Origin of the sequence: Leptospira adleri (assembly GCF_002811985.1) — a bacterium.
In the GTDB taxonomy this organism is placed as follows: domain Bacteria; phylum Spirochaetota; class Leptospiria; order Leptospirales; family Leptospiraceae; genus Leptospira; species Leptospira adleri.
This window is the reverse complement of record NZ_NPDU01000008.1, coordinates 1-98881: the sequence shown is the minus strand read 5'-3', so window position 1 is coordinate 98881 and position 98881 is coordinate 1. Positions and strand designations below refer to the sequence as shown.

The 98881-nt window shown below is 43.1% G+C and carries 79 protein-coding genes and 5 pseudogenes; 42 read left to right on the top strand and 42 right to left on the bottom strand.

What is annotated here, in order from left to right; genetic code table 11:
- The 3 genes and pseudogenes from CH376_RS04805 to CH376_RS04795 all read right to left on the bottom strand — a co-directional run.
- On the bottom strand, positions 1-458 hold a 458-nt coding region (locus tag CH376_RS04805), incomplete at its 3' end, for a glycosyltransferase family 2 protein (protein WP_133124660.1).
- Entirely contained in the window at positions 455-1492 is a 1038-nt protein-coding gene (locus tag CH376_RS04800; RefSeq protein ID WP_100785093.1) for an NAD-dependent epimerase/dehydratase family protein, read from the bottom strand. The genes CH376_RS04805 and CH376_RS04800, both read right to left, overlap by 4 nt.
- A 42-nt stretch (positions 1493-1534) precedes the next feature.
- Positions 1535-2719, bottom strand: a pseudogene (locus tag CH376_RS04795) (glycosyltransferase); the annotation flags it as partial.
- Here CH376_RS04795 and CH376_RS04790 point away from each other — a divergent pair.
- The 3 genes and pseudogenes from CH376_RS04790 to CH376_RS04780 form a co-directional block, all read left to right on the top strand.
- Positions 2716-3819 (top strand): annotated as a pseudogene (locus CH376_RS04790) (AZOBR_p60025 family cell surface glycopolymer formation protein); the annotation flags it as partial. The pseudogenes CH376_RS04795 and CH376_RS04790 sit on opposite strands and share 4 nt — an antisense overlap.
- 137 nt (positions 3820-3956) lie before the next feature.
- Positions 3957-4715: a tetratricopeptide repeat protein gene (locus tag CH376_RS04785; protein ID WP_100785096.1), complete on the top strand. Its 759-nt coding sequence runs from the start codon at positions 3957-3959 to the stop codon at positions 4713-4715.
- On the top strand, positions 4712-5347 hold the full coding sequence (locus CH376_RS04780) for a hypothetical protein (protein ID WP_100785097.1): 636 nt from the start codon (positions 4712-4714) through the stop codon (positions 5345-5347). Before CH376_RS04785 ends, CH376_RS04780 begins: the two co-directional genes overlap by 4 nt.
- Positions 5348-5449: 102 nt before the next feature.
- Here CH376_RS04780 and CH376_RS04775 read toward each other — a convergent pair whose 3' ends face one another.
- Positions 5450-8452, bottom strand: a complete 3003-nt coding sequence (locus tag CH376_RS04775; RefSeq protein WP_100785098.1) for a DUF2339 domain-containing protein — start codon at positions 8450-8452, stop codon at positions 5450-5452.
- A gap of 222 nt (positions 8453-8674) precedes the next feature.
- Here CH376_RS04775 and CH376_RS04765 point away from each other — a divergent pair, with 222 nt between their 5' ends.
- The 5 genes from CH376_RS04765 to CH376_RS04745 all read left to right on the top strand — a co-directional run bounded on the left by CH376_RS04765 (position 8675) and on the right by CH376_RS04745 (position 13328).
- Entirely contained in the window at positions 8675-10351 is a 1677-nt protein-coding gene (locus CH376_RS04765; RefSeq protein WP_100785100.1) for an acyl-CoA dehydrogenase family protein, read from the top strand.
- Positions 10352-10767: 416 nt separating this feature from the next.
- Entirely contained in the window at positions 10768-10992 is a 225-nt protein-coding gene (locus tag CH376_RS04760; protein ID WP_243394696.1) for a hypothetical protein, read from the top strand.
- A gap of 218 nt (positions 10993-11210) precedes the next feature.
- A complete protein-coding gene (locus tag CH376_RS04755; RefSeq protein WP_100785102.1) occupies positions 11211-11651 on the top strand; it encodes a proline and serine-rich protein 1 family protein in 441 nt (146 codons plus the stop codon).
- Between the two features lie 13 nt (positions 11652-11664).
- Positions 11665-12456, top strand: coding sequence for a hypothetical protein (locus CH376_RS04750; protein ID WP_100785245.1), 792 nt, complete (start codon positions 11665-11667; stop codon positions 12454-12456).
- A 335-nt stretch (positions 12457-12791) separates the two neighbouring features.
- Positions 12792-13328 (top strand): hypothetical protein, encoded by a 537-nt coding sequence (locus CH376_RS04745; RefSeq protein WP_100785104.1) that lies wholly within the window; start codon positions 12792-12794, stop codon positions 13326-13328.
- Positions 13329-13405: 77 nt separating this feature from the next.
- Here CH376_RS04745 and CH376_RS04740 read toward each other — a convergent pair whose 3' ends face one another.
- Positions 13406-14557 carry an adenylate/guanylate cyclase domain-containing protein gene (locus CH376_RS04740; RefSeq protein WP_100785246.1) on the bottom strand — a complete coding sequence of 384 codons (1152 nt, stop codon included), beginning with the start codon at positions 14555-14557 and terminating at the stop codon, positions 13406-13408.
- Between the two features lie 256 nt (positions 14558-14813).
- Complete coding sequence (locus CH376_RS04735; RefSeq protein WP_100785247.1) at positions 14814-15128, bottom strand: 7(1) septoil knot domain-containing protein; 315 nt, start codon at positions 15126-15128, stop codon at positions 14814-14816.
- Positions 15129-15222: 94 nt separating this feature from the next.
- Here CH376_RS04735 and CH376_RS04730 point away from each other — a divergent pair, with 94 nt between their 5' ends.
- Together CH376_RS04730 and CH376_RS04725 are read left to right on the top strand one after the other, a co-directional pair.
- The gene (locus CH376_RS04730) at positions 15223-15642 is read left to right on the top strand and encodes a DUF5360 family protein (RefSeq protein WP_100785248.1); all 420 of its coding nucleotides are present in this window, start codon (positions 15223-15225) and stop codon (positions 15640-15642) included.
- A gap of 123 nt (positions 15643-15765) precedes the next feature.
- A complete protein-coding gene (locus CH376_RS04725) occupies positions 15766-17325 on the top strand; it encodes an SDR family NAD(P)-dependent oxidoreductase (RefSeq protein ID WP_100785105.1) in 1560 nt (519 codons plus the stop codon).
- Positions 17326-17481: 156 nt separating this feature from the next.
- Here the strand turns inward: CH376_RS04725 and CH376_RS04720 are convergent, their stop codons facing one another.
- Positions 17482-18783, bottom strand: coding sequence for a UvrD-helicase domain-containing protein (locus CH376_RS04720; RefSeq protein ID WP_100785106.1), 1302 nt, complete (start codon positions 18781-18783; stop codon positions 17482-17484).
- A 321-nt stretch (positions 18784-19104) separates the two neighbouring features.
- Here CH376_RS04720 and CH376_RS04715 point away from each other — a divergent pair, with 321 nt between their 5' ends.
- The 3 genes from CH376_RS04715 (at position 19105) to CH376_RS04705 (ending at position 21235) form a co-directional block, all read left to right on the top strand.
- Positions 19105-19437 (top strand): hypothetical protein, encoded by a 333-nt coding sequence (locus CH376_RS04715; protein WP_100785107.1) that lies wholly within the window; start codon positions 19105-19107, stop codon positions 19435-19437.
- A gap of 96 nt (positions 19438-19533) precedes the next feature.
- The gene (locus CH376_RS04710) at positions 19534-20178 is read left to right on the top strand and encodes a DedA family protein (protein WP_100785108.1); all 645 of its coding nucleotides are present in this window, start codon (positions 19534-19536) and stop codon (positions 20176-20178) included.
- 43 nt (positions 20179-20221) lie between these two features.
- On the top strand, positions 20222-21235 hold the full coding sequence (locus tag CH376_RS04705; RefSeq protein ID WP_100785109.1) for a hypothetical protein: 1014 nt from the start codon (positions 20222-20224) through the stop codon (positions 21233-21235).
- A 181-nt stretch (positions 21236-21416) separates the two neighbouring features.
- On the opposite strand, the gene CH376_RS04700 is transcribed toward CH376_RS04705, so the two are convergent.
- Complete coding sequence (locus tag CH376_RS04700) at positions 21417-22562, bottom strand: DUF1577 domain-containing protein (RefSeq protein WP_100785249.1); 1146 nt, start codon at positions 22560-22562, stop codon at positions 21417-21419.
- 482 nt (positions 22563-23044) lie between these two features.
- On the opposite strand from CH376_RS04700, the gene CH376_RS04695 reads away from it, so the two are divergent.
- From CH376_RS04695 to CH376_RS04675, 4 genes and pseudogenes are all read left to right on the top strand, one after another.
- Positions 23045-23386 carry a hypothetical protein gene (locus tag CH376_RS04695; RefSeq protein ID WP_100785110.1) on the top strand — a complete coding sequence of 114 codons (342 nt, stop codon included), beginning with the start codon at positions 23045-23047 and terminating at the stop codon, positions 23384-23386.
- A gap of 39 nt (positions 23387-23425) precedes the next feature.
- Positions 23426-25654 carry a SulP family inorganic anion transporter gene (locus CH376_RS04690; protein ID WP_100785111.1) on the top strand — a complete coding sequence of 743 codons (2229 nt, stop codon included), beginning with the start codon at positions 23426-23428 and terminating at the stop codon, positions 25652-25654.
- Between the two features lie 736 nt (positions 25655-26390).
- Positions 26391-27635: pseudogene (locus tag CH376_RS04680) on the top strand (TolC family protein); the annotation flags it as partial.
- Positions 27601-30717 carry an efflux RND transporter permease subunit gene (locus CH376_RS04675; protein WP_100785114.1) on the top strand — a complete coding sequence of 1039 codons (3117 nt, stop codon included), beginning with the start codon at positions 27601-27603 and terminating at the stop codon, positions 30715-30717. The pseudogene CH376_RS04680 and the gene CH376_RS04675, both read left to right, overlap by 35 nt.
- A gap of 75 nt (positions 30718-30792) precedes the next feature.
- Here CH376_RS04675 and CH376_RS04670 read toward each other — a convergent pair whose 3' ends face one another.
- On the bottom strand, positions 30793-31713 hold the full coding sequence (locus tag CH376_RS04670) for a lipase family alpha/beta hydrolase (RefSeq protein WP_100785115.1): 921 nt from the start codon (positions 31711-31713) through the stop codon (positions 30793-30795).
- Between the two features lie 769 nt (positions 31714-32482).
- Between CH376_RS04670 and CH376_RS04665 the strand changes: the two genes are divergently transcribed.
- Positions 32483-33007 (top strand): hypothetical protein, encoded by a 525-nt coding sequence (locus CH376_RS04665; RefSeq protein WP_125231920.1) that lies wholly within the window; start codon positions 32483-32485, stop codon positions 33005-33007.
- 7 nt (positions 33008-33014) lie between these two features.
- On the opposite strand, the gene CH376_RS04660 is transcribed toward CH376_RS04665, so the two are convergent.
- A complete protein-coding gene (locus tag CH376_RS04660) occupies positions 33015-33920 on the bottom strand; it encodes a hypothetical protein (protein ID WP_100785117.1) in 906 nt (301 codons plus the stop codon).
- A gap of 94 nt (positions 33921-34014) precedes the next feature.
- A complete protein-coding gene (locus CH376_RS04655) occupies positions 34015-34839 on the bottom strand; it encodes a hypothetical protein (protein WP_100785118.1) in 825 nt (274 codons plus the stop codon).
- A 262-nt stretch (positions 34840-35101) separates the two neighbouring features.
- Here CH376_RS04655 and CH376_RS04650 point away from each other — a divergent pair, with 262 nt between their 5' ends.
- The gene (locus tag CH376_RS04650; protein ID WP_100785119.1) at positions 35102-36325 is read left to right on the top strand and encodes a hypothetical protein; all 1224 of its coding nucleotides are present in this window, start codon (positions 35102-35104) and stop codon (positions 36323-36325) included.
- A 233-nt stretch (positions 36326-36558) separates the two neighbouring features.
- Here CH376_RS04650 and CH376_RS04645 read toward each other — a convergent pair whose 3' ends face one another.
- Together CH376_RS04645 and CH376_RS04640 are read right to left on the bottom strand one after the other, a co-directional pair.
- On the bottom strand, positions 36559-37374 hold the full coding sequence (locus CH376_RS04645; RefSeq protein ID WP_100785250.1) for a hypothetical protein: 816 nt from the start codon (positions 37372-37374) through the stop codon (positions 36559-36561).
- A 402-nt stretch (positions 37375-37776) separates the two neighbouring features.
- Positions 37777-38844 (bottom strand): PA0069 family radical SAM protein, encoded by a 1068-nt coding sequence (locus tag CH376_RS04640; RefSeq protein WP_243394698.1) that lies wholly within the window; start codon positions 38842-38844, stop codon positions 37777-37779.
- Between the two features lie 396 nt (positions 38845-39240).
- On the opposite strand from CH376_RS04640, the gene CH376_RS04630 reads away from it, so the two are divergent.
- Genes CH376_RS04630 through CH376_RS04620 form a run of 3 tightly spaced genes read left to right on the top strand, consistent with a single transcriptional unit; the run spans position 39241 to position 41988 of the window.
- On the top strand, positions 39241-39528 hold the full coding sequence (locus CH376_RS04630; RefSeq protein WP_100785122.1) for a metal-sensitive transcriptional regulator: 288 nt from the start codon (positions 39241-39243) through the stop codon (positions 39526-39528).
- Positions 39529-39547: 19 nt separating this feature from the next.
- The gene (locus tag CH376_RS04625; RefSeq protein WP_100785123.1) at positions 39548-39757 is read left to right on the top strand and encodes a heavy-metal-associated domain-containing protein; all 210 of its coding nucleotides are present in this window, start codon (positions 39548-39550) and stop codon (positions 39755-39757) included.
- Complete coding sequence (locus tag CH376_RS04620; RefSeq protein WP_100785124.1) at positions 39754-41988, top strand: heavy metal translocating P-type ATPase; 2235 nt, start codon at positions 39754-39756, stop codon at positions 41986-41988. Before CH376_RS04625 ends, CH376_RS04620 begins: the two co-directional genes overlap by 4 nt.
- A 95-nt stretch (positions 41989-42083) precedes the next feature.
- Here CH376_RS04620 and CH376_RS04615 read toward each other — a convergent pair whose 3' ends face one another.
- Positions 42084-42704 (bottom strand): glutathione S-transferase family protein, encoded by a 621-nt coding sequence (locus CH376_RS04615; RefSeq protein ID WP_100785125.1) that lies wholly within the window; start codon positions 42702-42704, stop codon positions 42084-42086.
- A gap of 291 nt (positions 42705-42995) precedes the next feature.
- Positions 42996-44315 carry a response regulator gene (locus CH376_RS04610; protein WP_100785126.1) on the bottom strand — a complete coding sequence of 440 codons (1320 nt, stop codon included), beginning with the start codon at positions 44313-44315 and terminating at the stop codon, positions 42996-42998.
- 183 nt (positions 44316-44498) lie between these two features.
- On the opposite strand from CH376_RS04610, the gene CH376_RS04605 reads away from it, so the two are divergent.
- Together CH376_RS04605 and CH376_RS04600 are read left to right on the top strand one after the other, a co-directional pair.
- A complete protein-coding gene (locus CH376_RS04605) occupies positions 44499-45191 on the top strand; it encodes a PAS domain-containing protein (RefSeq protein ID WP_165781727.1) in 693 nt (230 codons plus the stop codon).
- 208 nt (positions 45192-45399) lie between these two features.
- Positions 45400-47682: a PAS domain-containing sensor histidine kinase gene (locus tag CH376_RS04600; protein WP_276328258.1), complete on the top strand. Its 2283-nt coding sequence runs from the start codon at positions 45400-45402 to the stop codon at positions 47680-47682.
- 3 nt (positions 47683-47685) lie between these two features.
- Here the strand turns inward: CH376_RS04600 and msrA are convergent, their stop codons facing one another.
- Positions 47686-48279, bottom strand: a complete 594-nt coding sequence (gene msrA, locus CH376_RS04595) for a peptide-methionine (S)-S-oxide reductase MsrA (RefSeq protein ID WP_100785129.1) — start codon at positions 48277-48279, stop codon at positions 47686-47688.
- A 145-nt stretch (positions 48280-48424) separates the two neighbouring features.
- On the opposite strand from msrA, the gene CH376_RS04590 reads away from it, so the two are divergent.
- Positions 48425-49681 carry an NAD(P)-binding protein gene (locus CH376_RS04590; protein WP_100785251.1) on the top strand — a complete coding sequence of 419 codons (1257 nt, stop codon included), beginning with the start codon at positions 48425-48427 and terminating at the stop codon, positions 49679-49681.
- 208 nt (positions 49682-49889) lie between these two features.
- Here CH376_RS04590 and CH376_RS04585 read toward each other — a convergent pair whose 3' ends face one another.
- Positions 49890-50747, bottom strand: coding sequence for a class I SAM-dependent methyltransferase (locus tag CH376_RS04585; protein ID WP_100785130.1), 858 nt, complete (start codon positions 50745-50747; stop codon positions 49890-49892).
- 276 nt (positions 50748-51023) lie between these two features.
- On the opposite strand from CH376_RS04585, the gene CH376_RS04575 reads away from it, so the two are divergent.
- Both CH376_RS04575 and CH376_RS04570 read left to right on the top strand, forming a co-directional pair.
- The gene (locus CH376_RS04575; protein ID WP_100785132.1) at positions 51024-51596 is read left to right on the top strand and encodes a hypothetical protein; all 573 of its coding nucleotides are present in this window, start codon (positions 51024-51026) and stop codon (positions 51594-51596) included.
- Between the two features lie 164 nt (positions 51597-51760).
- Positions 51761-52291, top strand: a complete 531-nt coding sequence (locus tag CH376_RS04570; RefSeq protein WP_100785133.1) for an SET domain-containing protein — start codon at positions 51761-51763, stop codon at positions 52289-52291.
- Positions 52292-52310: 19 nt separating this feature from the next.
- On the opposite strand, the gene CH376_RS04565 is transcribed toward CH376_RS04570, so the two are convergent.
- Positions 52311-52910: a DUF2179 domain-containing protein gene (locus CH376_RS04565; RefSeq protein ID WP_100785134.1), complete on the bottom strand. Its 600-nt coding sequence runs from the start codon at positions 52908-52910 to the stop codon at positions 52311-52313.
- A gap of 251 nt (positions 52911-53161) precedes the next feature.
- Between CH376_RS04565 and CH376_RS04560 the strand changes: the two are divergent.
- A pseudogene (locus CH376_RS04560) lies at positions 53162-53388 on the top strand (glycosyl hydrolase family 5); the annotation flags it as partial.
- A gap of 506 nt (positions 53389-53894) precedes the next feature.
- A complete protein-coding gene (locus CH376_RS04555) occupies positions 53895-55085 on the top strand; it encodes a serine hydrolase domain-containing protein (RefSeq protein WP_100785135.1) in 1191 nt (396 codons plus the stop codon).
- Positions 55086-55318: 233 nt separating this feature from the next.
- Here CH376_RS04555 and crcB read toward each other — a convergent pair whose 3' ends face one another.
- The 13 genes from crcB to CH376_RS04480 form a co-directional block, all read right to left on the bottom strand.
- Entirely contained in the window at positions 55319-55696 is a 378-nt protein-coding gene (crcB, locus tag CH376_RS04550; RefSeq protein WP_100785136.1) for a fluoride efflux transporter CrcB, read from the bottom strand.
- Between the two features lie 11 nt (positions 55697-55707).
- Positions 55708-56133 (bottom strand): hypothetical protein, encoded by a 426-nt coding sequence (locus CH376_RS04545; protein ID WP_243394699.1) that lies wholly within the window; start codon positions 56131-56133, stop codon positions 55708-55710.
- Between the two features lie 401 nt (positions 56134-56534).
- Complete coding sequence (gene prfB, locus CH376_RS04540) at positions 56535-57638, bottom strand: peptide chain release factor 2 (protein ID WP_100785137.1); 1104 nt, start codon at positions 57636-57638, stop codon at positions 56535-56537.
- 53 nt (positions 57639-57691) lie between these two features.
- Positions 57692-58537 carry a hypothetical protein gene (locus CH376_RS04535; RefSeq protein WP_100785138.1) on the bottom strand — a complete coding sequence of 282 codons (846 nt, stop codon included), beginning with the start codon at positions 58535-58537 and terminating at the stop codon, positions 57692-57694.
- Between the two features lie 4 nt (positions 58538-58541).
- The gene (gene purD, locus CH376_RS04530) at positions 58542-59822 is read right to left on the bottom strand and encodes a phosphoribosylamine--glycine ligase (protein ID WP_100785139.1); all 1281 of its coding nucleotides are present in this window, start codon (positions 59820-59822) and stop codon (positions 58542-58544) included.
- Positions 59812-62460 (bottom strand): valine--tRNA ligase, encoded by a 2649-nt coding sequence (locus CH376_RS04525; protein ID WP_100785252.1) that lies wholly within the window; start codon positions 62458-62460, stop codon positions 59812-59814. The genes purD and CH376_RS04525 overlap by 11 nt, the downstream gene beginning before the upstream one ends.
- Before the next feature lie 89 nt (positions 62461-62549).
- Complete coding sequence (locus tag CH376_RS04520) at positions 62550-62981, bottom strand: DUF1801 domain-containing protein (RefSeq protein WP_243394700.1); 432 nt, start codon at positions 62979-62981, stop codon at positions 62550-62552.
- Between the two features lie 73 nt (positions 62982-63054).
- The gene (locus CH376_RS04515) at positions 63055-63846 is read right to left on the bottom strand and encodes a TetR/AcrR family transcriptional regulator (RefSeq protein ID WP_100785141.1); all 792 of its coding nucleotides are present in this window, start codon (positions 63844-63846) and stop codon (positions 63055-63057) included.
- 558 nt (positions 63847-64404) lie between these two features.
- Positions 64405-65982 carry a cytidylyltransferase domain-containing protein gene (locus CH376_RS04500; RefSeq protein WP_100785143.1) on the bottom strand — a complete coding sequence of 526 codons (1578 nt, stop codon included), beginning with the start codon at positions 65980-65982 and terminating at the stop codon, positions 64405-64407.
- Positions 65957-67495: a spiro-SPASM protein gene (locus CH376_RS04495; RefSeq protein WP_100785144.1), complete on the bottom strand. Its 1539-nt coding sequence runs from the start codon at positions 67493-67495 to the stop codon at positions 65957-65959. Before CH376_RS04495 ends, CH376_RS04500 begins: the two co-directional genes overlap by 26 nt.
- A 49-nt stretch (positions 67496-67544) precedes the next feature.
- Positions 67545-68579, bottom strand: a complete 1035-nt coding sequence (locus tag CH376_RS04490; protein WP_100785253.1) for a putative peptidyl-prolyl cis-trans isomerase — start codon at positions 68577-68579, stop codon at positions 67545-67547.
- 83 nt (positions 68580-68662) lie between these two features.
- Positions 68663-70741 (bottom strand): methyl-accepting chemotaxis protein, encoded by a 2079-nt coding sequence (locus CH376_RS04485; protein ID WP_100785145.1) that lies wholly within the window; start codon positions 70739-70741, stop codon positions 68663-68665.
- A 563-nt stretch (positions 70742-71304) separates the two neighbouring features.
- On the bottom strand, positions 71305-72522 hold the full coding sequence (locus CH376_RS04480; RefSeq protein ID WP_100785254.1) for an aspartate kinase: 1218 nt from the start codon (positions 72520-72522) through the stop codon (positions 71305-71307).
- Between the two features lie 179 nt (positions 72523-72701).
- Here CH376_RS04480 and CH376_RS04475 point away from each other — a divergent pair, with 179 nt between their 5' ends.
- Positions 72702-74507: a sodium:solute symporter family protein gene (locus CH376_RS04475; RefSeq protein ID WP_100785147.1), complete on the top strand. Its 1806-nt coding sequence runs from the start codon at positions 72702-72704 to the stop codon at positions 74505-74507.
- A gap of 273 nt (positions 74508-74780) precedes the next feature.
- Here the strand turns inward: CH376_RS04475 and CH376_RS24535 are convergent, their stop codons facing one another.
- The 3 genes and pseudogenes from CH376_RS24535 to CH376_RS04460 form a co-directional block, all read right to left on the bottom strand.
- A complete protein-coding gene (locus CH376_RS24535; protein ID WP_243394701.1) occupies positions 74781-74927 on the bottom strand; it encodes a DUF2442 domain-containing protein in 147 nt (48 codons plus the stop codon).
- A gap of 172 nt (positions 74928-75099) precedes the next feature.
- Positions 75100-75201, bottom strand: a pseudogene (locus CH376_RS24530) (hypothetical protein); the annotation flags it as partial.
- 353 nt (positions 75202-75554) lie between these two features.
- Entirely contained in the window at positions 75555-76046 is a 492-nt protein-coding gene (locus CH376_RS04460; RefSeq protein ID WP_100785149.1) for a PaaI family thioesterase, read from the bottom strand.
- Positions 76047-76703: 657 nt separating this feature from the next.
- On the opposite strand from CH376_RS04460, the gene CH376_RS04450 reads away from it, so the two are divergent.
- Positions 76704-79325 (top strand): TonB-dependent receptor plug domain-containing protein, encoded by a 2622-nt coding sequence (locus CH376_RS04450; protein ID WP_243394702.1) that lies wholly within the window; start codon positions 76704-76706, stop codon positions 79323-79325.
- A gap of 112 nt (positions 79326-79437) precedes the next feature.
- Here the strand turns inward: CH376_RS04450 and CH376_RS04445 are convergent, their stop codons facing one another.
- Complete coding sequence (locus CH376_RS04445; RefSeq protein WP_420843523.1) at positions 79438-80049, bottom strand: Tll0287-like domain-containing protein; 612 nt, start codon at positions 80047-80049, stop codon at positions 79438-79440.
- 179 nt (positions 80050-80228) lie between these two features.
- On the opposite strand from CH376_RS04445, the gene CH376_RS04440 reads away from it, so the two are divergent.
- Positions 80229-80978 carry a YebC/PmpR family DNA-binding transcriptional regulator gene (locus tag CH376_RS04440; RefSeq protein WP_100785152.1) on the top strand — a complete coding sequence of 250 codons (750 nt, stop codon included), beginning with the start codon at positions 80229-80231 and terminating at the stop codon, positions 80976-80978.
- A gap of 102 nt (positions 80979-81080) precedes the next feature.
- Positions 81081-81575, top strand: coding sequence for a crossover junction endodeoxyribonuclease RuvC (locus CH376_RS04435; RefSeq protein ID WP_100785153.1), 495 nt, complete (start codon positions 81081-81083; stop codon positions 81573-81575).
- Positions 81576-81966: 391 nt separating this feature from the next.
- Here the strand turns inward: CH376_RS04435 and CH376_RS04430 are convergent, their stop codons facing one another.
- A complete protein-coding gene (locus tag CH376_RS04430) occupies positions 81967-82452 on the bottom strand; it encodes a rhodanese-like domain-containing protein (protein ID WP_243394706.1) in 486 nt (161 codons plus the stop codon).
- A gap of 355 nt (positions 82453-82807) precedes the next feature.
- Between CH376_RS04430 and CH376_RS04425 the strand changes: the two genes are divergently transcribed.
- Positions 82808-83674 carry an alpha/beta fold hydrolase gene (locus tag CH376_RS04425; RefSeq protein ID WP_100785156.1) on the top strand — a complete coding sequence of 289 codons (867 nt, stop codon included), beginning with the start codon at positions 82808-82810 and terminating at the stop codon, positions 83672-83674.
- Between the two features lie 214 nt (positions 83675-83888).
- Here the strand turns inward: CH376_RS04425 and CH376_RS04415 are convergent, their stop codons facing one another.
- The 3 genes from CH376_RS04415 to CH376_RS04405 all read right to left on the bottom strand — a co-directional run bounded on the left by CH376_RS04415 (position 83889) and on the right by CH376_RS04405 (position 86145).
- Complete coding sequence (locus CH376_RS04415; protein WP_125231921.1) at positions 83889-84332, bottom strand: hypothetical protein; 444 nt, start codon at positions 84330-84332, stop codon at positions 83889-83891.
- 279 nt (positions 84333-84611) lie between these two features.
- On the bottom strand, positions 84612-85385 hold the full coding sequence (locus CH376_RS04410) for a type III pantothenate kinase (protein WP_100785159.1): 774 nt from the start codon (positions 85383-85385) through the stop codon (positions 84612-84614).
- 1 nt (position 85386) lies between these two features.
- Positions 85387-86145: a biotin--[acetyl-CoA-carboxylase] ligase gene (locus tag CH376_RS04405; RefSeq protein ID WP_100785160.1), complete on the bottom strand. Its 759-nt coding sequence runs from the start codon at positions 86143-86145 to the stop codon at positions 85387-85389.
- Between the two features lie 280 nt (positions 86146-86425).
- On the opposite strand from CH376_RS04405, the gene CH376_RS04400 reads away from it, so the two are divergent.
- Entirely contained in the window at positions 86426-87148 is a 723-nt protein-coding gene (locus CH376_RS04400) for a DUF1554 domain-containing protein (protein ID WP_100785161.1), read from the top strand.
- 521 nt (positions 87149-87669) lie between these two features.
- Here the strand turns inward: CH376_RS04400 and CH376_RS04390 are convergent.
- A complete protein-coding gene (locus CH376_RS04390; RefSeq protein WP_100785163.1) occupies positions 87670-88995 on the bottom strand; it encodes a thiolase family protein in 1326 nt (441 codons plus the stop codon).
- A 44-nt stretch (positions 88996-89039) separates the two neighbouring features.
- Entirely contained in the window at positions 89040-89900 is an 861-nt protein-coding gene (locus CH376_RS04385) for an acyl-CoA thioesterase (protein WP_100785164.1), read from the bottom strand.
- A 239-nt stretch (positions 89901-90139) separates the two neighbouring features.
- Between CH376_RS04385 and CH376_RS04380 the strand changes: the two genes are divergently transcribed.
- From CH376_RS04380 to CH376_RS04365, 4 genes are all read left to right on the top strand, one after another.
- A complete protein-coding gene (locus tag CH376_RS04380; protein WP_100785165.1) occupies positions 90140-90757 on the top strand; it encodes a TetR/AcrR family transcriptional regulator in 618 nt (205 codons plus the stop codon).
- 175 nt (positions 90758-90932) lie between these two features.
- Positions 90933-91328 (top strand): peptide-methionine (R)-S-oxide reductase MsrB, encoded by a 396-nt coding sequence (msrB, locus tag CH376_RS04375; protein ID WP_207767173.1) that lies wholly within the window; start codon positions 90933-90935, stop codon positions 91326-91328.
- A 116-nt stretch (positions 91329-91444) separates the two neighbouring features.
- A complete protein-coding gene (locus CH376_RS04370) occupies positions 91445-92335 on the top strand; it encodes an esterase/lipase family protein (RefSeq protein WP_100785167.1) in 891 nt (296 codons plus the stop codon).
- Positions 92336-93363: 1028 nt separating this feature from the next.
- A complete protein-coding gene (locus CH376_RS04365; protein WP_100785168.1) occupies positions 93364-94269 on the top strand; it encodes an LIC10906 family membrane protein in 906 nt (301 codons plus the stop codon).
- Here CH376_RS04365 and CH376_RS04360 read toward each other — a convergent pair.
- Positions 94262-94714: a transcriptional regulator gene (locus CH376_RS04360; protein WP_100785169.1), complete on the bottom strand. Its 453-nt coding sequence runs from the start codon at positions 94712-94714 to the stop codon at positions 94262-94264. The two genes, CH376_RS04365 and CH376_RS04360, sit on opposite strands and share 8 nt — an antisense overlap.
- A gap of 293 nt (positions 94715-95007) precedes the next feature.
- Here CH376_RS04360 and CH376_RS24810 point away from each other — a divergent pair, with 293 nt between their 5' ends.
- From CH376_RS24810 to CH376_RS04340, 3 genes are all read left to right on the top strand, one after another.
- The gene (locus CH376_RS24810; RefSeq protein WP_100785170.1) at positions 95008-95355 is read left to right on the top strand and encodes an LIC_10907 family protein; all 348 of its coding nucleotides are present in this window, start codon (positions 95008-95010) and stop codon (positions 95353-95355) included.
- A gap of 544 nt (positions 95356-95899) precedes the next feature.
- Positions 95900-96829, top strand: coding sequence for a helix-turn-helix domain-containing protein (locus tag CH376_RS04345; RefSeq protein WP_165781728.1), 930 nt, complete (start codon positions 95900-95902; stop codon positions 96827-96829).
- A gap of 39 nt (positions 96830-96868) precedes the next feature.
- A complete protein-coding gene (locus tag CH376_RS04340; protein WP_100785173.1) occupies positions 96869-98704 on the top strand; it encodes a nuclear transport factor 2 family protein in 1836 nt (611 codons plus the stop codon).
- The last annotated feature ends 177 nt before the right edge of the window (positions 98705-98881 follow it).

Genomic DNA, 98881 nt, shown 5'->3' with positions numbered 1-98881 from the left:
TCCTTCAATCGATATCCGAAAAGATCGAATAGTCCCGGAGAAATGCAATAGTTCATCACCTTCGCGGCTGCGAAGGATATTAGCTTTCTGTAAAGTGGAACTCCGTCCGAAGTCACTCGGCTTCCTATGACAAGATCGGCGTCCGTCCGAATAAAATCCGGAAGTTTATCGGGATCATGAGAAAGCCCCGCATCCATCGTTACCACGGAGTCGTATTTTTTTTCCACGGCGAACTTCATCCCGTCCTGGATCCCGCCCGGGATATGAGTGTTCTTCTCGTGACGGATCGTAAAAAGTTTTTTAGGATTCTTTTTTATGAGTTCTTTAAGAATTTCGGGAGTTCTGTCTCTGGAAGCGTCGTCGACGACGAGAACATCCGAATAGACGAGAGCGCGCTCTACGACTTCTCGGATGGTTTCCTCCTCGTTGTACGCCGGAATCACGACGAGGTTTTTCATTTTTTAACTTCGAATACGGATTTGTCTGCTTCGATCCAACGAATCAATCTTTCCACGCCTTCTTTCGGTTTGAACTTCGGGTTGAATCCGAACTTTTTCGCGTTGGTGATATCGCAGATAAAATAACGCATGTCTCCGGGTCTTTCCACGTCGAATTGAATCTCCTGTTTTTTACCCAGGATATCCCCGATCATATGAATACATTCTAATAGAGAAATTTTATGATCCGGACCTCCTCCGATGTTAAAAACTCCGGGAGTCGGATTTTCAAACCATCTGAGATAACTCTCGGCGCCGTCCGCAGCGTAGAGAATGTCCCGAGCTTGTTTTCCGGTTCCGAAAATTCGCAGGGGCCAGCCGAATACGGAACGAATCGCGAAATTCGCAACCCAGCCGTGATCTTCCCCGCCAAACTGACGTTCGCCGTAAATTCCGGTAAAACGAAAGGAAGCGGCTTTTATTTTGTACATATCGACATACGTTCTGACGTAGTGTTCCGCGCTCATCTTAGAAGCGTGAAGAGGAGAAATTTCACCGACCATCACGGGCTGATCTTCTCCGATCGCGACCGGAGTTCTTTCGTAAGAAGTAGCGCCTTCTTTCAGACTGTCGTTGATGGAGTTTCCGTAAACGTGAATGGAGCTCGTATTTACGACGGGAATATTTCTTTTGCGTGCCACTTCGAGAACGTTGAAAGTTCCTACAACGTTAGTCGTCATGTCCAGTTCGGGATCTTCCCAGGAGATCGTCATCGCCGGCTGAGCCGCGGTATGAACGATAAAGTCGCAACCGGTGGTTCGGTCCAAAAGGTGTTCGAGATTTCGGATATCGCCCTTGACCATCGTGACTCCGAGGGCTTGCAGATAATTCCAGTTGTATTCTCTTGTGGCTTCGGTGCCGTAACCGGTTCTTTTCAATTCGTATTTGGTCATACTATCGTAGCTGATCACGTCCCAACCCTGTTTGCGAAACAATTCGCAAACGTGAGAACCTAAAAATCCGCATCCGCCGGTCACTAAAACTTTTTTTGCCATAAATTTCCCTTTTCCAATATTCTATAATTACAAAATTCTAAATTAATTGCTGAACCATTTTTTCCGGATCATAAGTCGAACAACGGAGAAGAATTCCCGAGCCATTCTTTTTTTTAAAGATTCGATCGGACGATAATAGGAAATCGGAATTTCGATACAACGCATATACGATCTTACGGTTTCCATCATAAGTTCAGGGATGATTCTTTGATCTTCCGTTTCCAGACGTTCTTCGATCTTGGAATAGGAATCCTTCCAGATCGCGAAGTAAGAACACATCGCGTCCGTAAAGCGAGGCTCCATTCCCCACCAAAACACTTCGATGAGTTTCCCGAGAATCAAATTTACGACGCGAACTCCGGGTAAAAGATTGGAGCCCTGTTCAATCATCTGTCGAGTCGTGCGAGTTCCGATGACCATATCCGAATCCTTGAGATATTCCAGAAGTTTCGGATAATCCTTGGAACGATAAGAGCCGTCCGGCGTTACGACGATCGTAATGTCTCCCGAAGCCGAATGAATCCCTTTTTGAATCTGTTTTCCGAAAACGTCCGAAACCCCTTCTGCGTCGCAGTGAAGAATTTTAGCTTTTTCTTTTTTAGCGATTTCTAATGTTTTATCCGAGGATCCGGAATCGACCACGAGAATCTCGTCGACTTTTCCCCTGAAATCCACGATGACGTCGGCGATGGAGCGTTCGTTGTTTTTGGTGGGAATGATCAACGTCGTTTTAAAACGCGCGAATTCTTCGTTTCGAATCTCATAGACCGCGTGGTGGTAGTCCTGCATGGAATTGATGTTGAAGTATTCCACGTCCAGCTCGGTCGCAAAAACCTTTCCGCTGTCCTTCGCCATAAAGTCGATGACATCGGTAATTTCTATGACTCCGCTTTTCGGAGAGGGAGGCGTTTTTTTGAAATATTCGAAAAAGGAAGGAGTGAAGAGATAACTTCCGAGACCGAGGAGATCGTTCGGAGGATCGGAGGGCTTTTCCACCAGTTCGAGAATACGATCGCCTTTGAGTTCCACGGAATAATTCTTACGAATCCGAGAAAGAAGAGAAGTCCTCTGGACCCCGATCGAAGCGATGAGTTTCGGATGTTTTTGAAGCGTGGTTAAGAATTTCTTATGATCGGGATGAAAGTAGAATTCATCTCCTAAGATCGTGATAAAAGGAGAATGGATCAGGGATTCTAAACTCGCGATATCGCTCGCAAGTCCCTTGGTCCCGTTACGAATGGAATCCTTCCTCGATGGTCAATTTCGGAGAGGAATTCATCAAGAAGAATCAAGCGGAATCCCCCGACGGAGTCGTGGCGTTCAAAGGAAAGGAAGGCGATCTCGGAGCCGGTTACGACGGACAGATCTTTTACTATTATTCCAGATCGATTTCCAATCTAAGTTTCGAATGGCCGGTCGGATTCGACGCGACTTACAGAGCCCCTCGAATCGGTTATCCTTTGCTTCTTTCCGTTTGGGGAATTTTCGGGAAATGGGGAAACATTGCGGGAATGTATATCCTCAGTCTTTCTTTGCTTTATCTTTCCTTTTTGGCGTTGCGCGTTCTTCTCAAGGAAAAATCTCACTGGGCGATTCTTTATCTGATTTCTCCGTTTACGTTGGCCAGTTATTCCGTCTTGGTAAGCGACACGATCATGGTTTCTCTGATCGTCCTTGCGATCTACTTTTATCAAAAGGAAAGTTACGTTCCGTTTTATCTTCTTTCCGGTCTTGCACTATTGACCAAAGAACCCGCCTTGTTTTACCTTTTCTCTTTAGGGCTTGCCGCGCTTTCCAAAAAAGACATTAAGAAAATGTTAATCGTTGGATCGACTCTTCTCGTTCCGGCTCTCTGGCAGATTTATCTGAAATATACTCTTCCGAATTGGACTCCGACGAGACTTGCGGTTTTTATGATTCCTTTCGAGGGAATTTTTAAATATCTATTGGAGTTAGCGGGAAGTTTTACAAGCGGGGGAGGAATCAAACAGATCGTTCGATCCTTTTCCAAATTTCCCCTTGTGCTTCAATTTTTGACGATGTCCTTAATTCCTCTTACCGGATCTTGGAAGAAAGGAACTTTTTACAAAATCGGATTCTCTTTGGTGATTTTGATGATAGCGATCGCGAACCACTATCACTTCTGGTCCGAGTATATCAATACGATCCGTCTTTTTACGTTTGCGATTCCCTTCTATCTTTTCATCAAAGCCGATGACGACAAGATCGTCGACCGGCCTTTTTTGATTTTGTTCTTCATCAACTTGGCCTTGATCCTCGCCAGGCTGACGGTTCTTTACAAGGTCCAAGACTACGTGATTCGATAATTCTTTTTCATCTTGAGAATTCCTTTTTGACAAAGAATTCTCGAGGTGAATATTGAGTCCCAAAATTAAACGGATTGAAGAATCGATTCTGCGCGCTTCGAATCGAAAAGAATTCAATTTCGTGAAAGGAACTTCTTATGGTAAGAATTCGAATCTTCGTCTTATTGTTGACTTTACTTTTGACGGTCGCGGGAACTCTTCTCGCGCAAACTTCGACAAACAAGGACTCGATCAAAAAGAAGGATCAGTGCGCCGAATTCTACAATCAGAGACAATTTGAAAAAGCTCTCGAAGCGTGTAATAAATCCATTGAATTGAATTCGAAAGACAGCAACGCTTTCGACCTCAGAGGTTGGATAAAAGTCAATCTTTACAAATACGAAGAAGCGATATCGGATTTCAACGCGGCGATTGAATTGGACGGAAAAAACTCGCAAGCGATCTTCAATCGAGGTTATACCTATTATTTTATGAACGAATACAAAAAAGCCTTGGAGGATATCAACGAGTCGATTCGCCTTAATCCTGAGTTCAACCGTTCTTATCTTATGAGAGGCAAGATCGGAAACGAATTGCAAGCCTACGAAGAGGCGATCGAAGACTTGAATCGTTGTATCGAAACCGATCCGAATTGGGTGGAGGCTTTGGTCGAACGAGGCATCGTCTATATCAAGACGAGTAAATTAGGAGAAGCCTATCAAGACTTTGATAAAGTTCTGAAGCTCGATCCCAAAAATGCAAGGGCCTTTTACAACAGAGGGATCATTTTGGTTTCGGTTGAAAATCCGGAATTTAAGAAGAACGGATGTTACGATCTCTATCAAGCTCATACTCTCGGTCACGAAAAGGCGATCAAAGCCTTAGATCATTTTTGTTCGGAGTTTAAAAAGAAGTGATTTTAAAAATCAAAAAATCAAGCCTTCGAACGTTGCGCGGAATCGCGTTTTGTCTTTCGTTTTTTATTTTTTACTTTTGCGGAACCGCGTCGACGCAGAAATCCAAAGTCGAACTGATAAGCCCAGGAATCTCCGTAAGAGGAGTCGGTTATAACGATTATACCGTGAGACACTTGGAGAACGGAATTTCTATTTCCGTTCCTAAGGACTGGACCTTAAAAAAAACGATCCAGAAGGAGTTAAAAGGAAACTCCTACTATTTTGAAAAAGAAGGAAACGGTTTGATCCACGGGATCACCGTCGTCGTGGTTTCGGATAAGAATTTCGTTTTTCAGAAAGTGCTTCCTAATTCTCCCATTTTAAAATGGTCGAACAATCCCGAACTGATTAAAGGTTTTAATTTCACCGATTATATGCCGTTCGAACTCGAGAACAACGTTGAAAAACATCAATTTCTTGCGGCAATGTTATCCTTGGGCGCGATGTACGAACTCATATACGAATATAAAAACGGACAAGTGATTCTTGCCACGTCTCTCGTATCGACCGTTCCCTTGTTGAGTTCTGAAGAACACAATATAGAATTCGAACAGACGATGTTGATCTTAAAATCGATCCGCTTGACTCAGTGACCTTTTGACTTCCTCCGTTTTTTAAATAAAGAACGTTAGTCGTCCTTTCGAAAACAAAAACTACGAGGTCGCGCCTGAAGGCGATTTCAAATCCGGGAAATTTTACGCCGCAGCGTTCTTTGTACGAAAAACTCTATAACTCAAAAAGATCAATATTACAACTCCCAAAAAGAAAAAAGCTCGGATAATCCACGTCGAAACCGGGGGTTCTCCGATCGAATATCCGAAATTTTCATTTTCTTTTTCTTCTTTGATTAAAACTTCTTTTGGAAGAGACGTTTCCGTAAACGTTTTTGCGAAGTCGAACTCTGGAGCTTGGGCGTACGGATTTCCGTAATAGATTCTCATCGTTTGGGATGAAGGATTTTCCACTTCCTCAATTTCCAAAGGAAATACCATTTCTTCCTGAAGAATAAAAAGTTCAACGCGCTCCACCGTTAAGGAAGGGTCGTCTCCGTCGAAAATTTCAAATTTCAGTTCCGATGCGATCGGATTTGCGAAGATGAAGTTCGCGTCGGAAGGAATATTCGGTTTTTTTAAAATGTTCTTCTCGGTTAGGAGACTGAATTCTTTGGAATCGTCCTTAAAAAACACTTTTACGTTTCTATCGTATTTTTCTTCTTTTAAGTGAAGGACGACCCTATGGATCGGAACTTTCATAGGATTTTTATAATAAAACACCGTGGATCTCGTATCCGGGTTGAAACCGAATTCTAAATCGGATCTTTCCAGCTCTTTTTTGAATTCAACTTGTTCCTGAATCGGTTTGTAAATCGCCTTTGGAAACGTAAAGTTCGCTTCCGAATCCGTTTCAATACGAACGTAGCTTATCTCCTCTTCGGATTCGAATTGAATCTGATTGGAAACTTCTCCTCCTTGATAACTGTAGATGTTAAAGCTGGATTCGGTTCCCCGGTCTTCTGGGTTTTTTCCTAAATAAACGGTGCCTCTTACTTCATACTCCGGAGGTCCCTGCGCAAGAATGGTTGTGTAATGTGTTTTCGCGGGGATTTTCGGAAGTTTTAAAACATAGACGTTGCCTGTATCGTTCTTCACTTTAAAAAGAAGTTTCGCGACGGACTCTCCACCTGCCGTGGACGTTTCGATCGTATTCCGAGTGATGAAGGGAATCGTTTTCCCGTTTTGAACGATCCTTCTATCGTTGACACCGGAATGTCTGACTATGTCCTCGTCCAACTTGATTTTTCCGTAAAAACCTGCGTCTTCGTTCTTTGGTTTTTCTATCTTCTGTATTTGGATATCTTTGTAATATTTATAACCTTTCACGTTGATCGATTCTGCCGAGAGGGACGCCGGCGCGGAAAAGACGCCGACGACAAAGAGAACTAACGTTAAACCGGTAAAGGTTTTTGAGACGGAAAGTTTTTCCTTAAATTTCTGATAAAAAAGACTCACTAAAAAGAATCCGATCCCGAGCGTAAAACCCGCTATGATTCTTACTATGATGCTCATCGTCCATATATCATAAAAATATAATTTTCCAACCAAGACGGACGCGACGACGATTCCGACGATCCGAAGCGATTTGAAGGAATATCGAAATCCCGCAAAAAGAAAGACCGAAGCGTAGAACGCAAGAACATAAGAAAAACATAAATTTCTATAGTGCTCGTCGCGAACCGCGTAGTGAACGTCAACGACGGTTCCCCAAATTAAAGTGATAATTCCCATATAAATGAATCCTCTTTCGAACCTGAAAACGGTTTCGTTTTTTCGAATTTGATACGTTGCAAAGAGAAATAAAGAAGCAAGGACATAAAGCGCGAATCGTTCGTTGAGAAGAAAAGCCCTATCGAGGTCCTCCATCTGATTTAGAAAGTAGAGTTTAAACAAGGCTAAGACCCAGATTCCGATCGAGATAATCTGAAAGGAAGTTTTCTTTAAATTTACTCCCAAGATCGATACAACACCCGCGAGCATGATCCATGAGAATGTCAGCCAGCTTCCTTCGGAGAAGTCGGTCAAAGACGCGAACGAGAACCCTAAGAGAAGACAAAGGTTGATCGTTTCGAAATTGTTCCGAGCCGGCGCAGGCAAGAGGCTCGATTTTTTTCCGAAACGATCGATCATGATTGCGAAGAGCAAGGCGCCGAAAAGAAAGAAATGCGCAGTTACATTCGGATAAAATTTCTGTAATTGATTGTATCCGGTGTAACCGAAAGCGAGAGCGTTGATTACCTGGAAAAGCGGAATCAAGATCGAATTTAGATTTGGAAAGAGTGTTCCCGATTCTTCCGTTCGATCGATCAACTTGGGAAGGAAGAAAAAATTTCCGTAAAGAAAAAGAAAAAAGGAAACGTTGATAAATGAAAACGGAATCGCAAAACCGCTTCTGTGTATGTTTTCCGCGGACCAAAATGTATAAAGAGTGAAGTTCGCAATCAACAATACAAAGGAAGATACGATCCAGAGCGATTTTCTAGAAATTAAGAAATGCAGAATATTCAAAAAAAGTAAATATCCAAAGAGGAATTTATATGAATTTTCGCCTTGAGAAATTAAAACGGGCGATAAGACGGAGCCGATCAAACCGAAAATATAAAGAATTTCCTTACGGATCCGATACGCCAATGCGGAGGAAAAGACGCTGAGAAAAGAAAGATAAAGAAACGTTTCCGAAAGAGTAAAGAGATCGTAATAGTAATATGCGCCGAACAAACTCAGATAGACGATCGAAAACCCGGTTCCTAAAACCGATTCAGGTAAAATCCGATAACCCTTGACGTTGAGCCTGAGCCCCGTGAAGGCGATTCCGAATCCGATCGACATCCCGATCAGGATTCTTCCCGACTCGTTGACCCAGCGGTTATCGAAAGCGTATTTGATAAACCAGATCGTCGCAAGAAGAATGGAAAACAATCCTGCTTTTCCTAATAGATTGCCTCCTAAAAAAAGTTCCCATTCAGGACTTCTCTTTTTTTCAAACGTTTTTTCTATCTTTGTCTCTGAGTGAATTGCTTGGGAAGGAAGCGGAATCGTTTCTCTTTCGGCAGAACTTTCGGAATACGTCGCGATTTCTTTTTTGAGGGAAATGACTTCTTCTTCGAGTTGATCTAAACGTTTTTTTATTTTCTCGATATCCAAGTAATACCTTCCATTTGAAGCATTCCGATAATCTTGCCGATTGCTTGCATGGAAAGCAAAATAACAATTTCTCCGCTGTCTTTCTGACATAATGAACTTTCGAATTCGATTTGAATCGATTCTCCGTTCCTGAGATTGTCCCTCAAAAAGCAAATGACAGGGGGAGAAGTCATGATTTTCTAGTTATCAGATTCGAATTTTTTACATCAGGATTAAAAACCCATGAGCGCAACCAAGACCGCCGTTGATCAAGCGACCGCGAAAAAAGCCCTTTCCATCTCCGCAGGTGTGATTGAGGACGTTACTAAGGCCCTTGCTGCACGTTGCAGCGTAAACGGAAAAGTTTCCGTTGAGAAGATGGACGCGAATCAACTCGTCCAGTATCAAATCGCATGGCTTACCGCCGAACAAAAGATCGCAGAAAAGTTCGTAGACTACGCTTGGGATTCTTCCTTAGGAACGGGAGATCTCGAACAAGAGATGGCGGTCGTTTTTGCCGCGGAAACCGTGAACCACGTTCGTTCCGAAATCAGTTCCCGCCCCGCAGAATACGGAATCAAATCTTCCGATTTAGTTTCCAGAATTTATAACGATGAAATCAATAAGTTTCTCGAAGAAGCGATGGCGATCGAGAACTACAACGAGATCGCGGAAAAGATCGTTTCCAAAGGTAACTTCGGAGCGTACGGTCTTGACGACGACCACGAGATGTTCAGAGAAACGTTTAAGAAGTTTGCGGAAGACGTCGTGATGCCTCACGCGGAACACGTTCACAGGCACGACGATATCATTCCCGAAGACATTATCGGCGGGCTCAAAGATATGGGATGTTTCGGTCTTTGTATTCCGGAATCTTACGGCGGGATTCAACCGAACGACAAGCCGGATAACCTTTCGATGCTCGTCGTTACCGAAGAGCTTTCCAGAGGCGGATTGGGAATCGCAGGTTCCTTGATCACTCGTCCCGAGATCATGTCCAAGGCTCTTCTCAAAGGTGGTACACAAGCTCAGAAAGACAAGTGGCTTCCTCTTCTCGCTACCGGAGAAAAAATGGCGGGTATCATGGTGACCGAGCCGAATTACGGTTCCGATGTTGCCGGCGTTTCCGTTACCGCAAAACCGGCTAACGGCGGTTGGGTAATCAACGGAGTTAAGACTTGGTGTACTTTTGCTGGTTACGCAAATCTTCTTCTGATTCTTTGTAGAACCGAAGCGGATCCTTCCCTGAAACACAAAGGACTTTCGATTCTTCTCGCCGAAAAACCGAGTTTCCCCGGTCACGAATTTACTTACACTCAACCGGAAGGCGGAAAGATCGAAGGAAAAGCGATCGGAACGATCGGCTATCGTGGTATGCACTCTTTCGAGGTTTCCTTTGATAACTACTTTGTTCCCGCAGAGAACCTGTTAGGCGGTGAGGAAGGAAGAGGAAAAGGTTTTTACTTTCAGATGGAAGGTTTTGCGGGAGGGAGAATCCAGACCGCAGCCCGCGCGCACGGTGTGATGCAGGCCGCTCTGGAAGCCGCTCTTCGTTATGCGCAGGAGAGAGCCGTTTTCCAAAAACCGATTTTCGAATACAATCTCACCAAATATAAGATCGCGAGAATGGCCGTAATTCTTCAGGCATCTCGTCAATACTCTAATCACGTGGCAAAACTTCTGGACGATCACAAAGGCCAGATGGAAGCGACCTTGATCAAATTCTACGCTTCCAAAGTCGCGGAATGGGTTACAAGAGAAGCGATGCAGATTCACGGCGGTATGGGCTATGCAGAAGAATACGCGGTTTCCCGTTACTTCGTAGACGCTCGCGTGTTTTCCATCTTCGAAGGCGCCGAAGAAGTGATGGCCCTGAGAGTGATCGCAAAATCTCTTATGGACCAATACGCAGCCGGTTGAATTAAAAAAAATAGAATCCAAAAGTCCATTCAAAAAACAGAATGGACTCTGAAGATCAGAAGGCGGGGAATTCCCCGCCTTTTTTATTTTGAAAGAATGCCGAAAAACCCCCCATCGATGAATCACCGAATTCAGGAAGGAATCAAGATCTATTGAAATTATTTGTTTCTTACTTTTTAGGAAACAATCCTCGCTGATTCTATTCTTAAATTTGCGTCTTACGAGCCCAGTGTTTTCAAGTTATCTTCTGAAATAAAATGAGAAGGGGTTGTTTGTTTTGGAAGTTATAACATGAGTTCTTTTGGTGAGTGATACTTCTAAAATTTTGTGGACTTTTATTTTTTCTCCTCACAAGTGGTTAAAAATTTTTTAAGAAGGTGGATATGAAATCGATTTTGATCATAATAACATTATGTATGTCTAATGTATTGTTTGCAGTGGATATAGTAAATAAAGATAAGGTTTCTTACAGAGTTATTTACGACGACGCGGGAACGCAGCATAATGAAATTATCAACCCAGGTAAAAAACTGAGTAGCGTTTGCGGTGAATGTACGGTTCGCATTTCGGGAATCGGAAGTTTTCAGGCGGCAGGGAGCGATAAGGTCGTTATCCAAAACGGTGAAGTAACAGTCGAGTAAGTCTATCTCGATTCTTCCTATAATATCCGCAAATTTTCATCTTGCGGTTCATGATCTTTTTTTGAGTAGAAGAATGGATTGAACGTTGCGAAATCGCAGGTCGCAATTCTCGAATATTACGGGTCGATGTTGAAATGCCTCAAATTCCCGAACACAATCTTCCAGATCAAGGAAATTGACTTTGTGGATCATCTTGGGGAAAAAGAAAGGAGAATATTATGTTTGCATTAAAGATTGTAGCAATTGCTACTTTCGTATTTTTAAATTTTTCGATCATTGCAGTCGGACACGGTTCGTTTTCCAATATTAAAAGCAGGGTTGAAAAGGAAGGTTTTAGCGATCGTAAATTGGCGATCTTAAAATCTGAGGCTTCAAGAACTACTTTTACCGCGGATCAGGTCGCGGAATTGATGGATCTTTTTAGCTTTTCATCGGATAAAATCAAAGCTCTTACTTCTCTTCGAAATCGAATCGAAGATCCCGAAAACGCCTACGTCATCGTGGAACGATTCCCTTATGATTCCGATAAGAAGAACGCTGCGAACCTATTGGATGGAATAGAATCGGCTCTTCCGAAACCGCCTCGTACGAGCAAACGTACGGTTTGCTGGGGGGAAGGACCGGGACGCTATTGTTATACGGAATACATCGAGCAATGAGGAGAAATTGAACGTGAATAATCAAACTAAACTTTTCGTCTTCATAACGATTCTTCCTTTTGTTTTTACCGGCTGTCTTTCCATCCAGATATTCAAAGGCAACCAAGTTAAAATGAAAGCGGTCAAGAGTATAACCGTAATTCCGACGGTAAAGGATCCTAAATTAAAACGGGAGATAACGACCTCTTCCGAATCAACACATTCGTATCATTCAGGCGGCGTTTCCGCTGTGGGGATCGGCCGTGATTTCGCGTATGCTTTGAGCATTACCGGTCCAAGTGCAAGTTCGGAATATAAGAGCAGTCGTACGGAGAAAGGTGATTTCATCGATCCTGAGATTGTCGCTAAGAATGCGGTTACTTTGGAAATCGCGGATACGCTCGGTTCCACTTTTCTCGATCATGGATATAAGTTAGTAGAAAGAAACCAATTGCTTTCCGTTTTGAATCAAAAAAAGCCTAAATTGACAGGTTCGACTTTGGAAGAGAATTCTATCGAGCTTGGAAAGTTAGCCGGAATTGACGCGATTCTAATGATCGAAGTTACGAAATTGTCGCAGAAGAATATTCTTTCCAGAGATATGAGCACCGGGGAAAGAATATCTAAAATGCAATATGAACTAAAATTTCAAGTTAAGCTGGTATCTACGGCTGACGGCTCCGTCATAATGACGGGGATGAGTCCGCCGACCGGCAGCAGTGATTTTAGCGATTCACTTGAAGAATACGCTCAACGTATGTCGCATGCATTGGCAAATGAGTTGGATCATACTTTAAAGGATTGGAAACAAGGAAAAGTAAATTAAGCGAACGAAACTTTCGATCTATGATTTACGGCCATAGGTCGAAAGTAAAAAACGTTTTGATCCCTTCGATATCTTGCTTTGATAAATCTAAACCGATCTTCACGGATTTTCTCTTCAGGATATCGGCTCTCAAAAAGAGAATTTCAAAATCTTTGCACAGAGATATGATAGGAATCACCGGATTGAATCGGTATCCCTTCAGGTAAGGTCTGAACGATCTTGGATCGAATCGATCAAGTTGTTCTTCCCGTTTGAGCCGTGTAAGGAAATAATTCTGGCGTACGGATTCTCAGCTTGACCGTATAACCGATTCGAGCGTCGATCCTATTCTCACGATGAAAAATATCATACCCGATAAACTAAGTATAAAAAGAAAAAGAAATAAGGTCGTCTATTCTTACGATCGTTTTCAATATTCTTCTTTGATTGGAATTTTTATCTCTTTGTTATTTCTAATCACGCTCCTATCGGACTTGATTGATTTTAGAATTTCCGAAAATCCGATCTGGCTGATTCCGGGTTTGTTAATTCCGGGGTATATACTTTATACTTCGATTCATTATTCGTTTAATTCTATAAATATCGTGATAGACGTTTGGTATGTGATCGTATATCCTTCTCCCATTCCGACGAGATGGAGGAAAAAAATCAGGACTCAAAATATTCGCAACGTTTTTACGAAGTCTATCCTCGTGCCTTCTTCGGATAGTTCCTCCGAATATTATACTTACACGGTTTGTTTCGTTTTGGACGATGGAAAGGAAGTCCCGATCCTGGATAGGATCGGGGACTCGGTTCATGCGAAAGCGATCCAAGGACTTTTAAAAGAAGAATTAAATCTCGACTCCGGACGGGTTTTCGGATCCGTCTGAAAGGGATTTATTTTTCAAGTTGGAGTTAAGATTTCGAAAGTTCGGAAGCGGATTCGATTTTCGACTCCGTATTCTTTCTATTCCTTCGGAGAGAAAATATTTCGTTCTCCGGTGATTCCTTTTAGATGTCTCGCTCCTAAGAATTCGAATTGATCCTTTCCTATTTTTTCGGCAAAATTTTCAGTCGTCAAAATATTCTTTCCGAAATCTTTACACAAAGACTCGACTCTAAACGCTTGATTGACGGCGTTTCCGATCACCGTAAAATCCAGACGATCTTTTGCTCCTACGTTTCCGTAAACGACGTCGCCCACGTTAAGCGCCATACCCAAGTGAATTTGAGTGCCCGGATTATCGATATTCCATTGTTTTACCGAATTCTTAATTTTAATGGCCGCGTTGAGAGCGGATAAGCAGGCTTGATGAGGATCATCTTCTTTTGCGGGGAATATGGCGAGGATCGCATCGCCTATGAATTTTAGAATTTCTCCCTTCTCTTCTTGGATCGGTTCCGCCGTGAGTTCAAAGTAATGATCCAATACTTCCACGATTCTTTTCGGAGAATTGTTTTCACTGAGAGAGGAAAAGTCCCTCAAGTCCGCGCAAAGAATTGCTGCGTAAATGGATTCACCGGTTCCTCTTCTGAATTCTCCGGATAGAACTCTTTTGGATGCGTTCGGTCCGAGATAAACTTCCAAGAGTTCTTTGACTGCGAATTTTCTGGATTCCAAATCCAGACGTAAAGACAACACGTTTAAGATGGAACGAAAGGAGTCGATATGTTTTTCCGAAAAACCTTCGGGCGCGTGTGTCGTCCAAGAAACCACACTTCCCACGTTCAGACTAAACGTCGCCGGAAAGATGCAATAATCGGTGGCGCCTTTTTCTTTCAAATCGACGCAGATCGGATAAGAAAGATCCACGTCCGGTCCCACCAACTTACAACGAATGAAATCTTTTTTTCCTTCTCGTATCAGATAAATCGGACTGTCGATGTATTGAGGTTCGCTCAATGCGCCGTGGGGAATCAAGAGCATCTGCGTCTCTTCTTCTTTCGTCCAGATGATCGATCGTACCATCACTTCAGGATGCATCGTAGGGATGCTCGTAAAAAATCGGGAGACCGGGATGCCGGATTCGATCAGTCTTTGATTGAGTTGTTCTAATAATTCTTTCGCATCCAGATCTCTGGATTGGGGGCCGGATAACCAACTGATAATCTCTTTCATTCCAATCTCTTCTTCGAATTCTATTTTTGATTCTCGTCTTAGACCGTATTCTTCGGCGTTTGGATCCACAAATACACGAGTCGACCAAACGTCACGCCTAACTTTCACCAGACGATACGGTCGAGTGTTCGAAGAAAACGACGAGAAATTTTACGGAAAGATTTAAGGAAGTGAAAAGAAAGATTTTATGAAGTTCGATTTACAGAGGACGAAACCGCTCTGTAAATCGAAGTCGGATTCTTAAAAGTTTAAACCTTTAATTTGCTCCGGGGAAACTGGTCACGTATTGAATTTTTATATCCGGAAAGCTGGTTACGATCTGGACTTTCGTATCCGGAAACGAATTTACGATTTCCCATTTTCCGCAAGAGTCCGGGAACGAAGTGACCTTTTGCACTTTTAGATCGGGGAAAGAAGTGACTTCCTGAACTTTGACATCCGGAAAACTGGTTACGATTTGGATCTTTCCGTAAAGTTTTTTCCCGTTGAAAGTACAACCGGATTGAACGTTGCCCGCGTACATCAGACCGGCTCCGATCGTCGGAAAAATCAGAAGAGCGATCATCAACATTTTCTTTGTCATTTGGATACTCCTATTGCACCAGAATCAAATCGCGTAAATGGAATAATGAAACTATTTTTTGACAATTCGAATCAAAATGGTAATGAACAACCTACTACCGGGACTTTTTCTTTTTACGGATATCGGCTTTATTCTCTATTGGACGATCACCGGTTTCGGCTGGATTCCGGAATCGTATCTTTTCAAAGACTACCACGATCCGATTCTTATGGATTGGAATTGGTCTTTTTTGCCTTTGGATCTTTTGGTTTCCTTTACCGGATTTTATAGTCTTTATCTTAGAAAGCATAAACGTTCTCAATGGGAACGAGTCGCTTTGATTTCACTCGTTCTTACCAGTTGTTCCGGATTGCAAGCCGTCGCGTTTTGGAGTTTTCACCGCGACTTCGATCCGTCTTGGTGGATTCCGAATTTATATCTATTGTTGTATCCGCTTTACTTTATCCATCGGCTTTCATTCGTAGCTCAGCCGATCCAAGAGCGGGGTTCCGGAAGAATCTAGTAAAGAAAGAATCGAATCGTTTTACCGATGAATTTGAGTTGCTCAATCGACTGTTTTTTTCGGTATAGTTGAAACGAGGAAAGAAGAATCCGATTCTTCCTTTATTAATCAAAGCGCTCTTTCATGAACGAATCTAAAGACAACTCGAATACAAACCCAAGCTCGGAAGAGATACAACGTTGTATTCGTCTTTTGGAAACTCTCGCGGAGAAACCGGAGTTGCTTACTTCGATTCCGGAAGAGGAACGAATCGCTCTTATGATCGTCTCGGGAAAAATTTCACGTCCAGATAGAAACGAAATTCGAATTCGAAACAAGACGATCAAACGTTCCAGAAAAAAAGAGATGGTGGCTCAGGAAAAAAAGGCGAGAGCCTTGACCGGAATTCGAGTAGCGAGAACCGCAACCGTATTCAAAGCTCCTTTGCAAATTGCGGACCAAACCGATATTTGGAAAAGTAAGGACGCTCCCGAACTCACCTCGCCTCGGAACTGTTACGTCTGTAAAAAGGAATATACGAAACTTCATTTCTTTTACGATTCCATGTGTTTGGAATGCGGAGATCTGAATTACAAAAAAAGATTTCAAATCGCTTCTCTTCACGGTCAGGTCGCTTTGATCACGGGCTCTCGTTTGAAGATCGGTTATCATTGCACTCTGATGCTTTTGAGAGCCGGTGCAAAAGTGATAGCGACGACCCGTTTCCCTGTGGATGCCGCGCTTCGTTTTTCAAAAGAAACCGATTTCAAAGATTGGTCCGATCGACTTCAGATTTTCGGATTGGATTTAAGGCACACTCCGAGCGTCGAACTTTTTGCGAGTTATATAGAGGAAACGATCGATCGACTCGATATTCTCGTCAACAACGCGGCCCAGACCGTAAGAAGGCCGCCCGGCTTTTACGCGCATCTCATACAAGCGGAACAAACCGATTTTGAGGATCTACCATCGGAAGCGCGCGAACTTCTGAAATTACACCGGGACTGCAAAGAACGTCTAACGTCATTCGGAGGTCACAACCTTGCGGATGAAACGGCTCTTCCAGTGAGTTGGAACGGGAAGATTCCCGGCGTAGGAATCCGTTCTTCGGCTCAACTTTCGCAGATTCCTTATTCTCATGATAATTCTTTCGAGTTGGAAACCGTGTTTCCGGAAGGACAGATGGACGCGGATTTACAACAAGTCGACCTAAGAAAGACGAACAGCTGGAGGCTAAAGTTAGGCGAAATTCAGACTTCGGAGATGCTCGAGGTTCAACTCGTAAACGCCGTCGCTCCTTTTGTTCTTTGTAATCGCCTTGTTTCTATTATGCGGAGGGACAATACGGGTCAAAAACATATAGTAAACGTTTCCGCGATGGAAGGAAAGTTTCACCGTTTTAAAAAGGAAGATCGTCATCCTCATACGAATATGGCGAAGGCCGCGCTCAATATGCTGACTCATACTTCCGCGAGCGATTTTGCCAAAGACGGAATTTATATGAACGCGGTCGATACTGGTTGGGTGACCGACGAGGATCCGGTCGAACTATCGCAGAGAAAACAGGACCTTCACGACTTTCAGCCGCCTTTGGATATCGTAGACGGAGCCGCGAGGGTCTGCGATCCGTTTTTTGACGGAATTCTTACCGGAAAACATTGGTGCGGAAAATTCTTAAAGGATTATTTTCCGATCGATTGGTGATCGTTCTTTAAGAGTATCATAAATTTATAATATTTTAATCCTTTTTCAATAAAAATTGATTCTGAAAACGGAGCCGAGTCTTTTATTCAGTTTTTCTTTTTCAAGAAGAATGAAACTCGCCTTTTAGAAAATAAGAATCGTTTTTTTAATCGGCTCTCAAACTAGGTCTTCCGGATCGATCGTTCTTAAATTCTTAAAGTATCGAAAAAATTCATTTTCAATCGTTTCTCTTCTCGAATTTTTAGAGGCGCCTAACACAAAAAGACGATCTTCCGCTCTTGAAAGACCCACGTAAAGGATTCTTCTTTCTTCTTCGATCGTTTGCAGGGGAGAATCGGGTCTCGCGTTCCAGCCGTCGGAAAGGTCCACAAAAACGGTATGAAATTCCAAACCCTTGCTTGCGTGAATCGTCATCAGATATTCTTCCGGAATTCCGCTTCGAACGTATTCTCCGATTCTAAAATTGGAACGGCACAGAATTTTTACGTCTCCTCCGGAGGAGTGAATCGCGCGAATCAGATAAGGAATTAGATCGGCGGTTTCTTCCATTAAAATCTTTCCCACAAATCCTTTTCCTTTTCTGGACGGAAGGACCTTTTTTTCGATTCGATTTTGATTTTTTCGGATCGGAATATCCGACGTCTGAATTATCTCAGGAAGGGAACGATAATTGGAGTTTAAAAAATGGATCACCGCTCCCGGAAAAAATTCTTTGAATCTCAGAAAAGGTTCCGGCGTCGCGCCTCGAAACGAATAGATACTTTGAGAATCGTCTCCGACCACGGTGATCGAAGAACTTTCAGATAACGACTGCAGAAACGAAAGTTGTTCCAGGTCCGTGTCTTGAAATTCGTCGACTAGGATTTTTCGGAGATTTCGTTTTGCCGGGAATGTCCATTCTTCATCGGATTTCAAACCTTCTAAAAAAAGAGTCACTAAATCTTCGAAATCCAAAAGTCCGTTTTTTTGTTTGTAAACTGTATAAGATAATTCTAATTCTTTTAACAATTCCGGAAAATTTTCCCTTATGTAGATTATGTTTTCCGCCCAGAAGAGTTCGTAAGGGATTCCTCCCACTAAAAAACGTTTTTGTTTTAAAAATTCCCTGTAAAAAATATTCTTTTCTTCAGGCGGAAGAACTTTCGGTTTTTGCGATTGGAATCTCGGATGCCATTGACCGAGGGCGTAAAGACAGAAGGCGTGAAATGTTTGAACTCGGATCGAATCTACTCCGGTTGTTTTTAAAATCCGTTCCGAAATTTCTCCGGCGGCTTTTTTAGTAAATGTGAGAACCAAGATCGATTCTTCTGGAAATAATTTATCCCTGAGAATTCGGTCCACGATTCCCACCATAGTGCTCGTTTTACCGGAACCCGCGGCAGCGACCACTTGGACAAACCTTGCGTTTTCTTCGATCACGGCTTTTTGAGCCTCACTGTATTGAATTTTTGAATTCATTCTTTCCTCCCGTTTCTACGGTTCCGGAGAGTTGCGCGAAAGCGGAGAAAGGCTTTGTTTTTTTGGTAAGAATTTTAGGACCCGACTTTCGATCCGCATTTGTACTTTCTTTCTATAAGATAATCTGAATAGAATTGAAAAGAAGGTTTATAAAAAACGGGATTGAAAGCGATTCTATCCGGTTTGTCTAAAGATAGGGTGGAGGTTTGGAAAATCCGCTCGGGTAGGAAAAAGGCTGTACTTCTTGGAAAAGAAACCCAAAGTTAGGACAGATCGATTCCGATTCGAAAAATTCCGCGGAGCGAAGGATAAAAAGATAAAATGATGATAGAGAGCCCGATCCATATTCTTCCTAGAAAAAGAACCAGGTTTCGAGCAACGGTGGTCTCTATTCTCAATCATAAGAATCCTGAGTTATCGAGAATTTTACTGCAGGATATTTGTCTTCTTATTTCGGGAAAGCCGATCATACAATCCCAACTATTTTATCTTTCTCGAAAATTCCAATCTATGAATTTGAAGTCCGGAGACGAAGTGGAGTTCGACGCGAGGATCAAACCGGATCGCAAGGGACTCTCTTCCAATTCGATCCGTCTCAACTATCCCACGAAAATTTTCCGTTATAATCCGGGCAAAGAAAGGCTTCTTTTTTAACGCTTTTACGCGTTTGACTTGTCTGGTTCTTTCTAAATTCTATCCTAAAATATTCAAACACAGTGAACCTGGCTCTTTAAGAGCAAGGGAGGAACCTTGGAAACCCTTAAGTTTTTTCTCGATTTCTTTTTGAACTTAGAAACGCATTTGGACACGATCATTCAGACGTATCAGAGCGGAACCTATGTGATTCTTTTTTTGATCATCTTCGCGGAGACCGGTTTGGTTGTGACTCCGTTTCTGCCTGGAGATTCTCTTCTCTTTGCGGTGGGCGCCTTTATCGCGAGGGGTTCTTTGGATCTTACAAGCACTCTCCTGCTTCTGATCGTCGCCGCGATTCTGGGCGATACGGTCAACTATTCGGTGGGAAATTTTACCGGTGAAAGGATATTAGAAAAAGAGAAAATTCCTCTCATAAAAAAAGAGCATCTTCAGAAAGCCCATCGTTTTTACGAAATTTACGGAGGCAAAACGATCATCATCGCGAGATTTATTCCGATTATTAGAACTTTTGCACCTTTTGTCGCCGGAATCGGGACCATGACCTATGTTAAATTTGTTGCATATAATGTGGTCGGTGCGATTTTATGGATCTCAATTTTCATCTTGGGCGGTTACTTTTTCGGAAACTTGGATTTTGTGAAAAGAAACTTTAAAATCGTAATTTTCGCAATTATCATCATCTCGGTGATGCCGGCCGTCATCGAGTATATAAAAGAAAGAAGAAAGGGTAGAATTTAGAAAATTTCGAAACAAAAAGACTCGCCCGAATTGTAGGTAATCAGTGAACTTAAAAGAAAGCTTTATTACTAAATTCGAGGCGGGCGCCGTAAAGCCTAGATTCGAGATCTGGTTCGCGGTCATTCTGATTCCTGAAAGCGAACAAGCATTATGGGTTCGTTATACAATCCTCAGTCCAAAACCGAAATCCGGTCTTTATCCGTCCGCGGTCTTGTGGGCTTCCTTTTTCGATATTCGAAAACCTGAAAATCATCGAACCGCGGTTCAGTCCTTTCCGTATCAAAAGATTTCGATCGGGGACGATTCGATCGAATTTCCCGGCGCATCGGTCGGTCCGGATCACATGAAAGGGCAGATTGTAACCGGAAAGGGGGAAACTCTTGCTTGGGATTTGGAATTCAAACACAGACTCGAACCGACGGTGCATCTTCCTCGTTGGTTGGATCGAACCCCGATTCCCAAAACGAGAAGTATCGTCAGTTCTCCCTTTACCGAAGTTTCCGGAAAAATTCAGTTAGAGAATCAGGAATTCATATTCAAAAAAGCGAATGGACATTTCAACCATATCTGGGGAACGAATCGTGTCGCGGAGTTGTTCTGGACTTTTGTTCCTAAATTCGATAACGATCCTGAAAACTGGTCTTTGGAAATCGTTTCCGTTCGTGCACAGCCTTTGGCTCCGATTCTTACGTTCGTAACCCTTTTGAAAGACGGCACGCCGATTCACCAGCATTCGATTCTTCGTTCTTTGAGAAGTAAGGTGAAAGTCGCTTATCCTAAACTTTCCTTTCAAACGCGTTTGGACGACTATAAAATCTTTGTGGAAGGCGAGATGGATCCGGTTCAAATCGGTTCTTACAATTACCGGGATCCGGATGGAAGTCCCAGATATATCGAACAAAGCGATATCGGAAGCGTTCGTTGTGTGATTTTACACCGAGGTAAAGAAAGAATTTTGACTTCTAAAAACGGCGCCGGCGTAGAGTTTCACGGAATGAAACCATGGAGAAAGAATCACAAATATTTGGATCCGTACGGAGAAGATATCAAGGATTGAATTTTGGGGATTCGAAACGAATTGATTCTCGAGAGCGTCGTCTGACGCTTTTGTGTTGTTCGTTCGATTCAATCTTTTCGAGCGATCGGCGTTGCGGTTTTTGGAAAGCACCGGATCGATCAAAAAAAGAATCACATTCGCTTCGAGTTATGAAGCGTATCCATTTTTATCTTAAGAATTTTCAGAGTTGTCCTTTGCTGAGCAACGCGATATTTTTTTCGTAACGAGCTCTTTCACCAGGAAGATCCGATTTCGCGGTCAATTCGATTCCTAAAATCAAATGATTGTTCTCGTCCATTTTCGACCAGCGGATCAAACCGTGAACCGTGAAAGGCGCTTGCATTCGAAAGAATATGTCGAATACAAATCCGTCCTGTTTCGGGAGTGTTTCGATCAGATGGGGATGATCGATCTTGACTTTGATCCCTCCTTGAGAAGCCTCGAGGATCTGAAATCGTTCGGCCGTTTTGATCGTATTGGATTCTTTGATTCTTTCGACCATATCTTGCGATAAGTTTTTGAGTTCTTCCGCATATTGTTCCGTGAGATTTTTTTCCTTGCTCTGAACCCAAATATATCCGATCGGAATTTTTTCATTCGCGTGATTCGTATATATGATAGGAACTATCAATTCGGAAATAACTTTTTGATCCTTGAATTGTTTGATACAGGAAGATAGATCGTCGTCCACGTCCTTCTCGTAACCGAGCCTTCCGGGAGAAAAGTTTTTATAAGAATTCGGATCCTGGGTGTTTTCGATCAGAAGATAATTCTGCGTCTTTTTTACGATTTCAAATTTTCGATCCAATCCGGGTTTGAACGTTTCAATATTGACGACGTCTTTGCTTCGTTGTTTGAGTCGATTTTTGTAGTCTTCAAAGTTTACCTTAACGAGGGTCGGGACGTTGAACATATTTGCTTCGATGATGGTTTTAGAGGAGATCACGTTCGTTACATAGACGCCGCCCGGTTTTACCGGAAAACGTTGGTGTTCTCTGTTCTTTCTTGCGATCGCCAATTTTTCGACTTTGAGAGTCGCGTGCGCCTTTTCCAGTTTTTGCACCAGTACACATTCCAGTTGTATGTATTTGGCAAGGATCATAAAAAGAACAAAGGAGTTTTCTCTCGAAGAATCTTCCGGATTCAGAAGCTGCACTACGATCTTATCCCCACCTTCTAAAATTTTCTTGATGACCGCTTTTTGATCGAAGGGATCGATCTTTAAAGTAAGCTCCTTGTCAAAAAGATATTTTGAAATCACGTGATTCTTCTGCTCGACGGACGTGATGATGTCCATCTCTCTTTTGCCTTTTTGTGAATATTCTATGCTCATTGCGCAGTAACTTTATGTGAGAGTTTGATTTAGGATTGTTTCGGTAAACGAAAAATTAGTTTTGCAAATTATAAAATGATAATACTTCTTATAATGGTATTAGAAGACGGATTCTTTTTTTCCAAAGCTACAATTTATTTTTTCTTCTTTGAGGAAGTCTTTTCTTTGGAAAGAAAAAGCCTTAAATTTGTCATGAAATAATTTCCTGGGAAATTTTAGGAATTCAGGAGGGAACTTTCGAGGTTTTAAAAAAGGCAAATGTTGAATTCGTGAAATTCATAGCTCGCTTCCCGTCTTTTTGGTCGCTTTTCTTTGACGTTTTTTTTCGAAGAAAGATTTTTCCCGGAAATTTCGATTCGGATTTTGAGATAAATTCTCCCCGATTCGGGTAGTCTGATTTTTCGATGTTGAGAAAATGGGCAGAAATAGGGAACCGGACGGTCTAAACCTCGAAGAAACCGGATTCTTCTTTGAATATGATTCTTAAATTCATCGTTGTGGAACCTAAAAAAATCGGCGCAATCCTTAGCGTTTTTATAATTCTGTATTGTTCGATTTTGTTGGTTCCGATCATCGATTCCGGAAAAAACGCCTCGCCAATTTCCGCTTCGAGCGAAACTTCCGAAACGAAAGAAGGTGAGAAGGAGAAAACCTCCGAACTGATGCTGGAAGATTTTAGTTCTTCCGATGATTCTTTCGTTTTAGGCGTTCCGGTTGAGGTCGTCTCTTACTACGATGCTTCCGATTTTATCCTTCCTCAGCTTTATTTTAAAATAGAAAATCCTCCGCCTGAAAAACTCTCCCTTTCTTCGATTTAATCCATTTCGAATTAACCGGAAATCCGGTTGGGAGTTTTTATGTATTCATTTTTTTCTTTTCGTAACTTTTCATGGAATCAAGCGAGACACGACGTTTCGTCCGGCTTGGTGGTTTTTCTAATCGCTTTGCCGCTCTGTATCGGAATCGCATTCGCGTCGGGAGCTCCGATTCTTTCGGGACTTATAGGCGGAATGGTGGGAGGTTTGATCGTTTCTTGGATCGGTAAATCCCCGTTATCCGTAAGCGGACCGGCCGCGGGACTAACGGTTATCGTTCTGGATTCCATTCAAACATTAGGAAATTTTAATGATTTCCTTTTTGCACTTTGTATAGCCGGGATTTTACAGATTATATTAGGTTTTTTGAAAGCTGGAATTCTTAGTAACTTTTTTCCATCTTCTGTGATCAAAGGGATGTTGGCCGCGATCGGGATCGTGCTGATCCTGAAACAAATTCCGCACGCGGTCGGTTACGACATCGACTACGAAGGGGATTTTAACTTCTTTCAGAGCGACAGGGAAAACACGTTCACCGAGATTTGGAACGCCTTTCTTCGTTTTACTCCGGGCGCGGTCTTTCTGTTTATCGTTTCTTTTTGTGCGATCCTTTTTTGGGAGAAGTTTCAACTCCACAAACGTTTTTTGCTCCATGGCTCTTTGATCGCGATCCTGATTTCGATTTTGTTAAACGAAGTCATCGGGACTTGGTTTCCGATTTTGTCGGTCGGATCCGAACATCTCATTCAGCCGATTAGGCTCGGAAACGTTTTCGATTTGTTTAAGGACGAATATCATCCCACTTTTTCCCAATGGAAGAATCAGGCGGTTTACTGGATCGCGCTCAAGATTTGCGTCGTCATGAGTTTGGAAACTCTTCTCAACTTGGACGCGATCGAAAAGATAGATCCCGAAAGAAGAATCGTTTCAAAAAACCGGGAACTTATCGCGCAGGGAACTGGAAATTTAATCTCCGGAATCTTAGGAGGTCTTCCGATCACTTCGGTTATCATTCGAAGTTCGGCGAATCTTCAAGCCGGCGCTAAAACGCGTTTATCCGCTTTTTTACACGGAGTTTTTATTCTTCTTTCCCTGATGCTGATTCCGGATTGGATTTCGAAAATTCCTCTCGCTTCTTTGGCCGCAGTACTTTTGATCGTGGGTTATAAACTTACGGATTATCGGATTCTTAAATTGCAATATAAGAAGGGAACCGATCAGTTTATTCCGTTTTTCGCTACGATAGTCGGAATCGTGTTTACGGACATTCTAATAGGAATCGGAATCGGCTGCGCATTTTCGATTTTTTTTATCATGAGGAGAAACATTCTCAATCCTTACGAGTTCAACAAAAAGGATAAGACCTACGGGGTCGAGGTTCGTATCGATCTTTCGGAAGACGTTTCCTTTTTAAATAAGTCCAGTATGTTGTATAAGCTCGACCAAGTGGCGGATAACGCACATCTCATCATCGACGGCTCCAAGTCGAAATATATCGATCCGGATATTCTGGAAATAATCGAAGACTTCAAAATTTCGGCGCGTGCAAGAAACATAAAACTCGAGATCATAGACGTTACGACGTCGTACGAAAAAATCAAGAACCGACCTTTCGATCTGGTCGCACAGCAGGATTATCAAAAACTTTTTGAAAACAATCGGATTTGGGTGGAAGAAAAGCTAAATCAGAATCCGGATTATTTTAAAAATTTGGCCCTTGGTCAAGCGCCTCAGTACCTTTTGATTTCCTGTTCCGATAGTAGAATTTCGGTAAACGAAATGACGGGCACCAACGCCGGAGAACTTTTCGTCCATCGAAACATAGCCAATCTTGTGATCGATACCGATATGAACCTGATGTCCGTTCTTCAATATTCGGTCGAAGTTCTTAAAGTTAAACATATCGTCGTCTGCGGGCATTACGGCTGCGGAGGAGTAAAAGCCGCCATCGACGGAAAGTATCACGGTCTGATCGACGCTTGGCTTCGAAATATCAAACAAGTATATAGAATGAATCGAAAGGAGTTGGGTTCTATTTTAGACGAGGATAAAAAACACCAACGTTTGGTGGAACTTAACGTAAGGGAACAGGTTTACAATCTTTCGATGACTACTATCGTTCAAAATGCCTGGAGTCAAGGAGCCGAACTTCAACTCCACGGTTGGGTTTACGATATTAAGGAAGGTAAGATTCTCGATCTCGATATCGATATTGACAAAGACTTTCAAGATTACGATATCTTTCGATATCAGTTTGAGCAGAAAGCCTGAGAGGAAAGTTAAATTGCGATAGAGAATGCGAAACGATCTCAGCGTTTTGAATCGTTACGCGTTCTCTTTTAAAGACCTTAAGTCATACGATAACTTTTTCCATTGACAAGCGCAGAGGCGCATTAAGCTGGACTGCATGACTTCGGCGATTTTTAAAACATGGATCGGTTGTACGATACTTTCCGTTTTTGTTTTAATTTTTGATTGCGGACCCGTTTGTGAATTCGATTCCCGGCTTGCTGATTCGTTGAAACAAACGCAGACCTCAGCGCCTTGTCATCAGGAACAAAGCTCCGAAGAGTCCCCAGGTTGCGAATGGGATTCCGGCTCTATTACGTTTTCCGAAACCGATTCTCAATCCTTTAAACTTTTGAAGGAATTTTTCCCGCTTCACTACAGATCTTCGGATTTGCTTTTTTCTTACGAACCGTTTTTCTACTTTAAAAAATTCTTATCCGATAATTTTAAAAAGAATTCGATTTCTCTTCTGAGCTTGCAGACCGTCCGTATTCTCATTTAAGTCCTCCTTTTGTTTCATCTTCTTCCAAACAAAATCCGCTCAGTCGATTTGTTCGGCGGTTTTTAATTTCGGAAGAATCGATTTTATTTCCAGGAGGTCCGCTTTATGAAATTAAAACGAAATATTTTCCGATCTTTCGATACACGAAGGCGGTTCATTTTTTTAGAGAAGAATTTTTTGAAAAGAAAGACGGTTCTTCTTTTTACATTCTTCATTTCCGTAATGTTCGTTTTTCCGATCCAGTCCGATACTTCCAGAGAATTGGACATAGCGTCTATTCTGAGTTTGGCGGAAAAAAATTCTCCTTTGCTTCTTTCTCTCAACGCGGATTTGGAAACTCTCTTTTATCAGAGAAAACAACAGGGTAAAACTCAAAACCCGTCCGTAACTATGGACTATGGTCAAAGAAACGCCGCGGGCGAGGTCGGTTCGGAATACGCGATGCAATTCGAACAGCCGATTTATTTTCCCGGTCGTAAAGAATTGCGTCAGCTTTTGGTGGATAACGATGCCAGAATCAAGGAAATTCAATTGTCCGAAGCGAGTAATTCGATCCGCTTCAACGCGCTCAAGTTCGCTTATCGATATCTTGTCTCCGCGAGTAAAAAAGATCACGTAAAGGAAAGACTTCGAAGACTTTCGATCATTGAAAGTTACATTCGAGCGAGACCGTTTATCACTCCGCAGGCTAAGACGGATCTTTTTATCATTCAGAGAAAAATTCTGGCTCTCAGAAAACACTTCAACGATTTGGAGTTGGACGCAAACAAACAATACGAAGCTATGAATTTGTATCTCATGTTGGAAACCGCTCCTTCGGTTCGGATTCCTTTTTTTTCCGAAGGAGTGAAGTTCGATTTTAAGGATCTCCAAGACAAGGCCGTTTCCCGCAACCTGACTTTGCTTGCGGCGAAGGGCGAGATCGAAAAAGCGAAGACCGAACTCAACATCGCGAACTTGGAAAAATATCCGGATTATTCCATCATCAGTCAAGTGGGCGAGGATAGATCCGGGGTCGCGAACAGATTCTATGACTTTGGAGTGAAGTTTAAACTTCCTGTTTGGGATCAGTTTCAAAACAAGGTTTCCGCGGCGGAAACGAACGTAAAATCCAAACAAGGACTTCTCAATCACCAGGAGAATCTAGTAAAGAGCGCTTTCAAGCAGGCGTTTTTGGACTACGAACAATCCAAATCAAATCTCAGACTTTTTAACTTATCAAAGTTAGACGAAATTGAGCGTGATTTGAATTACGCCGACGTTGAATTTAAAAAAGGCAGAATTCTTATGATGAGTTATTTGGAGCTGGAAAATCAGCTTCACGAAACACATCATGCGATTCTCGACGCGCAAATCTCTCACGTGGAAACCCTTTTGAATCTTCTCCACATTTCGAACGAAAAAGAAATTATAGGAACCTTTAAACATGCTGTCCAGACTTTTGAATATCAGCTTAAATAATCCGATTCTTTCGGTAGGAATCATATTTTTCTTATTTATCTATTCCTTCTTTACGCTTCGTGAAGTTCCGATCGACGCCGTTCCGGATATAACTAACGTTCAAGTGATCGTCACCGTAAAAACGGGTTCTTTGGATCCGGAACAGGTGGAGAAGGTGGTCACGTTTCCGCTGGAAACGGAGCTGATGGGAATGCCGAACCTGATTGACGTTCGTTCCGTTTCTAAATTCGGACTTTCTAATATATCTTTGATCTTCAAAGAAGGAACCGATATATATCAGGCTCGAGGTATGGTTCTCGAAAGAATCGCGAGCGCGAAAGAAAAACTTCCCAAGGGAATTTCTCCGACGATCGTTCCCAATACGACCGGACTTGGAGAAATTTTCTTTTACACCGTGGAAGCGAAACCCGGTTCTAAGTTGGCGTCTCTTCCGGAAAAGGATCGCCTTCTGTTTCTGAGAACCGTTCAGGATTATACGATACGTCCTCAATTGAAGGCGCTCGTCCCGGGAATCGTGGAAGTCGATTCCAACGGAGGTTATGAAAAAGAGATTCATATCGATCTCGATCCGCATCGGATGAAAAGTTGGGGAATTACTATCGATCAGTTGACGAGCGAACTGACGACGATCGGAGAAAGTTTCGGCGGAGGTTTTATCGAAAACGAGGGAAAGGTTTCCATCGTTCGCGCTTACGGGATCAAAAAAAGTTTAGGCTCCTTATCTCAAGTCGCCGTTAGGCGGACCGTGACCGGTCAGCCGATTCGAATTTCCGACATCGCCCAAGTAAACGAGCACGGCAAACAAAGGTTAGGCGGCGCCAGTTCGGAGGGAAAGGAAATCGTCTTAGGAACCGCGATGATGTTGCGGGGAGAAAACAGCTACCAAGTCAATTTGGATCTGAACCAAGCCGTTTCTCGTTTGAATCTTCCCGAAGACGTTCAGGTTAAGGTTCTTTTGGAAAGATCTTTTCTGATTCATTCCACGATCAGGACGGTGCTGACAAATCTTATCGAGGGAGCGGTTCTCGTAATTCTCACCTTGTTTTTTATTTTATTCAACATCAAGGCTTCGATTATCGTAGCGATGATCATTCCTGGATCGATGCTGCTCACCGCGATCTTTATGAAATTTTTCGGCATCTCCGCCAACTTGATGAGTTTGGGAGCGATCGATTTCGGACTTCTCGTGGACGCGTCTATCGTTATCACCGAGAACGTTCTCACTCGATTTGAAAAAGAATCGTATCTAAACAGAGAAGATAAAATGAAAGCGATTCTACAGTCTTCGCTCGAAGTATTAAAGCCCGTTTCTTTCGGCGTAGTAGTCATCATGCTCGTTTATCTTCCGATTCTAACTCTGGACGGAATTCCTGGAAGAATGTTTCGACCGATGGCGGAGACCGTTCTTTTGGCTCTGGGATTCAGCTTGATCTTGGCGGTGTTTTTATTACCGCCTCTTCTATTCTTCTTTATTTCGCCGGCGGGAAATCACAAAAGCAAAGAGATTAAAAAAAGCCGGATCGTAGAACTCTATTCGTATTATCTGCCTCGCCTTTTGGATAAGCCGAAGCCGATCGTAATCGGATCGGTCGTATTCTTTCTGCTGACCTTGTTCGTTTATTTTAGAATGGGGACCGTCTTTCTTCCGAAATTGATGGAAGGAGATTTGATGTTGGTCGTGGTGAGAGAAGGGGACATTAGCATCGAAGAAAGTTTGAGGGAACAAAAGGAAGTTGAGAAACTTCTGATGACCTTTCCGGAAGTGCAGAGCGTTTTTTCAAGGATCGGCACGAGCTCCGTTGCGAACGACCCGATGGGAACTTTCAACGCAGATACGTTCGTCATTTTGAAAAAGGAAAACATCGCAGATCTCCTCAAGGAAAAAAATTGGGAGAATTTTTTAAACAGAATTCATACGCGGGTTCAGGAGAAATTTCCGAAATCGGAACTCACACTGAGTCAACCTTTGGAGGCGAGATTCAACGAGTTATTGGAAGGAAGCCGCGCTGATATCAGCGTAAGAATTTTAGGAAAGGATCTCAATGCACTTCTGGATCTTCAAAACAAATTGAAGGAGACGCTTCACAATATTCCCGGAGCCGCCGAAGTCGAATTGGATCCAATCATGGCTTTGCGGAAATCTAAAGTGATCGACATCACTCCGGATCCGGATAAATTAAAGTACTATAATATATCACTTCCTTCGTTTAACGGCGTCGTGGAAGCGTCGATGAGCGGATTCGAGTTGGGCGGTTATTACGAGGAAGAAGTGAGATTTCCGATCAAGATATGGCTTTCGGAAGATTTTCGAAATCGAGAATCCGAAATCGCGGACATCGGAGTGGGAACGATCGACGGCGGAATGATTCCGATCAAGTTGCTCGCATCCATCGAAAAAAAAGACAAGGTTATGACCATTTCCAGAAATCGTTCCCGAAGATTCGTCGCGGTATCCGTAAATTTGAGGGGAAGGGATTTGGAAGGCTTTCATACGGAAGCGAAGGAAAAAATTTCTCAGATGGGAATTCCCAAGGGTTATAGCGTGTTTTGGGGAGGGCAGATTGAAAATCTCGCGAACGCAAAAGAGAAATTAGCGATCATTCTTCCTTCCACTTTTTTGATGATCTTTGTGGTGTTGTATCTCGGACTCGGCTCCGTTCGTCAGGCTCTGCTCGTATTCTTTTGTGTTCCGTTCGCTCTTACGGGGGGAATTTGGTTTCTTTTTCTAAGAGGAATGGATCTCAGCGTTTCCGCTTTCGTAGGTTGTATCGCGTTATCCGGAATCGCGGTATTAAACGGACTTGTAAAGTTGGATACGATTCATAGAATACGGGAAGAGAAAAAAGTTTCGGTTAGGGACGCGGTCTTAGAAGGAGCGACCAGCAGAATCAGACCCGTGATCATGACGGCCCTCGTCGCGTCTTTCGGATTTTTACCGATGGCCTTCGGTTCCGGTTTGGGTTCCGAGGTTCAAAAACCTCTGGCAACGGTCGTGATCGGCGGAATCATCTCTTCGACGATTCTTACGCTCGTGATTCTTCCCGTGTTTTATTTTTGGCTGGAAAAAGGTTCAAAAGATTAGAAAAATAGAATGTGTTTTTCGGAAGGACTCGGAATTCTTCCCGCAATCGAACGTCGCGGGAAGAATAGACCGGAATTACTGATTACTTTTCGCGTTAGACGCCATCTTTAAAAAGTAAGCGTTCGTATCGTACCAAAGTTGACCAAGATGAAGAGCGTTGGTCGCTTCCAAGTGATCGATCCCTGTGGTCAGAAGAGGAATGGAAGGTCCTCCTTTCCATGTTCCCCATCTTTGAGAAGAATCTGGAACCACTCCGTCGTTCGCAATGCTCATTCCGTAGAAAGGAGCTCCGATCGCGCAGATCGGATAGATGATTCCCATCGCAGGATGTTGAATCAAATCGGGAACGGAGATTGTGGATCCGTAAGAGTAGTATTTCACTCCGGAAACGTTCGGAGCCGCGGCATTCAACGCTTTTAGTCCGTCGGTTGTCAGCAGTTTCAAAGCGGCCGTAGCGTTTTGGCTGGAATCACCGTAAACAAAACCGATCACCGCGTTAAGAACTGTGGAAACGTAAGGAAGAGCCCAACTTGGAATTACAGTCGCAACTATGTTTGCAACCGGACTTCCTTGGTGAGGAGTGTTTAAAGTCGTAAGCGTCGCAACTTTGCCGCTCATTGAAAGATTGGAAACCATATAACGTGCATCCAATCCGCCTTGCGAATGCCCTATGATATGCACTTTACCGGTGTAATTGTTTGCGGCCATTGCCGCGAGAATTGCAGTTTTCAACTGTGCCGCTCTGTTCGAGCTGGAGTTTAACGCTGTTACGGAAGGAGTCAAAACAGTCGCGCCTTGGCTCGTTAGATACGCCGCATTTCCACCCCAATAATCGATCACAGTGGAACCATTTCCCCAACCGAAGAGGCCGTGAGCCAACACGATCGGATAGGATCCGGAAAGAGGCTTACTGGAAGAACCGCCTCCGGAAGCAGAAAGAACGCTTGTTATAAAAAAAACAAGCAATACGCTTATCATTCTCAACACTTTTTTCATTTGTATTTTCCTCGCACTCCGGAAGGAGCGCAGGAAGCAAGATAATAAATAAGAAACGTCGTTCAAGAAGAAAATGTTAAGCGAAGTCGATTCCGGCTCTTTTTTATTAAATAACGTACGTTTGTTATACTAAATTTTTAGATAAGTTTTATATAATTCGAATATAAGAAAAATCGGATGTATTAAGAATTTCTAATGCGGCTACGTCCGTCGACAAAAGCGACTTACGTGTAAGACGGAAAATATTCGGTGTTTCCGTTTGATCTTCCATTGTGAAGGAGCGGGTCTGCGAAAGTAAGGAAAACGATTCGGATCGGATTTAACGCCTATGTCTTGAGGGCTCTTTTGTGAACGGGTTTTCTTTGAATTCTTACGATGAATTGAGTTTTGAGGTTTGTAGAATTCGAATCCTTTTGTTTTTTTAGAGTTCTTTTTCTCCCGAAGATGATTTGGGCTGCGGTTCGAAAGGTGTACGTCCGGTTTTTTTGTTATGATTCTGAATCCGCTATTTGAATTATAAGAATGGACCGAAGTTTTTTGAATCGCTCGAAATATGAGAAAAAAAGGATAGACTGCCCGATCCGTTAATCGGCATCAAAGAGATGCTTTGATTTGAATTCTGCTTGTTTAAAAAAATCGAGAATTTTCCTTTCGAATCTTTTGTCCCGAAGATAGAGCGTTCGTTTATTTTCCGGGAGAATTTCGATAAGGACGAGCTCCGTTTTAAATTATGGTAAATTCAAAAATTCTAAAATACCAATAAGAGGATGTGCAGTTGATTTTCTCCACCACTTTGTTTCTAATCTTAAAGTTTGTTCACGTCGCCTTTGGAATTTTTTGGGTCGGAATCGCTTCTATGATGGCTATCTTTATCCTTCCTGCGACGAACGCATTGGGGCCCGACGGCGGAAAGGTGATGCAGCAGATCGCCAAGACGAATTCTTATCCGATCGTGTTGAACACCGTTGCGTTAGGCGCTCTTTTAACCGGAATTCTTTTGTATTGGAATCTATCAAACGGTTTTCAACCGGATTGGGTTTTTTCGAGATATGGAATTTTGCTCGCGATCGGAGGAGTTCTCGGCGTAAAGGCTTATCTTCTCGGTCTTTCGATCAACCTCCCGACCATTAAGAGGATCACGGAGATCGGGCAGATTTTTCAAAAATCGGGTCCGACTCCCGATTTGATTCTTGAAATGACCAAGTTGAAAAACAAATTTTTGTTTTCAACCCGTGTGATCGCGGCTTCTATCGGCACGAGTATTATGCTTATGGAATTCGCAAGATATTTGTAACCGAAAATCACCGATCGTGCGAAACGCCGCAGTCTCGGATCTTTCTTACGTTTTGAATTTTTGGAAGATCCGAAAAAGCGGAAAAGGGACTCGCTTCCATCTTGGTCGGACTATGATCTGAAGGACTGATCCCAACCGAACCGAAGGAGGTCGGCGGATAAAAACAAATCGGGAAGTCGACCGCCTTTTGAAGGGCAGGTTTATCTTTCCGGATCGAATAAACGGATTCAAAAATTTGAATATAGATCTGATCGGATTTTTGAGACCAGCGCAATCGATGTAACGGAGTTTCTTTCCATTCCGGGAGCGGAAGTCGGGACACGATTTGTAAGGATGCGTCCGTTTCAGAAATTCTTCTTAGCCAAATCAGCTCGGGTTGAAGAAACTCTAAGTCCTCATCAGGAACCGCAAGAATCAGTATGATAGAATTTCCGTCCGGAGAAGGGACGAGCTGCAAGACGACTTGCCCCGGTTTGAGATATGTGGAAAGCGAAATTTCCTTTTTTCCATCGAGGTTGAGAGCGGACGGAATTCTTGAAAAACTTCCGTATTGATCGTCTATTCCTCCAATCCAATACAAGGACCTTGTTCCGGAATGGAAGTAAACCGTTCCGGGTAAAATCCAGGATGAGAATGGAATCTCATCGATCGGATTCGAAGATTCTTCCGGACGAAAGAGACGAATGACCGAACGATAATTCCGTTTCAAAGTGGTTCCCGAGAGCGGGTTCCACGAATCTTTTTCCTCGTAGAGAACTTCGGTTTGAACGATCTCCTTTCCGGAGGAAGACCAACCTCGTTCAAGGGTTAGGGAAGAATCCTTCCAAATAAGAAACGAACAGGAAGAAAGGAATATTAAGGAAAAGATGTATAATAAAACTTGAATGTAATCTGATAAGGATTTGTATTTCATGGGAAATGTTTTTAGACAATCCGAACGGAACGAATCGGATCAAGGCAACCCCGCTCTCGAAGGAGCGGAGCTGCACTCATTGACTAAAGTTGAATTATCTCCAACCTTCGTTTTTCAGCTCACTGTGGTTGAGATACAATCCCGAGGTCCCAACGGAAGGGGCTCTGGTATGTCCTTGAAACTGAGTGTAAGTTACATTCGAGTTAAAAGGCCAAATCCCTTCGCTCTGTGTCAGAGAAGATTGGCACTTGCTCACTCCGCCCGCCTTGTTATAAGCGCAAGAAGAATGAAAAGCAACCGCGTAGTCGTCTTCACCCGGAAGAATCAGAGAAGCTCCGATCATTCCTTTGTAACCGGGAACCTGGTAAACGGTGACTCCGGCGGTGTTGTTGTGATTGTAAGCACCTCTCGCTGTGGAAACGATCAGAGATTTATCCATCGCGTTTCCACCAAACCCGAAAGTGATTCCGTTGAGAGCCGAAGCGAGTTCGGATCCTCCGGAAGCCGCTGCGAGCGCGGTTACTTTCGTAAAGTTGTAACCTTTGCTGGAAGCGCTTGCTCCAAGGTTTGCGAGCCAGTATTCAGTCACGTAACAACCCGCGCTATGGCAAACGATTTTGCAGGAATTGGATCCTTTGCAATAAGTGTTCACCACGGTTGTGAAGTTAGTCTGTGCTCTTGCAGATCCGTAATTTCTAGGATCCGAAGTTCCATCGTAACCAACAAAGACCTTTGCCCCTGATACAGAATTTACGCTACTTCCCCAGTAATTATTCACATCCACAGTTCCGGTTCCGTTGTGATTCTTATCAGACTTCCCGTGAACGAACACGGTATAAGTTTGAGCGGAAAGAGTTCCCGCTAAAAGAAAAACACAAAGGGCCAGTCCCATCATCAGCTTTGTTTTCAAATTACTCATCTTTTTCACTATTCTCCATTTCTTAGGGGAAAAGAAATTCCTCTCCCGCTCTAAAAGTTTGACTCTTCCAATATTAAGTCAAGTGAAGTATCGAAATTTATAAATAACGAGCAAAATAAAAAAGACATCTTTAAAAAACACTAATTATAAATAAATACAAATGTGATTGCTCTTCTTTCGGAAGAATTTAGGCTGATCAACGAAAAATATCTCCCGTTTAGCGTTATGTGGTCTTTTAGGAAGGGGTGAAGAAAAGGAATTCATGAAAATCGGAAACAAGTATGTGATCTATGGAGTGATTGTGTCAACAATCTTGATTCTAACGGCGTTCGTTTTCTGGCCGGAAGAAAGCGGAAGTTCTTGGTTTCAATCCGAGGCTGAAAAAAAAGAAAGAGCGGAAAGAATGGCGAGAAATTCTCCGCCCGACGGTTCCGGTTCTTCTTTTGACGGAGAAAGCGGAGGAGGGTCCTTGCAAGACATCGACGATTCTATTCCGATCGAAAGAATATTAGAAGATTATAAAGAATGGTCGCAATATCCTCCGAGTTCGAGGCCGCTTTCCAAATTCAACGAAGACTTAACTCGACCGTCTTTTATACAAACGACCGCGATTCCAATGGTGGACAACGTGGATTCGAAAGAGCCGAACGGTTATAGTTGTCAATTACAGCCGCTTACTTGGGCGGTGATCGGTTCTCAAGACCGGATGAGAATCGTTTTTGATTGCAAGGGACCCGATGGAAAAAGAATCCCGATCGATATCAAAGGTTCTCGAATGTGGAGAGAGTTTGACGGCGAGAAGTTCGGAACCTTGAGTCCGGACGTGGGAGACAACGGCGTCAATGGAGACGACGTCGCGAAAGATTTGCTCTATACGTTTCAATGGAAGCCGACCCAGAAAGACTGGGGAGATATGATTCTTGAAGTCGATTTTCGTTACGGGCCCGGTTATAAGAAAACGGGAAAATTGAATACTTCATTCTACTCTTCTCCCGGAAAACCCGCCGAGTTGAGCGGGGCGTTCTCCGATACGATGAGCGACGGTTCTCTCGTCGTCAGAGTCGGTATCAACGTTTACACCGCGGGAAATTATCACGTCGAAGCAAATCTGAAAAACGCGGAAACCGGCGAATACATCGCTTGGGCGACTTTTGATTCTAAACTTCCTTCGGGTTACGGCGAGGCGGAATTTTTATTTTACGGAAAGTTGATTCGGGATTCCGGCTTGGACGGGCCTTACGTTATCACGGATATCAGAGGTCATAGAGTCAATCTTGCGGTGGATCCGGAATGGTTTAATCAGGGAGACGCGGGTTTGAAAAAAATTCAAGCGGCGAAAACGACGGAGCCTGACCGAGAGCTGATTCTTCCTTATAAGGATTTTTTTAAGACGAAGTTCTACGACGTGAAACAGTTTACTTCGAAGATCTGGGACAGCAACGAGAAGCAAAGACGGATCAAAGAGCTCGAAAGTATGGAAAGGTAATATAATAAGAATTTAATGTTTTAAGGACGCTTTTTTGAAATGCAAAAAGCGGGATTTTACTAGTTATTTGAACGTTGCGAATTCATTTGAAAACGCGAAAGGTCGGTTTTGATACTGAGAAAATTACGTTTTTTGAATGGATCTTGGGAGGGTTCGAGTTCTTTGAGATGATATCGAATTCTTGCGAACTCCGCTCCCCATAAAGAGCGGAGTTTCTTTTTAGGAAAGAAGAATTATCTCCATCCTTCGTTCTTAAGTTCGCCGTGATTCAGATACAATCCGGAAGCGCCGACCGAAGGCGCTCTCGTATGACCTTGAAACTGAGTGTAAGTTACATTCGAGTTAAAAGGCCAGATTCCTTCGCTCTGAGTCAGAGAGGATTGACACTGGCTCAAACCGCCCGCTTGGTTGTAAGCGCAAGAAGAATGATACGCCACGGCGTAATCGTCTTCACCCGGAAGAATCAGAGACGCTCCCGCCATTCCTTTGTATCCCGGAACCTGATAGATCGTTACTCCGGCGGTATTGTTGTGGTTGTAAGCTCCTCTCGCAGTGGAAACGATGAGAGACTTGTCCATCGCGTTCCCCGCAAAACCAAAGGTTACACCATTCAACGCGGAAGCCAATTCGGACCCTCCGGATGCGGCTGCGAGCGCGGTTACTTTCGTAAAGTTATAACCTTTGCTGGAAGCGGTTCCGCCGAGGTTTGCGAGCCAGTATTCGGTCACATAACAACCCGCGCTGTGGCAAACGATTTTGCAAGAATTGGATCCTTTGCAATATGTGTTCACCACGGTCGTAAAGTTGGTTTGCGCTCTTGCGGTTCCGTAACTTCTTGGATCGGAAGTACCATCGTATCCGACGAATACTTTCGCGCCGGAAACTGAATTCACACTTGTTCCCCAGTAGTTGTTTACGTCGGTTGTTCCCGTGCCGTTGTGATTCTGATCGGACTTACCGTGAACAAACACCGTATAAGTCTGAGCAGAAAGAGATCCTGCCATAAACAGGGCGCACAGAACCAGCCCAACACTCTTCGTTTTTTTCATTTTCATTCTCTTCACTATTCTCCTGATATATAAATTAGGAAGGAGTCCGCTGCATTGTTCAAATCTTCTCCAAGTTTAGTCAAGTCCAAGTAGAATCTTTTTTAAATAACGGTTAGAATAAAAAATTTGCCCCTCCCTTTTGTTTTTTACGAAGAGATGTTCTTATTTTCGGAAGAACGACGTTCGTTACCCCGCATAGTAACGTTGAAATCGAGTTTTTAAGGAATTCATAGTAAACGATCGGCGTTCGATTGAAGAATCGTGTCTTTTGACGCACAATTTTGTTAAGCGAAATGGAGAATCGAGTCTCTTTTTAGATCTAAATAGGCCCGATGGAGAAGGTGTAAGAAGGATTTTTGTAAGAACCGCAAAACGGAGACAATTCCATTTTTCTAATAGAGTTTAGAATCCCGGAAATAAAACTTCTCCTTTTGTTAAGCGAAGTCGATGGTTTTCGGGAATCCGGAATATTCCCTTGTTTAAAGACATGGAGTCGTTTAAACTCAATCGACTTCTGGCGATTCTGAATCTTTTCCATAACGTTTCCGCGTAAGGTCCGGTACCCGTCATTCTACTTGAGTAATCGGAATCGTAGAGTTTACCCCCTCTCGATTGACGAATTAGGTTTTCTACTTTTTCTTTTTTGAGAGGATAATTTTTTTCCAACCATTCCAAAAAGAGAGGAGCCACTTCGTGAGGGAGCCTTAAAAAAACCATACCCGCGGATCTTGCTCCGGATTCTTTTGCGGATTGAAGGATCGACTCCAATTCGTTATCGTTTAAACCGGGAATCATCGGAGCCGCCATGACGCCCGTAGGAACTCCCTTTTCTGAAAGTTTACGGATGGCATCCAATCTTTTGTCCGGGTTCGCAGTCCTAGGTTCCATTCTTTTCCAAAGTTCGGAATCTAAGGTGGTTACGCTGATATAAACTTTTACTAAATTCTGAAACGCTAATTCTTCAAGAAGATCTAAATCTCTTGTTACGAGATACGACTTTGTGATCATCGCGACCGGTTGTCGAAATTCTAAAAATACTTTGAGGAGCTCGCGCGTGATCTCCAGTTTTCTTTCGAAGGGCTGATAGATATCGGTCACACCCGCAAGCTGAATTGTACGAACCTCGCCTTTTTGTTTGGAAAGATACCTTCGTAGAAGTTCGGGCGCATTCCTCTTTGCAAAAATCTTTGTTTCAAAATCGATACCGGGTGAAAGATCCGCGTATGCGTGGTTCGGCCGCGCATAACAATAGATACAGCCGTGTTCGCATCCTCGGTAGGGATTGATCGAAAGCGTAAATCGTAAGTCGGGACAATCGTTTTTAGAAACGATCGTCTTTGCGCGTTCTTCCAGGAGGATCGTTTTTGGAGAAGGGAGTTCGTCCTGAAATTCCGGATCTTTTTCGCGATGAGTAGAGTCGAATCGCCCGGAGATTTTAGACTCCGTTCCTCGGTTTATCTTTCGTTCCAACCTCGACATTTTCGAATCTAAGTCTTAACTATTTATAAAAATAGTAAACAAATTTTAAGTATTTTTATCTTTTGAAATGACGAAAAACTGATGAATTCCATGAGACCACATAAAGGAATTCCCCCCGATTTCGTTGAGAATGCAAAGAGAGAAAGGGCCAGTTTCACTTCCGCCCGGAACCGAATAGAAATCTCTACGGTATTCGGAGACAAAGGTCTCACAATTTTGGATGAGGATTTCGGCTTTTTCGGTAAAATGCAAACGGACTTTTCGCTTCGTTTATCGGATCTCCTTGTAGTAGCTTTGGAATCAGATTGTAGAAATTTTTTCTGATCGATGATTTTTTTATTGAGGATTTATTTTTAAAGATGTCTATACTATAGGGGGGTATGGTATATGAAACCGAAACACAAACTGCGCTCCGATCCTAAGGTAAAGGAAAGCCTCGCGTTGAGGCTTAAAAAGATCGAAGGTCAGATTCGGGGGATCCAAGGAATGATTGAAAGGGACGAATACTGCGACGACGTCCTCAATCAGCTTTCTTCCGTTAAATCTGCGTTAGACGGAGTTTCGAAAACTCTTCTTAAAAGTCATATTGAAACCTGTGTGGTAGAAAGGTTTAAGGAGAATGATCCTGCGATCCTGAACGAATTTATGACGACCGTCGATCGGATTCTTAAATAACTCTTGGAGAAACTAAATCATGAAAGAAATCACATTAACCGTAGAAGGAATGACCTGCAATCACTGTCAACACACGATCGAATCCGCGTTGAAAGAGATCGGTCTTTCGTCCAAAGCAAGTCTGGCGAATAGAGAAGTCGTTTATCAAGGAGAAGGAACCGAAGAGGAACTATCCAAGGTAAGAGCGGCCATTTTGGAAGAAGGTTATACTCCGGGTGCAATCAAATGACTGAGCGGACAACAACAGAACCTTCCGATTCCGCTTTGACGCTGGATCTGATCGGAATGACCTGCGCGAATTGCGCGCTTCGGATTGAAAAAGGATTAAAAAAAGTTCCGGGCGTAAAAGACGCAAGGGTTAACTTCGCTATGGAGACTGCGAAAGTGGAGTTCACTTCTCCGGTTTCACAGGAAGTTTTATTGGACAAAGTGGATTCTCTCGGATATAGAGCGCTTGTTCACGAAGATATCGTAATTCACGGAGAAGCTGAAAAGGCTCACGAGGAAGAGTTTAAAAAATTAAAATTCAGACTTTTGATTTCGATACTTTTCTCCACGCCCTTGCTTTTGTCGATGATCGGTCACTTCGGACAAAACAAATTTTCGGAATATTTACATTTCCTAATGAATCCATGGCTGCAGTTTGCGCTTGCGACACCCGTCCAATTTTGGATCGGCTCTTCTTTTTACTTGGGGGCTTTTCGTTCGCTTAAAAACGGCGGAGCGAATATGGACGTTCTTGTCGCACTTGGAACTTCCGCCGCCTATTTTTACAGCGTTAAACAATCGTTTATCTCTTTAGAGGAGCATCACCACGGGGAAATTTTTCTCTACTATGAAACCTCGGCGGTTCTAATCACTCTGATTCTTTTCGGAAAATTCTTAGAACATATCGCGAAGGGCAAGTCTTCAAAAGCGATTCAGTCGTTAGCTGGACTTCAGCCGAAAACTGCGAACATCATCCGTGAAGGCGAGATCCTTGAAATTCCGCTGGTCGCGGTGAGGGCCGGGGATTTACTTTTAGTGAAAGTCGGAGAAACCGTCCCCGTTGACGGAATCGTAGAGGAGGGAAGCTCTTCAATCGACGAATCGATGTTAACCGGTGAAAGTATTCCGGTCGAAAAAAAAGTAGGGGATACGTTGTTTGGCGGTTCGCTTAACAAAAACGGAATTCTAAAATTAAGGGCTTCCAAAGTAGGAAAGGATACTCTTTTATCCGGTATCGTAAGGGTGGTTCAAGAAGCTCAGGGTTCGAGAGCGCCCATTCAAAGGATTGCCGATCGTATTTCGGGAGTGTTCGTTCCGATCGTGATCTTGATTGCGGCCTTCACTTTTGCACTTTGGTTTTTTTGGATCGAGCCCGGTATTTTTTCGGGCGCCTTGGAAAAAGCGATCGCCGTTCTTGTTATCGCCTGTCCTTGCGCTCTGGGATTGGCGACTCCGGTTTCGATTCTTGCGGGTTCCGGTCGGGCCGCGACACAAGGGATTTTATTCCGCACGGCGGAAGCATTAGAAATCGCTCATAAAGTAAATACAGTGGTTTTCGATAAGACAGGGACCTTAACTCACGGAAAACCCGTTCTCAAAAAGATAGACGTAATTCCCTCGAGCGATGAATCTCAACTTCTTCTGCTCGCCGGTTCTGCGGAACAAAATTCGGAACATCCTCTTTCGAAAGCGATCGTAGATTCGGCAAAACTAAAAAATTTGATTCTTCCGATCGCCGAAAAATTCGAAACGATACCGGGGGGAGGAGTTTTTGCGATCGTTAACTCGAAAGAAATTCTTTTAGGAACGGATCGTCTCTTTAAGGAAAAAGGGATTCAATTTGATCGATCACTTTCCGATTTGAAGATTCAAAGAGAGGCGGAAGGTGCGACCGTCGTACATCTGAGCGTCGATGGAATTCACAGTGCAATTTTTTCCCTCGCGGATACCGTCAAAGATTCCACTCCGGCTTCGATCGCTCGGTTAAAAGAGTTGGGTATGGAAGTTTATATGATCACTGGAGATAATCAAAGAACGGCTAACGCAGTGGCCGAGATATGCGGAATCGATCATGTTCTCGCCGAAATTCTTCCGGAAGGGAAAGCGAAGGAAGTCAAAAAACTCATGGATTCGGGCAAGGTCGTGGCGATGGCGGGCGACGGGATCAACGACGCTCCCGCTTTGGCGGTAGCAAATTTGGGTATCGCAATGGGGACGGGAACCGACGTTGCGATGGAATCGTCGGACGTCGTGATCATGAACGGAGATCTCGCTTCGATTACGAACGCGTTCTTGATGAGCAGAAGAACGGTTTATAATATCCGTCAGAATCTTTTTTGGGCTTTGATCTATAACGCGCTGGGAATTCCCTTCGCCGCCGCGGGCTTTTTGGCTCCATGGATCGCGGGCGGAGCGATGGCCTTCAGTTCCGTTTCGGTGGTTCTTAACGCGCTTCGATTGCAAAGAAAGTAATTTAGAAAAATAGAATACTCTCAGGGTTTGCGGCGAGCGGATCCTGAGAATCGTTTAAGCGGGATTCTTACGTTCAATCGAATTGTGTTCCGTTTCTATTTTAGAACGCCGTCCATCCATTCCTTATAAGAATAGAGGCTGCTGATCGTGGCGATATAGGAGTTTGCAGCCGGATCCAGATCGATTCCGTAGGTTAGAAATCGTCCGACCACCGGTGCATAAAACGCGTCCGCGATTCCGAATTGTTTTCCGAACAGAAACGGTCCTTTGTAAGAGTTTAGACATTCTTTCCAGATGGATTCGATTCTTCTAATATCCTTCCACGCTTCCTCAGGAAAAGTCCTTCCGTGCAGTTTCTCGGCGAGGTTCATAGAAAGATTTTTTCTGAGATCTCCAAAACCGGAATGCATTTCCGCGACGATGGATCTTGCAAAAGCCCTTGCGGCCTTTTCCTTCGGCCATAAATTTTTTTCGGGAAAAGTTTCCGCTATGTATTCAACGATGCTTAACGTGTCCCAAACTTTGATATCTCCGTCCAAAAGAACGGGAACCTTTCCTGCGTTCGAATAGAGTTTTATTTTTTCAAAAAACTCGGGTGTGTTAAGAATGAGAGATATTTCAGTAAAAGGGATTTTACTTTCCTTCAATAAAATCCAGGGACGCAAAGACCAAGATGAGAATTTTTTATCGCCGATAACGAGCTTTAGATCTGTCATAGGACCAAACTCTTTCAATCGAAGAATCTTGAAAATTGAAATTCTTTGTTCTAAGATCGAATGAAAGATAGGTCCGTATTTTTGTATAATGTCTGATTCAAGCCGTTAGGAGATTCTACGTCTTTTTGTATGCAATATCCTTTACTTTCTCAGCATAAAATCGAGACGTCCGCGCGCTTGGCGGGATTTTCGTTTCGATGTTTCTCGATCCCGCCGTGATTTTCGATCTTTCTTCCTATAAAATCGAAAAGATTTTTCTTCTCTCGTTTCAACCCATTCTCACCTAATCGTTCAGTATTTTAGAGGGAGAGATAAAGACGCCAAAACCGTTTCAACCGGGATTTCGGAAACCGAATGATCTAGAATATTCGAAATTTGGAATGTTCCCGAGTGTTTTCGCGCCACAAAATCTACGATCGTCAATCCGAGTCCCGAAAAAAAAGTTTCCAACGGAAGGCTTTCGTAGACAAATCCGGTAAGCCTATAGAACGGTTGTTTTACGAGAATCTCCTTGTCTTTCGGAACGCCTGGAATCGATTTCGAATCGAATTCGTTTTTGATGGAGAGATTCAGCATTCCGTTTTGAATTTTATCATAGATAAGAATTTTGGAATCCTTTCGCGAATATTTGGCGGCGTTGACGATCAATTCTTCCAATATCAATTGTATCGAAGATCGATCCACTTCGATCTCAACTGCATTCGAATTTAAGGATTTATGAAACGATAAACTCAAAGATTTTTCGTTTAGAATATTCTCCATCTTCTGATTTGCGTTATCTACGGTCTGCTCGATCAAATCGAAAAGATCCGAAACGGTCATCGTCTCTTTTTCTTTCGCGATATCGCGGTTGAGTATGTCCATACTCTTCTCCAAACATTTAAGAGTATCGTGAACCGTTTGGTTATTAACGAATAATAGATCGGCGATCTCTTTCGGTAAAACGCAATTTTGTCCTTCGAACGTTGCGGAAGTCTCCAGAATTTCGATCAGACTCACAATGGCGCCGAAACCGCCTCCGCTTAAAAAAGTCTGCTTGATGTTGTTCAGAGTTACTTTACTGATATCCACCGTTTTTTCGAGATCGGACATCCAGGATTGTTTGTATAAAATCCAGTCCAACTGCGCTCTGAGTCTCGCTTCGGTTTCTTCTTGAAGTACTTTTTCAGTGGCCTTCTTTTGAGTATACTCGACGATACGTTTCATACAATGTCCGAAAACTTGAATGTCCACGGGTTTGATCAGATAATCCAAAACTCCGAGCTTCATTACTTCGATGATAGTATCGGGTTGATTGTTGCCGGTTTGCACGAGTATGATCGGATCGTCCAAGAAACTCTTAATCTCACGGATGAAATCTTGTCCCTTGATGAGCGGAGTTTCGAGATCCACGATGAAGGCGGAGTATTCTTTTTCTCGAGCGGCTTCTAGGGCTTGTTTTCCGTTGGCGTAACCTTCCGCCGCGATGCCGAGAGTTTTGCAGATCTGGAGTAATAGAGCCCTGATTTCCTCGGCGTCTTCTAAGATAAGAATCGGATCCCTCAAGGCAATGGAAGGTTCAAGAGCGATTTGTCTAAATTGATTTTGGCGAATATCGATTGTCTTTATCATCTGTCTATTACCTAACTAATTAAAGTTCCTGATTTTTATCAATACTTGAGTTCGGTTTCTTCCAACGGATAGAATTGACGGAAGATAAATATAGTTTCATACTTAGATAGATTTTAAACTGAAATTCTCACTCTTGATAAATGCTAATACGAAATGGCTACTCAAGAGATGTGGAGGGAATGTATGTCAATCGTGGAAAATCAAATAAAGAATGAAGATTTGTCGTCAATCTTAACTTCTTATTTCTATCAATATCCGCACGCGATGTTTATTACGGACAAAGAAGGCAGGATAGAGTTTATCAACCCTGTTTTTGAGAGACTTTCCGGTTATAAACGAAACGAATTGATCGGTAAGAATCCAAGATTCTTTCAATCGGGAAATCACGATTCGGAATTTTATGAAAATTTCTGGAGAACGATCCTGTCCGGCAAGGAATACGAAGGCAACTTTCTAAATAAGAACGGATCGGGAGAAACGATTTCCTGGAAGGAAAGGATCACTCCTCTTCGGGATGAGAAGGGAAATATATCCAATTTTCTTTGTAAAGTGGATCTTCCGCAAGATAAACTAACGTCTCTCGCGGGGAATCCGTCATCCGAAACCGGGACAAATGCGGTCAAAGCCAAGGAATCCCTCTTTCCAAAACTTCAAAAAGAATACGGACTCACTTATCAAGAAGCTAAGATCTGCGAACTTTTGGTCGCTGGACAAACGAGAGAAAGTCTGGTTCAACAGCTGGGAGTACATTCCGGAACTTTAAAGAATCATCTCAAGGCGATCTATCGCAAGACGATAGAGAAGGATTTGGCGGAACCGGGTCAAGGAAGAGACAAACTGCAAAGGTTAACCGTATTTTTGATACGTCTTTGCTGATTAAAAATAAATTTCCTAATTTTCGATTCACGTCGCAATATAACGTTCCTCTATTTTTTTAGCGGAACGTTTCCTTTCTTTTTTTAACCCGTCTCATTACTTTAGGGCTTCGACAAAACTCAAATCATACTTTATGTTTTAGATTCAACTTTTTGAATTTGTTTTTTCATCCCTACCTAACTATTAAGTCAATACAAGTAATACTTCAGTGAAGGAAAAATTGAATCTTAAGTCGGCCGCCTTCTCGTTCTTAGAGAATAGTTCAATGCTCGTTTGTTTCGCTTCCGGAAAAGGGGAAATCCTTTTTCTGAATCGAGCCGGATTGGATATTCTAGGTCTTTCCGAGGAAGAGGCGTTGAAAAAAACGATCTTAGATCTGCATCCGAAACAATATCGTGAAAAAATCCTCTCGGAAGCGCTTCCTTCGGCGTTTGAACGGGGAGAATGGAACGGAGAACTTCTGCTTTCTTCGCCTAACGGGAGTATACTGGTTCAGGAAAAGATCCGAATCGAAAAAAACGAAAACGGCGCGATCGAATCCATAGTTTTAACCGCCGAGGACGTTCTCAAATCGCAAACCAATTCCAAAAGTTACAAATCCGGCGAGATCCTTTATTCCACACTTTTGTCCGCGGTGGAGGAAGGGATTTTATTCGTGGATAGTACCGGCACGATTCTTAGAACCAATCAGAGTTTTGAAAAGATGCTCGGACTAAAAACGGAATCCATCGTAGGACATTCGTATCACGGTTCGACGTGGAGGACGATTTATCCGGACGGAAACGTTACGCACATGGAAGAATCCCCCATATACTACACTTTGAGTACTGGACTCCCCGTTCGCAGAGAAGTGTTGGGGTTTGTGAAAGCCGATCTTCAAGTTCTTTGGACTCACGTGACCACAGTTCCGTTATTCGATCCGGAAGTGGATCGTATGATGGGGGTCGTCGTTACGATCTCCGATATCACTAAGGAAAAGGAAAACGAGGACAAACTAAAACAACTGTCCATGGTCGCTTCTCAAACGGGGGACGCCGTTTTGATTACGAATCTGGATGCGAAGATTCTTTTTGTAAACCCGGCCTTTGAAACGATCACCGGATATCTTTCCGAAGAGGCGATCGGACAATTTCCTTCCATGCTTAAATCCGGAATTCATACTCCCGAATTCTATGAAGAGATGTGGAGGGTCATCTCCAACGGCGATACGTTTCGGACGACGATTACAAATCGGAAAAAAGACGGAACTCTGTTTTACTGCGAACAAACGATCAATCCGTTACGCGACGCCAAAGGAAGAATTCTATATTACGTTTCTCTTCTGAGGGACGTTTCCGAAAAGATGGAATCTTTTGAAAAAGTAAGGATGAGCGAGGAGAATTATCGAATCCTTTTCGAAAATTCAATCGAAGGAATTTTTTCAAGCTCGTATGACGGAAAATTAATCCAAGTAAATCCGGCGATGACCAATATCACCGGTTATTCCAAAGATGAATTGCTGAGTCTGGATTTGGAAAAGGATCTATACTTTCACTCGGACCAGAGATCGTTCTTTATGGATATGATTCTTCAAGATTCTAAAATCGAAGGAGAAGTCGTACAATTTAAGAAAAAAGACGGATCGAAAATATACGTGGAAATCTACGCCGTGGGAAATTTCGATTCGGAGGGACGTCTTAAGAAGATCGACGGAAGAATGATCGATATCAGCGCCGAGATCATAGCGGAAGAAGAACGGAGTTTTTACGAAAATAAACTCAGGCAATCTCAGAAACTCGAGGCGCTCGGCACTTTGATAGCGAGCGTCGCGCATGAGATCAACAATCCCCTTATGTGTATATTAGGATATTCTCAAATTCTAAGTTTGGAAATGAGCGATCCGTCCCATATCAAGTTTGCCGGAATCATCTCGGAGGAAGCTAAACGACTTTCCAGCGTGGTGGTCAACCTTTTGGATTTTTCCAGGAAAGAATCCGATCATTTCAGGAAATCGGACATGGTCCGCGTGGTCGAATCGGCCGTTTTACTTTTGGAAAACGTATTCGATAAAAATTATATTCTTTTGGAAACGGAGTTCGAACGGGATCTTCCTCTCGTCGAGATGAGAGAGCAGTTGATACGGCAGGTTCTGATCAATCTTCTTATCAACTCAAAAGACGCGCTGAACGTCAAATATCCGGAAAGAAATCTCAATAAGAAAATCATAATACTCCTCGAGTCCTGCGTTTTGGAATCGGTTCCGTATATCAAATTAACCATCGAAGATTCCGGACAGGGAATTCCGCCCGATATTTTAAAGCAGATCTACGATCCCTTTTTTACTACAAAAAGAGAACAGGGCGGAACGGGGCTCGGAATTCCGATCAGCCAGGGAATCGTCAAGGAACACAACGGATTCTTGAATATACAATCGGCTTACAAACGTTATACGATTTGCACGGTTCTTTTGCCCGTAACGCAAAAACGGGATTCCGAACCGGGAACGGTTTGATTCTTATTTTTTTCCCCAGAGATTTTCCAAATAGGCTTCTCTTCCGGATCCTTTTCTATAGGATTTATAGTGATCGGGATTCGTCTTATAGTAGTTCTGATGATAATCCTCCGCGGGATAAAAGGAAGTGAAAGGAAGAATTTCGACGACGATCGGAGCCGAAAACTTACCGGACTTCTCCAATTCCTTTTTCGATTCTTCGGCGGCTTTTTTCTGCGCGTCGTTGTGAAAAAAAATTCCGGTTCGATATTGATTGCCTCTGTCCGCGAATTGTCCTCCGTTATCGGTCGGGTTGATCTGTTTCCAAAAAACCCGTAAGAGTTCGGAGTAACGAATTTTGGAAGGGTCGTATTCTATCTGAACCGATTCTCTGTGGCCGGTTCTTCCATAACCTACGTCCTCGTATGTCGGATTGACTTCTTTCCCTCCCGCATAACCGGAAATAACGGAGATCACGCCCGGTAAAGATTCGAACGGACCTTCCATACACCAGAAGCAACCGCCCGCAAACGTTGCCTTTTCCGTTTTCGGTCCTGCGTTTAGAGGCGAAAGAAAAATCGAGAGAAGGAAAACGATAAGAATTTTGTAGTAGAACATTCCACCCTCCTAAGAACGGAGTTCGTTACTTTGACGGCTCGGTTACAGAGAGAGAACAAAATGAAACCGGTTTTTTTGTTTTTCATTTCGAAGGAAAAAAATTCCTATGTTTTCTTTTCCGGATTCTAATTCTAAGAGTTACAATATGAAAATCGCAATCTTAGGAAGCGGAATCGCGGGACTCAGCGCTTGCTGGTATTTGAGTAAGGAACACGAAGTGGTTCTTATGGAACGTCATTCGCTTCCCGGAATGGACGCGCACGGAACCGATGTGGCTCTCAAGGATAGAATCTTTCGGTTCGACGTTCCTTTCAGAGCGTTCAAACAAAATTATTATCCGTGTCTCATCGAGATGTATCAAGAGGCGGGAATCGAATTCAGACCCGTGGATTATTCCTTTTCGTTAAGCGAAAGGGACGGGAGCACTTACTTTCAATTTGCGACCTTCGGACTCGGAGGAAATTTTTATCCCTTCGTTTCTCCGGTTTGTTTTAAAAACGGGGAATCCAGAAGAATCTTTTCGGATGCGATTCGATTTTACAAAGAATCGGCGACCCAGTGGTCGACTCTGAAAGGTGAACAACTTACGATTTCGGGATTCTTGGAAAAGTTCGGTTATTCGAAAGAATTCGAAAACAAGTATTTGGTTCCCATGTTTGCTACGATCAACACTTGCACGCTCAAGAGCGCGAAAAATTATCCCGCGGAGGCGGTGATCAGTTATCACGCTCAAGGTTTGAAATTTCTCAGATTTTTAACCGCGAGCCACGGAACCAGAGACATCACAACTCGTCTTTCGGTTGGAGCGAAGGAAGTACGTTTGAAGTCGAATCCGAGAAAGATAGAACTCAACGGAAAAAAAGTTTTCGTAAACTTCGACCAGGGAAAAGAAGAATTCGACCGAGTGATCGTCGCGACTCCGGCCAACCAAGCGATCGGACTTCTTCCTGAAGAGATGAGCCGCGAAAAGGAACTTCTCGCGTCCTTTCGTTACGAAGAATCGGAAATCCTCATGCATACGGATTCTTCTTTTATGCCCAATAAAAAAAGACACTGGGCCCCGCTTTGTTTTACTCTTTCTCCCGAAACTGACAAACCTTCCGCTACGATTCGTCTGAACAAGGTGCTTCCGGAGATCGGAAGAGAGGAAATCTTTCAGACTTGGAATCCTTTGGAGGAACCGAAGGCCGGATCCTTAATTTCCCGTTCGCGTTTTGAAAGACCTGTGATCGATCTCAAGAATCAAAAGACCATCGAAGAACTCAGGGGCCTGCAGGAACAATCCGGAAGAAAGGTCTGGTTTTGCGGATCCTATGCAAGATACGGGATCCCTCTTTTAGAAGCGGGAGTCTCCACTTCTTTGGACGTGAGACGTTGGGTCAACGACTCGATGCGTTCTTAATCCTGTTTTTTAACTCCGGCGCGTGAAGCGGAGATCGGAACGGTAGTCAAGAAGATCTAAAAGGAGAACTTCTTTTGTCGGAGTTCCGACATGGGCCAGTGAGGGAATTTTACTTGCGAAAAGTTGAATTTTAGTAAGGTCCCGGAAAAATATACGAAGGGCCGCGTGACTTCCAAGCCGAGTTGTCGCTCGAATAACAGGTTTTTATTTAAGAATTTGTGGGCGCGGAAATAGGTTTTTCCGCGGAATAGAGGACGAACTGGAAATACCGTTTCATTCTTTCTCCCCCTAAGAATTTTCCAAAACTTGCATACTTCGCCGCGATCCTTTTCGGAATTTCTTTCTGCCCCGGTTTTGTTTTTTCTTTTAAGAATTTTGCAAATCCCCCGAAAACGTTCCCTTCTAAAAATTCAAAGTTTTCGGTTTCAAAGCCCGTTCTTTCGAGAATTTGAAAAAGAGAATTCGGAGTCACTCGGTTCTTAAGGGGAATCCCGCTGAGCTTGCAGACAAAATTTCGAAACCAGGAATCCAAAATTCCAAAACTTCCGTCCTTCAAAATCAGTTCCACCGAAACCAAACGTCCTTTCGGTTTGAGAACCCGGAACGCCTCCTCGCAAAATCGGACTCGATCCGGAAAAAAGTAAGCGCTGTCGAGACACAAAATTCTATCAAAGCTGTCTTTCGGAAACGAAGACATCGTATCTTCCAAAGGAGCACAGATCAGCTTCGGAGGGATTTCCTTCTTTTCGTTTAACAGATTTTTTGCAAATTCAACCTGAACGGCGGAAGGATTGATCCCGGTGAGATGAGAAAACGGAAGGAAGAATTCTTCCTTCCAGATAAAAAACTGATCCCCACAACCGAACCCGAGATCCAGAACTTCCTGCTCCGGTTTTAAGTCGGCCTTCTTTCCCAAGAGCGAGGCTAACGTTCTGCAAGCGGTCGGATAGTCTCCCGTGTCTTTCCAAAATCCGAAATTCGCCCAAGAAGAATTTTTAGGATTGAGATAAAGATGAGTCAGAGTGTCCGGAGCTTCTTCAGGCCCGGTGCGTTTTACCGAAGCCATCTTAGAAAATTTTTCCCGTAACCGAGACTTTTGTAAAAACGCTCAAATTGGCAAACGGCGTCAAAATACGAAAGAAGAGTTTTTCGGCTCGGATCCGAAGGTGGATGAATTTAGATTTCATTTGATAAAATGCTATACATATATTTAGTTCGCCCGATAAGTATGTTAGGACCTTTTGTTTCGGAAGAGTCCGTTTGAACTTCGGTTTAACTTTCGATTCTTCTTTTTTGATTTTTGATCGAGAAGAATTCAAAGTTAACAACTCAAGAGTGAACCATGCTTTTATTAACGCTTTTAGATCCGACGCAAGCAAAAACCGATTTGTTGTTTCGCTGGAAAAAGAAACTCAATCGCAAGAAAGTTTATCCCGTCCTCGTCTTTCCGGAAGGTTCTCTAAGTCTGGAAAGACTTCATCGACTCGCAAAAATCGCATCCAAACAAAAGAATTTTTCTTCCGTTCCCGTTTTCTTTTACTCGGAGTCCGTTTTAAAGTCCGCGTCCTTTCTTCTTTCGGACAGTATTCCCAAGGGAGAAAAAATTCTTCCGGTCTTTGTGGACTTCGGTTCTCTTTCAAAGGACGAAGGAGGCAGAGACTTCGAGGAGCAGATCCGACTTCTTCAGGATAAAATCGGAAGTCGCTTCTCCGCAGTTTGTTTTTTAGAGACCGGGAAAACGCAATTGGGACTGGAAAGATCGGGGAATAGGAATTGGCTCTTTCACAAGTCTTCTCTCGTTTTAGAGATTTCCGGATCTAATTTTAAAATTCTTAGGAAGGATCTGCCGGAAGAAGAAGGTGAGACCTATCTGGAACCCTGGATTCCTTCCGGTTTACTTGAAAATCGTTCTTAAGAAATTTATTTACTACTTGGAAGAGAATAAGAGCCGGACCGGGAGCGTTGAGAGGAACTTGCATTAAATATTACTCGATTTCAGTATTTTAATTGAAGTTTTTTTTATCCCATTCTTGATAGATAAAAATTTTGCCTTAGGCAATAAACGCAGGGATCTTCTGCATGATCGAGAAACGAATCAACAAATTCGGGGAGAACGGAACCTTCGCGACGAAGACCATCCCCAAAGGAACTCTGCTGTTCAGCTACAGCGAGTGGATCGAGGATGAAGAGTTCGGGTGGAAAGTTCTGACGGTGGAAGAAGCCGAGTCTCTTCCCGATTCCGAAAAGGAAGTCTTCATGAAATACGGATACGACGTGGATTTCGGATTAGTTACCGGACCTACCAGCGGCGAATACGTAATCAATCATTCCAACTTCATGAATCACTCCTGTGATCCGAATATGTGGTATGACGAGGACGATAACATCGTCGCCAAGAGGGAAATCCTCGCCGGAGAGGAGCTTACGATCGATTACGCGAATTTCGTGGTAAACTTCGACCAAACCTTCGAGTGCGGCTGCGGATCGGCAAACTGCAGAAAGTTCATCAGAAAAGACGATTGGAAACTGCTGATCAGCGAGTATCAGATGCACTTTCCGAAATTCATCCAAAAAGAAATCAAAAAGTTATACGTTAAAATTCCAGTGTAGAACGACCGAAACCGAAAATTTATTTTCTGACTTTTAAGATACGCTCCAGGATTCCTCTTCTGAGAAGTCCTGGAGAATCTTCCGAAACAGCAGTGTTTGTGCTCCTTGCGTTTTCTATCGAATAGAAGACGTCGGGTTCCACTTCTTTTACGATCGCCATCGCTTGGCGGATCCTTTTTCTTCTCAGCACGGTAAAGACGATCTTGACCGGTCCTCTGCTTCCTTGTCCATCCATGGTCGTGACACGATAACCCGCTTCCGAAAGTCTGGCAGCGATTGCTCCTCCGTTTCGAGGAGATATGATGCGAAGAAGGGAAAATCCGATGGCTAATTTTTCTTCCAAGATCATTCCGATATAAGTTCCGGTCGCAAAACCTCCGGCGTAAGCGAGATAACAGAACGCGTTGTTCAGATTTTTGATGACTTGCGTGATAACGATGACCCAGAGAAGGACTTCTAAAAAACCGAGAGAGGCCGCGATCGCTTTTTTCTCGCGAGTGAGAAGAATGACACGGATCGTTCCGATCGAAACGTCGGTGACTCTGGAAAGAAAAATAAAACAAGGAAGAAGGACGTAATCAAAGATCGGATTTCCGGGGGAAGGGAAGCTTAGTTCCATACGGAACAAGGATTGTCCGGTAAATCCGAGAAGTCGAGGAGAAATAAATTTACGGAGTGAATCGTTTCAACTTAAGAATGAAATCTTTTTTTCGTCGCGAATCGAAAGTTCATTACTACCCTAAGAAGAGTATGAATTTTCGTTTTGAAAAAATAAGGATTCTTTCGGTAAGAATTCGCGGAAAACAAAGAGAAATTTTGAAAAAATAAAAACCCGAAAATCGAACGACTCTCGGTTTGATAAACGGCTTAGAATTCGGAATGTGGTTGAACGGACCGGGGCGAAGGACACTCCTAGAATGATCTCCGCCGTCTATCAAGCGATGAAGATCTCGGACCTGGATAAAACAGCTAAGACGCGTTATGCGGACTTTTATTCCCTTTTGATTTCGGGAACTCAGCGGCACTGGGATTATTACTGCGACAATCATTTCGAATATATGAACGAAAGCACTTCCAAGCCGATCTCGATCAAAGAATTATTGTGGAAAAGAAAAGTCGGGTTTATCTGACGGGAAAGGCGATCTACGACGGAATCCGGCGACCAAAAAAACAACGAATGGGATTGAATCCCTTGCCCGTGTTTCGGAAAGAATATTAAAAAAACGGAATGTATCAAGGTTGTAGAATCGGTTTTTTGGATTTTTTAAAGCGACTTCGGAGGAAGGAGTTTCGAATACGGCTTAGACGTAACGTTTGCGTATCGAGCAGGTCTTAAATGCCGACTTAAACTGAACAAATCGGATTTTGAGCGAGGGATCGAGCGTTTCGAAGCCGATTGGAATTTAAAGAAGGAAGCGATTAATTCGGTGGGACAGGATTCTTATTGAAGCTTTTTAGATTGTCTGAGCGGATTCATCGAATGAAGAACGCAAATTTGAATTGAGGAAAACCGAATAAAAGGGAATCTTTTAGAATCAAAACTCGATATCGAGAGTCCAAAGAGAAGACTTCTCAATGGAAAAAAGGAAATTGAATTTTTAGAATGTCGCTTTTATTAAAACAAATTCTTCTTATCTTTGTTCTTGTTCTTTTCACAAATACGGGATGCAAAGGGGCGCCGATTCGAGCTTCCGCGGATGTTTGTTCGAAGCCGAAGGCTGATTCTTTTTGGCAATCGTCCGATCCGAAAGATTCCGGATTTGATTCGGAGAAACTTTGTCAAGTCCTCAGAAAGTCCGCTTCCGAGAAAGGTGGCTTACATTCTCTTTTGATTGAACGTCACGGAAAGATCGTCTCCGAAATCTACAACGACGGGGACGATAAACCTTTGAACCTTCGATACGGACTTCGTCTTCCTTTCGACGGAACGTCCACTTTTGATTCGCAAACGTTACATGACATGAGATCCGTCACTAAAAGTATCGTTTCTCTTCTTTTCGGAATTGCGATAGAAAAAGGTTTGATCGAAGGGGTCGATTCTTCCGTTCTTTCTTCTTTTCCTGAAATCGAAATTTCCGAAAACGATACAAGGCGCAAAATCACTTGGAAACACCTTCTTACCATGAGCAGCGGTTTGGATTGGGAAGAATGGAGATCCGGATTTTTCTTTAGCGACGAAACACGTTTGTATTGGAAGAAGAATCTTGTCGAATTCGTTTTCGATCGAGAAGTAAGAGACGTTCCCGGAAGCGTCTTTAATTACAACGGAGGAGGAACGTCCGTTCTTGCCGAGGTTCTCACAAAGAAGACGGGTAAGTCTTTAAAAGAATTGGCAGGTGAGTGGATCTTATATCCTATCGGAATCGAAAAATTCGAGTGGGTGGAAGATTGGCACGGCCGCGGTCTCGCTTTCGCAGGTTTGCGTTTGAAACCGAGGGATATGCTGAGGATCGGGAGACTGATTTTGAACGAAGGAGTCTGGAATAAAAAGCAGATCGTTCCCAAAAAGTGGATTCAGGATTCCCTCGGCTCGGAGATCGCGACTAACGTTTCTTTTTTTAGAAAAGACGGAAGTGTTATGAATTACGGTTATCAATGGTGGATCGGAGAAACGCGTCTAACGGAGAAAAATGTTTCTTGGAAGGCCGCGCTTGGAAACGGAGGGCAATTGATTTACGTGATCCCGGAGTTGGATATGGTCGTGGCGACTACCGCGGGTGAATACGGTTCTCCGAAAATCATCTTTGAAATCGGGAATCTCTTGGACGAGATCATCGTTTCTGCCAATCGATAAAGAAAGTTTTTTCGAAATAATCCGTTTTGTCGTAACTCCGACAAGTCCTCCGTATAAGCCGCGGGCCCCCACCCAAATCGGGTGGAGGAGGTGGGCTTTGCGGGAAAATTTCGGAAAAACCTTTCTATCACAAAAAAACGTTTTTTACAAGTATTCTTTCCGGAAAAAAGCCGTAGGAACTCCTACAAACTCAAAGAAAAAACTTGAAAGAAAGTCGGTCGACGTTCTCAAAATCACCTTCCAATCCAAACTCCAGCGAGTGCGAAGCCGATTCCACCGAATACACTGACCCCGATATATGCAAAAAATAGAATATAGTTTCCGGTCTTTAACATCTGAAGACTCTCGAAGGAAAACGTGGAGAAAGTGGTAAACCCTCCGCAGAAACCGGATGCTATGAAAAATCTCCACTCCGGGTTGATGGATGGAAATCTTTCGGAAATCGCGTAGACAATTCCGATTAAAAAAGAGCCGAGAAGATTCGCCGTTAAAGTTCCCAGCGGTAACTTGAATCCGAGCGTCGTTCCGAAACAATATTGCAGGAGATAACGCAAAACGCTTCCGATCGCTCCTCCGATCCCGATTAAAACGAGTGTACGTTCCAGGCTCACCCACTTACTCCTTAAGAAGATGCGTTAGTCGCGTTCTCTTCCTTTTTTCTTTCCGTAAAGTAGCGATAGATCTGATAGACTCCCACTGCTAAGGTTACGATCGAATCGTCCACCGGTCCTGGAAGAAGATTCGGTGCGATCCAATAGATTAGAATGACGATTACGGGCCAAAAGATTCTGAGAGTCTCGATAGGCTTTGAATCTTTGATCGAGAACCAAATTCCGACCAGCAAGGAGATAATTGCGGCAACGATGATTCCTCCGAAAAGAAGAATATGCTTCCCGGCAAGAAGCAGCCAGTCGCCGACGGAAGCCGCTTTTCCGTAATCGTCTTTTAAAAGAAAAATCGTAATTCCGATGGAGGCGAATAACGTTAAAAAAGGAGTCAACAAACCCCAAAGGCAGCCGTATTTGATTTTTTCAGGAAGGATCGCCATGTTTTATCTTCTCGCTTTCTTTCGGCCGATTCAATGATTTACATCGCCAAGATTTGCACGGGCCGCTGATTCTGTCTCTCTTTATAAATATGAGCGGGATATATGCGAATTTCTGGTATTGTATTCAAAAATTATAATGTTTAACGATGGATCCGATGCGATTGTTTTCAAACTTCAGCGTCGCTGCTCTTTGAAGAGTCCGATCGGTCCTTGCGATATACTCGGCTCGCAGCGCCCGCTCACGAATGTTCTCTGAACTCAGCGTCACTGCTCTCTATGGATCGCAGCGCCAGGGATCAGAGCGACGCGGAACGCGATCTCGAAGAGATCGAAGCGTTAGCGGAGTCGCGTCGGAGCCCGGTCCTTCTGATTGAAAATCAGAAGGAGGCGCCCAAAGAATATCAAAGTGTTTTTAGATACGCAAGAATAAAAGGTTCTATCTCTCCGTCCATCACCGCAGCGACGTTTCCCGTCTCGTGATCGGTTCTGTGATCTTTTACGAGATTGTAAGGATGAAACACATAACTTCGAATTTGCGAACCCCAGGATATGTCCTTTTTTTCTCCGGACTTCTTTTCCAATTCTTCCTTTGCCTTTTCCTGTTCCATCTCGTAGAGTCTTGCCTTCAACATCTTAAAAGCCGTGTCCCTGTTTTTGATCTGCGATCTTTCGTTCTGACAAGCGACTACGATTCCCGTGGGTAAGTGAGTGATTCGTACCGCGGAATCCGTCGTGTTTACGTGCTGTCCGCCGGCTCCGGAGGAACGATAAACGTCTACACGAATGTCCTTCTCCTCGATCTTGATATCGATGTCGTCGTCGATTTCGGGACTCACGTGAACCGAAACAAAGGAAGTATGTCTTCTTTTATTCGCGTCGAAAGGAGAAATCCTAACCAAACGATGAACTCCGTTTTCTCCCTTTAAAAATCCGAACGCCCAGTCCCCAACAACGTGTATCGTAGCGTTTTTGATTCCCGCGCCGTCTCCGGCTTGGATATCCACCAAAGAATACTGATATCCTTTCTTTTCAAAAAATCTCATATACATTCTCAGAAGCATCTCGGCCCAATCCTGACTTTCGGTTCCGCCTGCGCCCGGATGGATGTTGATGAACGCCGATTTGATATCCTCCGGATTTTTGAGCGCTCCGAGCAATTCGAGTTCTTCGAATTTTTCCTGGAGTCTTTGGTATTCCGAAGAAAGTTCGCCGACTCCGTTTTCGCCTTTTTCATCCAGAGTCAGATCGACTAAATCAGGAAAATCTAATATATCTTGCTGAATGGAAAACCATGGAGTGAGTTTTTTTTCCAACTCGTTTTTTTTCTGGCTTACAATCCTCGCTTCCTCCGGATTGTTCCAGAGGTCGGGATCTTCCGCTTTCTCACTGAGGGATTTTAGACGGTCTTTGTCCTGTTCCAGGTTTAAGAGCTTCCATCGAGTCTGAAAATTCTCCTGTAATTCTTTGGAAACTCTCCTGAGTTCTTTTGCTGATTTTACTTCCATATTATTTGCTTTTTATCGATTTGATGATTTACGAACGTTAGTCGCGTTTGGATTTATTGAAAAAGAAAATCTTCTTTGTTTTCTCTTTCTTGTTCCCAGGAAAAAACGGTGTCCCGGAGCTGAGGAGTGTTTCCTTCCACGGTCGCCACCAGGATGAATTCCTCTTTTTTTCGAAATTCTTCCGGATTCTTTTTTAAGATGAGTTTTCCGGATCGGATCAGATCCAAAACGTGAAGCAGAAACGGATCTTTTTCGGATCTGGAGAGTTCCTTCATCGCGGTATAAAAAGGCGTGATTCCCTTGTGAAACCAATCGACGATCTCGTTTTTCCCGAAAGGCCAGAGCTGCGAAAGTTGAATCGTCTCTTCGCGAAGCAGCGATTTTCCTTGGAAGGGTTTTTGGAGATGTCTGCATTGGAAGTAGAGTTCGTGATTGATCTCTCTCGGAAAAGTTTTACCGTATCCCGAACCGATCCATTCGATCCAGGCTTTTTTTTCCTTCGCAGGTAGGGAAGGAATGAGCGCGAAGAGATAATTCTGATTTTTGAATATTCGAGAAGTTGAAAGGTGATCCAATATTTCGTAAGGGATCATGTATTGACCTTTTTGCCATTCCAAAACCAGGGGAATTTTCTCCATGTCCAGATATTCTACGGGAGTTTCCGTTCTTACCACGTCTCCGAATTGAGTAAGAATGTAGATAAAGGATAGAAGCTCCTGCCGATTCATCTTTCGAATGAGAGTATCGGGATCGAGATTCCTATGGAGCGCGTGTCTGAGTAAGTTGTACTGTTCGACGGGGAATTGTCCCGGAGACAATATGATCCCAAGAAATTTTTCCATTTTCTTGAGGCTATGTCGATCCACGAGATCCAGGTTTCCAGAAATCAAAAATGGCATAGGTTTAAAGGGCTCTGTGTCCGATGTCTTTTCTATAAAACGTTTTGGGAGCCTGGATATTTTCCAGGAAGGAATAAGCTCGAGATACCGAACTCTTTAGATCGGATCCGTAGGCTACGACTCCGAGAATTCTCCCCCCGGATGAAAAAACTTTTCCATCTTTTTTTAAAGTTCCCGCATGAAAAAGATAAGTGTTTTGACCAGTCGTTTCGGGTAGATTTAAAGAAATATTTTTTTCGTAAGAATCCGGATATCCTTGCGCGGCGAGTACTACTACGGTAGCGGCGCCTTTTTTTACGGAGGCTTGGATCCCTTTGATTTTTCCGGTGGACGCTGTATAAAGAAGTTCTAATAGATCTCCTTCCAACATCGCGAGCACACATTGAGTTTCGGGATCGCCGAATCTACAATTGAATTCCACGACCCGAGGCTCGCCATCGGAAGAAATCATCAGCCCCGCATAGAGAAGTCCTCTGTAAGGATGTCCTTTTTTGCGGAAAACTTCGAACATTCTATCAAAGACTTGTTCTTTCACTTTTTCTAAAATAGAATCCGTTACTACCGGCGCCGGGCAATAAGCGCCCATTCCGCCCGTGTTCGGTCCTTGATCTCCGTCATACGCTCTTTTGTGATCCTGCGCTGCGGGTAATAAAAAGTAGGAATCTCCGTCCGACACCGCGAAGATGGAAGCCTCTTGTCCGTCCATGAATTCTTCGATCACAACTTGGTTGCCGCTTTCTCCGAACTTTTTGTCCTCGAAAATTTCCTTGAGCGCGTTAACCGCCATCTCTTTGGTTGTCGCTACGGTTACGCCTTTTCCCGCCGCGAGTCCGTCCGCTTTGATGACGATCGGAATCGTTTTAGATTCCAGGTATTTAAGGGAACTTGAATATTCAGTAAACGTTGAGTATTCCGCGGTGGGGACTTTCGCTTCCGTCATCAGAGATTTTGCGAAATCCTTGGATCCTTCGACCTGAGCACAATAAGAATCCGGTCCGAACGTAGGGATTTTGAGCTCCGCGGTCCAATCCGCAAAGCCGGCGACCAGAGGATCTTCGGGACCGACTACGATGAAATCAAACGGATTTTGTTTTAAAAAAGACTGAACCGATTCTTTGGATAAAACGTTGAAAGAATTAGAAGGCAGAATCTCCTGATCCGGAAAACCTCCGTTACCCGGAAAAACCTTCAATTCGCTTAACAACGGCGATTTTCTGAGGTGAAATGCAATGGCGCTTTCTCTTCCCCCCGAACCGATCAGAAGAACTTTCAGCTTAGCCTGCAAGATTTTGAATCCCCTTTTTAAGAACTTCCACTTTGTCTATCAAGGTGTTCAACTTTTCTCTTTCTTTCTCGACCACGTCGGGAGCGGCCTTGGAAAGGAAGCCGGGATTCGCCAGTTTTGTTTCCAGTTTTTCCTTTTCGATCTCCGACTTCTGAAGTTCCTTTTCGAGTCGGGCTTTCTCTTTTTCGACGTCGATCAATCCTTCCAAAGGAAGAACGATTTCACCTTTTGTAAAATGAGAAACCGAATCCGTTTTCTGAACTTCGTATGCGGGGTCGACCTTGATGGATTCTAATCTTGCGAGTTGAAGAAGCGAAACTTCGTTTTCTTGAACCGCGGATTGCGCCAAGGAATCTCCGGATTTGACGATCGCCTTGCACTTCTTATCCGGCGTGACTCCGTTTTCGGCGCGCATAACGCGGATTTTGGTTACGATCTCCTGAAGAAGATTCAACTTTTGAACTCCTAACGCGTCCGAAGAAATCGGATACGCTTCCGGATAAGCGGTCGTCGCAAGAAACTGGTCCGAAAATACGGAATGGACCTCTTCGGTTAGGAAAGGCATAAAAGGATGCAAAAGTCCTAATGCACGGGTAAGAACGTCGACGAGAACCTGCTTCGCCACTTCCGAGGAACGAGGAGAAACTTTACCATAGGCTCTCGGTTTTACGAGTTCAATATACCAATCGCAAAAATCGCCCCAGACAAATTCGTAGATCGAAGCCGCCATTTCGTAAAAATGAAATTTAGAATGAGCCTTGTCGTATTCTTCCAAACAATGATTGAATCTGGAAAGAATCCACTGGTCCATCGGTTCCAAATCCTTTTCGATCTCAGGAGTGATTCCCGTCGGAGTAAAGGATTCTTCCAAGTTCATAAGAATAAAACGGGAAGAATTCCATATCTTATTGCAAAAAGAACGATAACCGTCTAACCGCGATTCGTCGAAAAGGATGTCCTTTCCTTCCGGAAGAGTCGCAGCCAAGAAAAAACGGAAAGAATCGGTTCCGTATTTTTCCATCATTACAAGCGGATCGATTACGTTTCCGATCGACTTGGAGAATTTCTTTCCGTCTTTGTCCCTTACAAGGCCGTGTATTAGTACTTTATGAAATGGTGGCGCTTCCATGAATTTCATTCCCATCATGATCATTCTGGAAACCCAGAAGAAGATAATGTCGAAGCCGGTCACAAGAACGGAAGTGGGATAATATCTTTTTAGATCCGCGGTTTGATCCGGCCATCCCATGGAAGAAAACGGCCAGAGCTGGGAGGAAAACCAAGTATCGAGCACGTCCGGATCGGGTTCCACTTCTTTGGATCCGCAGGAAGGACAAGTAGTCACGGGGGTTTCCGATACCTCTATGTGCTTGCAGGTTTTGCAATGATACGCTGGAATTTTGTGGCCCCACCAGAGTTGTCTGGAAATACACCAATCTCGAATGTTGTTCATCCATTCGAAGAAGGTTTTTTCCCACATTCTCGGGACGAATTCCACTTGGCCGGTTTGAACCGCCTTTACCGCGAGGTCCGCAAGAGGTCGAATCTTTACGAACCATTGCGTGGAAAGATACGGTTCGATCACCGCTCCGCCTCTGGAGTTGTGTCCGACTGCGTGGATATGATCTTCGATTTTTTCGATGAGTCCTTTTGCTTCGAGATCAGCTACGACTTTTTTACGAGCGTCGAAACGATCCAGGCCGCGATAAACTCCGGCGTTATCGTTCATCGTTCCGTCGGGGTTCATGATAAGAAGCGGTTTGAGTCCGAGTCTTTGTCCCGCTTCGAAGTCGTTCGCGTCGTGAGCCGGAGTGATTTTGACTAGTCCGGATCCGAATTCTTTGTCCACGAACGAATCAAAGAGAAGAGGGATTTGTCTGTCGGCGAGAGGGAGATCTAAAACTACGTCCTTCAATGACGAATAACGTGTATCTTCCGGATTTGCACAAACCGCGACGTCTCCGAGCATGGTTTCCGGTCTCGTCGTCGCGACTACTACGTATTGATCTTTTTTACCGTGGATCGGATATTTGATATGATAGAGTTTCCCTTTGGTTTCTCTGAACTCGACTTCGAGATCGGAGATCGCGGTTTGAGAAGCGGGACACCAGTTGATGATTCTTTCTCCCCGATAGATCAAACCTTCGTCGAAAAGAGATTTAAAAACTTTGAATACGGCTTTGGAGAGTCCTTCGTCAAAAGTGAATCTTTCTCTGGACCAGTCGACGGATTCTCCTAAGAGTCTTTGTTGGCGAGTGATCATTCCTCCGGAATGTTCTTTCCAATCCCAGACTTTCTTCTCGAATTCTTCTCTCGTGAAGTCGGTGCGTTTTTTTCCTTCTTTCGCGAGTTCTCTTTCCACGACCATCTGAGTCGCAATTCCGGCGTGGTCCATTCCGGGAAGCCAAAGAGTGGACTTTCCTTTTTTACGTTCGATGCGGACGAGAATATCTTGAATCGTATGATTGAGTGCGTGACCGATGTGCAAAGATCCGGTGACGTTCGGAGGAGGAATGACTATGGAAAAAGATTCTTTAGAGTTCGGGTTCGGTACAAAGGACTTCTTCTCTTCCCAGAGTGAAATCCATTTGTTTTCGACTTCTTTCGGTTCGTAGCGATCGCCTATCTGCTTTTTCATGGCCGTAAAAAACAGGTTTTCCTGGATTTTCCCGGGGTCAAGAGGATTCAAACGGAACCGTCTTTTAGAGCGGAAAAATTGATTCGATCTTACTTTTTACGATAAGCGGATTTTGTCTCAAAGAGCTTTTTAGAGATAGATTTTCTGCGAGACTCGACCTTTTCATTCGGAATTCTTAACTTCGTCTTCGGCTTTAGAGCGGAACGTATTGAAGATTGAATCGCTTTGAAAGGAAAGGAATCCTTGTCTCGGACGTTGATGCAGGTTTTTCCGAAAAGAAGGCTTGGAAATTTCTTTTTGAGTTCGTTTAAAGAATCCGGACGACAGAGATAGATCGAGATATGATTTTTCTGAGAGGCAAGGGAAATCCAATTCTCATCCAGTTGGTAAGTCGGCATTTTATATTTCATCGATTCTCGGATACCGGGAAACGTATCGATAAGCCAAGTGCGAAGGGAGAGAAGCCTTTCTTTTCGGATCGAAGATTGTGATTCGATGTATTGATGGATTTCCGAAGACATAATAAACGTCGGAATCGGGATAAAAGAAAAAAGATACATATTCGTATTAGGCCGACATAGAATAGGATAAAAACTACCCGGCCTTTCCTCCGTTCAGGTTCGATAACTGGAGAGGTTTTTCTTTCGCATTATTTTTTATTTGATTTTGCTTTTCGAATTCTTGCGAGAACTTGCGGAGATTTTCCGCGGAAGAAATGATTTCTTCCTTAGGAAACGGAAACGCGGAAGGATTTTTAATTCCGAGGATCATCGAAAAAAGATCGTGAGAATATTGTCCGTTCTCATAGATCAGATCCGGGGATATATCGTTGAAGCCCAGCATATAGAGCGCGAATTTTTCGTTTTGAACGTTTTCGATCGAAAGAATGGATTCCGCTAAAAATTCGGCGGGCATCGTATTCGAGAAGGATCCGTCTTTTTGTCCTTCCTTGATGAGTTCGGTAAAAAAGGTTCGATCCCTTTTGAGCATCTCTTTTTCGAGTTTCGCTTTGAGGGAAAGATTTTCCGGAAGATAAAGCGCTTTGAGAAAGAAAAAGACCATTTCCGGATTCTTATTTACCCAGTCGAAGTGGAGCTCGTGAATAATTTTAAGTTTATCTAATGTGTTTTTCGGATTTCTGGATTCGACTTCGGAGAGAAGTCCGAGCGTTATCTCGTCCGAAAGCGTGGTCGTCAATTCCATAAGGAGTTCTTCTTTGGAATTGAAATGATGATAGAAGGTGCCTTTTGCGATTCCAAGTTCGTCGATGATATCGTTGACCGAGGTCGAATCGTAACCTTTGGAAAAGAAGAATTTTCGAGCGCATTGGAGGATGTCCTCTCTTCGCTCCTTTCCTTTTTGTTTATTTTGGTTCTTTTTTTCCATAAAACCGACCGACCGTCGGTCTATTTTTCGGAATTATGGGCACCCTGGTCAATCAGAAATCACCGATAAAATGCGGGAACTCCCGCGTTTTATCGATTTTTACGGGAGATTTTTGTTCGGAGACGCAAAATGTTTCCATTTCTGACGAAAGAATCCGGGTTTGTGAGGCCCTTTTTCTCCAAAAATGAGATTTGTTTTGATACGAGAACGATGATTTCCGAAAGGATTTTTTCATAGGAGTTCCTACAAATATGAGAGGGAATTTATGTTTGGAAGAGTTCCATTTTTGTGATAGAGAAAAGTCTCCCGAGTTTTCCGCCGCCGAAACTCAAGGATTCGCTCCCTATGAGTCGCTCATCACCCCTCCACCATCAGCGCGGCGCTCTTTACGGATCGCACCTCAGGGCGGGGCCCGCGCGTTTCACGGAGGACTTTGTCGGAACTCCGAGGAATTTCGAAAGAATCACTTCGTCGAACAGGCTCGGATTCTTCCAGGAAACTCGAAGGAAAAACGAAAAGGCTTCAGATTCTCCCCAAATAAAACGAATTTTTCAGATCCTACAAAAGTAAGAATTTTTTGATTTCGCTTAACAAAATGGAATAACCTTTTCCGGAAACGGGCTGCGAACTTTTATTCAATTCAAATTTTTTGCCGAAATCGGAAGAACCCAATTCTCCTAAAAAAGGAATTTTATATTCTTCTTCGCTTAACAATGAAAGCGCGGAGTGGACCGGGCCGATGGAAAAGCTGGCGACCTTTTTACCGAAGAAAACCGCTTCAAAAAGAGATTGTCCGAAATAGCCGATAAAGGCGCCGGACTCTGCCAGAAGCGTTTGAAATGAAAACGCGGAAACCCTGGATAAAACCTCGATTGTGTCCAAATCTGAATTTACTCCGCCGATTCTTATGACCTTTGAAAATTCTTCCTTAGCCCGCATCGTTTCCAAAAAAGAATCCAACACGGAGACGAATCGAAGTTCCAAATTTCCCGCATAACAAAGTATATACGAACCGTTCTTCGTATCCAAGGAACGCAGTCTCGGCGGAATCAGAATTTGATCGAGAGAGAAAGTCTTTTTGATTTCAGGGTGGGGGAGAATTTCAAAGTGCGAGTATTTTTTTCTATCCGATCCGAAATGATCCAGAAGGAATATTTTTGTTTTAGAATATTCTGGAATTCGAATGTCTCTCGAATCCACTACGAGAAGGTCCAAATCCCCGTCTTTGGGAAATTCATTTCTCCAAGAAGAATGGAATCCTTCCGAAGAGAGGAGCGAAAAAAGGATACGAGAACGTTCAAAATGACCGCTTCCGAACAAAACCGGATCTCCGGCTAAAATCCCGATCGTTTTCCGGGAAGAATTTCGTTCTTTCGGAGTTTCAAAGCGGATTTGTTCCACTTCCCGATTTCCTTCGAACACCTCGGGAACTTCTCGGAACAAACGAATGACTTCTTTTGCTCCGAAAAACGGATTTTGATCGTTGAGTTTCCGGAAAACCAGGGAAGTCGTCTCAAAGTCTTTGGGTTCGTCGATCGTAAGTCTGAGATTCGGAAGAATTTTTTGTTCCTCTTCGTTTAACAAAGGCGCGAGTTTGAGAATTCGGAAACGATCCGGATTTTCCTTGATATGAAGACTAACGTGCTCCCTGTGTCTTTCTTCCAAAATATTAGGAGTCCAATCCAGCGCTTCTCTTGTGAAAATTTCGCCGCCCATTCCTAGCGGAAGATTCACAACGTGAGCGAGATCCGGTTTCGAATATTGAAACGTTTGTAAAAGCTGATCCAGGTGGAGCGTATCGTAAAACGGATTGTCTCCGGTCAAACGCAGGATCCATTCCGCCTGGAGCGTTTGCGCCGCTTTCAGATAACGTTCTCTTACGTCCAAAAGACTTCCCGAAATAAAGTTGTATTTTCTTTCCTTCAGAAAGGATCGAAGTCGATCGTCGTTTTCCGGAATCAGATAAAATATCCGTTCTTCCGGGAGAAGGGTGAGCATCCGGTCTTGGATTCTATCCAAAATTGTTTTTCCGGAGCCTGACGGAAATTCCTTTAATACCTTTCCCGGAAGTCTCGTGGAATCCGTCCGCGCTTGGATAAAGGCGAAAATTTTAGGCGTTAAAAGTGTACCACTCATCGCAGTTTAGACAAGGCGCGCCGGTCTCTTCGTGTTTTCCGTTTAACGAATTGTTAAACGAAGGAAGTCCTTTTTGCCAAATATCTATTAGGTTTTCCTTATGTAGATTTCCGAATTCTTTTCCGGGAGTTTGTCTGCAGAGGGAAACGGTTCCGTTTGAATTTACGAAAAGATCCCGATTGAGATGCCAGCAAAATTCCCTTTGGATCGGAGTCAGATCAGTAACTCTTTTTTCGGGCATCAAACCGGCGAAACGATTGTATTTTTGAAGAATCACTCCGTAACCTTGTCTTTCGGTTTCGTCGACCCAGGCTTCCACTTCGTCCTCGGCTTCTTCTATCTTTAAAAATTGAAGGTAAATCCGATTTTTTGGAAATACGGTTTCCAGTTTCTCCAAGTTGGAAAGAATTTTCCCGAGCTCTTTTTTACCGTAAAGAGTTTCGTATTTATCCGGATTTCGAGTGGTAAGATTTACGATCCAAGTGATCTTTTCTTTTTCCTCGGAAGAAAGTTTTCCTAAAGATTCTAAGATCGAATCCAAATCCACGTAGAGCGCGGTTTCGATCATCAGTTCCTGCAATAGAGAAGATGAAATCGTCTTTTCGAGCAAATCCGCGAATTGCGGATGTAAAAGCGGTTCTCCCATTCCTCCGAAACAAACGCTGTATTCGTTTGAAAAAGACGCTTCCTGTTGTTTGAGAAGATTCTCCAAAAATTCCGGAGTAAGAAAAGCGCCGTCCCGATCGTTGTCGCTGAACTGTCTCGGACAAAACGTACAGGAAAGTCCGCAGCCTCTGTAGACTTCGAGTTCTAAATAAGAAGGACCGGTTCTAAACACTTCGGGATGACTCGCGATCCAAGGAAGAATTTCTTGATAACTCCAGTTCTCTTTTGTTTTGATAAAACCTCTGACCATGTTTAAGGACCTTCGGTTTTTTAATGAGAAATCCAATCGATACTGCCGCAGGTCCGGAGCGTGATAGAAAATCTCTACGTCATAGTGATTGATGTTTTTGAGAAGATATTCCTGCGCGGAAGTTTTGATCGTCTCCGGAAGACTGTTCGTGAATTCTCTGGAAAGAATCGTCGGAACGATTCCCGCCGGCAAGTTTTCGCTGTAAGAATACTGAGAAAGATAACGGTCGTGTCTTTCATATAATTCCTTGCTCAAGTTCTCGTCCAAACAAGGGAAAAGCCCGGAGAAATAAAAGAAAGAAGCGTCGTCCCAGTCCGGGTCTCCCGTTCTGGAAGGCGGCAGTTTTTCGGCTACTGCTTTTAGAAAAACGTCTTCTTGAATGTTTTCTATAATTTGAATATTCAAAAAATTATATGTGGTTTCTTTTTTTTCGAAAGGCCATGTATTGAAAAAAACGGTCGAATCGGGAAGAACTTTGGAAAGCGAGAGAAGGGAAAGCCGTAAAAGATTCTCGCCTTCGATCGGCGATAAGGACTTGATTAGAGAAACCGATTCGGAGTTAAAAAAAACGGCGGAATGAAAAATCGGAAATTTCATGACTCGGTTTGAATATCGGCGTAAGTTTCGTATTTCGAAATGCTCAAATTCAATCTAAGTGAAAAGTCTCTTCTTTCAAAGAGATTTTATTTTCTTTTCTATAGTTTTCGTCGAAGATTTGGATCGGGATTTCGGCTCTGGATTCTTTTAGCCATTTATGAAACGTATCCTCTTCCTTGTCGCGATAGAGAATGTTCTGAATTCCTCCCCTTAGATTTTCCATCGGGGTCGCCCTTTTGCCTTCGATTTTTAAAATACAATAACGTTTTCTTTCATCCCGGAATACGTCCGAAATCCCGCCGTTGGGAAGAGGGGCCGCGATGGTCGCGGTGATCTTACTGTATTTGTAAAGATCAAAGGAGGAAATCCATTCTACCATTCCTCTTCTGGATCTGAGAGTCGGATCGTTTCGCGGAGATCCTGCGACCAGAGCGAAAGAAGAAGGGTCCGCTATGACCGATTTTCTGATTTCGGAAACTTCTTTGAAGAGTTTGTTCTCTTCTTGTACGGAATCGTTTTCGGGGGCGATCGCGATGATTCTATAACGGATTTCGAATCCTACCTTGTCCTTATTTTGATTGTACCAGGTTCTGATTTCTTGTTCGTTGGGAGGAGGGACCGCGATCTTCAACTGAAGAAGTTGTCCTTTTTTGATCTGATAAGGAAGTTCGGTTACCCAGAGTTCGAACGGCATATTCGAAGACGCTTCCATCGCTTTTTCGAATTGTTTTCGATTTGCGATTCCCATCACTTCCATTCTTTTTTCGATTTCGGCTTCGACTCTTTGTTCGTTTACTTGAACGGATTCTTCCTCCGCAACAACGTCGACGATGGCGCGGTCGATGAGAAAATCTATGATTCTTGTTCGAAGCGATTTGCGGAAGTCTTCGTGTTTTAAATGTCTTTGAAGACGATTGTATTTTTCTCCGGCGTCATCCAAATCCAATTCTGAAATGGAAACCGTACCGACGGTTGCGATGACACGATTGAGAGATTCCGCGGTTTGAATCGGAGTCTGAAAGAATAGGGAAACAAACATTCCCACGGCGAGAAAGGATCTTGCGTATGTTTGTTTGGTTTTCATCCACGATTCTCCAAGGTTAAGAATACCTTTGATCTGTAAGATCCTCAGTTCTTTCCCTTGGTTCAACCGTTTTTCTAAGGCTTTTAGTTTGTTCTAAACTTTCCTATGAGTTGTCCGAGCTGTTCCGCTTGTCCGTGCATTTCTCCCGAAAAGGAAGTTAGGTCGTCGGCGCCGACCGCGATTTCTTGAGTTCCGTCGGAAATGCTCACGATCGTTTTCGTAATTTCGTCCGTTGCGCGTTTTTGTTCGAGAACGGCTTCTTCGATCTGAAGGCTGAACGTCATGAGTTCGTTTGCGCTCTGGGAAATTTCTTTCGTATTCTCTTCCTGATTTTTAACGGATGAAAGAACGTTCTTTGCGTAGCGATCGAATTCTTCCACTTGTTCTCTTAGTTTACGAAGAATCGCGGACGCTTCCGAAACTTTCGAATTTCCGTTTAATACCGCGGTGTTTGTGGAATTGACCAAGGCGCCGATTTCTTGAACGCTCGTCGAAGTTTGCGAAGCGAGTTTTCCGATTTCCTCCGCGACCACCGCGAAACCTTTGCCCGCTTCACCGGCTCTTGCGGCTTCGATCGCCGCGTTGAGAGCGAGGAGATTTGTTTTCTCCGAGATCTCGGTGATGATGGAAAGAATTTCGGTGATTCGAGAAGCGCTTTCTCCGATCGCTCCCATCGCATTCGTAGACGCGATCATCGCGTTTTCACCGGTGATTCCCTGTTCTTTGGATTGAGCCGCGAGTTGGACGAGGCCCTGCATCTCGTTGTTTATGTTTACGATTTGTTCTTTGAGTCGATCCACGTTTCCGTCGATTTCCTTCATGCTGGAAACGGCTTGTTCCATCGACTTACCGACGTTTTGCGCGGAAGCGGCCAATTCTTCCACGGCGGCGGACGATTCTTCCGCAGCCGAAGCCTGCGTTTGCGCGACATCGGAAAAACTTCTGGAAGAATCCGCCATCTTCTGAGAGGTGCTTTTGAGTTTGGAAGCGGACGCTCCGATTTCGCGAACGACTTTCAGAAGATTCTCTCGCATCTGATTCATGGAGCCGAGAAGGGTTCCGATTTCGTCTTCTTTGTCGTGTTCTTTTTCCGCGACGAGGTTCCCTTTTGCGATTTCTTCGGAAAAGCCGATCGCTTTGAGAAGACCGGACGTAATCAATTTTTGGAATATAAGATTCAGACTGAGGAGCACCACGATCAAGATCACGAGAGTGGAAATAAAACCTCGAATCAAAATTCCCAAGATATCGTCGCGATAGATAGAATCCGGAATGCTGACCTGCATAACCCAGAATCTTTTTTCTTTTCCGATGTGAAACGGAAAGAGATAGTGGCTGTGTCCGTGAGAATTAAAAATGAATTTTTTTCCTTCCTGACTTTTGACAAGATAAGAATCGAGTTCTTCTTTTTCCGGGATAGGCTTGCCGACCAAATTTTTATCAAGACCATTGACTGCGTAGATTCCCTTTGGAGAAAGAAGAGCCACGTAACCTTGATTCCGAAAAGGTTTTGTGTCTCCGATTAGATTTTGTAATTCTTCCAATTGATAATCCAAACCGGCTGCGCCGTAGTAACTTCCTTCGGTGCTGATCGGAACCACCAAGGAAATCATAAGAACGTTGATCTTTCCCTCGACTTCGTAATAATACGGATCCGTAACCAAAGGAGAATTTGTTTTTTTCGGAATTTGATACCAATCTCCGTCCGGTCCAAGGTTGTCGTAGTTTTTTGCGGCTTCTAAAACGATTTCTTCCTTGCTCTTTCCTCTGTGAAGATACGGGATAAACCTTCCCGTCGAGTCGTGTCCTTCCGTATTTCTAAATTGAGAATCCCTTCCGTCAAAACCGTTCGGCTCGTATGCGACCCAAGCTCCGTAGTAATTCTCATTTCGTTTTAATATTTCTTTGAGCGCGACTATGACTTGATTTCTCGAAGGAGTGGCATACATCAAAGGAAAACGAAAACCTCGGATGAGAGCCATTGTCGTGTCCAGATGATCTTTTACCTCGAAGGTCCAACGTTCCGCGGCGACGTTCGAACTGTTGACGACTTCGGTTTTTAAATTTTGATACGCGGAAAAGGAATTTGTTCCCGCAAGAACCGTGAAGCCGATAAAAAGTACAATGGAAAGATAAAGAGAAATGCGAAAACGAATGCTCATAGCGAAACTCCGAAGTCGTTACTCAAGAAATGGAAAAGCGTAATTAAAAGAGGATAGGACGAAAAGCTCGAGCAAAATATTGCCAAGTTATAAAAAATTGATTCGTTTCGGAGAAGACGAATCGAATTCTTTCTATGTCACATTCGAATTCGGTTTTAATAGGCTCGAAAGAAAAATCATTTCATCTCAGATTCTAATCTGACGGAAAAAGGGAGAATGTCGGAATTCCGGATGTCCTTTCTTTGGGAAAGATCTTGCTGTTCGTTGAAAACCTCTGCGGAAATTTTGAGGAGTTCCCGCAAAACTTGGCTCGGCAAAGGAAAAGTGTGGTCCACAATTCTTCAAGCCGGAACATTTTTTAGGTTCCTTCTTTCATTGGACCGAAGCTCGCCGAAAGAAAAGTAGGAGATCCTACTTTTTAGAATCTTACAAACAATTCTTCGTTTGTGGCAGGCAATCCAAAACTGAAATTTCGGTTTTTAGGAGTTGGAGAGTAAAAAAAGATCGTGGAAGAATTTGGATGCAACCGGGTCTTTTTAAAAACCCGGTCTTTGGAAAAGGATTTAGTTGGAAAGCCCGAAAACCTCGTGAATCTTATTGATCGCGATCTTCGCCTGGTCTTCCGGAATCACACAAGAGATTTTGATTTCGGAAGTGGAAATCATTTCGATGTTGATTCCGTTGTCTGCGAGAGCTTTGAACATCCCCGCCGCAACTCCGACATGAGATTTCATTCCCACTCCCACTGCGGAAACGATCGCGATACTTTCGTTGATCTCGGGTTCTTTCGCGCTTTGAGCTTTTGAAAAGGACTGAAGAATCGGCTTCGCTTCCAAAACGTCCTTTTTCGGAATCGTAAAGGAGATCGTATTGATTCCGTTATGCGGAGACGACTGGACGATCATATCCACAAGAATATGTTTCGAACTCAATTCTCCGAAAAGTCCCGCCGCTAAACCGGGTTTGTCCGGAACTCCGGCGATCGTGATTCTTGCTTGATCGCTTTTTGCGGTGACTCCGCTGACTTTTAATTTTTCCATAATTTTATCCTCACTCACCACAAGTGTTCCCGGGTTATCATTGAAGCTGGAGCGGACGTGGATTACGACGTCGTAATTCATTCCCAACTCGACGCTCCTGGAATGAAGGACGCCCGCTCCTAAACTTGCGAGTTCGAGCATCTCTTCGTAAGTGATCTGCTTATGCTTCTTTGCGTTAGGAACCACTCTTGGATCCGCGGTGTAAACTCCGTCCACATCGGTATAAATTTCACATTCTTTCGCGCCGAGAACTGCGGCAACGGCTACTGCGGAAGTATCGGATCCGCCTCTTCCCAAAGTTGTTATATTCTCGTCGGAATCGATTCCTTGAAAGCCGGCGATGATCACCACTTTGCCTTCTTGGAATGCGGCGTCGATACGGGAACGATCGATCATCTTGATCTTCGCGTTTGAAAAATTTCCGTCCGTAAGAAGTTTGATCTGAGAACCCGTAAAGGAAGTCGCCGGAACTCCGATTTCCCAAAGGGCCATGGCAAGGAGCGCCGTTGAAATTTGTTCTCCCGTAGAAAGGAGCATATCCATCTCCCGCTTCGGAGGATTCTTCGATATTTTCCCGGCGAGTTCTACGAGTTCGTCCGTCGTATGTCCCATCGCGGAAACAACGACGGCCACATTTTGGCCCTTGTCGTGATAGGATTTGATTCTTCTTGCAACGTTCTGGATTCTTTCCGGGGTTCCCACGGAAGTTCCGCCGTATTTCTGAACGATGATATTTGCCATAACCTTGAGGGTCATATTTTTCTTTTAAGGCGGGGGATCAAGAGAATTCGATTTTGATTCTCCGATTTTGGAAAGAGGGTTTCGTTTTCAGGGAACGGCTCAAAACTGACGAAAGTTTTACCATTACCGGGAAAGACTACGTTCGAAATATTTCCCATTTTACGTTCAAAGAAGAAAACATGTTTAGCATCCTTGATTGGTCCATTCTTTCTCTTTATCTCCTTTTTGCTTTCGGCGCGGGCGTTCTCCTTTCTCCAAAAGCCGGAAAAAGTTTGGTTTCTTACTTCGTAGCCGATCGCAAACTTCCTTGGTGGTGGCTCGGAACTTCGATGGTCGCGACGACCTTTGCCGCGGATACGCCTCTCGTGATCACCGGTTTTGTCGCCGCGGACGGAATTTCGGCGAATTGGTTTTGGTGGAGCTGGGCCATCGGTTATATGGCGATGACCGTTTTTTTCGCGGGTAAATGGAGAAGAATAGAAGTCCTCACCGATGTGGAGTTTGTCGAACTTCGCTACGGAGGAAAACCGGCTACGATCTTAAGAATGGTGAAAGCGTTCTATTTGAGTATATTAGTAAATTCGATTGTACTTGGATGGGTTTTTAAGGCTATGTCCAAGATCACCGGACCTTTTCTGGATTGGAACGAACTTCTGGGTCCTGAAAGTTTTTCGACGATTCAAAATTTCTGGCCTTCCTTTTTGGTATTCGATTCTTTAAACAATACGATCACGGTTTTGATTCTTTTTTTCGTAGTCGTCATTTATAGCAGCATGGGCGGAATCCAAGGCGTGATCTTAACGGATCTCGTTCAATTCGCGTTGGGAATGGGAGGAGCCGTAATTTTCGCGTTCTACGCGGTGTCGAGTCAGGGAGGAATTTCCGGGCTTCTTTCGAAGATGGAAGAGGTCTATCCCGAAAAACACGAATCTATTTTGAGCTTTTGGCCGGACTTTCAGGACGCCTCTTTGCCATTTACGGTTTTTCTAATATTCATCGGAGTTCAATGGTGGGCGCAATATTATTCGGACGGTTCCGGATATTTGGCGCAGAGAATTCACACGGCTAAGAATCCGGAAGAAGCCGAAAAAGGATCGCTTTGGTTTAACATCGCAAATTTTATCGTTCGAACCTGGCCTTGGATATTGACCGCGCTCGTTACGTTAGTCGTCTTTCCTCTTCACGATCCGGCTCGATATTTTGCGGAAGGACAACTCGTAGGGAACGATCGTGAAATGGGTTATCCCGTTTTGATGAAGCTCATTTTGCCGACGGGGGTTTTAGGGATCGTGTTCGCGAGTTTGATGGCGGCGTTTATGTCGACGGCGGACACGCATATCAACTGGGGAGCGAGTTATCTCGTTAACGATTTTTATCTTCGTTTCATTCACCCTTCGGCGAGCGATAAAACTTTGGTGAGAGTGAGTAGAATCGCCGTGGTTCTCATGTCCATCATTGCGATCCTGGTCGCCACACAAATTCAATCCATCGCGAGCGCTTGGAAATTCTTGCTCGCTTTCGCTTCGGGAATGGGATTGCCTCAGATTTTGAGATGGGTTTGGTGGAGGGCCAACGCTTGGACCGAACTTTCCGGAATGATCACCGCTCTGATATTATCGATGATTCTTTATCCCGCTTATCCGGAAGTGAGATCCGAATATCTTCTTTTTTGGGTAGCCATGGGTTCCGTCTTTGTATCGATCCTGGTTACGTTACTCACACCGCCGGTTCCAAAAGAAACGTTAGACGCTTTTATCGAAAGGGTCAATCCCTTCGGTTTTTGGAAAGGACAAGAAAGCGACGTTCGATTGAAGGAGTTTCAAAATCGAATCTATCTCTGGATCTTGGGGACGTCCTCTCTTTTCTTCGGAATGTTTTCTCTCGGATATTTTCTTCTTTTGCAACCTTGGCAGGGGCTTATTTCTCTGATCGGTTTTGTTTTGTTGGGAAGTTTGTATTGGAGAAAAGGATTTGGTAAGAATTAAATCCAAGTCTGCGGGAGTTCCCGCGTTTTACTTGAAATTTCGGATAACAGGAGATAAAGCATGGATTTTTCGGATTAGAATCGAGAAGGTCTTTACGTTAACACCGGAGTGCGATTGATGTAAGGAAGGAATGGAACGAAACTTGATCGCGTTTTAGGAAAAGTCTTACCAACGTAAGTTAAAAAGCAAGTATTACGAAATGATTCCCGTTCTCGAATGCCGAAGAAAGGGAAAATGCGATTGTTTGGACGGAAAGTCAGTCCGAATTTGAATTCATACTTTCTTACGCTGAGTTAGGTCCCCATTTCCGAGGAGTAAACCAGGAACGCTTATATCTTCATCGATATCATCCCAATGTAGTCCGATTCCACCTCCGCTGATTTCAAACTTTTGAAGTTGTTCTTTGTTCGCTTTTCTCAAGCGCGGGAAATACGCAAGTGGAACGGATAAGGTTCTACCATCCTAGAGAGATAGCCCACAGATTATCCTCATCAAACCAAATTTTTTGAGCTTTTGCTTCAGACACCGAAGAAATCATTCCATTTTACTTGAATTAGATCTAAATTCATTTCAATCTCTTCTTCAATCCAATTTAATTCTTTCGAATTGAATCCGTAATTATCTTCCAATACAACATCGGTCTTAGCCAAAATTTAGCTAATTTCCCGTCTTTTCTAATATGAATATGAGTCGGTTCCCTTGGGTTTCCTTCCTTGGCGAAAAAGAAAAACTTAAAGCCATTTTAGGCATTTCACTATTCTATTCCTGTTACGACTCAAATCAAGAAGTAAACCGTCTATGTTTTTAAGGAGAAGCGTCCATGCACATAGGAAGTCATAATAATTTAGATCTTGTGCAAATCGATGATTCGTAAAACGTAAGATTAACTACCTCTTGGTTGGTTGTCTCGCTTTCTTATGATCGAGAACTAAACGTTTTATGTCGTCCGACTTTTGTTTACTCAAGACCAAATTAGAGGGAGTTCCTACATTTTGCTCGAATGATCGCGCTTGAAACAAAACGGATCTTTGTTTGACGAAAGGCTTTTTAAGCGGAACGTTTTTTTGAAAGGATCGGTTTTTTACGGACATAGATCGTCTTGTCCACTTTTGCAACGATGTCTCCGTTCTTTTCTTGGATCAGGATATTGAGATGAAAGAGAGTTTTTTTCTTCGCTTCGCATTCTCCTTGAATCTTGTTAAGAATTTCGGACCCGATCTTGAAATCCGCAAAGACGTCCTGCGAAGTCGCTTTAACGTATTCGATCGCGCCGTTGATATCCCAGAGGATATAATTCTCCCCCAAATTTTCTTTGAGCATAAGAAGCGGAATCGGATCCACAAACGCGTAAAGCGCGCCCCCGAAATGTGTTCCCATCAAACCCCTCGTTTTTCGATTGAACGGAAGTTTCACCTTCATTTCTCTGAGGTCGTCCGAAAATTGAAGAATTCTTCCGCCGCATCTCCAATACACGGGGCATTTTAAAAACATCTTCCATTGGAAGAATCCGGTTTTCCAAAAAGAAGAACGATCTTTCATTTTGATTTCCATAATTAGTTTTATATAAAACTAATTATGGTTTTATGTCAAACCAATAATAACTTCTTTCCTTGGCTTTTCGAGGTTGGAAAGTACAAAAATTTCATATCGTTCGCCTCAAGTTTGGATCGGTTTTTTGTAAACGAAGAATCAAACCCGATATTTGGTCCGACAAAGCGAATCATGTCCGAAAAAAACTTGAAAAGAAATTTTACATTTCTTCCGCGCGAAAAAAGGTTTCTCTCTTATTTGAATTTGGGTCATGAAATCGGCATCGCACAAAAACGGCGGGGATTCGGATTTCTTTATTCTTCCCAGCGATTTAAGATTCGAATTTTCTCATTTCATTCTTCCAAAAATTTTTCCCTTCTAAAAGACTTTCGTAATTTAAGGAATTGATTTCAGAAGAGAATTATCGATTGAAAAACAAGTCCCGGTTTGTTTTTTGAAGTTTCCGGCCGAGAAATGAAATCAATTGTAGAGCATTCCTTCAATCAAATGTTTTCCTTATCGAGGGTCTTTCTTATTCGGGAAGTATCGTTTCGTTTTTTTTCATTTGAAATCTTCTCTCGAAACTTCGGCATCTTTCTTTGTGCATTTGGATTCTCCTTAAACCCTCTTTTTGCAGAAAAACCGCTGCAAGTGGAGGTCGTCGTCATGGAAGAATCCGGAAACAACGCCGTCGCAAATACACCCGTAGTATTTCAGGAAATCGGTAAGTATCTGATCACAAACGGAGACGGATCGGTGAAGGTCTCTTTTCCCGCGTCCGGAACTTACAATCTTAGAATCATGACTTCGGAACGTGTGTTTAAAAAAAGCATAACGGTGGAATACGACGGCCAGAAAAAATTTCTTTTTATTCGGAGGCCCGTCCCAGGGGAAATCAACGTCATCGGAGACAAGGATCTCGAATCTCTTTCCCGATATACGCTTCAACAAGAGGAAATCCGCAGACTTCCCGGCGCGCAGAACGACGCCCTCAAAGCGATTCAGACTCTTCCGGGAATCGTCGCGGTTCCTCCTATCGGTCTTTCTTCTTCTTCGTTTAACAATCTTGTTAATAGCGTTGGAAATTCAAATCCGTATTCAAACAGTGAAAGGGGATTTTTGGTGATGCGCGGAGGGGGCGCGCTCGCCAACGGTTATTATCTCGACGGTTTTCCTATGTCCTATCCATATCACCTCGGAGATCAATCTTCCGTACTAAATAATAATATTATAAAATCCTTTAATATTTATTCGGGAGCTTTTCCGGTTCAATACGGCTTTGCCACGGGCGGAATCATCGATATACGGACGCCTGACGCCGTGGCGAAAACGTTTTCGATCGTCAATTTGAACACATTCCTTTCGGACGTTTATCACCAGAATAAGATCGCGGATAACCTTTTCGCGATCGTTTCGGCTCGGAAATCATATCCGAATCTGGCTCTTCTAAAACTCTACCCGGACGGAATTCCTCCCGACGCGAAATACGCGGACTACGAAGATTATCAGGCGAAGTTTAATTGGAAACCGGGAAACAATCATACCTTTAACGTTCTTCTTTTCGGAGCCAAGGATAAACAAAAATATACGAAGGCGCAGGACGACTTCGAGAACAGCAAAAAAGAATTTCTCGGCCTTTCCACTCTTCAGGAAGCGGCTTCCGGCCGTCCTCCGGTCGGTTTGGAAAGGTTGTTTCGGACTTCCGGGTTTCGTTATTCCTACAACAATAAGTCTTGGTTCGAGACTTCTCTTTCGATTTCGAACAACTACTTCCGTGAAAACTTCGAAGTTGATTTTAAGAATCCGCTTACCGCGGAACAAATTTTCGGACTTTCCAACGTAACGACGCAGAATATAAACTTCGTGGAAAACAATTCAAGAATTACTCTTTTAGAAAGGTATCTAACGTTTCGTTTCGGCGGCCAGCTCCGCGAGAAAACGATTCAACTTCAAGGCGAAGATATCAAGTCGTCTAATTCCACTTTTTTGGATTTTTTCAACAGTCTTTTGGATTCCAATCGTCAGTTTCGCGCTCTTATCGAAGGAGATCAGATTCATACGAGAGAGATTTCCGGCTTTGCGGAATTGGAATTTAAGATCGGCGGTTTTAGCGTCCTTCCCGGTTATCGTCACGATTACTACGACAAGGTTCACGAAAAGAGGGACGCGTTTCGAGGAAGAGCAGAATACGAGATTCTTAAAACCGGAACGAAATTTCTGGCGGGAACCGGGGAACACTACAACGCTCCTCTTCAAATCGAACAATTCTCCTCTCGTTCCGGAAATCCGAATTTGAAAATGGAACATTCGATTCATTCTTCCGTAGGAATCGAGCAAAGAGTTACTTCCGATTATCTGATCAAGGTGGAAGGTTTTCACAATCAGTATTCCAATCTTGTCACACCGGATTCTTACATTCAGGATCCGTATCAACCTAACAACGAAAAACGGGATATCGTAAATCATCCCGACGACGTAAATAAAAATCCTCTTATCGTAAGAAACATGAATTATTCGAATTCGAGGGACGGATTTTCACGAGGAGTGGAAATTTTTCTGAAGGCGAATCAAGGTTCACATCGAAGATTTTTCGGCTGGATTTCTTATACGAATTCGATTTCGAAAAGGAACAATCATCAACCACAACTAACGGACGACGAAGAGAAGGATCGTACCAAAAACAATCGAAACCGCAAACTTCAATACCAGCTTCACGAAGGCGGAAATTATCTCAATTACTACGACGACGGAAAGTTCGAACTTTTGGCGGATAACGATAAACTCCTTCTCTACGATTACGATAGAACACATATTTTGAATATAGTCGTGGCCTGGAAGATCGGTCAGGACTGGCAGATCGGAAGTAAATACACGTATCTTACGAACGTTCCGATGACTCCCATCGTCGGGTCGGACAAAGCGGCCGCGATCGCATCCACGGGCATCAATCTCTACAATCCTAAGTATTCCGATTATTATAATTCCGGAAGATGGCCCGATTTTCATCAACTCGACATACGGATCGATCGCTTTATGAACTATCAGTGGGGATACGTGAACACATATCTCGAGTTCATAAACTTCTTCGGAAATCGAAATCAGATCAGCGAGACTTACAACAACTTCGGACCGTATTCCAGAAGTTCTTCCACCAATCCTTTGACGGGAATTACGACTCCGAGCAATCCTTCTCCGATCTACAATTCGAATTATATCGAATCGACCGCCTTCGGTGGAAAAGTGAAATACTATCCTTTGATCAGCATCGGGATGCAGATTAAATTCTAAATTCCGAAAACTAAAAGTTGGGTTTGAAGAAAAGGAGCGCCTGGTTTTCCCGGACGCTTTCGTATTTTAGAATATTCTAAAAATAAAATATATTTGCGATGTTCGAGAACGGTCACCAGGTCGCCGAAAATGCGCCTCTTAGATCTCCGAGTTTGTAGCCGGTCGCTTGATCGTTCGGATATAGCTCCGCGATCTTTTTCGCAACCTCAGGACTTACGTCTTTCGGTCCGCCGTGACATTTGAGGCAGGTAGGATTTTCCAAAACGATCGGTTTTAGAATTTTGACTCCGGAAGGATCGCTGAGAATGACCGTATAAGGAGACATTCCGTTCTTGCTTGCTTCGGCCCATTCCTTAAAAATGCGGGCTTCCCATTCTTCCGGTTTGTGATCCGGGTTTCTAGGTTTTTCGGAAACTCTTCTGATTTTGACGGCGGGGAATTCGTTTCCGATCTCTTTCTCTTTTTGAGGGGAGATCGTTTTACAAACTTCTATCGTTCCGATTACTCCCTTTTTTTGAATCGCGCTTTGTAGATTCTTTTGCAGCTCGATTTGAAAGTCGCCCATGAGTTTGAGTAGAATTTCCTTTTTCTCTTCGTTCTGGCCGCGATCACAAACGATGAAGAACTGCACGAAGAGAAAGAACGCGAACGCTCTCGCGAGAAGTTTTTTTCCGAAAAGAAATTGTCTAAGGTTTTTTTGAGAATGCATTGAAAACGACTCCATTTGTCTATTCTCAGCGGAGGAATCGTTTCCGAAAAGAATTTTACCTTCCTCTTTCCGAACGAATTCATTTCTGAAAAGGATGGACAGAATGTCTTTTTTTTGATTTCTGGAAAGTATCATTCTGAATCAACCTCGTTTGATTCCAGTCATTAAAAAGCAAATCTTAGGGGATACGAAGCATGTCCGGACATTCGAAATGGGCGACGATCAAACGTAAGAAAGACGCGATCGATTCAAAGCGCGGAGCCATATTTACTAGAGTAGGAAAAGAAATCACGGTCGCTGCGAAGATGGGAGGAGGAGATCCGGAAGGAAATCCGAGACTCAGGCTTGCGGTGCTGAAGGCCAAGTCAGTGAACATGCCCAAAGACAATATAGAAAGGGCGATCAAAAAAGGAACGGGGGATTTAGAAGGAGTCACTTACGAAGAATGTCTCTATGAGTGTTTCGGACCCGGTGGAATCGCGATCATGGTTTCGGCGGTCACCGATAAAAAGTCCAGAACGACTCCCGAAGTAAAAAGTATTCTCACAAAACTCGGAGGTTCTCTCGCTACTTCAGGTTCCGTGAGCCGACTTTTTGAAAAGAAAGGGGTAATCGTTTTAGAATCTTCTCAGATCAGCGAAGACGAACTCGTGGATCTCGCGGTCGGTGCGGGAGCAGAGGACGTGGTCAACGAAGGAGAAGTCTTCCGCGTTATCACTTCCCCGGACGATTACGAAGCCGTTATGCACGCTCTCAATGAAAAGGGACTGAAATCGGAAGAATCGGAAATACGATATATCGCTCTGGTAAGTTCCGAAATCGCCGACAAAGATACGGCCGAAAAGGTGATGAAGCTGATCGATCAGCTGGACGGACACGACGACGTAACTTCGGTGACTTCCAATTTTGAACTGGCTCCCTCTCTCGAAAAAGAATTTGAATGATTCTTCGTTCCATTCGAAAATTCTTCTTTTCCTGACCGCTGGGGGAAAAGAAGAATCGATCGCCTTCCTCAAAACGATCGATTTTGTTCCGGAAAACAAAAAGTGAGAATCATAGGAATCGATCCGGGTTCGCATAGAGCCGGTTATGCGGTTCTTGAAAAAGAATCTTCTAAAATCCGGATTTTAACCTATGGAACCGTGGAGGTCCCTCCGGGAACCCCGAGTCCTGAAAATCTTCTTCTTTTAAAAAAAGGTCTGAACGAAGTATTGGAAGAATTCAATCCTACGATTGCGTCGGTCGAAGAAATGTTTTTTGCTAAGAATAAAAAGACCGCATCCCGCGTGTTCGAGTCGAGAGGCGTTCTTCTGATCACATTAGCGGAAAAGAATATTCAAATTTTAGAACCTACTGTTTCTCAGATCAAAAAAGGAACGACCGGAAGCGGAACCGCCGATAAAAAACAGATTCGCCATGCGCTCAAACTTCTTTTGAATATCGATCTTTTGAAAGGACACGACGATTCCTGGGACGCGGTCGCCGCCGCTTACGTCGGACTTTCCATGAGTTCAAGTCCTTTGCTGAGAATTTTAAGATAGAAAAGATCAACGTTCTATTTCCTCAGGCGCCGCGACGGAAAGTTTTGCCCGCAAGAAAGAAACAATCGGTCCTGTAGGAATTCCGACAGAGGTTATTTTTATTTACAAAATTAAGATTTTCTGATAGAGGAAAGTTTCCCGAGCTTTCCCGCGGACCCGCCTTCTCCACCCAAAACTCAGCGCGGCGCTCTCTACGGATCGCGCCGCAGGGTGGGGCGCGCGACTTTTACAGAAGAGCTTGTCGGAACTCCGACGAGCAGTTTGGGTTTTTAAGGAATAGTCGGTTTCGATTCACACGGAAAAAGGTCCGTACGCAGAAAAACAATGCTCCGAGCCGAATCGAAAATCGCGTTGGACTGGACTCCAATGAAACTTTCGGCCGAATCTTCCTTCATTGGACTTCGGACCCTTCGAAGGGAAGTTTTGTTTTTGCAACGTCCAGAACAGGACCGAGTTCGTAAATATTTGTATAACCGTAAACTTTTAGGGAAATAAAGGTTGAGAGATTCAAAGACGCGGCCGCGTTTTTCGCCGCAAAGGCCTCTGGACTTCCGTCGAAGTTATTATTGCAATAAATCAGAATTTTCGTATCTAAATTGGGAATGACCTTTGCGAGAGAATCTTTTGTGAACTCCGTAAAAGGAAGATTGATCGCCCCTTTGATATGTCTTAGCTTGAATCTGGATTCACTCCTAGCGTCTAATAGAATTACATCCTTTTCGGAGATCGTCGTTAAAAATTCATCTTCCGTTAGACGTCTTGCCTCTCTTTCTTCTCCGGAAGAATTTACCGTTTTTTGAAATCGATCATAGTCGATCAGACGATTCGGGATCTTGTTGCGAGAATTTTGAATGCGTTTTCCTTTTCCGATGATCATACCGGTACAAAAAACGAGGATCAGAATTATTCCTATTTTTTTCATGAAAAGAGGCTCCCTTATATCGTTCACGAATTTAAGATTTTCTAAAATGTTTTGTCAATTCCGTTTTGAAATATTGAAAGCAGGAACTTTGAAAAAGCTTCTTCGTTTTTACGAATTAAAAACGCAAGGCATCTTGCCAGAAACTTCACTTGTCTTCTTTGGGAGAAAAAGAAACAAAAAATTTTTGACTTTTATCCAAAATTCCTGAGCGGAGAAAACATCGGGAGAAAGTATTTTCTTTGGAAAAAGAGTTTCAAGAGAGGAACTTTCAAAAAAATGTAATTTTTGAGGATCAAAGACAAATAACGTTATGGAAAAGAATTCACTTCAAGGTTTTGTAAAATCAAAGGAATGGAATTTACGATACGTCATCGATGGTGAAGGACCGGACGTCTTTGTAATCGGAAGCGCTCTCTATTACGATCGAACCTTTTCGAAAGAAATTAGAAAACATTGCAGAATGATCTTTGTCGATCATCGGGGGTACGCCGGCGGAGGTTCCTCGACAAAAAAAGAGGATTTTTCCTTGGACGTCATTCTTGAAGATATGGAACTCGTTCGAAAAGAGCTCGGACTGGAAAAGATCGTCTTGGTCGGTCATTCCGGACACGGCTACATGGCTTTGGAATATGCAAAAAAATATCCGCAACATGTAAGTCATCTGATTTTGATGTGTTTGACTCCCGATTTATCCCGAAAAAGTCACGAACTCATCCAAGCCCATTTTCAAGAAAACGCCTCCGAAGATCGTAAGAGGTATTACCAAGATAAAATGTCCAAGTTGCCGGAAGCAATCTCGAAAGATCCGAAGAACGCATTCAAGATATTTAATATATTTTCCGGAGCCAAGAGTTGGTTCGATTATAAATACGATTCCAGCGGACTTTGGGAAGATATGGAAATCAATACCGCGATGTTTGATTACGTCTGGGGAGAAGTTTTTCGCGACATCGATATCAAGATCGGTATCGAAAAGATTCGAATGCCGGTTTATTTGGCGCTTGGAAGACACGACTACCTGATGCCGCCAGCATATCTTTGGGATCCGATTCTTCCTCTGTTTGCCGATCTGACGATTCGATTTTTTGAAAAGAGCGGACACACTCCTCAGTTGGAAGAGCCGGAGGTATTCGATTCTTCGGTTTTGTCTTGGTTAAATGAGAAAAAGGCGCTTTGAATTTCGGGAAGAATTGAGAAGATCCCGAAAAATCAGTAGGACGAATTCGACGCAGACGATTGTTGGAGTTCGTTTTTGCGCCGATTTGGAGAATTTGTCTTCAATTGAAATCTTCTTTCGTATGAGTTTCTACGAAAGCCTTTCCGTTAAAATTTGCTTGTAACGGTCTTAAAGTCTAAAGTCCGAAAGGAAGTAGAATTCGGAGTGATATTTTTTACGAACGGAGATTGGACGAAAACCAATCTTTTTGAGAGGAATCGACTTTTTGTTCCAGCGAAACCTTCTTTTCGATCTTCTCCTGAGCGCGTCGAATCGAAGCGTTGATCATTGGATGAGAGATCGCTTCGTTGTTGATCCTGAGTTTTTTCATCACCTCTACGACGTTTTCTCCGCCGAAAGTTTGAAACAAGGGTTCGTCCAAAGATGAAAAAACCGTAACTTCTCTGAGTTGAAGATTTAGAAAAAGATTCTGCTCCGTCTTCCTGAGGGGATAGTGCTCTCCAAAAATCAGAAATCGATCTTGAATATCTGCGAAAGAGATCTCTTTCGCATAAGCGACGTTTGGTGAATTTTCCTCGAGACCTAGGGCGGATCTGAATTCTCGAAATGATTCTTCGAACCAAAAGAGAAAGAGATGCTTTGAATTCTTGCGAAGCAAACGGCGGCATTTCTCAAACTTTGCTTCGCGAGAAATCCATATTTGATCGTTCACCTTTACCGAGGGTTCTTTTGATTTAAAAAGACCGAACATTTAAAAACGAAGGTTTAGGTTCAATTCTTAGGAAGCAAGAACGAATTTTGTATTCGATCGAAATCCATTCTTACCTAAGAATTCGGATCTTAAAATTTGATCTCTTATAACATTCTAAGATTTTAATCCAGGAATTGAAATTTTTTCTAAACCGAAATGCGTTTTTCGAATTCGAAGTAAAAACGATTACGAATTCATTTGGTGAAGAATCTGCAATCCTCTCAGAGTGAGAAGCGGATCGATGCTGTCGAAGATTCCCGGATGAGCCGCGTCGATTACCGTGACTAAACCGCCGGTTCCGATCACGCGATAATCTTGGCCTTTGTCGCGTTTGATTTCACGGATGATTCCTTCCAAAAGTCCGATCCATCCAAAAAAGAATCCGGCTTGGATGGATTCTATCGTAGAATCTCCTAAGATTTTTTCCGGAGATTGAAACACGATGGGAGGAAGTTGAGAGGTGTTTCTTGTGAGGGCGTCCATGGAAACTTTCAAACCGGGTGCGATCACTCCGCCCAAATATTCCGGTTTATCGCTCACCACACAAAACGTAGTCGCCGTTCCTAAGTCGATGATGATGGATTTTCCGGGATTGTCCACGACCGCGGCGGCGGCGTTGACGAGGCGATCCGCTCCGATTTCATAAGGTCTCGGATAAGAAATGGTAAAAGGAAGTTTCATCTGATAGTTCACGCGAACCGCGTCGATCTTAAACCAATCCTGAAACATTCTCTCTAAGATTGGGTTGAGAGTGGGGACGACGCTGGAATAGATTCCGCCCGTAATTTTCTCGTTTTCGATTTTGAATTCCCGTAAAAATCCTCGGAAGAACAATCCGAGTTCGTCCGAGGTTCTGTCTTTTCGAGTTACGGTTCTTTTGTGAAAAAGAGGAGAGGTCTTTCCGTTTTCAAAGATTCCGAAGACCGTGTTTGTATTTCCGACGTCGACAACTAAGAGCATTTTAGTTTAGAGAATGGAAATCGTCCGGACTGTCAATGAAATCCAGAACGGTCCCCGACGGAGTTTTTAGAATCAGGGAGCCGTTTTCTCCCAGGCCTTCCAAAGTCGCCGTTTGCCGAGTTCCATTTTCCGTATAACTCACGGGTTGTCCTTTCCAGAGGAGGAGTTCGTTTAATAAAATCAGTTCCTTTTTTCTACCTTCCGAATCCTTCCAAAGAAGAATCGCTTCGTTCAACGTGGGAATCAGCTTTTCCAAGATCTCGTTTTTTTTGCCTGCACGATCCGGGTTCGTATTGAGGAAACCCGCATCCGTAAGATGGGAAGGAATTGTCTCTTTTTTTCCGTAGAGATTGACTCCAATTCCAATGATGAGAGTGATCGTTGAACCGATGACTTCGGTCTCTATTAGAATTCCTGCAACCTTTTTGTTACCGAGATAAAGATCGTTCGGCCATTTGATTTTGAGTTCTCTCGCCAACTCCGGATAGATGGAAAGAATGGCTTTGCAAACCGCGGTTCCGATAAAAAGGGAAAGCCCGGGACCTCCGTCGAAATTTTCGAGGCCGATTTTTCCGGAAAAGATCAAGGATTCTTCCCCTAAGACTTCCCATTTTCTTTCTCTTCTTCCTCGTCCTTCCGTTTGTTCTTCGGCGACGATCCAAGTTCCGTGCGGGAACTCCTCACTTTTGATAAGCGAATTGGTAGAAGTGACTGACTCTAAAAAAATCCCTTTTTCCGGTTGGAGCAATACGTTTGGCATGACCGATGGGACGATTTATTTCGGGAATTCGCAAGAAGAAAACAAGGTCGAGAAAGCCGTTATTATAAAACGAGGGAGCATCGAGAAATCGAAATAAAAAGCAAATTTTTAGCGCATTCCTTTCTTTCAGACTTTGAGAAGAATTCGAATCGTTTAACAAGGATTCTACGAAATGGATCTTCCAGTTCTATTGTAGAATATTTGAGCAATGTTATAAATTAATGTGTTTTTCTATAATTTGAATTGACATGCGTTCTGTTTTTATTACCAATTTTCAAATATGAAATTCTGCTCACATAAACAGCTAACGTTTTTTCTGTCTCTTGTCTTCATTCTTTCCGTCTTTTTATTCCAGTGTAAACCGGAAGATAAGAAGGATGATTCGGTCCTTTCGCTTCTTTTGGGGACTGGCGCCGTGGCAACCGTCGCTGGAGGAACTACGACACCTTCCACTTCGGACTCGAAGTTACGCGTCTTTGTGACTGCAGCAACGTATAGCGGTAATTTGGGCGGAATCAACGGAGCCGATACGAAGTGTGGGGCCGATGCAAACAAACCTTCTACCGGGACTTATAAAGCGCTTCTCACTGGAAACTCGGGTGCAAACGGAGTCCGTTATGCGTGTTTTAGCGATAATGCCACTAATTGTCCGGACAATCCGGCGGCCGGAACAAAGAATTGGGTTTTGCAAGCGAGCAAGAATTATTATCGAGTGGACCAGGCTACCTTGGTATTTACAACGAATGCAAATTCTTTAATCGCTACGATTCCCACTGCGGTTCAGGCTGCAGCCGCTTCCTATTGGTCGGGTTTCGTGCCGGCGAGTGCGACGAACTGGTCCTTGAACGTTATGTGCGGAGGGGCGACTACCGCTTGGTCGGATGGAACGCTCGGTTCAAACGGAACGACGGGGATATCGACCGCAACAACAATCGCCGATATCAAAGGGAATAATATCCCGGGCTGTGACCAGTTACGAAATCTTCTCTGCGTAGAACAATGAGTTTCTTTGTTTTAAAATCGTTTCTCTTTGGGAGGCGTTCATTTTTTTCTATAGATTAGAATAGGAACAACAAGGGCGATTTTTGTAGGAACTCTTACAAAGAATTTCGCGGTTGCAAAATAAGTTTTTTCTGATAAGGGAAATCTGCCCGGGGTTTCCCGCGGACCTGCCTCCTCCACCCAAAACTCAGCGCGGCGCTCTCTACGGATCGCGCCCCAGGGCGGGGTGCGCGACTTTCACGGGGGATTTGTCGGAACTCCGACGGATTTCTCATGAGAATCAAGTCGCTTTGTTCTCTTGCTCAACGGGGGAAATCCTTCTTTTGAACTTTAACTTTCTTTTACGAAAAATTACCTCCGTCTTAAAGAATTTTCACTTAACTTGAACGATTGATTTCCTTAGGAAAAAACGGGTCGGGTTTCATAAAAAAGCCCCGATCTCTCGGGGCTTTTTTGTCCTTTCGTTTTCGAAAAAACTTTTAACAATGATTCTTGAGTAGTTTATAAAATTCTAAACTACCATCAATCTTTGTATCTTTCGATCAGCATGGATCCTGCGATCCCGCCGTGAGCGCAAGCGGTGATCACGACTTTATTAGCTGAAGGGTCTTCTTTCAAATCCATGATCGCGTTTGCGATCAAACGGATTCCGGTCGCTCCAAAAGGGTGACCGATCGCAATGGATCCTCCGTTCGGATTGATCTTCTTTGCGTCGAAGGATTTTTCCCAATCCCAACCGGTGTCCATTTTGATTTGCTCCAGGGCGCCGACCGCGGTCGCAGCAAATGCTTCGTGGATTTCAACGTAGTCCACGTCTTGGATTTTAAGACCTACATCGGCTAGAAGAGCTTCGGTCGCAGCGGCTTGTCCGATTCCCATGTTGTTCGGATGAACGCCTTTCATGTTCCAACCGGAAACCACAGCTTCGATCGTAAGACCGAGTTCTTTCGCTTTTTCAACTGTGGTAACGATCACACCCGCCGCTCCATCGGAACGAGGGCTTGCGTTGAAAATAGAAACCGTAGGTCCGTGGGATTTTTTAAGATCCTTTGCGTATTTCGTTTTGAATTCTTCGAATTTCATTCCTGGGTTGTCGAACATCAGCATCGCGCGTCCCATACGAGTCGGGTTTTCCACGAGACCTTCGCGCAGACCGACCGCTTCGTCGATCGCAAGTTCGTTTCCGTCTTCGTCTTTCATCGGAATGATGTACGGCGCATACTTTCCTGCTTTAGAAGATTCTAATGCTCTTTTGAAAGATTCGAACGCGAGCTTATCTTGAATTTCACGGGATAATCCGTAGTTCTGAGCCACGATTTCCGCGGTAACTTGCATACCGTAAGAAGTTTCCCCGTCTCCGAGTCCGTCTTCCAGAGTATCTCTGAGTTCAACGCCTTCGGGAAGATTGTCTGGAAGAAGTTTTTTCAACTTATCCAGAGATCCCGCTTTTTTGTTCAGGCGAGCGTTCTTAACGATAAAAGGCATGGACGTTTGGGATTCTTCGCCGATCGCGAGAAACACTTCGCCTTCACCGAGAACGATTCTACGAGCCGCTTCCGCAACCGCTTCCATTCCGGATACGCAATTGTTTGCAACGGTGATACAAGCGATTTCGTCTCTCATTCCTACGAGGTTCGCGATCACTCTTGCAGAGTTCGGCGCGTTGCTGAATCCTTCTCCGACCACAACTCCGTCTATTTGAGACGGTTTCAGTTTACTTTTGGAAAGAATATCCTCTGCGACTATTTTTCCCAGGTGGTGTCCCGGGTATGGTCCGAGCGCTTTCGCGATCTGAGCAAAAGGAGTTCTTCTTGGTGTACAGATAGCCAATGGCTTTTCTAATTTCATTTTCTTTCTCCAGACTTCAAATTCTTAATCAATCAATCCTATATTCATTTTTGAGAATATTCATAATTCTCAACATAATCCCCGACTAACTTTTGGAATTCTTCGGGGGCTTTTTTCGGTCTCGATTTCGAGACGGAGACTACCAATTGTTCGTCTTGCACCGCGAAATACCGTAAACCGGTTTCCACATCCGTAATTTCATGTCGCATATAACTTCGGATCTTTTCAAAGGAATGGATCCAAGTGCTCACCCGTATTTTTCTTCCCGCGGGAACGGGGTGGAAGAATCTAAAAACTCCTCCCATAAAAAACATCGTAGTGTCCATTTCCACAAAACGGTCCAAGGTCAAACCGGTTACCGTGGAAAAAAACCAACGGGAATCCTCGACGATTCTCCAGAGATAAGCCGGGTTATATTCCCCGAAAATATTTCTCTCGCTGTAGAGAGTGATCAAATCCGTATCCACGGTTTTGCAAGTCCCTTTAAAGTCGGGGATCTGAGCAAACTGATCAAAGCCGGAAATATCCGATTTTTCGCCGGGAAGGAGATCGATCGGTTTGCCCTCTTTGTCCGAAGCGGTGAGAGTTTTGATCTCGGCCGCCGGAACTCCGGATTCGGAATAAACTTTTTGGTCCCAGAAAATCTTTCCGTCTTTTAGAGGAAAGGCCTTCGTTTCCGTTTTGAGATTGGCTCCTTCCATTTGCTGAGCAAGGAATCGAATCTGAGATTCGAGAGGATGGAGCGCAATCCCTTGGGACAAAATTTCTCTCAAAGAAAAGCCGTTCTTTTCCAGGGCACGAAATCTGCCTTCCAGGCAGAAATTTTCGTAAGTCCTACTGGTCACGTGTCTTTGAGTGTCCAGGTCGGAAATACGAGTCACGAGTTGAATTTCATCTGTGATCATTTCGTTCCCCCTTTTCTTTATCGAAGAATCTGACCCAATTTTGCGACCCGTAGGCAGCGAAATCGCGTTCACCTTTTGAGAGATTCTGACCTTAGTTTAGACCGGCCTAAATTTTGATCAAACAAAAAAATACAGAACGTTCGTTCTGTTTTTTTATGGAGCGTATTCAAAGTCATTGACAGAAGTTTTTTCGGGTGAGAAGTTTGTTGTGTAGGAATTTTGGAATAATACGTTCAAATATGAAAGCTCAATCTCGTAAAAAGAAAGAATCCGGAATCGGCGTTCGGGAAAGAATTTTAGATACTGCAACTTCTCTTTTTTATAAACAAGGGTTTTCGAACACCGGAATGAGACAGATAATTCAGGAATCCAATTCCGTTGCGGCGAGTCTTTACGATCACTATCCTTCCAAAAAAGAATTGGGTCTTGCCTATTTGGCGAAACAGGAAGAGAGAACTCTCAGCGATCTTCAAGGGTTGATGGATCGTTATCCCGATCTCGCGGAATTCTTAAGAGCTTGGGTGATCCTCAAAGAAAAGCAGATTCGTCACGGAGAATTCTTCGGGTGTCCGTTCGCCGGGTTTGCGAGTCAGGTGATGGACGCGGATCCGGAATATACGGAATTCTTAAAGGACATCGTCACGAAATGGACGAGGATGATCGGCGATTATCTTCAGAAGGCGATCGGCTCCGGTCAACTCAAACGAAGCATGGACATTCAATACGTAGCAAGAAGAATGTTGATGGCTTATCACGGTTCCGTGACTATGTGGAGAATGACTCTGGAACTCCGTTATATCCGTGAAATGGAGGATTCCCTCCGAGAAATCGTGGAAGAATACAGAATTCTTAAATGAATTTTGAATTCTATTTTTATCGAAATCCGTTCCAATCAGTAACCAGTCCAAGTATAAGAACGAATTCTTACGCATGGAAAAGAAAATTTTACCAACGCTAGTTTCCCTGTTATTGCTGATCGCAAACTGCGGCCCCGTGGACGGAGACGACAAAGCAAAGAAAAAAGGAGGAAAGATGAAATACGAAGTGAACAAATCGGAAGAAGAATGGAAGAAAGAACTCACTCCTGAGCAATATAAAATTATTAGACAAAAGGGAACCGAAATGGCGTTCACCGGCGCCCTTTATAAAAATCACGATAAAGGAACGTATGTCTGCGCGGCTTGCGGAGCTTCGTTATTCTTATCGGAAACAAAATACGAATCCGGATCTGGTTGGCCTTCATTCTATCAACCCGCAAAAGAAGAAGCCGTTGAAAAAGAAACGGATAACAGTCACGGGATGTCGAGAACGGAAGTTCTTTGCGCTAAGTGCGGAGGTCATCTCGGTCACGTTTTTCCGGACGGACCAAGACCTACCGGACTTAGGTATTGTATCAATTCCGCTTCTTTGAAGTTTAAGAAAGAGTAAGAATCTTTAATTTCCGGGAAGGGTCGCCCGGAAAAATTCCTCCTCCCGTTTTTTGATTTTCATCAGTGGCGAAGGGTAAAATAATACCTAAATCCGGAATCCACCGGGAGCAACTCATGAATGATCATCTCGCCTACGTATCCGACAATCGCTTAGTCCGCAATCCTTTCCTTCAATTCTTAGCGGAGAAATGGTACACGATTCTTTATCTTTGGCACGCGATCCTTGGAATTTTCACTGAATTAGAAGATTCTCCGGAAGGAGATAAACGTCCAGTGGTTTTGGTTTCCGGATTTTTAGGAAGAACTCTTTCTTGGGAACCGATGCGTAAACATCTCATCGAGAATGGACATCCCGTTTATGTAGTACCTCTCGGATTTCAGATGGGAAACATTCGCAGGAAGAGCCAGATCTTAGAAGACTACTTGGTTCAAAAAGATATTAAGGATTGTTATATCGTCGGTCACTCGATGGGAGGGTTGATCGCTTCCGGTCTCACTTACAAAGGAAGAGATCGGGTAAAGAAAATCTTTATCGCCGGAACGCCCGTTCATGGAACTTATCTGGCATATATCGCACCGATCTTTATCTGTACTTGGCAGATGATGCCGGGTTCCAAATTCATTCGAGAAGCGGTGGAAATTTTTGAGAAGCTGCCTAACGTGCAATCCGTTTTTACAAAAAGGGATCAGATTGTCATTCCTTCGGAAAATTCTAGGCTGGGACATTTCGACGACGTGGAACTTCCGGAAGCGGGGCATCTCAATCTTTTTATGGGCCCTCTCGGAATCGAATGTCTTTTCGATCTCATCACCGCGGAAGAGAATAAGGATCCGAAGCCGATTCGGAAAAAAATAGAACCGGTCAAAACTGAATCGGATACGAGTCGTTTCGCATCCGGTAAAAAGACGGAAACCTCTTCGAAAAAGAAAACGGCTTCCAAAAAGACTTCTTCAAAAAAATCGATCGTTAAGAAGAAACCGCCTGCTAAGAAAAAGAAAAGATAGCTTTTGTATTCCAAGTGAATTTGATTTCATCGACTTGAAGTAAAGTTATAAAATATTTTTTTGATATTCCTCTTAAAACGTAAACTTTTTGAAAGGTTACATTCAATTTCTATAACGGATCCTAGTTGGTTTCTTTTTTGACGTCGTTGCCGTTGTAAATTCGATCGGTAAGAATTATGTTCGCGCGATCGTTAACCGTGCGCAGATCGAAGGCATTTACGGTTATGATCTATCGGATCTTCTTAGCCATGAAAATTTGAAAAGAAAATTTATCAAATTAAAGCGGCTCGACTTCCATACTCGCGCGTTCATAAAATTCTTATTTGAATTTTTTTCTTATGAGGTGGATGGTATCGGTGTTCGCAATTCAGGGATCATTCCTTGATATCTTTGATTTAATCGTCAAGAGCTCTCACAAAGTTTTGTTCGTTATAATTTTCTCGAATTGCAGAGGAAAGTTTCAGAATCAATATTCAAGATTTCGGTAAATCGTAGTTAGGCGTAAACCGCGTGGGATTCTTAGCTTTAAAATCTGTTCTCCGCTTAAAATCCGTGTTCCGTTTTCAATTTCCCGGATCGCGTAATACGGTATTTACCGTAATCCGAACTCTTTTAGTTTTTTTCATTTGTCTACCGTTCGGAAGCAAACATTATTAATCCATCTATTTGGCGATTCAAGGTGGGTCCGAAAATAATACTTTCTATTTGACGCAGTGTTAAAAAAATACAATTTAGATTATAGTTACTAAGTTATCTATATAAGAACCTGTGCCAAAACTGGGACAGGTTCTTGCAGCTTGATCTTTTCGACAAAATACAATAAGGTTTTGGGACGCGCTGTAAATGGAAACAATGGCAAAATTAAGACAAAAGAATTTTGTTTAGAGGCGCAGTTGTATTTGTTGAGACAGGATGTTTTTGGGATTCGGATAGGGTAGTAAGCTATTTTATAGGAGAAAGTTTCGCCTCTAAATTAGCGGTTAAAGCGAAAACAAGAAATTTTGAATCTATTATGGTTATTACATATTATGAATCTGAATCTATTCATTCCTATTTTTGCTAGTTTGTCGCATTTCTTTTTCGGTTTTTATGTTTTTAGATTGAGACCTCGACAATCGACGCAAACGATCTTTTTTATATTAAATTTGTTACTTTCTCTCTGGATGATGATCCAAGTGGCGAGAGGATTTCTTCCGCTTTCTTACCGAAACTTAGCGCTGAATATTACGTTTCTTCCGATTTCTTTTGCGCCATTCACACTATTTGTCTTATTTAAGAAAATTGAAAACAAAGATCAGCCGATTCCAACATGGGCAAAACTTATTCATTTTTTCGGGTCTATCTGTATCGTTTACACTTGTCTTTCCCAGAGAATGGCTACTTTAAAAGATCCGGAAAACTTCATTTTTGATCTGAATTTAAACTATCACCTTTTAGTAATATATTTATCCTTTTGGATGCTATTGGCAATTATTACCGTCACTCGGACAATGCTATTAAAACGAGGGGACTTCAAAGTTAGGCTATTTTTGGTTTTATTAGGAGCCGCACTTGTATTACCGATAACGACCGCGTTCGTTTATTTTCTTCCTTTAATCGGTATATATAAACCGCATTTATCTTCCATAGGTCTTATCTTTGCGTCAATTCTATGGGCGGTCGCAATTCTTCACTACGACGCCTTTAAAATTAAGGCGGAAGTATTGAAAGGAGGTAATGTGCCTTTGCTGAATAGGGTGGCGTCGGTAGGATTTTTGAAGCTGTTGGAAAAGCTAGATCCTATGAGATTTGTTCAAAAAAGTTCACATGAAAAAGAAGAAATAACCAAACAGATATTGATTCAGGATTACACTCTTGCGGAGAAAACGGGAGAACTCTCGTTAGAAAAGAGAGCGCGAATACTATCGAAAAAATTCGGAAAGTATTTTAAGTAGTCGAGTTTGATTTATTTTTCGAAACAGCTGTGATCATTTGGTAGATCAGGTTTCTGGTCTCCGGCGGGATTTCCTTATAAAATGCTATCAAAATTTCTTCCGCCTTGTCATTGGAAATTTTATTCCAAAGAAAGTCCCTTTTCTTCATTTTTTCTAAAGTTTCAGAACTTTCATCATTGATTACGTTTACTTCCGGGTTGCCTTGCCCTTTGATCAGCCAAAGTCCAGAAATCCGATGTATGTATTCGATTTCAGCGGCAATTTTATCTAGAAGAGGACGTTTGTCGTTGCATATATAACTTATATAGTTTTGGGATTTTCCAATCGAAGTGGCAAAGTCTTGGTCATTCATAGCCAAGATATTCTTTATCGCGTAGCGAAGCCTTTTTCCGGGAGTGGAAAAATCGATATTTTCAATCGGTATTGTGATAATTTTATTTGACATGGATCACAAATTGGCTTACGATACGTAAGTGAAATCCTTTTTGTTTAGTGAGAAATAAGAAATCAAATTCTGATCCATGTTTGCAATCATATTTTGTAAATTATAAATGAATACAGAATTTTTTAAAGCATAAAAAGTATATTAAGAATATTTGAATCGTTTTTATATCTATTTTGCTTATTTTAAATAGTTAGGCGCCGCATCTTATAAAATAAAAGAGTCACGACGAGTTTGAAAACGTTTTTTTGAAGGTTCTCATTTCAGATCGAAGATGAGTATTTAGGTTGGTGCAAATGTCGAAATGGTATGATTCATATGAACTTGAATTTTCTTTAGGAGCATTGCCTAGATTGAAAGAAAAGATCAAGGAATCAATTGTCTGGAAGAAAAAAAAAGAGAAAGCGCCAATGCGACTTCGACTCGAAATTCTGATTCTGAGATTGTTCTTAAAGAAAAGAATTCTGATCAGGCGCTTAGATTGGTCCAAGAACGAATTAAAATCTATTTTTTCTGAAAAAGTAGTTCTCCAAAATTTGTTAGAGGAAAGAGAAAACCAATTTATTTTATTAGAAAAAGAAAATTTCGAATTGAAAAGACAATTAGAATTGCTCGGATTTATCGAAAGTTCGGGACGGAATTGAATTCAATGATTGCTAAGACGCTGATTTTAGAATTCCTGGAAACGAAATTTTATGGAATCTAACCTTGCGTCGAATACCTAAACAACGATTTCGATTAAAAAAGATTTATTTAGAAGATCGGCAAAATTTTGGTGATCTTCAATTTTAGTTCGTTTTCCCGAAAGATCTTTTCTAAGAAGTCAATCGTTAAGAAAAAGCAATTGCCAAAAGAAAAATGGACTTGTCTCTTCTGAAGTAACAAGCATAAGAATTTCAATCTTTTGCTTCGCACTCGATAATTACTAACGATATAACCTTTCGCAAAATCTTCTTCGAATTGTTCTCGTAGATTTCCGGTGACCATTGTTCGGATTTTTCTTTTTGCGCAAAAACGTGGTTAAAAAATTTCCCAACTCATTACATTCGAAAAAGAGCTTGCTAACGAACGCAAAATTCTTGATTTTCTCGATGACCGATTCTAAGATCATTTAGATCAAATTCGATTTAACAATATCGTATGTTAGAGTCGTTTATTGATTCATGGAAAAACGGAAAGAGAACGCACGTGAAAACGAATTTAAAGTTTCTGGATGCGACTACCGGATTAAGATCCGATTGCGGCGACAGTCTTATCATTCAAGAATCTTCCGGATTCCTTGGATGGGACGGAGTTGTCCTTGAAATCGGAAGTAGTCCCGAATTTTATCCGATTGATATTTATACTCCTTATTTTTACTTCGCTATGGATATGGGCGGCCTTCGCTGGAAGACCAGAAAGAATGGAGTCGATCTGGATCTTCATACGGAGGCTGGTCAGATTTGGATGAATCCTCCCTACGTTCCTTTTACACATTCCGTAAGAGAAGAATGCCATTTTACAATCCTGGCAATCGAAGAGGATCGCTTGCTCGATGCGACTAGAGTCCTTTCCGAGAGGGAAAAACAATCCCTCGTGTTTCTAAATACATATAACGTCGAGGATAGCGTTCTAAAACATTTTATCGAACTCTTCGTTTTAGAAATGAGAGCCAAAGGTAGAAATCAGTCTTCGTATCTGGAATCTCTCTTGACGAGTTTCGCGGAATACTTCCTGAAAAATTATTCCAATTATTTGGATTCACCCGATCAGGAAATTTCGAAGCTGAGTGATGAGAATATAGAGACGATCAAAAAAATGATCTTAGAAGAAATTTCCGAAAAAATCATGATCGAAGATATGGCTGCGGAAATCGGGATGAGTAAATTTCATTTTCTCAGAGAGTTTAAGAAAACGACGGGAGAAACTCCCTATCAATACGTTTTAAAACTTCGCATCTCCGAAGCGGAAAGGTTATTATCGGTTCCTGATTATAAAATTTCAAAGATTGCCTACGAACTCGGTTTTAACGATCAGAGTCATTTCACAAACGCGTTTCGAAAGGCAAAAGGCGTCTCTCCTCAATCTTATCGAAAGAGCAAGATTTTACAAATTCCGGGCAATAGTTTACAAGAATAAAAGCGGAATCTTGCGTATCCTGAGTTGAAAGAGGATACCATGAAACTTAGCAAATTAATCGCCGTTGTCGCCCTGATTGTAACTTGCGGAAATGATAATGCAGATGAGCTCCAAATCCAATCGACTGTGGAAGCCGTTTTCACGAGCGTCGATCAAAGAGATTGGGAAAAACTCCAGTCCCTTCTCGCCGAAACAATTCATGTAGATTATACTTCGCTTTCCGGCGGCCAACCTTCGGAGATAGGCGCGAGCGAAATTGTCGACTCTTGGAAAAACTTCCTTCCCGGATTCTACAGCACTCATCATCAGGTCGGGAACTTCCAAATAGAAAAAAAAGGCTCTGACGCAAGCGTCAAGTTTTCCGGGATCGCGTTACACTATCTTCCGATAGGAAAGGGAGAAAAGGAATGGGTCGTTTCCGGAACTTACGAATTTAAATTGAGGAAAACGGAAAGCCGGACTTGGACGATTCAATCCATGAAATTCAATTTGGAGCATCAGAGCGGGAATCTAAAATTAGGATCGTATGCTATTAGCAATGTAAAGAATCATGAGAAATTCTCGCACCAAGCGGTTCCTTTTGAATCGAAAATGATAGTATCCAAGTTTTTCGGATCATTAGAAAATAAAAATATTCCGGAATTCTTAAATATTTGGAACGAGTCGGGTATACAAAGAATGCCTCTTTCCCCGCCTAATTTTCCGAAAGAACTCGCAGGAATTTCGATGATCAAAAAACAATACTCGGGTCTTCCCGATAATTTCAGTTCGATGAAATTCCTTTACAAGGTGTTCCCAACTGAAACTGAAAATAAAGTGATAGTTCAGTATTCAGGAAAGATCGCATTGAAGACCGGCGGCGAGTACAATAACAATTATGTCGGAATCTTGGAATTGAAGAATAGAAAGATCGAGAAATTCACTGAATACTTCGACCCTGAAATACTGCAGAAGGCTTTCGGAAGAAAATTATTTGAAAACTTCTCTGTGGAAAACGGAATCCGGAAGGTCGAATTTCTGAGTCAAGGTCTGAAACTCGTAGGGAAAATTCATTTACCACCGGATTTTGACGAAAGAAAAAAATACGCGGGAGTAATCGTGACGGGAAGTTGGACGACCGTAAAGGAACAAATGCCCGATTTGTATGCGCGTAAACTTGCGAAAGAAGGTTTTGTTGCACTTACGTTTGATTTTAGAAATTACGGAGAAAGCGAGGGCGAGCCCCGGAATCTTGAAAAACCGAACTTAAAAATACAGGATATTGAAAACGCCACGAAGTATATGCAGACATTATCATATATCGATTCACTCAACGGACTGGCGATATGTGCGAGTTCGGGATATTTAAGTGAGGCTCTGGCGAAGGGTTTAAAACTAAGTAGGGTCGCGTTCGTTGCTCCTTGGCTTCATGATAAGGAGCTGGCCGAGTTTGTCTATGGCGGCCCGGAAGGGGTTGGAAAATTAAAGGAAAAAAGCGACCAAGCGGAGTACTCATATAAGAAATCGAACAAAGTGAAATACGTTCCCGCAGTCAGCGAAACCGATTCGACGGCGGCGATGTTTGGTCCGTTCGATTACTATCTCAATGAGAAGCGGGGAAAAATTCGAGAATGGCGAAATCAATTTGCAGTGATGGGTTGGAGAGATTGGTTGGAATTTGATCCTATACCCAGCGCAAAAAAAATCAAAACTCCCATTCTAATGATTCATAGCGAGGGGGCAGCGATTCCGAACGGAGCCAGACTTTTTTATAAGGATTTAAGCGCTGAAAAGAAATTCGTTTGGGTCGAAAAGGCCACGCAATTTGACTTTTACGATCAGGAACCTTATACGTCGGACGCAGTTAAAAAAGTCAAGGAATGGTTTTTAAAATAGCCGACGCAGGTGAAGATAGAATTCTCATAAAAAAACCGCCTCGAAAGTTTTCGCTTCCCAAGGCGGTTTAAAAGATATTTAAAAATTATAAGAACCTGTCCTAAAACTGGGACAGGTTCTTGCAGCTTAATCTTTCCGACAAAATAAAATAAGGTTTTGGAACGCGCTGTAAATTTC

Coding starts and splice junctions, on each gene's coding strand:
- CH376_RS04800 (WP_100785093.1), bottom strand. CDS start 1,492: ATGGCAAAAAAAGTTTTAGTGACCGGCGGATGCGGATTTTTAGGTTCT.
- CH376_RS04785 (WP_100785096.1), top strand. CDS start 3,957: ATGGTAAGAATTCGAATCTTCGTCTTATTGTTGACTTTACTTTTGACG.
- CH376_RS04765 (WP_100785100.1), top strand. CDS start 8,675: ATGAGCGCAACCAAGACCGCCGTTGATCAAGCGACCGCGAAAAAAGCC.
- CH376_RS04760 (WP_243394696.1), top strand. CDS start 10,768: ATGTCTAATGTATTGTTTGCAGTGGATATAGTAAATAAAGATAAGGTT.
- CH376_RS04755 (WP_100785102.1), top strand. CDS start 11,211: ATGTTTGCATTAAAGATTGTAGCAATTGCTACTTTCGTATTTTTAAAT.
- CH376_RS04745 (WP_100785104.1), top strand. CDS start 12,792: ATGAAAAATATCATACCCGATAAACTAAGTATAAAAAGAAAAAGAAAT.
- CH376_RS04740 (WP_100785246.1), bottom strand. CDS start 14,557: ATGAAAGAGATTATCAGTTGGTTATCCGGCCCCCAATCCAGAGATCTG.
- CH376_RS04735 (WP_100785247.1), bottom strand. CDS start 15,128: ATGTTGATGATCGCTCTTCTGATTTTTCCGACGATCGGAGCCGGTCTG.
- CH376_RS04730 (WP_100785248.1), top strand. CDS start 15,223: ATGAACAACCTACTACCGGGACTTTTTCTTTTTACGGATATCGGCTTT.
- CH376_RS04725 (WP_100785105.1), top strand. CDS start 15,766: ATGAACGAATCTAAAGACAACTCGAATACAAACCCAAGCTCGGAAGAG.
- CH376_RS04720 (WP_100785106.1), bottom strand. CDS start 18,783: ATGAATTCAAAAATTCAATACAGTGAGGCTCAAAAAGCCGTGATCGAA.
- CH376_RS04715 (WP_100785107.1), top strand. CDS start 19,105: ATGATGATAGAGAGCCCGATCCATATTCTTCCTAGAAAAAGAACCAGG.
- CH376_RS04695 (WP_100785110.1), top strand. CDS start 23,045: ATGATTCTTAAATTCATCGTTGTGGAACCTAAAAAAATCGGCGCAATC.
- CH376_RS04690 (WP_100785111.1), top strand. CDS start 23,426: ATGTATTCATTTTTTTCTTTTCGTAACTTTTCATGGAATCAAGCGAGA.
- CH376_RS04675 (WP_100785114.1), top strand. CDS start 27,601: ATGCTGTCCAGACTTTTGAATATCAGCTTAAATAATCCGATTCTTTCG.
- CH376_RS04670 (WP_100785115.1), bottom strand. CDS start 31,713: ATGAAAAAAGTGTTGAGAATGATAAGCGTATTGCTTGTTTTTTTTATA.
- CH376_RS04660 (WP_100785117.1), bottom strand. CDS start 33,920: ATGAAATACAAATCCTTATCAGATTACATTCAAGTTTTATTATACATC.
- CH376_RS04655 (WP_100785118.1), bottom strand. CDS start 34,839: ATGAGTAATTTGAAAACAAAGCTGATGATGGGACTGGCCCTTTGTGTT.
- CH376_RS04650 (WP_100785119.1), top strand. CDS start 35,102: ATGAAAATCGGAAACAAGTATGTGATCTATGGAGTGATTGTGTCAACA.
- CH376_RS04645 (WP_100785250.1), bottom strand. CDS start 37,374: ATGAAAAAAACGAAGAGTGTTGGGCTGGTTCTGTGCGCCCTGTTTATG.
- CH376_RS04630 (WP_100785122.1), top strand. CDS start 39,241: ATGAAACCGAAACACAAACTGCGCTCCGATCCTAAGGTAAAGGAAAGC.
- CH376_RS04625 (WP_100785123.1), top strand. CDS start 39,548: ATGAAAGAAATCACATTAACCGTAGAAGGAATGACCTGCAATCACTGT.
- CH376_RS04620 (WP_100785124.1), top strand. CDS start 39,754: ATGACTGAGCGGACAACAACAGAACCTTCCGATTCCGCTTTGACGCTG.
- CH376_RS04615 (WP_100785125.1), bottom strand. CDS start 42,704: ATGACAGATCTAAAGCTCGTTATCGGCGATAAAAAATTCTCATCTTGG.
- CH376_RS04610 (WP_100785126.1), bottom strand. CDS start 44,315: ATGATAAAGACAATCGATATTCGCCAAAATCAATTTAGACAAATCGCT.
- CH376_RS04605 (WP_165781727.1), top strand. CDS start 44,499: ATGTCAATCGTGGAAAATCAAATAAAGAATGAAGATTTGTCGTCAATC.
- msrA (WP_100785129.1), bottom strand. CDS start 48,279: ATGTTCTACTACAAAATTCTTATCGTTTTCCTTCTCTCGATTTTTCTT.
- CH376_RS04590 (WP_100785251.1), top strand. CDS start 48,425: ATGAAAATCGCAATCTTAGGAAGCGGAATCGCGGGACTCAGCGCTTGC.
- CH376_RS04585 (WP_100785130.1), bottom strand. CDS start 50,747: ATGGCTTCGGTAAAACGCACCGGGCCTGAAGAAGCTCCGGACACTCTG.
- CH376_RS04575 (WP_100785132.1), top strand. CDS start 51,024: ATGCTTTTATTAACGCTTTTAGATCCGACGCAAGCAAAAACCGATTTG.
- CH376_RS04570 (WP_100785133.1), top strand. CDS start 51,761: ATGATCGAGAAACGAATCAACAAATTCGGGGAGAACGGAACCTTCGCG.
- CH376_RS04565 (WP_100785134.1), bottom strand. CDS start 52,910: ATGGAACTAAGCTTCCCTTCCCCCGGAAATCCGATCTTTGATTACGTC.
- CH376_RS04555 (WP_100785135.1), top strand. CDS start 53,895: ATGTCGCTTTTATTAAAACAAATTCTTCTTATCTTTGTTCTTGTTCTT.
- CH376_RS04545 (WP_243394699.1), bottom strand. CDS start 56,133: ATGGCGATCCTTCCTGAAAAAATCAAATACGGCTGCCTTTGGGGTTTG.
- prfB (WP_100785137.1), bottom strand. CDS start 57,638: ATGGAAGTAAAATCAGCAAAAGAACTCAGGAGAGTTTCCAAAGAATTA.
- CH376_RS04535 (WP_100785138.1), bottom strand. CDS start 58,537: ATGCCATTTTTGATTTCTGGAAACCTGGATCTCGTGGATCGACATAGC.
- CH376_RS04525 (WP_100785252.1), bottom strand. CDS start 62,460: ATGAAAAAGCAGATAGGCGATCGCTACGAACCGAAAGAAGTCGAAAAC.
- CH376_RS04520 (WP_243394700.1), bottom strand. CDS start 62,981: ATGTCTTCGGAAATCCATCAATACATCGAATCACAATCTTCGATCCGA.
- CH376_RS04515 (WP_100785141.1), bottom strand. CDS start 63,846: ATGGAAAAAAAGAACCAAAATAAACAAAAAGGAAAGGAGCGAAGAGAG.
- CH376_RS04500 (WP_100785143.1), bottom strand. CDS start 65,982: ATGAGTGGTACACTTTTAACGCCTAAAATTTTCGCCTTTATCCAAGCG.
- CH376_RS04495 (WP_100785144.1), bottom strand. CDS start 67,495: ATGAAATTTCCGATTTTTCATTCCGCCGTTTTTTTTAACTCCGAATCG.
- CH376_RS04490 (WP_100785253.1), bottom strand. CDS start 68,579: ATGAAAACCAAACAAACATACGCAAGATCCTTTCTCGCCGTGGGAATG.
- CH376_RS04485 (WP_100785145.1), bottom strand. CDS start 70,741: ATGAGCATTCGTTTTCGCATTTCTCTTTATCTTTCCATTGTACTTTTT.
- CH376_RS04480 (WP_100785254.1), bottom strand. CDS start 72,522: ATGGCAAATATCATCGTTCAGAAATACGGCGGAACTTCCGTGGGAACC.
- CH376_RS04475 (WP_100785147.1), top strand. CDS start 72,702: ATGTTTAGCATCCTTGATTGGTCCATTCTTTCTCTTTATCTCCTTTTT.
- CH376_RS04460 (WP_100785149.1), bottom strand. CDS start 76,046: ATGAAAGATCGTTCTTCTTTTTGGAAAACCGGATTCTTCCAATGGAAG.
- CH376_RS04450 (WP_243394702.1), top strand. CDS start 76,704: ATGGAAGAATCCGGAAACAACGCCGTCGCAAATACACCCGTAGTATTT.
- CH376_RS04445 (WP_420843523.1), bottom strand. CDS start 80,049: ATGGAGTCGTTTTCAATGCATTCTCAAAAAAACCTTAGACAATTTCTT.
- CH376_RS04440 (WP_100785152.1), top strand. CDS start 80,229: ATGTCCGGACATTCGAAATGGGCGACGATCAAACGTAAGAAAGACGCG.
- CH376_RS04430 (WP_243394706.1), bottom strand. CDS start 82,452: ATGATCATCGGAAAAGGAAAACGCATTCAAAATTCTCGCAACAAGATC.
- CH376_RS04425 (WP_100785156.1), top strand. CDS start 82,808: ATGGAAAAGAATTCACTTCAAGGTTTTGTAAAATCAAAGGAATGGAAT.
- CH376_RS04410 (WP_100785159.1), bottom strand. CDS start 85,385: ATGCTCTTAGTTGTCGACGTCGGAAATACAAACACGGTCTTCGGAATC.
- CH376_RS04405 (WP_100785160.1), bottom strand. CDS start 86,145: ATGCCAAACGTATTGCTCCAACCGGAAAAAGGGATTTTTTTAGAGTCA.
- CH376_RS04400 (WP_100785161.1), top strand. CDS start 86,426: ATGAAATTCTGCTCACATAAACAGCTAACGTTTTTTCTGTCTCTTGTC.
- CH376_RS04390 (WP_100785163.1), bottom strand. CDS start 88,995: ATGAAATTAGAAAAGCCATTGGCTATCTGTACACCAAGAAGAACTCCT.
- CH376_RS04385 (WP_100785164.1), bottom strand. CDS start 89,900: ATGATCACAGATGAAATTCAACTCGTGACTCGTATTTCCGACCTGGAC.
- CH376_RS04380 (WP_100785165.1), top strand. CDS start 90,140: ATGAAAGCTCAATCTCGTAAAAAGAAAGAATCCGGAATCGGCGTTCGG.
- msrB (WP_207767173.1), top strand. CDS start 90,933: ATGAAATACGAAGTGAACAAATCGGAAGAAGAATGGAAGAAAGAACTC.
- CH376_RS04370 (WP_100785167.1), top strand. CDS start 91,445: ATGAATGATCATCTCGCCTACGTATCCGACAATCGCTTAGTCCGCAAT.
- CH376_RS04365 (WP_100785168.1), top strand. CDS start 93,364: ATGAATCTGAATCTATTCATTCCTATTTTTGCTAGTTTGTCGCATTTC.
- CH376_RS04360 (WP_100785169.1), bottom strand. CDS start 94,714: ATGTCAAATAAAATTATCACAATACCGATTGAAAATATCGATTTTTCC.
- CH376_RS24810 (WP_100785170.1), top strand. CDS start 95,008: ATGTCGAAATGGTATGATTCATATGAACTTGAATTTTCTTTAGGAGCA.
- CH376_RS04340 (WP_100785173.1), top strand. CDS start 96,869: ATGAAACTTAGCAAATTAATCGCCGTTGTCGCCCTGATTGTAACTTGC.